Below are 115,343 nucleotides of genomic sequence, written 5' to 3'. Positions count from 1 at the left end.
CAAGCTGCAGTCAACCACCTTGGACCAGAAAAGGCTAAACCTTCCTATGCGCGTAGGAAGATTATCTTTAGTAAACGTAAAAAAATGCTCATCTATACGATCATATTCTCTATATGGCAAAGCAAAGATCAACCCCAATTTCGCTTTTGAAGAAATTTTTTTTATGACTTCAAAAGGGTCATGAAAATGCTCTAGAGTATTAGATGAGAAAACAAAATCATACTCCTTTCCTAGCTCCGAAAAACTCTCTTGAAGCCAGTCCTCAGCCAAAAAATCTATCGCGCCATAACGCTTTTTTGCGGCAGCAATTGATTCCGTTGAAAAATCTACCCCAGTTAAACTCTTCGGATCAAAAAACCTAACTAAAGCATCAGTCCCATCGCCTTGGGCACACCCCCAGTCAACAAGAGTCAATTCCTGCTTTTTTACTGCTCTAATCAGCCAAGATGGTAGGTTATCCAATGTCACATTGGCAAAAAATCGGGACTGAGCAGGACCTGAATTCTGCTCCCAATCGTCTGCAAATCGATTATTCCAATAATCTTGAGAGTTAATACTTTTGCTCATACTAAGCTACCGACTCAACTTCAATTTCAGGGCAAAAAATACCAAACATTTTTTTATCACTGGCGCTTACGAAGTAATGTGCACCTTCATAATATTCATAATAATGTATATCGGTACTATTTCTTTTTTCTATAGTTGCCACTAATAAATATTTACCTGGCGACAAATAATTCTTAAAGTTAAACTCAACAGTTCTTTCTACAGCATCAGAGTTATTTTCAAAATCTTCCGGATGCGTTGCCACCAATATATCGTTACCTTTTAAATCCTTCACAGAAAAGGCAACTGTTAAATCTTCTTTTTGAACATCATCAGTTAATTGATACGTAATCTTAACCTTAATATCCATACCCCATTGAATCAGATCGACTCGCTTCCCTTCATTATCTTGAACAGCAGCATATTTAATAATTCCGATATTGGATCCCCAATGAGATGAAGGCCGATCATCGAGACTTTGCTCTAGTTGTTGGACAGTAGGCTCAAGCAAAGCTTGCCCAGCAGTCGCAACGGACTCTATATCACTATCGTCCTTAAACATGTATTCCATATACTTACTGGTAATTGGAAATACATCTCCTATGTCAATCATCCTGCCCCTATCTAGCCAAAGAACCCGATCACAAAGCGTCCGAACACTAGACACATCATGGCTTACAAAAATAATTGTTGCCCCAGATTCTTTTATTTCATTAATCCTACGCATGCATTTTGCTACAAAACGGGCATCCCCAACAGCAAGCGCCTCATCAACTATTAATATTTCGGGCTCAACATGAATAGCGACTGAAAAAGCCAGGCGTGCATACATACCACTAGAATAAGTTTTAACCGGCTGATCTATAAAATCCTCTAATTCTGAGAATTTAATCAATTCATCAATTTTTCTTTCTATTTTTTCTTTTGGATATCCCAGAATTGCTGCATTAAGCAAAACATTATCTCGGCCTGTAAACTCCGGGTTAAATCCAGCACCAAGTTCTAACAAAGCTGCGATCCTACCTTTAACCTCAATACTTCCCGTACTAGTGCTTACTGTTCCACATATCATCTGCAGCAAGGTAGATTTTCCACTTCCATTTCTACCAATTATTCCAAAAGTTTCCCCGCGATGAATCACAAGGCTCAATTTCTGTACAGCAACGAACTCTCTGTAATATTGTTTCTTTGGTCGCAGCATCTGCTTTAAACGATCTGAAGGACTGCTATATATCCTATAGACCTTAGATACATCTTTTATAGTGATCATCTCAGAGGACATCAGCGAACCCCCTTTTCAATTTCTTGAACACACCAAAAGAAACAAGCAAGAAAATAATTGACAAAAAGAGGGCAAGAAGGCTTAAGCCTATATCCGGAAGTCTACCCCAATACACTACATCTCTAAATGATTCAATATAAAAAGCAAGAGGATTTAAATACAAAAACCCTTGAAACCTAGAAGGAAGTGCTTCTATAGGATAAAATATCGGCGACATAAACATTAAAATCGTAGTGATAATTCCTACGAATTGCCCAACATCTCTCAGATATACACCTACTGCAGATATCAACCACACACATCCCAAAACAAATAAAACCAATGGAACCATATAGAGGGGAGCCAAAAATATAGATAAATTTGGTACTCCTATTAGAATAAAATACGCAATTAACCAGACAAAAAAACTTACGAAGAAATTAAAGAGAGCTGAGCCAACAGCTACAACACCCAAAACCTCAATCGGAAAAACCACTTTCTTAACATAATTAACATTGCTCAGAATAATAGCTGGAGCTCTATTTACGCATTCTGAAAAGAAGTTAAATACGATGAGACCTGCAAATAAAATCAAAGCAAATTCAACCCTATTGCCGCCAGAAGTCCCCCAACGAGCTTGAAAAATCACACTAAACACAAAGGTATAAACCAATAACAAAACAAATGGTATTAGCAGTGACCACAAAACTCCTAGAAACGACCCTTTATACTTGGCCTGTATATCTCTATAAATTAATACTTTTATCAAATAACGATGATCTAGCAAGCTAAAATGTGCCATATTTCAATCTTTACTTAACTTTTTCATAAAAATATGAATCTTTTCAAACCCAATCACTTAACTGTGAAGGCTATGATAATCTGTGCCCATTAAAATTAATTAACTTTGCAATTTCAAAAAACTAACGTGCAGTCTGCAACACACCATCTTATCTGATGATGATGAAGAGTTCCTGCTTATTACGTACTAGTTAGCAACAAAAAAACAATAGGTAGTGCCTTCTCGGGTGAGGATACACCATGCTCTTACAGCATCAGCATACTCCCGATGAGATGGGACTCCTCCATCCAAGGATGTTATTTTTCCAATAGAGCAAGGATGAATACGAGACTGATGATCCGCTTTTTTGAATGACACGTAATCTCATCTTCCTCTGTCGTTCCTAAGATAGGATACGTAAATCATCGAAAAAAATGGCTACATTTAATTACGGACCTACAAAAATACAAGTCGGTATCTACAGATCAAAACCAACCATTTTCAGCTACTCCTGTTAAGCAATATTAGCGTTGTTTAGCGTGTAATAAAATACGTTCCGATCATCAAAAAACATACACCAATCAACTTATTAAACGTTATCACTTCCCCAAAAAACATCCAGGCTAAAATCAAACCAACAAGATAGCCTAAAGACAGCAAGGGATATGCCACACCGACCTCAAACTTAGACAAAACCACTACCCATACCGCAAAACTCAATACATAAAGAACGAGTCCTCCAGTAATAAATGGGTTAAATAGTGCTCGAAATATTGAATAGAATAAGCCCTTCTCAGGCAACAACAGAACCTGTAAAGAATTAGTACCCGCCTTTAAGAGCATTTGGGCAAATGTATTCAAAAAAACGGCGGACAAGACTAAACCAAGTTGAGCGGCAGCCATATCTAGATCCCAGCCGCATGCAAAGCTGTTGCGGTCGCACAGCCTACAAGACAACCTGCTCCAATTTCAGCTTTACTATGGCCGATACGCTCACGAAGCTTGAAATCACCTAGAGCATTCAAGCTGATCGCATGTTTTTCTATCTGCTTGCGTAAACTATTAGCATCTAGCAAAACAATAAAACTCAAAGCCAATGCTACGCCAAACGCCGGACTAGAAATCCCTTCCTTGAGAAAAACAAGCATCGTCATACTGCTGACAATAGTACTGTGGTTACTAGGCATCCCTCCATAACCAATAAGATCGAAGGCTAGACGGCGGTTTTTTACACTATTAATTAAGAATTTTAGAACCCCAGTCACAAGCCAAGAAAAAAAGGGGGTTATTAAATATGCATAGGTCATATATTAAAATATAGCTGATAAACAACTAATCCTATCCAAGCCAAGACAATAATTAAAATAGGTTTATCTTGCACGACTGCATCAGTGGGGGACTCACCAATATCCGAAGATTCAACAATATACCAATATCTGAAAATTCCAAAGAGTATAATCGGAATAGTTAAAACTAGATTTGGCTTTGATTCCAACACAAACATACTATAAAAGATGATGGCACACGTAGCTGATGTCTCAACATATTTCTTGACCAAGGAGCTTGAATATTTTTCAAGAGAGGCCCGAGCAATATGGCCAGAGTTCTTTAGCTCTTGTTCTCGCTTTACTGCAGCCAAATAAAGAGACAAAGCCAAAACTGTTATTAACATCCAATTCGACACTGGGACCTGTATAGCCAAGGCTCCGGCATAAACCCTAAGAACAAAACCGAACGCAACAATGAAAATATCTACAACTGGTATATCTTTTAATATCTTTGTATAGAAAAAATTAATTAACACATAAACCAGAAGAACTAAAGCAACCTTATAATTAAATAAAAAAGCAGATAAAATAACAATATAGCAAAAAGCCAGTAAAAAAAAAGACTGAAGAACGGAAACCTTACCACTTGCTAATGGCCTAAATTTCTTTTTTGGATGAAGTCTATCTTTCTCTATATCGCCTAAATCATTTACGATATAAACAGATGAAGCAGCGAAACAAAAAAACAAAAAAGCAAATAGGGAATTTAGCAGAAAACCCCAGTTAAACATAAACCCAGAAAAAACAAGAGGAGAAAAAACAAAAAAATTTTTCACCCACTGCTTCGGGCGCATTAGCAGCAACAAATCCCTAACAGGAAAAAAATCAATCTTGCTCATTACTTCTCCACTTCAAAGCCATAAAAACAATAGCTAGAAACATAAACGGAGTTATAGACAAGGTGTATCTGGCCTGAACTTCAAAGACCAGATAAAAAACAGCCATCATTGAAACATAGACGGCATTAAATAAGTACAAGAAATCGAGCTTACCAAGTCTTTTAGGCCTGGAAAATACATAGAACAACGAAGCTGCTATAAATAAAAATATTAATGAATAATAATAGTAAATATTTATCCTTGTCAAAATCGAAGAGTATTCAGAATCCACAGAAAAATCTTTATTATTTTCTGACCAATACAAAACAGATCCAGTTGGAGACCATAAATTTTTTATTTTCTCTTCAACAGAAAACCTTGCAAACCCAGAAAAATCCTTTGTAATGCGACTGTAAATTTCGGCTTTGACTATTTCTTTAATCTCATATTCATCTTTGCCCTCTTTCCTAAGATTTAACACCAGGTTCATATCATCTTGATTATACATCCCACTCTTGGCCTGATTCGTTCCAAACAATAATACGTACCCCCCAACGCCATGGTTTGAGTTAACGCTATAGAAACCAAGGTATTGATTAGTAAAAACTGAGTGTGAGAAAAAACCCAAAGCAACAGGAACAATAAAAAAAAGCAAAGGCTTAGAAAGCCGTTTTGAAAACAAGACGAGACCAGACAAAAAAAGAGCAATAAAAAATATAGCTGTCGGCCTAGAATAAAAAGCCAACACTAGTAAAATAGCCGAAATAACTAAAAAATAAAATCTTCCTTTGTTCAAATATTTTAAGAAGAACAGTAAAGCCAGCAAGGAAAAAAGAAGATAGCTAGCCTCACTTGAAACAACAGAAGAATAAATAATTATGGAAGGAAAAAAGGCATACACAAGAGCAATTAAGGAGGATACCTTGTTACTAGCCCCCGCCTCAATAGCAAGCATACGCACCACCACAGCTTGTAGTGACCAACACGCTGCGGCTGTCATAGAAGCACTAAGATGGCTAGCTCCGAGAATCAGAAACCCGAAGAAATACACTAAAGAAGTCGATGGATACTTTGATGTAGCCCAAACATAAAAAAAATTCATGTCTAAAAATCTTACAGCATCATCATAATAAATAAGATAATCACTGACAGGAATGGTTCTTACATTTGAAATCCAAATAAAATAGACAGAAAATGATATTAAAAATATAGAAAAGCCAGATATTGACGGTAATTTTTTATATAGAAAAAACAAAAAGACAACAAAAAAAGAGACAAAAAACAAAATAAAAGAAACAGAGTATTCCGTTCCAGTAATATATAGGACACGAAAAAAATATACAACCGACAACAACACAAAGGGGAAAGAAATAATTTTAAAAAAACTACTTTTCACCATTAAATTTGATAACAGATCTTTCATATTTATCTTGAAAATAAACCCGTAAAACAAAAAGAGATCAAATGCCAAATTCCAAATAATCTTCAGAAATAATTAGATTCCAGACAAAATAAAAAAACTTGGAATTATAATAAAATATTATGGTAAAAACGCTGAGCCATTATCCCCCGCCCTAACTAGTAACGACAACTGACATTCCGCTCAAACCAGGTAAAATACTATGGCAACACTTAATCTTTACCTTGTAATATGTGGTGGCAACTTATTTTTCGTACTAGGTCGCATTTGCAGCGATTTCTTCATATCCCATGAGCACTACCCAGTCAGTGATCGTCAGCGTTATCATGCCAGCCTTTAATGCTGCCCATACTTTGCCTGATTCTTTACGCTCTGTATCTCAGCAAGACTACCCATATTGGGAGTTACTTGTTGTTGATGATGGTTCCAGCGACAACACAATCGAGCTTGTTCGCGAACACGCATTTGCAGACCCCAGGATTAAATTGCTCCGGCAACCTTTCAATCAGGGAGTTGCCGCTGCACGCAATGCTGGAATAGCCGCCGCCCAGGGAAAGTACATCGCCTTTCTAGACTCCGACGACCTTTGGCTGCCTCAAAAGCTGAGCCAGCAGTTAAAGGCAATGCGGGCGAATCAAGCGCTGGTCTCGATGACGGCTTACTATCGCTTTACACAGATACCAAAATGGCAAAGCACCAGCACTCCTCCAAACTGGTTGGACTACGCGAGCCTGCTTAAAGGGAACGCCATTGGTAACCTAACGGGCATGTATGATTGCCAGGCCATAGGTAAGGTTTATCAAAAGGCTGTCCGCCACGAAGACTATTTAATGTGGCTGGAGGTCGTGCGCAAGGCTGGGCCTGCCTATGGGCTGCAGGAAGTATTAGCTGCCTATCGGGTCAGCGCGACCAGCTTGTCTGGCAACAAAATCAAGTCCTTACAATGGACATGGCAGATCTACCGACGTCATCTGAAACTGTCCGTTGTACAATCTAGCTACCTAATATTTCACTACATAGTGAAAGCAATTCTGAAGCGGGCTTAGTTAACCATGAATAACGTCGTTCAGTCTGCACCTTGGGTCGACTTTATTCTGGTTAACTACAACGGTGGCAAAAAAATTGTTGATACCATCAACAGTATCAAGCAGTTCAGCACAAAACACGCATACAGCATCACCGTTGTCGACAATGACTCTACTGACCTAAGTTGCAGTCTGATCGCCCAACAGCACCCTGACACACAAATCATCAAGGCCCATGCCAATCACGGTTTTGGTAAGGCTTGCAATATTGGGGCTGCTCATACGCAAGCTCCCAACATCCTTCTGATCAATCCGGACGCTAAGCTGCAGACTGATGTTCTGAGTATTTTTGAGCAATTCCTGAACTCCTACCCGGACTCTCCCCCCCCTATTCTGGGTGGATCAGCTTTGGGCATAAAAGGGCAACCAGATTTTGCTTTTGAACGCTTTCCAAACTGCTTCACCCTACTGTTGAAAGCAGTGGGGCTAGGACGTCTGCTACGCAGCAAACACCCGCTGACCGCCCCCACACAAGTTGACCATGTGTCAGGTAGCTTGCTATTTATCAGTCGGGAACAATACGAAGCGTTGAGTGGCTTTGACGAGCAGTTCTTCCTGTACTTTGAAGAGACTGATCTACAGTTCCGTGCTCGTGAGATGGGAATCCTGTCCTACCATATTCCCGCCGCTCAATATTTCCACGAAGCCGGGGGCACCTTTACTGACAAGTCCTTCCGTGGCCGGTGTTATAGCGCGGGCATGAAAGTCTATTTGAGGAAGCGCTACGGTACAGCCGGCAAGTTCATTTTTGCGGTCTACGATGTACTGGACAAGTTTACACGCCCCGCACGTCACCTGGTCAAATGCCTACTGCGCGAACACAAGCCTAACGCGCCCCAAAGCCAGTAAGCATCGTCTTCACCGTCAAAAATACGATATAGATATCCAGCATCACCGAGCAGTGTTTGATGTAGTAAAAATCGTGTTCGATCTTGACGCGTGTCTCGTCCTCATTGGCCACATACCCCTGACGGACTTGCGCCCACCCGGTAATACCAGGCTTCACAACATGACGGTAGCTATAGAACGGGATCTTCTCGTCGAACTCCCGCACAAAAGAAGGCTGCTCCGGGCGAGGACCAATCAAGCTCATTTCGCCTCGCAGCACGTTATAGAACTGCGGCAGCTCATCAATACGCAACTTGCGAATGATTTTGCCCACTCGGGTAATTCTCGGGTCATCCTCCCCTGCAAACTGCTCGACCACGCAATCCTGGTCAAAGCGCATGCTGCGCAGCTTGTAGATAGTGAACTCACGGTTTCCCAAGCCAATCCGTTGCTGGGAGTAAATGACCTTACCGGGACTTTCCAGGCGAATAGCCAACATGGCCAACAAGCAAACCGGCAGCACAACCACGGAACTGAGAATGACCATGGCATAGTCAAAAAACAGTTTCAAAATCTCGTAGCCTCGTGACGGCAGCAACGAGCCAATTGTATTTTCCGACATGCGGTCAATCTTGACCCGCCCCGTCAAAGACTCAAAAACCTGCCGAGAGTTATAGACCGCCACTCGGTCCAGCGCGCAGCGTGTCAAAAAACGCTCCGCTTCAGGCTGTACACAGGAAAAGTCCGCTACCACCCCATCATAGCGATACCCGGCAAGATCATAGTCTTTCAGCAAACGACCATCCAGGCCCGGCAGGTCCAGCAAGGTCTCTGCCTCCCCACCAGGAACAATCGCTAATTTCAGTATCCGATAACGATTGGTAAACAGGCTCTCCAACAAGAACCAGCCCAATGCCAGGAAGCTGCTACTTAGCAACAAGGCTCGCGACGCGTCGTAACGAAACACAAAACTGGTGGTGTAAATAAGGGCATAAGTTACGCCTACCGTGGGAATAATCAGCCAGGCACTACGCGCTCCCGGATAGCCTTGCTGGCTTTTATCAATCAGCAGCTTGCAGGCGACAAATGCCACGACGACCAGAATCAATGCGGTACGCTGCCCGTTATCCAGGTTCCACAAGCGCCCCCATCCCCACAACAGCAAAACAGGGACAAGCACCACCACGGCGAATCCAATCAACCACGAGCTTGGCCCGGATAATAGGAGTATCTCGTGCAAACGCTTAAACCGCCTGATTTTAATTTGATTCATCGAAGCACTAATAACCTAAAATAGACCATTTACGCGCCAATTATACGTCGCTCCCGTCTGGGTCCAACCAGACCTTGGTAGATTTACTTGACGTGCTGAATATATAAACTCGCCTTGCTGGCAAAGCCTGTTGATCCGCTATTGTTTCCGCAAATTTTTGGCCTTCCCCCCCTCTTATGTCCGAGCCCGTATCCAAGTCTCTTTTTTCATTTAATGCGGCAGCTCACCTGGGCGTAAGCCTGTTTTTCATCAGCCTGCTCTCTACCCGGAATGTTTATTCTGCAGGGGTGATTCTGCTTCTGCTCACGACCCTGTGCTGGTATCCGACCTCTTTGCGCTCTGGCCAGTCTTTACAAAGCCAGAGCATCAGCCGCGGCCTGTACACGATACTGGCGCTGGTCTTTGCCAATGGGCTGCTGATTTGGTTTCTGCACCAGAACCCGAGCAATCAACTGGATCTGCTTAGCCGCTATCTATTACTGGTCCCCATTTTTTACATGCTCAGCTCCCTTCGTTTGCATAGCGGCGTGATCTGGGTGTGCTTTGCGCTGGCAAGCTTGTCTGCTCTCTGGATCATTCCCGCCCAGTATGGCGGCCCGCTGCATGATGGTCGGATCTATGGTTATACCGGAGCCATCCAGTTCGGCAATATTGCCCTAAGCCTGGCTTGCTTTTGTCTGGTGGCGCTCTTAAGCCAGCTTAGCCAGGCGCAGCGCTCTAGCCCTATTCTTCTTGTTTCATTCCTGGGCTGTCTGGCTGGCTTCTTGCTGTCATTACTCGCCGGTAGCCGTGGTGGCTGGATTGCTCTGCCTGCCGTATTCTTGATCCTTGCCTACGCCTACTTGCCCAAGCAGTATTTCCGACGCGGCATGATGATTCTTTCGCTAGCCGCCGCCCTAAGCGCCAGCATTCTCTGGCAAACCGAGACGATCCAATCACGCATCGCTCTGGCACAGCACGATATTGAGCAATTTGAGGCTGGCAACTCCAACACCTCCATTGGAGCCAGGTTTGCGATCTGGCAAGCCAACTGGAAGCTGATCCAGGAACGCCCCCTGTCGGGCTGGTCCTATCAACAACACGAACAGGCCCTCACCGAACTGGTCAGAACCGGGCAAGCCGATGCCGTGGTCCTGAACCTGGCGAACTCGCATAACAACTACATTGAAACCTGGGTAGACTTGGGACTGGCAGGGCTGTTACTGCAGATACTGCTTCTGCTGTACTGCTTTTATGGCTTCATTCGACGTGTGCATGCTTCTGAGCCACATGTTCGCGCTTATGCCGCCTGTGGAAGCATCCTTATCGCCATCTACGCACTCGCAAACCTGACTCAGAACATGATGGAGCGCAACAATACGCTCTTGTTCCTCCTGATCAGCATCGCCTTGTTCTGGAGCCAGATTTACCCCAATCAAGCCAAACTGCGGTCTGAGCCTTAGGCCATGTCTGCCAAAAAACTATTAGGTAATTCGTTCTGGAACCTGAGCTCCTATATGGTGCTCATGTTCGCCTTCTTGCCCTCTATGGGCATGATGGCGCGCATTTTGGGCCTGGAACCTTTTGGTATTTACACCCTGCTCTTTGCCTTGATTGGCTATGCCAGCATGTTTGACTTGGGGATCGGTCGCGCCTTGATCCGAGCCATTGCCATGGCAGACAAGCAAACTCCACAGATCCAGTCCATTCTAGGCACCGCCAGCTTGCTGATCCTGCTCAGCAGCAGTGTCGCTGCAGCCCTGGTTTTCCTATTCAGCCCCTTGCTGGTGCAATGGCTTAACATCAGCCCTGATCTGCGCACCGACAGCCTGTTTGCCTTTCGACTGATGGCACTCAGCTTGCCATTTCTGCTTTTGCAAGCAGTCTGGTTGTCCTATCTAGAGGGTTTATCCGACTTCAAGCAAGTCAATATTCAGCGCACCATCAGCGGCCTGCTACTTGCGATACTGCCTTTGCTGGCCATCCTGTATCAAGCCAGCCTGAGCTTTGCGGTATTGGGCCTGTTCGTCGGACGTCTGATTACCTGCGTATTGGCCTATTTCTGGGCTCTGCCCACTTCTCTTCGCAAAGGCTTGTGGCACTGGGACAAGCAACAAGCTCATGGTTTGCTACGCTTTGGTGGCTGGCTGACAGTCAGCAACGTGATCAGCCCTTTAATGGTGTACTTTGATCGCTTCCTGCTGTCCAACCTGAACGGCGCCACCACCGTCAGCTTTTATACCGCCCCCGCAGAAGCCATTACACGCTTATTGAACATTCCAGGTGCCGTGGTCCGAGTGATTTTCCCTTTGATCAGCGCACAGAAGGATGCTCGCCAAGAAACTCGTCTGACGTATCTCTTGCTGTTGGGAGTCTGCGGGCTGATCAGCCTGGTGGGCATCGTTGGAGCAAAGTGGATTATCCTGCTTTGGCTGGGTGAAGCCTACGTTGAGCAATCGGTACCCCTGCTACAGATTTTGCTGGTGGGCTTCTTTTTCAATGCCATCGCCCAGATCCCTTACACAGTTATTCAAGCCAAGGGGCACGCTCACATTACTGCCTATGTGCACTTGGCCGAGATCCTGCCATATATAGCCTTGCTCTATGTCTTGATTTCCCACTTTGGCTTGCTGGGCGCCGCAATTGCCTGGACCAGCCGGGTTATCGTAGACTGCCTTGCCCTTTTAATTCTGGCTAAGCGTTATCGCTAAGCCTTACGGAACGCTACTTTATCGTCATGCATATTCTCGTTACCGGTGGCGCCGGCTTTATTGGCTCAGCATTGGTCCGGCACCTGATCCAGGCTACAGAGCACCACGTCCTTAATGTAGACAAGCTGACGTACGCAGGCAATCTGGAATCCCTGGCAGCCGTTCAGAACGACCCGCGGTATCAATTCGCTCAGCATGACATTCAAGATGCTGCGGCTATCCAAACCCTGCTGCAGAAATTTCAGCCAGACGCCATCATGCATCTGGCCGCTGAGTCCCATGTTGATCGCTCTCTGGATGGCCCCGCCGCATTTATACAAACCAATATCGTTGGCACCAGCACCCTTTTGGAGTGCGCCCGCCACTATTGGAATAAACTGCCTGAACCGAAAAAATCGAGTTTCCGCTTTCACCACATCTCGACTGACGAGGTCTATGGCGACCTGCACAATACCGACGATCTGTTTGTAGAAACGACGCCCTACGCTCCCAGCTCGCCTTACTCCGCCAGCAAAGCCAGCTCGGACCATCTGGTCAGGGCCTGGCAACGTAGTTATGGCCTGCCTACCCTGATCAGTAACTGCTCCAATAACTACGGGCCATATCACTTCCCCGAAAAGCTGATTCCACACATGATCCTGAATGCACTTAAAGCACAGGCTCTGCCCGTCTACGGAGAAGGTAAACAGATCCGGGATTGGCTCTACGTGGAAGACCATGTCCGCGCGCTCTTAACGGTGCTGGAAAAAGGCCAAGTAGGAGAAACCTACAATATCGGTGGCCATAACGAGCAAGAAAATATTTATGTGGTGCAGCAGATCTGCGCCTTGCTTGAAGAGTTAGCCCCGGAAAAGCCCAAGGGCCTGCAACACTACGCCGACTTGATCACCTTCGTCCAGGACCGACCTGGGCATGATCAACGCTACGCAATCGACGCCGGTAAAATCGAGCGGGAACTCGGCTGGAAACCGCAGGAAACCTTTGAGACAGGTTTACGCAAAACCGTCCAATGGTATTTAGAAAATTCAGGCTGGTGGGAGCGCATCCTGAACGGCCGCTATCAGCTCCATCGCTTAGGTCAGACAGAATCATGAAAGGCATTATCCTCGCCGGTGGGTCCGGAACCCGCTTGCACCCCATTACCCTGGGTGTGTCCAAACAGCTATTGCCGATCTACGACAAACCCATGATCTACTACCCCTTGTCCGTGCTGATGTTGGCGGGCATACGGGAAATTCTGATTATCTCGACTCCTACCGACCTGCCCAGCTTCCGTACCTTGCTAGGTGATGGCAGCAAATTCGGTATCCAGCTTAGTTACGCAGAGCAACCCTCACCCGACGGCCTGGCTCAAGCCTTTCTGATTGGTGCCGACTTTATTGGGTCTGATCGCGTCAGCCTGATCCTGGGGGACAATATTTTTTACGGCTATGGTTTCAGTCAGATGCTGAAAGAAGCAGCCCAGCGTGAGCAGGGCGCCACTATTTTTGGCTATCAAGTCAGTGATCCCGAGCGTTTTGGTGTGGTGGAGTTCGATCCACAGGGCAAAGCAATTTCAATTGAAGAGAAACCCCAGCAACCCAAGTCGAACTTCGCGGTAACGGGTTTGTACTTTTACGATAACTCGGTTGTGGATATTGCACGGCAAGTACGCCCTTCTGCACGGGGCGAACTGGAAATCACGGACGTCAACAACGCCTACCTGCAGCAGAACAGCCTGCATGTCAGCTTGTTAGGCCGAGGCTTTGCTTGGCTGGACACAGGTACGCACGAAAGTCTGCAAGAGGCGGGAAGTTTTGTTCGTACTATCGAACATCGCCAAGGCTTGAAAATCGCTTGTCTGGAAGAGATCGGTTTCAGGCAAGGGTGGCTGAGTCGCTCAGACCTGGAACAACAAGCCCAAGCCCTGGCAAAAACCGAATATGGCCAATACTTGCACAAGCTGCTGCAAGATGAGCCTGACACGGGAAAAGCAGCTTAAACCCGTCGCAAGGCTCGGACCGTTTGCAAATACTGACCAGCATAATGCTGGTCAAAATAATTTGTGTACTGGTCCAGCCATACTTGACGAGCACGAGCGGCTGCAGCCTGAATCTGCTGTATATCCAGCCCCTGCAACCACGTTGCAATCGCTTGCTGACCTTCCTCAACAGCCCAACCCGTCTGATGAGCACGAACTTTGTCTGCCGTTGGAATTCCCGCTGTGGTGAGCATGGCCCGACCCAGCATCAGATGCTCGTAGTACTTATTGGGTGCTGCAAATAAATGATTGGGCACTCGTTTGTAATACATACCCACCACAATCTGGCAGGATTGCATTATCTGTAGCCCTTGCACCGAACTTTGAGCCCCGTAGTAATGAATATGGGAGTGTTGTTGGGCCGACTGCGTAAACAAGTCAGCCAAAGGACCATAACCAGCCACATGCAGCTCACAGGCCGGAAATTGCTCACAGGCTGCCAGCAAATCTTCCAGACCTCGATTTTTGGCCTCCAGCACACCAAAATAAGCAATTTTGACAGGCTGTTGGTCCGACACCGGAACGTACTCCTGCACCTCTGATTTTTGTGGCACGTTCTCCAGCACCATGACCGAAGGCAGCAAACTGGGGCTAAGTCCGTGTTGCTCAAACCGGCAGGGATCAGCCAAAATCCCCGCATTTGCAGTCTTCAACAAATAGTTCTCCAGCTTGTCGACCCACCTGCCCAACACCCCAGGAAAGTAACGCAACGAACTGTACTTGTCGTAGACATCAAAAATCCACGGCTTGCGACATAAAGCGGCATAGACCTTTACAGCCATAGCTGTATCCAGATCAATCGCATGGACCAGATCTACGTTACGGTTGTTCTTGAGCAACCAGCGCAATACAAACAGGTTCCAGAAAAAGATACCAATCAGACTGCGCCACCCGGCACCTAAAGCGGCCGGGCGTGAATAATAGGTATCGTTGCTGTTTTTTTGAGCCGGGACTGTACCACGCTCCCACCCCACAAAGTGATAGGGAATTTGTGCCTCATCCAAGACCTTCAAGTACTTGGCGAGTTTGCCATCCACGTGGCGCAAGTATGAGCGAATAAAAACAACCATCCTGGTGTCGTCCAGTGTTTCAGCAAGCTATCCACGATAGCTAAAAAAAACCTAAATAGATACAATTTCCATCAGTAGCGCATACCAGCCACCAGCGAATTACAATCCCATGCTGGCCGTAGAAACACTTGCTTTGCGCACCTTTGCCCGGCTCTGTATTGACGCGGCAACTCAAGCACCTCACCCCCACATCAACATGACCATTTATCCCACTCGCCTGGCGGGCGTTCTAATCATTGAACCCACTGTTTTTGGTGACGAACGCGGGTTCTTCAAAGAAACCTATCACCAGCAACGCTATCAAGAGCAAGCGGGGATCAGCCTTCCCTTTGTACAAGACAATTTTTCACGGTCCGAAAAGGGTGTATTACGGGGCCTGCATTTTCAGAAAACCCGGCCTCAAGGCAAGCTGGTTAGCGTCAGTCGGGGAGCAGTATACGATGTAGCCGTAGATATACAGCCCGACTCATCCACTTTTGGACAGTATGTCGGCGTTGAACTGAGCGAGTCCAATCATAAGCAACTCTGGATCCCCCCAGGCTATGCCCACGGTTTTTGTGTCCTGTCGAACTTTGCCGACTTCAGCTACAAATGCACCGACTTTTACTTCCCACAGGATGAAGGGGGATTGGCCTGGAACTGTCCTGAAGTCGCGATAGATTGGCCAATCCAGAACCCGCAGTTGTCCGAAAAGGACAAACACTATCCTGTCCTTAGCCAGCTCGTCACCCAAGGTCAGGCCTAAACTCATGACACGTCCTGTCATCCTGCTTACCGGGGCTCACGGTCAACTGGGTCAGTCCTTTGCAGACTTGAGTAGGAACACCGATACAAGTGCCGAGCTTCTCATGCTTGGGCGTGCTGAGCTGGACATTACTCAAGCCAACTCTATTGCCTTGACGTTGGAGCAGCGTCGCCCCGATATCGTCATCAATACCGCAGCCTACACCGCAGTCGACAAGGCGGAGTCCGAGCCGGAGGCAGCACATCTGATTAACGGTGTCGCTCCAGGCCTTCTGGCCGCTGCCTGCGCCGAACGTGACATAGGAATGGTACATATCTCTACAGACTACGTTTTTGACGGTCTGGCAGAGCAGCCCTATGCCGAAGATGCCCCTACGTCTCCTGTCAGCATCTATGGGCAAAGCAAGCTGGCAGGTGAACAAGCCGTCATGGCTGCCCTGCCCTCCGCCCTCATTTTGCGTACTAGCTGGGTGTTCAGTCAGTTTGGAAGCAACTTCCTGAAAGCCATGCTGCGCCTTGGTCGAGAGCGCGCTGAGCTAAGCATTGTGGATGATCAAATTGGTGGCCCCAGCTATGCACCACATATTGCTCAGGTGCTGTTGCAGTTGGCTGAAAGGCTATATGAATCACAGCAAAGCCACGGTCAGCAGCAAGCCCTGTCAGGTGTTTATCATTTTGCGGGGCAGCCCACTGTAAGTTGGTATGGATTCGCCCAGGAAATCTTTGCTCAGGCGTTCAAGCTTGGGCTGTTATCCAAAGCGCCAGCATTAAGCCCTATTCCTACCAGTCAATACCCAACACCTGCTAAGCGACCCGGACAGTCAGGTCTGCGACAAGACAGGCTGGATACTCTACTGGGAAAGGAAAACATAGAAAGAGATTGGCGCAAAGGCATAGCAAACAGCCTTTTATCCCTTCAAAAGTCGTCGTAGGCCATAAACACGCTGCCCGCAAAAAAGCCACCCCTAAGGGTGGCTTTTTCATGGATGCTACCGGGCCTGGGATCAGTGCTTGCGCACGCTACGCAGGCGGCGTGCTGCAGCAGCCTGGGCGGCCAGCATGGCCAGCTCGGCTTCCACAACAGCGATGTCGGCTTTGTCCTTGGTGTTGCGCAGGGCTTCTTCCGCATGTTTGCGGGCTTCAAGTGCCTTTGCTTCATCCAAGTCGTTAGCGCGAATCGCGGTATCCGACAATACAGTGACTTTCCCAGGCTGAACCTCGAGTATGCCGCCAGCGACAAAGATATGCTCTTCGCTGCCATCGGCCATAACGATCTTCAGCGTGCCGGGACGAATCCGCGAGATCAGTGGGGTGTGGCCGGGCAAAATACCCAGTTCCCCAGCCTCGCCGGGCAGCGCCACGAACTTTGCCTCACCAGCAAAGATCGATTCTTCGGCACTGACCACGTCAACATGAAGCTTAGCCATGAGCAATCCTTATTACTGAATAGTCTTGGCTTTCTCGAAAGCCTCGTCGATCGAACCGACCATGTAGAACGCCTGTTCTGGCAGTGCATCACACTCGCCGTCGACGATCATCTTGAAGCCGCGCAGGGTTTCAGCCAGTGGAACGTACTTACCAGGCGAGCCGGTAAACACTTCAGCCACGTGGAAAGGCTGGGACAGGAAGCGCTGGATCTTACGAGCACGAGCAACAGCCTGTTTGTCTTCTGGAGACAATTCGTCCATACCCAGAATGGCGATAATATCGCGCAATTCTTTGTAGCGCTGCAGTGTCTGCTGTACGCCACGAGCCACTGCGTAGTGCTCTTCACCCACAACTTGTGGATCAAGCTGACGGCTGGTGGAATCCAGAGGATCCACAGCAGGGTAAATACCCAGAGCAGCAATGTCACGCGACAACACAACGGTGGAGTCCAAGTGCAAGAAGGTCGTAGCAGGCGATGGGTCAGTCAAGTCATCGGCTGGAACGTAAACGGCCTGAATGGACGTAATCGAACCGGTCTTGGTAGAGGTAATACGCTCTTGCAGCTTACCCATTTCCTCGGCCAGCGTAGGCTGGTAACCCACTGCGGAAGGCATACGACCCAGCAGAGCAGACACTTCAGTACCGGCAAGGGTGTAGCGGTAGATGTTGTCCACAAAGAACAGAATGTCACGGCCTTCGTCACGGAACTTCTCGGCCATGGTCAGGCCGGACAGTGCCACACGCAGACGGTTGCCTGGAGGTTCGTTCATCTGACCGAACACCATGGCCACTTTGGACTCGCTCAGGTTGTCCATCTGGATAACGCCAGCATCAGCCATTTCGTGGTAGAAGTCGTTACCTTCACGGGTACGCTCACCCACACCAGCAAACACGGACAGACCGCTGTGTGCCTTGGCGATGTTGTTGATCAGTTCCAGCATGTTCACGGTTTTGCCCACACCGGCACCACCGAACAGACCAACCTTACCACCCTTGGCGAACGGGCAAACCAGGTCAATCACTTTAATACCGGTTTCCAGCAGCTCTACGGAAGGCGACAGTTCGTCAAAAGTAGGAGCGGCCTGGTGAATGGCGCGACGCTCGTCAGACTGGATAGGACCAGCTTCGTCGATCGGACGACCCAACACGTCCATGATGCGGCCCAATGTGCCCAGACCCACGGGTACGGAGATCGGTGCGCCGGAGCCGGCCACTTCCATACCACGACGCAGGCCGTCGCTGGAACCCATGGCGATGGTGCGAACTACACCGTCACCCAATTGTTGCTGTACTTCAAATGTCAGGCCTTTTTCTGCGAAAGCCGAACTTTCGTCAACGAGCGTCAACGCTTCGTAGACTTTAGGGATGCTGTCGCGGGGGAACTGAATATCCACCACGGCGCCGATGCACTGAACGATGGTACCGTTGCTCATGTTGAGTCCTTGCAATATAACTTTGATGGTGTGCCTTGCCGTGATTACACAGCAGCGGCACCCCCCACGATTTCAGAGATTTCTTTCGTAATCGCTGCCTGGCGGGTCTTGTTATAGACCAGCTGAAGATCACCGATAACGGTCTTGGCGTTGTCCGAAGCGGCTTTCATGGCCACCATACGGGCAGACTGCTCAGAGGCCATGTTCTCGGCAACGGCCTGATACACCAGACCCTCTACGTAACGCAGCAACAAGTCATCAATAACCGACTTGGCATCGGGTTCGTAGATGTAATCCCAACCGTATTCGGAAGAATTAGCGCTTTCTTGAGCTTCTACCTGTTCACCAGCCTGGAAAGGATCTTTCAGACCGGAAGGCAGAGGCAGCAAGCGAATAAATGTCGGGTCCTGCTTCATCGTATTGACAAAGCGGCTGGTCGCCAGATACACCGCATCAATGCGGCCTTCCACGAAGTCGTCGATCTGCACTTTGATAGCGCCGATCAGACGTTCCAGGTTAGGCGCATCGCCCAAGCCCACTTCCTGAGAAACCAGATTGGCACCAACACGCGCCAATGTTCCAGCAGCTTTACTACCCAAAGCCGTTGTCTGAACCGAAATCCCTTTGTCTTCAAACTCGCGCACACGCGCAAGTACCAAACGCAGGATGTTGGTGTTCAAGCCGCCACACAGACCTTTGTCCGTGCTGACAACCACGATACCAACCGATTTGACTTCGGCAGGCTCAACCATGTAAGGGTGAGTGTAGTCGGGGTGCGCCTGCATCAGATGCGAAGCAATCTCGCGCACCTTGTCTGCATAGGGACGGCCAGCACGCATCCGCTCTTGCGCCTTGCGCATCTTGGATGCCGCCACCATCTCCATGGCTTTGGTGATCTTGGACGTGTTTTGCACGCTCTTGATCTTAGTACGAATTTCCTTGATTCCGGCCATCACACTTTCCTGTAAGGGCATTATCGGGAGCCAGACTAGGCTGTCGACTCCCGCTAATCATGGCGCCGGGGTTTCCGGCGCCTGCCAACAATGATTAGAAAGCGCCGTGCTTTTTGAAGTCCTGGATGGCTGCAACCAGCTCAGCCTCGTCTTCTTTAACCAGTTCCTTCTTGCTTTCGACACGCTCAACCAGAGCAGCGAACTTGCTGCGCAGGTGATCTTTCAGACCTTTCTCGAAAGGCAGAATCTGAGCGACTTCCAGATCGTCGAAGTAACCGTTGTTCACAGCGTACAGGCTCACGGCCAGTTCCCACACAGCCAAAGGCTGATACTGGGGCTGCTTGAGCAGTTCGACCACGCGCTTGCCACGTTCCAACTGGCGACGGGTTGCGTCATCCAGGTCGGAGGCGAACTGAGCAAACGCAGCCAATTCACGATACTGAGCCAAGTCGGTACGAATACCGCCGGACAGTTTCTTGATGACCTTGGTTTGAGCAGCGCCACCCACGCGGGACACCGAAATACCGGCGTTAATAGCGGGACGAACACCTGCGTTGAACAAGTCCGATTCCAGGAAGATCTGGCCGTCGGTAATCGAAATCACGTTGGTTGGAACGAAGGCGGAAACGTCACCGGCTTGCGTTTCAATGATAGGCAGTGCGGTCAACGAACCGGTCTTGCCTTTCACTTCACCGTTAGTGAATTTTTCTACGTACTCGGCGTTCACACGAGCAGCGCGCTCGAGCAGACGGGAGTGCAGGTAGAACACGTCACCGGGGTAGGCTTCACGGCCTGGTGGGCGACGCAGCAACAGGGATACTTGACGGTAGGCCCAAGCTTGCTTGGTCAAGTCGTCATAAATGATCAGGGCGTCTTCGCCACGATCACGGAAGTATTCACCCATGGTGCAACCGGAGTAAGGAGCCAGATATTGCATGGCAGCGGACTCGGAAGCCGAGGCGGCCACAATAATCGTGTACTCCAGAGCACCGTGCTCTTCGAGCTTGCGCACCACGTTGCTGATCGTGGAAGCTTTTTGGCCCACGGCAACATAAATACATTTAACGCCATTGCCCTTTTGAGCAATGATGGTGTCCACAGCCACGGCAGTTTTACCGGTCTGACGGTCACCAATGATCAGCTCGCGCTGACCACGGCCAATTGGCACCATGGAGTCCACGGCTTTTGTGCCGGTCTGCATGGGCTGAGAGACGGACTCACGGGCGATAACGCCAGGAGCTACTTTCTCGATGACGTCTGTCATCTTGGCGTTGATCGGGCCTTTGCCGTCGATAGGCATACCCAGCGTATCCACCACACGACCCAACAATTCCGGGCCGACGGGTACTTCCAGAATACGGCCAGTTGTTTTAACTGAGTCGCCTTCGGAAACACCGGTGTATTCACCCAGAATCACGGCGCCGACAGAGTCGCGCTCGAGGTTAAGGGCCAGACCGAACGTGTTGTTCGGAAATTCGAGCATTTCGCCCTGCATCACATCGGACAAACCGTGGATGCGCGTAATACCGTCGGTCACGGATACGACCGTACCTTGTGTACGAACGTCAGTCGACGCACCCAGGCCTTCGATGCGGCTCTTGAGCAGTTCGCTGATCTCGGACGGATTAAGTTGCATGTTCAGACTCCTGAAATCCTGTTTACTGACTCGCGCTATGCGGTCAGCGTATCGCGCATGCTGGCCAGCCGGGCCTGCACGGAAGTGTCGAGCACCTGGTCACCAACAATCACCCGAATACCGCCGATAAGGTCAGTGTCGACGGTCACAGTCGGTTTTAGCTTCAGGCCAAACTTTTTCTCCAGCCCAGCGGTCAGCTCAGCAACCTGAGCCTCAGCCATCGGGAAAGCACTGATAATTTGTGCCTGCGCCGTGCCTTCGAGTTGGTGTTTCAATAGTTCAAACTGTTCTGCAATCTGTGGCAGCAGCAAGATGCGCTGGTTGTCCACCAACAATTGAAGAAAGTTGCGAGCCTTTTCGGTGACCTGTGACTTAACCAGGCCCGTAAAGAGTTCGAGTCGCTGCCCATTATTCAGGCGCGGATCGTTCAGTGCCTCGCGCACATCGTGGAGACCGGCCACCTGAGCCATTTCGGACAACAGGGCCGACCACGATTCGAGGCCCTGGCGCTCGTCGCTTACCGCGGCGAACAGGGCTTCGGCGTAAGGTCTGGCAATAGTCGATAGTTCAGCCATGGCCTGCCTTGATGTTAAAGTTCTGCCTTGAGCTGCTCGAGCAGCTGGGCGTGCGCATTCGCGTCAACTTCGCGTCGCAAGATTTGCTCGGCACCCTTGACAGCCAACGCAGCCACTTCGCTACGCAGACCTTCACGTACGCGTTGTACTTCCTGACTGGCGTCTTGCTGGGCCTGCGCAATAATGCGGGCTTTTTCGGCTTCGGCTTCACGACGAGCTTGCTCCAGCAGAGCAGTCGCCTGTTTTTCAGCGTCGACAATGCGTTGATGGTTGTCGGACTTGGCCGAGGCATCCATCAGGCTGATACGCGCTTGGGCCTGGGCCAGATCGGCTTTGCCTTTATCAGCAGCAGCCAAACCATCAGCGATTTTCTGACGACGATCATCGATTGCTTTCGTCAGTGGCGGCCATACGAATTTCATCGTAAACCAGGCCAAAACGAAAAACACGATCATCTGAAAAAAGAGAGTCGCGTTTAAATTCACGGTCGTATCCCTTCAATACCACGTGTGTAGGAGGCGGTATGCGTCCTGACACATGTATGTTCAAGTCGACAAGCGGTGCATGATCAAATCGAGCAACACACCGCTAACGACGACTGCCTGCCCGTCTGCCAAAAGCGGCAACGGACTCGCCTTATTACCCAACAAATGGGTTGGCGAATGCAAACAACATGGCGATACCGACACCGATCAGGAAAGCAGCATCGATCAGACCGGCCAGCAGGAACATCTTGGTTTGCAGAGCGTTCATCAGTTCTGGCTGACGAGCGGATGCTTCCAGATATTTACCACCCATCAGGGCGATACCAATGCAAGCGCCAAATGCGCCCAGACCGATGATGATACCGCAAGCAAGAGCAACGAAAGCTACGTTGGTCATGACAACTCCTTGGTTAAAAATCAGGTGTAATTCAAAAAAATCAAAGCGTTAGCAGGCTAAGCCTGCTCCCCCCAACCAGACACCATTGTCCAGTCGGAATCGGATTAATGGCCTTCGTGTGCTTGTCCAATATAGACAAGGGTGAGCATCATGAAGATGAACGCCTGGAGCAACACAATCAGAATGTGGAAGATTGCCCACACAGAACCGGCCAGAATGTGACCGATACCCAGTCCCAGGCTGGCGCCATTAAACCCTGTCCATGCGCCACCCAGCAGAGCGATCAGCATGAAAACCAGTTCACCGGCAAACATATTGCCGAACAACCGCATACCCAAGGAGACCGACTTGGCGGCGTACTCGATGCAGTTCAGCAAGAAGTTAAAGGGTGCGAGCACCACGGCCATCAGGCCCGAGGCGGCGAACGGTGCAGTAAACAGCTCTTTGACAAAGCCGCCTGGGTGCTTGATCTTGATGCCGTAGTAGAACATCAGCAGCAGCACGCCCATGGACATGCCCATTGGCACGTTCAGGTCAGCGGTAGGCAAAATACGGTGGTAGTACAGAGGGTCGCCGTGTTCGGCGGCCAGACCTGTCTGGATGAAGATCCAGCCCAGGCCATCAACGGGCAGCAAGTCCAGCACGTTCATCATGATGATCCACAGGAACACGGTCAGCGCCAAAGGCGAGACAAATTTCCGGGACTCAGCGTTAGGAACAATGGATTTGGCCTGGTCTTCAACCCAGTCGACCAGCATTTCTACAAAAGACTGCAGGCGGCCTGGCACACCGGCTGTTGCGGCCGAAGCGGCGCGCCACAGAAAGAAAACCACAACCAGACCCATCAGCAGGGACCAGAACATGGAGTCGTAGTTAATGACACCGAAGTTGGCCAGAACATCCTGTTTTTCACCTACGTTATTCAAGTGAACCAGGTGATGCTGGATGTACCCTGACTGAGGCGAAATATCACTAGCAGCAGCCATCTGTATTTACCCTGTGATGTATACGTTATGGGACAAGCCCGTGAAACAAAAATTCGTTATGGCAGCTTGCGGAAAAACAGCAGCAGCACATATCCCTTCAAGACACACAACAAGCCAAAGAGCAAAGCAGGCCAAACCAACCAGCCCGTATTTGCCATGGCAGCCGTTGCCAGTGTCAATACTGCAAAACCGAGCTTGAACGCTTCACCCCAGAAAAAGGAGAGAGCTCCGGCGTTACCGCCGCCCATCAAACCCAGCAAAAGACGCAATGCGAACAATGCGTTAGGCACAAAATAAGCAGCCGCACCGATAAGTGCTGAGGCTGCTGCATGTGCGCCGGAAATCCATGCCGACAGGACTATAGCCAACAGGCCCATAAAAGCCTGAGCAACAAGTGTGCGCACAATTCCTTGCCCTGCCCGGCGAGCCATGCGGCTACGTTGCTCGGGCGTAAGTACGACGGGTTCGGGAATTGGCGACGTGTCCCCTGCTGTGTGCACCTTGGCTGCGGTGCCTGTCTGCTGATAAATCGGCTGATTCATAGATTAGGAAACAATCAGATAACGTTGTGTGGGTGGATGTACTGCAAAGGCCTCTGGCCAATCCATCCGCGCAATATTATCGGCCCCTTTCAAAAGCCGGTGTCGTCAAACCCATAAAGTATAGCGTCTTTTTTTTGTTGTAAGCAAATTCAGCCTTGCTTGTTTGATACTTAATGCAAGGCTGATTTCCGCAATCTCAATGGCATCAAGGGGTAAGCTTATTTTGTAACATTGCAGTGCAGCAATTTTACAACACACCCCCTGTTTTATCGGCTATTGAGAAACTTAGCGATGCTTGAACTCGGGCTTACGCTTCTCGACGAAAGCACGCATGCCTTCTTTCTGATCGTCAGTGGCAAACAAGCCATGGAAATTACGGCGCTCGAACAGCAGACCTTCTTCCAGCGACGACTCAAAAGCACGGTTCACACATTCTTTGGCCATCAGGACCGACGGCAAGGACATGCTGGAAATAACCGTTGCCGCTTCCAGTGCTTCTTCAAGCAGTTTGTCGGCAGGCACCACGCGCGACACCAGACCGGAGCGCTCTGCTTCTTCGGCATTCATCATGCGCGAAGTCAGGATCAGATCCATCGCCTTGGCTTTACCCACAGCACGCGGCAAACGCTGCGTGCCACCAAAGCCGGGAATCACGCCCAGTTTGATTTCAGGCTGGCCAAAACGTGCGGAGTCGGCAGCAATAATGAAATCACACAGCATGGCTAACTCGCAGCCACCACCCAGAGCGTAACCAGCAACGGCCGCGATGATGGGTTTGCGGAAACGGCGCAGTTCTTCCCACTGGCCACCCAAGTAATCCTGGGAGCTGACATCGTGGTAATTCCAGTCTTTCATGGCGCCGATATCGGCACCAGCCGCAAAGGCTTTTTCGTTACCGGTCAGCACGATACAACCGATTTCGTTGTCGGTATCGTATTTCTTGAGCAGGGCATACAACTCGGCGATCAGCTCGTTATTGAGCGCATTCAAAGCCTTGGGCCGATTTAATGTCAATAAAGCAACACGACCATGCACCTCTGCTTTGACTAAGGGTTCGTTCATGCTGACTCCCAGAAAAATTAAATAGAATAGGGGAATGGAACCTACACCCGTACTTTACCGTGCCGAGCCGACAGATCTCGTCGGCCACCGCCTGACTGTCCAGATACAGATCACTTCCCCCCAAACAGATGGCCAAGTCCTCAGCCTTCCGGCCTGGATTCCTGGCAGCTATCTGATCCGCGACTTCTCACGTCAGATCGAGAGCATAGCTGCCTTCTCTGGCGAAAAACCGGTTTCCATCCGCAAGCTGGACAATCACCGCTGGCAATGCGAGCCCTGCGAGGGTCCCTTGAGCGTGCAATACCAGGTCTACGCCTGGGATCTGTCCGTACGAGGCGCGCATATTGATCAGACCCATGCTTTCTTTAATGGCACCAGCGCCCTGCTGGCCGTCGAAGGTCAGACAGAACAGCCTTGCCTGCTGGAACTGGTGTCCAACGAGGACATGGAAGATTGGCAGGTCTACACTAGCCTGCCCGAAGCCACTGGCATGCCGGGCGCAGCAGAGCGCTATGGTTTTGGCCTGTACCGCGCCAGCAATTACGATGAGCTGATCGACCACCCGATTGAGATGGGTACTCCACAGGTCATCAGCTTCTTTGCTCACGGCGCTGAGCATGAACTGGTCTTTACCGGCATCATCCCCAATCTGGATTTACCACGCATCGCCCGTGACGTAGAGAAAATCTGCGCCGAGCAAATCGCCTTCTTTGAGCCAGAAACCCGCCACGCGCCCTTTCTGGATTGCAGCTCGCGCTACGTATTCATGACCATGGTGACCGATGACGGTTACGGCGGTCTGGAGCATCGCGCCTCGACCGCACTGGTCGCATCGCGCCGTGATCTGCCCACCCAGGGCCAGGATAAATCGATAAAAAGCGCAGGCTACCAAACCTTTTTGGGTCTGGTCAGCCATGAGTACTTCCACACCTGGAACGTCAAGCGCATCAAGCCCGCTGCATTTGCGCCGTATGACCTGAGCCGCGAAAACCATACCCGCCTGCTGTGGGTGTTTGAAGGCTTCACGTCTTACTACGACGATTTGATGCTGCTGCGCTCGGGTGTGCTCAGTGAAGCCGACTACCTGAAGCTGCTGGCCAAGAACATTAATGCCGTTGAACGTGGCCCTGGCCGCTTCAAGCAGTCCGCCGCACAAAGCTCTTTTGATGCCTGGACGCGCTATTACAAACAGGACGAGAACTCGCCCAATGCGCTGGTCAGCTACTACAGCAAAGGGGCTTTGATCGCCCTGGGCCTGGACCTGTGCATTCGCAGCCACACCCAGCAAGCCAAGAGCCTGGACGATGTGATGCTGCTGATGTGGGAGCGCTATGGCCGCGACTTCTATCAAGGCAAGCCACAAGGCATTCCTGAAGATGCCATGCCTGCCCTGATCCTGGAAGCTACTGGCTACGACGCCTCGGATTTCATTGCTCGCTACGTTGAAGGTTGCGAAGACCTGCCATTAAAACCCTGGCTGGCCGAACACGGCCTGAAGCTGGAATGGCAAGCCTCCTCCAAACTACCCAGCCTGAACGCCCGCTTGCGTCAAAGCGCAGGCCAATGCCAACTGGCAACCGTGTTTACCGATGGCGCAGCGCATCAAGCTGGGCTGTCTGCTGGTGATGCCCTGGTCGCCGTTGACGGTTTGCGCGTCAGTGACACGGCCAGCCTGGAGCGCCTGTTGGCCGCTTACGAACCCGGCCAGACCGTTCAGGTCTACGCCTTCCGCCGCGATGAACTACACTGCTTCACGCTGCAACTGGCGCGCCCTGCTTTGGACGAATGCGTCCTTAGCCGTCAGTCCTGATCTTCTTCACAGGCCTGTCACCACTGGCGGGCCTGATACTTTGTTTTTGCCATGACTACACGCCGTATATTTATCAACAATCTGGTGGTGCAGGCCTCGATCGGCATGCTGGACCACGAGCTGGTTCACCGTCAGCCCCTGCATATTGATGCCGAGTTCGACACCACCATTACGCAAGATGTCCAAGACAATGACATTGGCACCGTACTGGACTACCGCGAGCTGCGCGAGGCGCTGATTGAAGTCAGCAGCACCGAACACACCAATCTGCTGGAAACCCTGGTAGAGCGCCTGGCCCAGCGTATCCAGAATCAGTTTCCAAGCGTGGAACGCGTTAAAATCCGGGCCAGCAAGCCCGAGGCCTTTGCCGACTGTGATGCCGTCGGCATCGAGATCGAACGCCACCGCTAACGCTCCCGCCCCGCTTCCTGCCGGGGCCACGATGACACCTCTATTCGCTTTTCCTTATGTCCCAAGACACCAGCCCCCTACCCGCCTCCGAAACCGATACGCCCGTATTTGCCACCAAGGCTGAACGCAAGCAACGCGTTAATGACAACAAGCTGAGCAAGCGCATCATGCGTGAAGTGGGCCGCGCCATCGGGGACTTCAACATGATCGAAGACGGCGACAAGATCATGGTCTGCCTGTCCGGCGGCAAGGACTCTTATGGTCTGCTGGACGTGCTGATGACCTTGCAAAAGCGCGCTCCGATCAAGTTCGACATCGTGGCCGTGAACCTGGACCAGAAGCAGCCCGGTTTCCCGGACCATATCTTGCCCGAATATCTGGAAAAGCTGGGTGTGCCGTATCACATCGAAACCCAGGACACGTACTCGGTGGTGACACGCGTTATTGCCGAAGGCAAGACCATGTGTTCGCTGTGCTCGCGCCTACGTCGTGGCATTTTGTACCGCGTCGCCAAAGAGCTGGGTGCGACCAAAATTGCCCTGGGTCACCACCGTGACGATATTCTGGCCACCTTCTTCCTGAACCTGTTTTATGGTGGCCGGATGAAGGGCATGCCGCCCAAGCTGATGTCAGACAACGGCGAGCATATTGTGATCCGCCCTCTAGCCTATGTGCCCGAGAAGGATCTGATCGCGTACGCCAAGCTGAAAGAATTCCCTATTATTCCCTGTAACCTGTGCGGCTCCCAGGAAAACCTGAAGCGCCAGGAAATCAATCGCATGATTGCTGAATGGGACAAGAAATACCCCTATCGCTCCTGGAATGTCTTTGGCGCGCTGACTCGCGTGGTGCCCTCGCACCTGATGGACCCCAAACTGCATAATTTTGCTGATATGAAGGTGACGGGTCAGGCCGATCCGGAAGGCGATAAGGGCTTCGATCAGGATTACTTTGACGACCACCTGCCTGAGAGCCTGCTAGCGGCAGGCGGTCTGGATGAAGAAGGTGAAGCAGCAAGCCCCACAGCTCGCCAAGATGCGTTCACCCCAGCCCAAGCAGCCGCGTCCGGTGAACAGCAGATTGTTTTCATGAGCAAGCGCCGCTCGGGACAGTAAAGAAAACGGCTGGGTGCGCTGCTTTGCGCAGCGCCTATCTCCAAAAATAGACAAGCTGCGGCTAATAAAAAGCCCCGATATAAACATCCAGAACCTGAATGTTTATATCGGGGCTTTTTTATACCTGCCAGACTGCTATCAGACCTTAGTTCGGCTTTTGCGAACCATCCCAGCGCTCGCCGGGAACCTGAATATCAAACAGCTCCAGCACCCGCATCACCGTGTGATCAACAATATCGTCGATACTTTTGGGACGCAGGTAAAACGCGGGCATAGGCGGGAAGATAATCCCCCCCATTTCCGTCACGGCCGTCATATTACGCAAATGCGCCAGATTGAACGGCGTTTCGCGCACCATCATCACCAAACGGCGACGCTCTTTCAAAGTAACGTCAGCCGCCCGGGTAATCAGGTTATCGGACAGGCCATGCGCCACGGCCGCCAAGGTACGCATCGAACACGGCACAACCACCATGCCAGCAGTCGGAAAACTGCCGCTGGCCAAGGTTGCACCTACATCACGAAAGCTATACACCTGATCGGCCAGAGCCTGGATATCGTGTCTACCGATATCCAGCTCGTATTTGATGTTCAGCACCCCGGAAGGCGAGATCACCAAATGAGTTTCCACATCCGGACAGGACTGCAGCACTTGCAACAGACGCACGGTGTAGACCGCTCCGGTGGCCCCGGTCATACCAATGACCAGGCGTCGCTTGGTGCTCACTCCAGAGCCCCAGCCTCGCGCAGCATGGTTTCCAGTTCGCCGTTTTCGTACATTTCAGACACGATGTCCGAACCACCGACGAATTCGCCCTTGATGTACAACTGAGGGATGGTGGGCCAGTTGGAGAAATCCTTGATGGCCTGACGCACTTCGGCGTCGTCCAGCACGTTGACCACAACCACTTGGCTCAGGCCAACAGCACGCAGAATCTGCACCGTACGAGCGGAGAAACCGCACTGAGGCGCTTGAGCTGTGCCCTTCATAAACAGCACAACTGGGTTTTCCGTTACGGTTTCGCGGATGAAATCTTGAACTTCACTCATGATGTTCTCTTAAGAAAAGAATTAACACTGTCCACCTGTGACCCGCCGGATTCCTGCCAGATCCTCATAACTGATGACCTGTTTGAACCCTGCCTGCCGCAGCATATTTTGCACATGGTCGGCCTGATCCCAGCCGTGCTCCATGAGAAGACTCGCACCAGGACGTAGATACGGCCCGGCTCCCTGAACTATTGTACGCAAATCCGTCAAGCCGTCAGAACCATCTGTCAGCGCCTGACGTGGCTCAAAGCGCACATCGCCCTGGCCCAAATGTTCGTCATCCACTGCAATGTATGGAGGGTTGGACACGATCAGGTCAAAAGGTTCCTGGCCTGCCACGGCATCGTACCAACTCCCCAGGCAAAACTCGACTTTCCCACACAAACGCTGAGCATTTAGGCCCGCTTGCGCCAGAACCAGGGTGCTGATGTCGCTCGCCACCACATGGGCATCGGGGCGTGCCAGGGCCAAGGACACCGCGATCGCACCGCTGCCACAGCCCATATCCAGAATGCGGGGGGATTTAATGTTTTGCACGCGTTCCAGCGCACGTTCGACCAGGGTTTCAGTGTCGGGGCGTGGAATCAGCACCGAGGGCGAAACCAGAAACTCGTGGCCCATGAATTCACGGACACCGACGATATAGGCCATAGGCTCACCCGCCACGCGGCGGGCTTCCAGAGCTTGATAGGCTTGAATCTTGTCCAGCGGCAACTCGTCTGTGTCGTGCGCAATCAGCCAGGAACGGCCGACTTCCAGCACCTGCATCCACAGCATGTCGCGCTCCAGGCGCGGCAAGGGGCTTAGCGGCTGCAAGGCTCGCAGGGTACGGGGAGAATCAGCAGGCATAACCGTTTGGGGTACGGCCTGCTCACCGGATAGGCTCATGCTCACGCCTGCGCCAGATCAGCCAGCAAGCCGGCCTGATGTTCGGACAACAAGGCCTTGATCAGCTCGTCCAGATCGCCATCCATGATGTAGCCCAGCTTGTACAAAGTCAGGTTGATACGGTGATCCGTCATGCGGCCTTGCGGGAAGTTGTAGGTGCGGATGCGCTCGGAGCGGTCACCCGTACCCACCAGACTTTTACGCTCGGCGGCTTCTTTGTCGGATTGTTCGCGCTGCTGCTTGTCTTTCAGACGGGCAGCCAGCACCTGCAAGGCTTTTTCGCGGTTGCGGTGCTGGGAACGGTCGTCCTGACACTCCACCACCAGACCCGTAGGCAGGTGAGTCAAGCGCACAGCAGAGTCCGTCTTGTTCACGTGCTGACCACCAGCACCACTGGCGCGGAAGGTGTCAACGCGCAAATCAGCGGGGTTGATGGTGATTTCAGCCAAACCTTCGGCTTCGGGCAAGACGGCCACGGTACACGTAGAGGTATGGATGCGGCCCTGCGCTTCAGTTTCGGGCACACGTTGCACACGATGCGCGCCAGACTCAAATTTCAGGCGACCATATACATCCTGGCCCTCAATACGCACGATGACTTCTTTGTAGCCGCCCACTTCCGAATCGCTGGCGGACATGATTTCCGTACGCCAGCCACAGTTTTCGGCGTAGCGCATGTACATGCGCAGCAAATCCCCGGCAAACAAGGCGCTTTCATCACCACCGGCACCAGCACGGATTTCAATAAATACGTTGCGGGTATCGTCCGGGTCACGTGGCAAGAGCAGAACCTGCAGCTCCTCTTCCAATTGAGCGATACGCTCTTTGCCCAGCTTGTATTCTTCTTCGCCCATTTCCTTCAGTTCGGGGTCGGACATCATGTCCAGAGCGGCCTGCAAATCGCCCTCGGCTGCCTCATAGGCCTTGAACGCCGTCACGACAGGATCCAGCTCGGCGCGCTCGCGCGACATTTTGCGGAACTCATCCATATTGCCCGCAATTTCAGGCTCGGCAAGCATGGCATCAACTTCATGCAGACGGCGAGCCAATTGCTCAAGCCGACTGCGCATAGAGTCTTTCATAGGGAACAGCCTAAAGGGAAAATCAGAGGGTCTGGGCGCAGGTCAAAGCGATCATGCTGCACCGCAGGAGACGGTGGACAGACAAGAGCCCGGACGCTAACGCCGACGCGTTGTCGAGGGCAAGAGGCGAGGCAGCAAACTGAGCAATTGCTCGCGCTCGGAGCCTTCGCTGCGCGTCAATTCAGCCATAGGGCCGTGCATGTACTTTTGAGTGAGGCCATGCGCCAGCATTTCAATGACTTCAGCCGGATCATCACCGCGGGCCAGCATGCGACGCGCGCGTTCCAGCTCGTGCTGACGTACTTTTTCGACCGACTGCTGCACATCCAGAATGGCGGGCACAATTGCACGAGTGCTAAGCCAGTGCATATAGTGCTGCACCTGGGTGTCGATAATGGCCTCGGCCTGAACCACAGCGGCCTGACGGGCATCGGCTCCCCGTTGCACAAAGCGACCCAGATCATCGACGGTGTACAGATACACGTCATCCAGGCGGCCTACTTCGGTTTCAATATCGCGTGGCACGGCCAGATCGACCATGACCACAGGGCGGTGACGACGCGAACGCACGGCTCGCTCCACCATGCCCAGGCCCAAGATGGGCAAAGTGCTGGCCGTACAGGATACGACCACATCAAAATCAGCCAGACGCTCGGGCACATCGGCCAGCTTCATGGTGCTAGCCATAAAGCGGGACGCCAGGCTTTCAGCGCGTTCCTGGGTACGGTTGGCGACCACGATGCTACAGGGGTTCACCGCCGCAAAGTGCGTGGCGCACAGTTCGATCATTTCGCCAGCACCAATAAACAGCACCTTGGCCTGACTAAGATCACCAAACACACGCTCGGCCAAACGAACAGCCGCCGCAGCCATGGACACAGAATGAGCGCCAATAGCAGTTTGCGTACGGACTTCCTTGGCGACCGAGAAAGTGCGCTGGAACAATTGATGCAGCAAAGTGCCTAGCGAACCAGCCTCGTTGGCGGCACGCACGGCATCTTTCATCTGACCCAGAATCTGGGGCTCACCCAAGACCATGGAGTCCAGACCGCTGGCAACACGGAACGCATGGCGCACGGCCTCGTTCTGGTTGTAGCGATACAAATGGGGGGTCAGCTCGGCAGAACGCAGACTATTGAAGTCGGCCATCCACTCGGGCAGGCGCTCGGCCACATGGGGCTCGGCTGCACAGTAGATCTCGGTGCGATTACAGGTAGACAGAATGGCTGCTTCACGCACACCAGTGCCAAAGGTGGCACGCAAGGTATCAAGTGCAGGCTTTAACACATCGATCGGAAACGCAACGCGCTCGCGCACGGCAACCGGCGCGGACACATGATTCAGACCGAAGGTTAGAACATCTACAGACATGAGCAGTACAGGCTATAGCCCTGAAAAGACCAAGACAGGCAATTTTGCCGAAGCAAAACGCATGAAATTTAAGTGATTTTACGCCGCATGCCGGGGTTTTGCCAAAAATGTTACTTGCATTGCCTTTTTGTGATTACAATTGCTCTCCTTTATGCAGCCCACTTTTCCCTGAAAAGGGCCCCCTCCTAGGGGTACGGCAAAGTTGAAGTCGAAAAGATGCATAAAATTTTTGTTGTACTATGCGCACAAATTAAAAAACGTGGTATAGTTCTATTTTTACCGAGCAGTACACGTTGGCCTGGTAGCTCAGTCGGTAGAGCAGAGGATTGAAAATCCTTGTGTCGGTGGTTCGATTCCGCCCCAGGCCACCAAGAATTCAAACAAAAAGCCCAGTCAAACGACTGGGCTTTTTGTTTTTCTGTGCCATCGGCTGCTACTTCAGCCAGTTAGCCGCACCTCCTCTTATCCCAATGTCGCAGGCATAGCCTCCAAACGTCTGGCTGACTCACGCATTCCTTGTGCAATAGCCTCAAACACCGTCATGGGATACTCAGTCGGCAATTGCTTGGCCACCACATCAAGCACATCCGGCACACGTTCCAGGCAAGCCGCAATCAGATCCTCCATCGTCTCTCCCCACCCACATCGTCGAGCCATATGGTTGAAATGCCGACGCTGGATATCACGCAAACGATAGTGGGTGTTTTTTCCACGGACTGCCATGGCCAACTTGAGGCGATTCACATCCAGCTTGTTTGGCCCGGTACCCGTGACCGGCCACGCCGACAAAATGTCGTACAAAGGCGTCAAACGGTACCGGCCGCCAGGTAGGAGAAAAATAGAAAAATTCTTCGCGTGGCCATCCGTCGCTGCCAGCATCCAGAACACTAATTGCGCGGTCAGCAAAGTGCGCAAGTCATGTTCTCTCGCTTCGGATTGCTGCAAGATACGCGCAATATCAACAATACCCGGCCCGCCATCAGCTTCATATTTGGCATCAGGAGATGTTCCTGTTGCCTGACAAAAGTCTTCCTGCGGCAACCTTAACCAATAGGACTGCTCAGCTAACTTCCGATCAAAACGCTCAACAATCAATACCTTTTGCTCTTCAAACCTGGCCATCTCGCAGTGAGCGACAGGTAAATCGAAGGCGCGCAAAATCTGTGCACATAACCATTCATTTTCCACAGAGCTGCGCATATCCGCTTGGCGGCCACCCACCAAACCCAGAGGCAACTTAAAGATATGTGTTGTCGGCGTAGAGCCGACAGGTCGGCACCATTGCCCCTGATGCCTTAAAAAAGCTGTTTTTTCCTGGGCGCCAGCCAAGGATATTCTGAAATCATCGTCAGACACTTGCTGTTGCCCCAAGACTAACGGTGCTGCAGCGGCCACCCTCAAAGCATTGGCGATTTCACCCTCATTTAAAGGGTGAGCCTGAATGTCAAAGACATCCTCCGGCTCCTCACCGTCGGGAAGCAACTGAATAGCTCCAACACAATCACGCCCAATAGCCGTTAGCAAATCAAAGGCATCTGTACTTGATGTTCTGAACCGCGCCTGCAAACGACGGCGAATTACATCACTATCTGGCAGCAAGTTATCAAAATAATGGCGTACTTGGGGGCCACGTAAGGGAGCGTTATCAATAGTGAAGGGTAAGGAAAGCGATAAGGGACGCCCTTGTGATGATGCGTGCCAACGCGAATCATAATTCAGCCTGTCCTCGCCATTGGCTGCAACTTGCCACGTTCCTACCCGAATTCCATTGGCCCATAAGCCAAGCAAGAGTCGCTGTGAACGTTGTGTCATAGCTACCACTCACTTTCATTCAAAGGGGCTTGGGAGCGCTGTTGTACGCTTAGCTCCAACCCCAAAATACCAGTCAAGGCTAACAATCGCTCAACGGTTAACTGGCTCGGCTGACTTTCCAGCTCGGACAAACGATTTTGGCTAATCCCCAGACGAGAAGCCACTTCCTGTTGCGTCAAACCTAAAGCCTTGCGGCGAGCAACAAGCTGGTAACCAAGCTGATCACTGGTAGAAAGTATTTGCATGTCGGCTTATCGCTAATATCGATAATTAAATTATATCGATAAACTCGATAAACAACAAATATCGGTATTGTCGATATAGTAAAAATATCGATCATATCGATACCAGTAACAAATCAGAACCCCACCGGCTCCGCCATCCACCCGAACCCTGCACTCATGCTCGGTGGTGGCTTCACACAGCTATTGCGTCCCTGACGCAGCTCCGTCCAGTTCCCCAGCAAGGCCTGCTCGCAATGGGCTTCTGCCCGGCGCAGTTCATTACGGGCTTTGCTGGTGGTGACGCCGAAGCGTTCGGCCACGACGCTCAGACTTTGCTCTTCCAGGCGAGCAGCCAGAAAGATGGCGCGACGTTGGCGGGGTAGCAGCTCGATGGCGTAGATCAGGACCGACAACAAGGACCGACCGATCAGGCTGGATTCTGGCCCTGGCATAGGGGAAATCTGCTGCTGTTCGTCCAGCTCTTCCAAAGGCACCAGCATCCCTCTTCCTGATTCTGCTCGCCATTCGTCGATGGCCAGGTTCCTGGCCATGCGCAGCAAATACTGGCGTGGGTTAGCCACTGGCCCGATCTCCCGGCTGCCGTGCAGGCGCAGCCAGGTGTCGTGCAGGGCATCGGCTGCGCGGTCGCGGCAGCGCAGCCGGATGGTCAATTGCCGCAATAGTTCTTCGTAGTTCACCTTCAAGTACAAGCACAGTGAATACTGCGGCGTCACGCACTCCTCATTCCGCTTGCGGGTGGGCAAGGGCAGGCAAGTCGACAACATGATCAGATCTCCCAGGCTCAGGCTACAGTGTCATCCGCCGCCGCTCCTCGGGCGTCAATCGATCCAGAGCGGATTGCGGATTGGCGCCCAGTCCCAGGACCTGCACCGTACTGTCTTGGCGATACGCAGAGGCATCGATCTTGGATGTTGCCGGGCCTGCCCCTGATGAGGTGGCCCCGCCCCCTGACTGCCCTGCGTCCCCAAATCCCAGAATCTGCACGGTAATGACCGATGGCAGATTCTGACGAGCCTGTGCACGAGCGCGGTTCACCGTGTCCTGGGCTGCCGAAGCAGCCGAGGATGCTGTCGCGCTGGCGTTAGTCAGCGCTCCGGTGTTGACCGTCGCCACGACCGGAATACCCTTGGACTCGCCCTGCACCTGAATATTGTCTGCATTGACCACACGCAGGGCGGCGATATTGATGTCACCCGACACGCGAATCCCGGCCTCGCCCGCATCCACGGTTCCCAGCGGCGCAATCAAATCGATATAGCCTGGTGGAACTTCCGGAACAGGATTCAGCGTGGCAATACCCGCACCGGTATTCGGTGTGGATGGCGACAGCGCCACATTGCCAAACAAGTCATAAACACGGCGTTGCGGGGTGTAAACCACCGTTGTCTTGCTGCCTCGGCCAGCGTTGATATCACCTGCCGCCGACCAGGCCAGGATGTTGCCACCAAAGGTCGTAAAGACCCGGCTCTGCCCCATCAAAATATCGCTTTGCGAGAAGAAGTTGATATCCCCCTCCCCTTGCGTAATCACCCCCGAGCCGGGGCCGGGGTTGAAACCGCCATCAATCCCCACCAGAGCACGGCCACCGGGCGTCAGGATACTGATGTCACCACCAAAGTTGGTATGAATACCGGCATCCAGCACATCGTAGAAGGACACGTTATAACCTGGCATTCCCAAGGCCTCCCACTCGGCTTTGGTCAGGTAATTCACCTTGGGCGTGGGTCGGTTTTTACCGCTCGTATTATTGACGTAGTCGGCGTCGTAGTAGAGCGCGCTGCTGTACATGGTCAAGTCACCGGTATAGCTCAGCGCCTTGCCTTGTGCATCCTGCTCCGGGAACAGGGTGGCAATGGCTTCACGGCCACGCAAGTAGCTGCCTGCTCGCTTGCTGTCCCCATCGTTGTATTCACGGCCTGACGCACGCAATTCTGCGTAGTAGACGTTACGCAGATAACTGCGCTGCTGCTCGGGTGGCAATGCCTCAAAGAAGCTGCGTGCATCCATGCTGGCGGCATCAAAATGCAGACCCAAGCCGTTATCGCCCGCAAAGCGTGTTGTCAGCCAGTTGACCAGATGCAGTTGGCTCTCCAGCTTGTACTCACGCGCCAAGGGGCGGCTGGACGCGGTGCGCCCTTCTGCCCGGGCCTGATCACGCACCAGATCCAGCTCGGCCTGTTTCTGATCCAGGAAGCTCTGGGCGCCTGCCTCGTCACCTGTGTAGGCAAACTCTCGCTGCAGCCACTGGGACAAGGTCAGGCCACCGTTATAGACGTACAGCACCTTACCCTGCTGATCGGCAAAAGGCAGCTCCAGATCAGCCTGGTTATCGGGGTTCAGATAACGCGCGGCGAAGTCGTCCCAATGCGCGCCCTCGCCCATCCCTGCCGACACCGAAATGCTGGCACCACCGCCTCGACTCTCTGACACGGCGGATGCCAAAGGCCCCAGGCTCTTGATCTCGCCCTTGTCGGCCAAATACACATGGCGTCCTGCCGATACGTCCAGCAAACCAGGACCCTGAATGTAGAAGCTGCTATTGCGCACATCCCGGCCTGCTTCCACGATGGAAATATCGTCTGCCCAGGCGTGGGTGATCAGATTGCCACGTGTCGTAGCCGTGGGGCTCCAACTACCCGCCACCGCATCTTTCTGCCCCAAACGGGTGCCGGAATCCGTAATATCTCGGCCGGCGCGAATCGCGACCGGAACCGAGCCTTCCATACGCGAGCCCGCCGAGCCTGGGGGATAGCCCAGCAAGACTTCTTGCCCGACACGCAAGCCCACAATGTCACCATTAACTGCGTAATAACGGGCGGGCTGTCGTTGCTTGGCGGCCGTCGCGATATTGACCGGGGTACCGAATACAAACAGCGAACCCGCGGTGGCACGGCCACCGTAAAGAGAGGTGACCCCTCCATTAGTACTCACCGTAAACCAGTTATTCAGACGCATCGCCTCACTATCCACGTTGTGAATAATGCGAGGATTAAAACCATGCTCTCCCCCACCGGTCTGAGACACCAGACCCACAAAGCCAGGGCGCATCGGGCTAGGCATGGCAGCAGGATCAGCAGTCGACGCCGAGAACACATAGCCTGCTCCCAGGATGGAGCGACCGGCCAGAAATTGCAGCTCCCCACGACCGCTTGCGTTCACAAACTGCTCCCCTATGGGCGATGGAGCCAAAACCGTACCAAAGCCGTAGCGCAGCAAACCGCCACTTCCCACGGAGACTGAAGCGTCACTGGCACTGGCGCCATAAGCAATATTGCCGTTAGCTGCTGTTGCTCGCAGGATAGATGGGTAGAAATGGCCATCCGCGTTATGGGACTGGTTACGATTCAGATCGCCCCAACGCGTATCTTCATACGCAATACGCTCGTCCCACGCCGTAGTGGGCGTCAAGTTGCCCCCAGCACTGAACAGATCCACCCCAGTCGCCGGTGTCCACAAGGAGAACCAGGACCAGCCATTGCCATCGTAATGTTGGCCATCCACCGAAAACGGCGTGGAATGCAGCAAAGCCGTACGCCCTGGGTCCGCCACGCTGCCCAGTACCAGATCGCCACGGGTTTGCATGCGCACCGCAGAGTCACCCAGGATCAGAATGGGGCCACCCGTCGCCGCCCCGCCCCCGGCGGTGTAGAGATTAGCGGGACGCGTATCCATTTGATCCGCGCCACCAAAGCTTTGCTTGATCCCGCCAATCGCCCCGGCATCCAGGGCTGTTGCGCCACGCAAGTTCACAAACGTACTGTTCAGATCATGCTCGTTCAGGCGTACCTCGGGATTCGGATTCAAGGCTCCTCCCAGACGCAGGATCAAATCACCGCCACCCGTCTGCACCAGTTCACCACCCGGTGTGACACGGCCAGTGCTGCCAACCACCAAATGCAAGCCCTGACTGCGCGGTGTGTGCGACTGCTGATTCCACGTGCTGCGAATACCACGCGGATCAAGCATGCCTGCATCAGCCCCGGCTTCCACAGTCAAATTACCGCCGCCCAGCGTGCCTACGCCAGTAAAACCGGTCAGGAAAGGATCATTGGCAAACAACCAGGTGTCGTACTCACTGTAGTTACCGTCTGCCGCCCCAGCCACATACGTACCGAAGTTGACCCACCAGGCGCTGGGAACACCCTCGCTGCCGGACACGGCAGTGCCGGTGCCCTGACGCCACAGCCAACTGCCCACCGCGGTAGAGGCAATCTGTTGACGAGTATTGTGGAAGGTATATCCCAGGTCGTTCCGACCACTGTTATTACCGACCAGATCCCCTTTCACGCTGCCCTGAGCTCGCAATAACAAATTGCCGCCGTTTTCGGGATACCAGGCCCGATACAGGCTGTCCGCCCCACCATTGACCAAGGACTCAAAACGCTTGCCTTCCTTGCGCAGGACCGTGCCATCGGGCAACTTGCCACGCGCCTGGTTATAGGCCGCCCCCATGGACGCCGACGGTGTACCGGCGGTATAGACCCCGTACAGCGAATTCATTTCAATATCGCCGCCGGAAACCAGGTCCAGATCACCCACACCCGTACGCAATACACTGAACAGTTGCTCGCGGGCGGCCTGCGTCACTTCCGCCATCTCGGGCGGTGTGGCGGGTGTCAATTCCTTTGACGCCACCATGTCGCCCATTCCAAAGTCATTCAGCCCCATAGGATCAGTACCGATGAAACCCATGGAGCTCAGCTCGTCCACCTCGGCCTGGGTAATGATGGCCCCTGGTGTTGGCACAAAACTCAACAAATATTCGCCAAACATCAGATTGACCAGCTCCTCAAACTGGCTAAGGTCGCCCCAACGGTACTCGTAGGTGGCAGGCGAACCTGTGCCTGGCACCAGAACGGTTTTAACCCCCAGACCAAAATGCGTATCGGCCAGCATCAGACGATTATTGCTACCCACGGCAGTCAGGCGATTATCGGCGGCAGCCGTATCCGCCCCGGCCACCAGTCGAATATCCCAGGACTGTGAACCCGCTGCCAGCATCGGGGCCAGTGCCAGCATGCGACCTTGCATGTCATCTGTACCTCGCGAGCGCAGATCCACCATCGCCACACCACCTGGCAGAATCACATCGGTTTCTGAAGGAACCAGAGCGCCCTTGCTCAGATTCACGGGCTGAGTCAGCTTCATGGCCACGGGCAAAGGCACCCCTTTGGGCCACCAGGTCGCCGCAATTTGAGCGTCTTCTGGCAGACGGAAGCCTGCCGACAACTGCATATTGGCCTGCAAGACAACAGGCTCTTTCAGAACGGTACCGGCGGCATAAATCACTTGGCCTGAAGCATCCAGCACGGCGGCAGACAAGACCGTACCTGCAGGCAGAGACAAGCTCTGAGCCAGGCTCACCAGACCAGGAATCAGCGTGTCACGCGGCAGGGTCATCGCGCCTACCGGCACGTCGTAATTCAAGGTACGACCCGCTGCAAATTGAGTGCCTGTATCCAGGGTCACCATGCCACCGCGAGGGATGATCAAGTCACCACCAAAAGGCATGCGGCCTGCGGGCAGCACCCAGCTCTGATCATCCGCAGTAACACCCAACACGGAGGTATCAAAGCCATCTGTCACGCTACCGAAGATCGCCAGGTCGCCAGCGGCGCGCAAGACTAGCGCCCCTGCTTCTCCCGAGCCATAGAGCGAGCTTTTTTGGCTATGCGGGTTCACGCTAGCGTAGCGGAAACCGGACAGATCAATATCACCATCCACATGCAAATCACCATCCGGGTTGATGGCAGCGTTGCTGACAATTTCTACGCCAGGGCGCAGGTGGAATTCATCGCCATAGGCACGCAGCCCGGCCAGCTTGCCTTGCATCAGAGCCTGATTGGCCAGGGCCTTGTTGATGAAGGTTTCGCTATCCTGGTGTTTCTTCTTCAGATAGTCCTGATCGATGCGCTGATAACTGCGGCCATCCACGGTCAAATCGGTGCCTGGCTCGGCATCGTCGTATTGGTAGAAGGCATTGACGGCGATGGACTTGACGCCGCTGATATTGAGCGCGCCACGGGCATCAATATCCACATCATTACCCGTTGCGCCCCCCAGACGTGGGGCATTCAAAGCCACGGTGCCATAACGTGCGTCCGTTCCAGCCACGCTCAGATTCATGCGCATGCCGTCGGCCAGAAGCAATCGTCCCAGACCCGAATCAAGCTCAATGACTGCGCGGTTAGGTGCTTCAATGACCTGTCCGTAACTATCACGACGCAGAACACTGGCGCTGGCATCCAGAACAGTGGTATCGGCCAGTGTGAGGCCGCGCTTGGCAGCCAGACGAATACTGCCTGCCTGCTCGCCGCTGGCATCCACCTTGCCCACCACGGTCAGGCTGCCATTGTCCACGGACACGTTGATTTCACGGGCTTTGAGCTCGTCGCCAATGGTCAGATCACCCTGACGCAACTGGAAGCTGCGGCCACCCCAGACCGAGCCTTCGTTCAAGCGAGTATTCAAACCGGCAAAATCGGCAATCTGCTGTGCGCGTGCCTCGATAAAGCCCGCGCCAAACGGCACCAGCGTGCCACCGGCATCGTAATGCCCACTGGCGGCACCGCTGATGCGGCCACGCAAATCCAGCAGACCGTCCATCGCCAACGCCGTCAATTTACCGGCGCGGTTTTGCTGGGCGGACAGATCAATCAGGGAAGCGGCATCCTGAATGACATTGCCCCCACGGCTATTCAGGATGACATCCCCACCCCAACTGTATTTGCTGACATCAAAAAAGCGGATGGGGCGGCCTGCCATATCAATCTGCGCACCGTCACGCAAACTCACATCGCCTTGGGCGGTCAGGGTCAACTTGCCGCTAGGCAGCAAAACTGCACTATCAAAATTCAGATAGCTACCTGCATCCAGCTTCAACTCCGCACCCAGCGATTGGGCGGCGGTCGCTACATCGGGTTGCATATAATTCGCACCCTCAGGTCGGACGGCGTTAATGCTGCCACCGGCGCGAATATGGTTGACCGACCCTGCCTGCCCCGTAAACACAGGCGTGCTGAAATTCACGTCTCCACCGTAGTAGGTCCAATCCTTGGCGCTTTCATCCCAGGCACCACGGCTGTGATAGACCGACAAAGAACCTTTGTGATTGGCCGTGATACGTTCGCTGGCATTGAAGTTCACCGTGCCAAAGCCCAGGGCCAGACGGTCATGCGTGCCAACGGTATCCGGCTGGCTGCGTGGGCCATAGCCAAACTCGATCTGCTTGGCATCAATGAGCAGACGGCCGTTGCCCGTGCCTGCACCGCCCGCAATGATGTTGCCTGCTGGCGTCGTGGCGCCGTTCCAGACCAGGATACCGGTCTCGATACGTGCCTGAGTGTTCGCATCACCGTAGCCATAAATGGCTGGAGTGCCTAATAGCAATGCTTGTTGGGGACCATGGGCGGAACGCGATGCGCTGCGCCTGTCACAAAAACTTCACGCATCAGAAAGGCGGCTTGCGCTAGGGTGTGGGGACTCCGAACCCGTTTCTGGTTTCGCATTTATTGAGTGGTACTGCCCCATGCGCCCCGTACTTTTTTTATTATTGTTTTTGGCCCGGGCAAGCAGCTCTGCCCAGGAGAGCACGCAAGCAGAAGCGGCCAGGAAGCCGCAGGGCGAGACATCGCCGGGCTGCGTCAGTGTGGTGGTGGATGGGCAGGCGGCGCTGTCTTACGATTGCTTGAGCCAGCAGATGCAGCCCAAAGCAGGGCCGGGGCCCAGCACGCCAGGTATGGGATCGGAAGCGATCATCCAAAAAGGCCCGAATGCGATGGGCTTGGTGAGCCCGGCGACCACCAGCAATCGCATGGGGTCGAATTTCGGGACGTCGGCTTATCCACAACGACCACCCAGGCCGACCACCCCCTCGCCGTTCGCGCCGCCTAATCCTTGAAGCAAATTTAGCTGCGTTGATACTGCAAGCAGCGTCCCTTGTAGGACAATTCCTTGCCTTCGGGCATCAAGATAGGCCGGTCGCGCAAACAGACTTGCCGCACCAGCTCAAAGCCGTAGCGTTCCATTTCCTGAGTGAATTTATTGCGGTGTCCACGATCCGGGTCCACCACCCAGACTTCGGCCTGCTCTTTGGCGCGCTGGTTCACCAGTTCCGCCAACTGGGCGGGGGTATTGCCTTCATAAAGCAGATCACTGCCCACAATCAGGTCGTAGCGCTGCCGGGCAGGCTGTAGCCCCAGGGAAGCGAGCAAATCAGGGCAGGATTGCTCGCCCCACTGCGCATGGACATAGGGCAAATCGGCCAAACCATTCAAGGCCTGATTCAACTTCAAAAAATGCGGCACCAGAGGGTGGCAATCGCTGGCGTGAATCTGAGCCCCACGCTTGTGCATGAGCAAGCTGGTCAAACCCAAGCCGCAGCCCAGCTCCAGAATGGTTTCATCAGGCCGGACAGGACGATTTTTCAGCTTGCGGGCCAACTGTATGCTGGACGGCCACACCAAACCAAACAAGGGCCAGACGGCGGGACCTATGCCCAAGGCCTGAGCATGCCCCAAGGGGTCCGCGTACTGCATGTGGTCGGCCAAGGCACGAATCCGTAACGATTCTCTGGGCGAGATTCGTATATGCTGAAGACGCGTTTTGAGCTTGGCGGACGTGGGTGAGGTAGAGCCATGTAAGTCTGACATAGATCGATGATCGGCCATATCGACACAAAAAGCGAATTTAGGCCTATTTTGCCGTGGTTTAAACTATAAATGGCAAAAATTAGACGAACTTCGACTTCAACCCCCTATAAGGACTGCTATTGTTCAAAGACCTGATTAACGACCTCAACGACCATTCCATCGTGGAACCAGACATCTTCTTGGACGTACCCTTTGTCCCCAGTGATGACCGCGTCATCGACACCATGCTGCAACTGGCCGGAACCGGCCGCAAAGACGTGCTGTATGACCTGGGCTGCGGCGATGGCCGCATTGTTATTGCTGCCGCCAAAAAATATCGCTGCACCAGCATCGGGGTTGAACTGGACCCGCTACGCGTTGCCGATGCCATGGAGCAAGCAGGCCACGCTGGCGTGGAGTATCTGGTGGACTTTGTGGAAGAGGATCTGTTTACCGCAGACTTCAGCCAGGCCACGATCGTGACGCTGTATTTGATGGACACCATCAACGCCATCCTGCGCCCCCGCTTGCTGCAAGAGCTGCGGCCCGGTGCGCGTATTGTGTCGCACGCCTTTGATATGGGCGACTGGCAGGCCGACGAAATCCTGCAAGTAGGCGGCATCAAGATCTACAAATGGATTGTGCCTGCACAGGTCGCGGGCGAATGGGAGTGGGAGGGGCTGGATGGGACAGACTACCGCTTGCAACTGAAACAGCGTTATCAGGAAGTCAGCGGCAAGGTCTGGATCAATAGCGAACCGGGTGTGCTGGATAATTTGCACTTGTCAGGCGACTGTCTGGAAATCAGTACACAGGCGAACCCGTCGGCCCCTCAGATTTGGACCACGCTGTATTTTGACCATGAAGAACTGCTGTCTGTAGAAGAAGCCGCCTGAATCTTGCAGGCGCTTGTTAGCACTCTTCTTGCTACCTCCATTTCCCGCGTTTGATCGTCCAGGCTTAGACGATTTCCAAGCCCCGAGTCCGGCACAACGCCGGACTCGGGGCTTTTTGCTTAAAACTGATATTTCATCGTCAGCATGATCTTTTGTGGTGCGCCATAAAAGCCCTGCGAATCCTCCGTCAGATCCACATACTTCTTGTCGAACAGATTGTTGACGTTCAACTGGGCTGACAGGCTGGACGAGAAGCGGTAATTCGCCATCATGTTCGCCAGCAGGATGGAGCCTTGCGCACGTCTGGCCTTTACGTTCGGCGCGACAACCCTGTCCACGTAAACATGGCTACGCCATTGCAAGCCGCCGCCCACCGTCAGTTTCCCCTCGGTGCCCGGCACCACATAAGAGGTCTGGAGATTCGCCATGTTTTGAGGTTCGGAAGTTTTAAATGGGCCACCTTCCGCATTGCGCACCAGGTTACGAGCAAAGCCCGCAGACACCTGCCAGCCTGGCTGAATTTCACCCGAAGCCTGCAGCTCGAACCCTTCGCTGGTTACGCCCTTGGCACCCCGATAAGCAAAATCGCTAGAGCCGGGAACAGTCAGGTCACCATCTTTCTGGGCCACATTGTCTTGTTCGATCCGAAACACGGCTACCGAGGTGTTGAGCTTGCCGCCAAAGTGCTCGGCTTTCAGGCCCAGTTCGTAGCTCTTGCCCTGCACCGGGTCCAGATAGCCACCACTGGCGTCACGATAGGTCTGTGGCTGGAAGATATCCGTGTAGCTGGCATAGGCGGTGTAGTTCTCGTTGAAGTCGTACAGCAGGCCCGCATACGGCGTAAAGACATGGTGAGTCATGGTGTCATCGCCAGTCTCACGTTTCCAGTTGGTTTGACGGCCACCCACAATCAACTTCAGGGAGTCGCCAAGCGACAAGCGCAAGGCACCATAGACCGCATTCTGGCGCGTTTCCTGCTCGCCCAGCAGTTGGAAATTGCCCCACACCGGCTCCGGGTAAGAACCATTCCACTCGAACACATTGCCCACCGGGGTATTGCCCTGTGGCGCGTGATTGCCATAGCGATAGTTGGCCTTGCTGCCCATCAGGCCCACAAACGCTTCGTGTTCCTGACCAAAAGCGGCGAATGGCCCGCTCAATTCCAGGGACGCACTGTTCTGGTCAAACTCCTGATGCGAGCGGTTCAGCAAGGAGCTCATGCCTAGCCCAGTGACAGGATCGGGATGGCCCATCAGATAAATCAGCTTGGAGTCGTACTTGCTTTCCAGACGGCTGACATTGGCCTCCAAGGACCAGCCATTAGAGAAACGATGATCAACACCGGCATAAAAGGTATTGCTGGTCGTGTCCCAGCGGGTCCAGTCCGCACCAATGCTGAAAGAACGACGCCAATCCAGGTCGTTCCCCTGGTTATCCAAGGTTGGCAAGCCACCCCAGGTGACACCAGTTGGACGTTTAGCCTGATGCTCTACCCCCACGCGCACCGTTGTGTCCGGTGTCACATCCGCTTCTGCCGTGGCCAGCCAGGCACGATTGCGGGTGTGGTAGCGGTCGATATAGGAGTCACGCTCCTCCATCATCCCGGCCACTCGTGCGCGTACGGTGCCGTCCTTGTTCAAGGGCGTGGACAGATCAATCGCGCCCCGATGGTGGTCCCAGGAGCCTATGCCTACCGAGGCCGTGCCGGTGAATACATCACTGCTGGCGCGTTTGCGCACCATGTTGACCGACGCACCGGGGTTGCCCGCACCTGTCATCAAACCGGTAGCGCCACGCACAATCTCGATACGGTCGTACAGAATAGGATCGAAGTTGGAAGTGCCAAAGAAGTCATTCTGCGTGGCAATGGACACCCCATCGTACTGATAATTGTCGATATAAAAACCGCGCGAATGGATGTCGGTACGATCGATATCAGAGGTGGAGGCAGTGACCCCCGTTACGGTGCGAAAGGTGTCGCCCAGCGTGGTCAGATTCATGTCTTCCATCTGCTGACGTGTCACCACACTGACCGATTGAGGCGTCTCCCGTGGCGACAAACGCAGACCTGTTGCGGCCGTTGTTGCCTGCGTCGTATAGGAGCCTGAGCCTTCGGTAGACAGATCCCGCCCGACCACGCGCACCGGAGCCAACTGCGTGGCCTCGCCTTGTACAGGGCGCGTCACAGAGACATTGTTGCCATTGCGCCGAAACTCCAGGCCCGTACCGGCCAGCAAGCGGCTCAAGGCCTGATCGGCCGTCAAACTTCCGGAAACAGAGGGCGCATTCAGCCCTTTAACCGCATCGGGCAGATAGAAAATCTGCAAACCGGCCTGCGCGCCCAGTTTTTCCAGCGCCGCATCCAAGGGCTGGGCGGCAATACTGATGGCAACCGGCGCTTCCTGCGCCTGGGCGTCAGAAGCGTGCAAACCAAAAGCAAGAAAAAGCGAGAGTGCGAGGGCGTTAAGGCCAATCAATGTCGTACCCCGACGCGCCGAGGCGGTGGGGCTAGCTTGCGTGTCCAGCATGAACGGAGTTCCAAAAAATAAGTACGCGCACGGTGCGCAGACGCCCTTGGCCAAGGCTATGGGTCAGCTTGTTTTTCGTCTGAAAAGACAAGCCCCCATAAGTAAGACGCCGTAGCGAAAAATTTTCCGGAATGATTCTCACTGCTCTTTTTGATACAGAATGTATCTTTAACGAAGCCTTATCGCGCCATCAACAATGCACTGCCATCAGCCTGCCGTGCCACCAGAACCGGGGCGATATCCGGCAGGATATCCAGGGCTGCCGCAGGCTCTTCAATACTGAGCGTGCCTGAAATACGCAACTTGGCAATCTGCGGGTCTAGCACTCGCAGGGGCTGGTCCAGATAACGGCTCAATTCGCTGGCTACCGTTGCCAAGGGCACATCACGGAACACGATACGCCCTTGCTGCCAGGCGGTGATGGCCTCCACCCGCTCCTGGCTCAATGGCGTCAAACTGCTCTGCACCGCGCTGGAGACCTGTCCCGCCGTCAGGGAAGCCCGCTCGCGACGCCACCAAGGCCCAGTCGACAATTGCACCGATCCTTCCCGCACCGCGACAGTCACCTTGTCCGCCTCCCGGCGCACATTGAATTGCGTGCCCGTCACCAGCACATGCGCCTCGCCCGCCTCGACGGAAAAGGGTCGGCTCTTGTCGGAATGAACGGCAAACAAGGCCTCGCCCCGCAGTAATTCCACACTACGGCGCGATTCGTAAAAGGCGATGTTCAACTCCGTATCGGTATTCAGATCCAGCCGGGAGCCATCGGGCAAGTCAAACTGCTGGCGCCCACCGCGCGCGGTCAGTAATCGTTGGGTAAAAACCGGCGTCTCTGCCCACATCGGACGGCTGATCCAGGCACCTGCTGCCACCGTGGCAACCGTCGCTCCCGTCCCTATCAACCAGCGCCTACGCGTGAAACGGGGCGTCTCCTGCGCCGGGCGCGTCATAATCTCCCGCATTTCATCCATAGGCAGATGGTCGGCCACCTGCCAGACCTGCTGCAAAGAACGGTACTCACGCTCATGAGCCGGGTTACTGGCTAACCAGGCATCCCGCTCCTGCTTCTCCTGCACACTCAAGGTGCCAAGCTGCTCCCGGGAAAACCATTCCAGGGCTTGTTCACGCGGCAGATGGGAGGGGGTAGCGTTGTCGTTTCTAGGCATGGTTCGCGTCGCTAGGGACACAGGGCAGAAAACCACGCCCTTCACTATTAAGACGTCTGGGCATGGGGAAATCCGGAATCAATGGGGGGCATAGTTTTGTAACTTTTTTTGAAGATGCCTCAAGGCCCGCTTCATGTATTTTTCCACCGAACTGGGCGTCAAATCCAGCTTCTCGGCAATTTCCTTTTGGGTATAGCCCTCTATTTTGTTCCATAAAAAGACCTGCTGGCACTTCAAGGGCAGCTCCTGCAGCGCATCCCGCAAGGCCTGGCTTAATTGCGCCATACGCAAGTCGCTGTCCGGGCCTGCTTGCACCGGATGCTCGTCCTCGGGCAGCTCGTGCAAGGACACAAGCTCGTGCCGTGACTGACGGCGAATTTCACTGATCAACTGGTTTTTCGCACTGTGATACAGATACGCTTTTTGATCCAGTGCCGCCGCATGCTCGCCCCGCAACAGGCCTTCAATTGAGTCCTGCGCCGCATCCTCGGCATCCTGCGGCAGGGAGCTGCGTTTCGCCCACGACCCGATCAGCCCGCTGTAATGAGCGAGCCACGTTTTCTTGGGCTTGGGGTGGCGGGACATGGAAAAGGCAGCAGGCAGAGAGCGAATGAATCGGCCATATTAACAATAATTCTCATTTAGATATAGAAAAGTCCCCGCAATGTGGCGTCCTGTCTCACCCTGCAAATTTGCAAGAGGGCTTGCAACATTGGCGCTTTCCTATCCCGCCCTCCTTCTTAAGAATGGTGAGTACAAATCCAATCATAAAAAGGAGACAAACATGGCGGATATCTCTGCCCAGGTTTATGAGGCGCTCTACGCCAAGCCTCAATTCCAGGATCTGGTACGCAAGCGAAGGGGCGTCGTGCTGAGCTTGTTATTTGTCAGCATGGCCTTCTTTTTTCTGGTCCCCATTCTTTCCAGTCTGACCCCCGATCTATTCCGTCTGAAAGTGAGCGCATCCACCAACTTCGGGCTTTGGTATCTGATTGCCCAGTATCTGGTGGGCGGTGCCGTGGCCTGGCGCTATGCCGTCCAGCTCCGTCATCTGGACAAGATGGTTCAGCAGTTAACGCAACAAGAATCCCCGCAGTCCTCCCTACCCTCGGCTGCCCTTTAAGGGACTCATCATGAAAAAAACAGTATTTGCGACTGCCTTGATGGCGGTCAGCGAAACCGTGCTTGCACAGGAAAGCACCTTGGTTAACGAAGGCAACAGGGTGCTGACATTTTCAGTCTTCGCCTTTCTATTCTTGTTCACGCTGGGTATCACCTTTTTAGCCGCACGCCGTAACTCCACCGCCAGTGATTTCTACACGGCAGGCGGTGGCATCAGCGCCCGTTTCAATGGGCTGGCGATTGCCGGGGACTATCTCTCGGCAGCGGCTTTTTTAGGGGTTTCCGGGCTGATTGCGCTGTACGGTCTGGATGGCATCAGCTATCTGGTGGGCTTTTTTGTGTCCTTTATCCCGGTGCTGATTCTGGTGGCCGAACCCTGCCGTAATCTGGGCCGCTACACGCTGGGCGATGTGCTGTCCTATCGCAACAACTTCCGCGCGACCAAGCTGGTGGTGGCCGGTTCCAGCATTCTGGTGGCCTTGTTCTATATGGTTCCGCAGATTGTGGGCGGGGCCGTCATTATCCGTGCGCTGATCGGCATTCCCTATGAAGTTTCCGTGGGCATCGTTGGTTTGATGATGCTGATTTATGTGCTGTTTGGCGGTATGCGCGCCACCACGTCCGTGCAGGTCCTGAAGGCCGGGCTGCTGATCTCCTTTTGCTTTGTGCTGGTCATCCTGTCCTGGGCCCCCTACGGCTTTAACGTGGAAGCCTTCTTTGGCTCGGTGATTTCCAGCCCTGCCATCCAGAACCATGTGATCAATTTCCTGGGCCAATCCTCGCTGGGCGTGGCTGAAGCCGGGCAGCGCTTTCTGGAGCCGGGCCTGTACCTGAAAAACCCGATCGAACAGGTTTCTCTGGGCATGGCCTTGGTGCTGGGAACAGCGGCCATGCCCCATATCCTGATGCGCTTTTTTACCGTGCCTAATGCAAAGGCCGCACGCAAATCCGCGCTGTATGCCATGTTCGCCATCGGCCTGTGCCATCTGTTCATTGTCGTGATCGGGTTCTCTGCTGCGCTCAATGTCAGCCCCAGCGCCATTCTGGGTCTGGATAAAGGCGGCAATCTGGCCGCACCCATGTTGGCGCAACTGCTGGGGGGTGGCCCGGAAAGCATGATGGGCAACTTCATGCTGGCTGTTGTTGCCGCCGTGTCCTTTGCGACGATTGTGGCGGTGGTAGCCGGATTGACCCTGGCCGCCGCGTCCTCGCTGGCCCATGACGTGTATATCGGTGCGATTCGCAATGGTTCAGGCACCGAGCGTGAGCAGGTCATTGCCGCCCGTATCGCCACGCTGCTGATGGCCGTCATCTCCATCATTGCCGGTATTGCTGCCAAGGGGCAGAACGTGGCGCATCTGGTCGGTCTGGGCTATGCCGTTGCGGCCTCTGCCAACCTGCCCGCCCTGGTCTGCACCCTGTACTGGAAACGCTGCAATACCGCTGGCGTGGTGGCGGGCGTGGTGGGTGGAACGCTGCTATCCATCGGGCTGGTTCTGGTGTCACCCAATATGACCTATCCCCTGCTGCAAAAAGAGGCAGCACTGGCTACTGTCACCACTGTGAATCAAAAGCTGAGTGCAGCAGGCGACCCCGCTGCGCGCGAAAAGCTGCTTTCTGACCGCGCTACGGCCCAGGCCACAGCAGATGCCATTCCTGCCAACGCAAGCAGCGTAGTGGGCCTGTCCAAGCCCCTGATCAGCCTGCGCAACCCCGGAATTATCTCCATCCCCCTGGGCTTCTTACTGGTGATTCTGTTCTCGCTGTTTACACGCAGCGCCTTGTCCGAATCCAAGTGGGTAGAGATGTCCGTTCGCCGGGAAACCGGATTAGGTGTGGCCAAGGCCACGGTTCACTAAACGTAGAGAGAAACACACCATGTCACTTCCAATCACCCAAGTTGCCGCCGCGCACATTGCCTCTGTTTACATGGATGCCGCCGGTTCCGTGCGCAAGGCCATTGCCATCATTGACGAGGCGGCCCGTCATGGGGCGGAGCTGGTCACTTTCCCCGAGGCCTTTATCCCCGGCTTCCCTGTCTGGGCGGCTTTGTGGGCCCCTATCTACAACCACGAGTGGTTCAAGAAAATGGCGGCCAACAGCATCCATATTGATGGCCCGGAAATCGCCCAGATCCGTGCTGCTGCCAAGCGCAACGGCATCTTTGTGTCCCTGGGATTCAGCGAAAGTACCGAGGCTAGCGTAGGCTGCATCTGGAACTCCAATGTGATCATTGGCGATGATGGCTCCATCCTGAATCACCACCGCAAACTGGTACCCACTTTCTACGAAAAAATGGTCTGGGCACCAGGTGATGGTCACGGCCTGCGCGTATGCCAAACCCGTATTGGCCGTATCGGCGCCCTGATCTGCGGCGAAAACACCAACCCGCTGGCACGCTACTCGCTGGCGGCTCAGGGAGAGCAGATTCATATCTCGGCCTGGCCCGCCATCTGGCCTACACGTATGCCCAAATCCGGCCAGAATTTTGACAATGTGGCGGCCAACAAAATACGGGCAGGCGGTCACTCTTTCGAGTCCAAGGTTTTCGGTATTTTGAATGCAGGTTTCATGGACAAGGCCATGCTGGACGCCCTGACCGAAGGCGGCGATGCCCAGGCACGGGAAGTACTGGAAAACACCCCGCGTGCAGCCACCCAGTTTCTGGACCCCACCGGCGCATCCGTAGGCGACTTTCTGCAAAATGAAGAAGGCATTGCCTATGCCACTTTTGATCTGAATGCCTGCGTGGAACCCAAGCAATTCCACGACATTGTGGGCTACTACAACCGCTTTGATGTATTTGATCTTTCCATTGACCGCCGCCGCATCACCCCCGCCACATTCCGGGGCGGCAACGCCACCCAGTCACGTAGCAGTGAGCCCATGCAGGATAGTCAGCCAGCCCGTTCGGAAACGATGGAAGAATAAAGCCATCGTCTGATACCCCCTGCAAGCAGTAACTGCCCTGTACTTCCGTTGCCTCGGGAGGACAGGGCAGCCCCTATTCCTCTTTCCAAATAAGCCAGTCAGCAGCACAAGGCGCATTGCAAATTTGCAACTCCCTGAAAGCATGATCTATCCAGTGATCGCTCGCAGTAGACTTAAAAATACGCACGGGTTTAAACACGAATCCTGAACCTGTCTTGCAAATATTCTTGTACCGGGTTGCGGCCATGTCCCCTATAGCTCCCAATTGGCATGATTTAAAGATTTTCCTGGAAGTGGCGCGCTGCGGCACCTTGGGTGCGGCCGCCCGCCGTCTGAAGGTGGACCCGTCCACCCTGAGCCGTCACATAAGCCGCCTGGAAGAAACCATTAACGCGCCTATCTTCGAGCGCAACAACCAGGGTCTGCACCTGACGGCAGGCGGGCAAGGCCTGCTGGAATATGTAGAGTCCATGGAAGCCAGTGCCATCGCCCTGGCCGAGCAATTGGGGGATCGCCCCAAAGAGCCCTCCGGCACGGTGCGGGTCGGCTCCATGGAAGGGATCGCCTCCCTGTATCTGGCCGCAGAGTTTCAGGGCTTTTCTGCACTACACCCCAAGATTGCGATTGAATTGGTCACCACCACCCAGCAAATGCACGTCAACCGGCGCGAAGCAGATGTGTTCCTGAGCTTCTTTCCCATGGCGGGCAAATCCATTGATGTGGTCCCCTTGGGCTCCTTTCCGCTGCATCTGTACGCCGCCCCCGAGTACCTGGCCCGCCACGGCCACCCCTGCGATCTGGACGACCTGCTGGACCACCAGTTTGCCTCCTATGTGGACGACCTGATCCAACTGGACACCGTGCGCTGGCTAAACGAAATCATCAGCCGACCCAAGCTGGCTTTTCAGTCCTCCAGCATGATTGCCCAGATGTTTGCCGCCGCAGCCGGTGCGGGCATCGTCATGCTGCCCTCTTTTGCCAAGCCGGAGCGACTGGGCATGCTCAAACTGCTGGATGAGCAGGTCAAGGTACGCCGCACCATCTGGATGACAGTGCATCGGGACTTGCAGTACCTGCCACGTATCAAGGCCGTAACGCGTTTTCTGGAAAAAACGATTAACAGGGACTACCCCTGTCAGACCGAGTAGACGCCTGCGCTGCCACCCTTCGCGGCGCACCTCAAGGGCGCACTTTACTGACAAAGAGAAACGTCTCTTAACTGCATGGCGCGTCGGCAATGCTAGGCTGGTCTAACTCCCTGTTTACCCAGCAAAGGAATCAGCCTTATGCGTTTTTCCACCCTCAAAGCACGATGCGCAATGGCCCTGGCCACCGTAGGCGCTACTTTTGCTTTATCCGCCCCCTCGCTGGCGGACGTGATCATCCCCATGAATATGGCCACCGAAAACGGTGCTGGCGAGCAAATCGGCCAGGTTAGCGTCCGTCAGACAGAGCACGGTCTGGTTTTCACTCCAGACCTGAAAAACCTGAAACCCGGTGTGCATGGCTTCCATGTGCATGAAAACCCAAGCTGCGCCCCCAGCGAAAAAGACGGCAAAGTCACCCCAGCCGGAGCAGCAGGCGGCCACCTGGACCCTGAAAAAACCGGCAAGCACGGTTTCCCCTGGGGCAATGGCCACTTGGGCGACCTGCCCGCCTTGTATGTTCAGGCTGACGGCACCGCCAGCACGCCCGTCCTGGCCCCACGCCTGAAGTCTCTGGATCAGATCAAGGGCCACTCCCTGATGATCCACGAAGGCGGTGACAATCACTCCGACCACCCCGCGCCATTAGGCGGCGGTGCCGGGCGTTTTGCTTGCGGAGTGATCAAATAAGCGCCTTCATCCCTCTCACTTTTCCAAGGAGATACCATGAACGAAACGATTGAATCTTCCTTTGAACAACTGCAAGAGATGATCAAGGACATTCGCTTTGCGATGTTCGTCACCCACGCGGAAGGGGGCCAGCTTCATGCCTGGCCCATGACCACGCAACAAGCCAAGATGGGCTCGGAGCATGAGGTCCATGAGCACGACAAGCTCTGGTTCTTCATGGCCAGGTCCAGCAAGGTGGTCCACAATCTGGTGGCCAATCCACATGTAAACATCAGCTACGCCGAGCCCAGAACTGACACCTATGTCTCGGTCTCGGGCATGGCCAGCGTCGTGGAATCCATGAATCAAAAAGAGCGCTTCTGGAACACGCTGGTCGAGGCCTGGTATGAAGACGGCATCACCGATCCGGATGTTGCATTGGTCTGCGTACAGATAGACAGTGCCGAATACTGGAGCGTGCGCGAAGGCAAGCTGGCTCAGGCAGGCAAGATGCTGAAAGCAACCCTGATGGGCGAGCGCCTGACCGAAATAGGTGAGCACGGCAAAATCACGCCTGCTACCAAACCAGGTCGCTAAACGTCGCCTCCCTGCGGCATCAAACCAGACGCCCGGCCTTGCGCCGGGCTTTTGCTGGCACGCTTGCAGGCGAAGGTGCGACCTTGGTCAACGCCCCTCCAGCCAACGGGCAATACGTGTGTACAAAGGTCCGGTCAGCACCAGTACACACACCATGCGCGCCACCTGAAAGGAGGTCACCATGGGTGCGCCTAACTGCAAGACCTTGGCGGTAATGGCCATCTCTGCAATACCACCGGGGCTGACACCGAGTACCAGCGTGGGGTAAGCAATATCAGACAGCCGATACAAGCCGTAAGCAAAACCAAATGCCAGGGCCAGATTAATCAAGTTGCTGACGGCGGCGACGCCTAGATAACGAGGTGCCCGACGGAAAAAATCAGGGCCGAACTTGTCTCCCAACGCCCAGCCAATACACAACTGCCCCAAGTTGGAAATTTCTACCGGCAAGCCCGACAAAATAATGTCGTTATAGGTCAGGATAGCCACCACCAGCAAAGGCCCTAACACCCAGGGATTGGGCAGGCGCAACACCTGGAAGACAAACCCCGCGGCACTACTCAAGAACACCAACAGAGCCAGACCGGGCAGGTGCAAAAAATCGGGCCTGACCACAGCTCCAGCCTGCTCTCCTGAAAAGCCCAAAGCCTCGAAGGCGAAGGGAATAATGACCACCACCATCAGCACCCGCAAGCCATGGGCAGAGGCGACAAGATCCGGGCGTGCGCCGTAGCGTTCGGCCAGCCCTGTCATTTCGCTAGCACCACCGACCGCGCTGGCAAACCAGGCCGTACGCAAGTCAGTACCGGCAAAGCGGGTCAGCATGAAAGTGCCGATACAGCACAAGACCAGCGCAAACACCATGCCCATCACAATGAACACGGCATTGCTGCCAATCAGGTGCACCATGGCAGGGGTGAAATACAGCCCCAGAGACGCCCCAATAACCCATTGCCCCGCATTACGTGCCAGCGGCATGCAGGCACCCGGGCTGCCGGCCATTTTTGTCGCTGCCGTCAATATCAACGCGCCCAGCATCCAGGGCAAAGGCATGTTCAGCCAACTGGCCACCCATGCGCCGACCAAGGCTACCCCAAAACCCAAAGCAATCCGAAACCAGTTAGCCATAGCAAAAACAACAAGGCCAGGCGGCAGCCTGGCGCTTTCTCCCGATAAAAGCCCCGCCAATAAAGCGGGGCATTCTTATTTATGCCTTGTCCTGTTCGACTTTACGTCCCACAAATCGACGCAACAGAATCGGACCTACACTAACCAAAACGGCCGCTACCCACAAGGAGATTGAGACGGGGCTCTGGAACAAGATGCCGATCTCACCATCTGTAATGGACAAAGCTCGACGCAGATTCTGCTCCATCATATTCCCCAGCACCACCCCCAGCACCATCGGCGCCATGGGCACATTCATCTTGCGCAGGAAATAGCCCAGTACACCGATACCCACAACCAGCAGCAAATCAAACGTCGTGCCATTGATAGCGTAAACGCCGATATAGCTGATGGCCAGGATGCCCGGCACCAATAAACGGGGAGGAATAGCCAGCATGGACGCAAACACCCGCACCATGGGCACGTTCATCAAGAACAACATGACGTTGGCCACCATCAAGGAGGCTATCAAGCCCCACACAATCTGTGGCTGGGACTCAAACAGCGCAGGGCCCGGCGTGATGTTGTACAGGGTCAGGGCACCCATCATGACCGCCGTCGTTCCCGATCCAGGCACACCCAAGGTCAGCATGGGGATAAAGGAGCCAGTTGCGGCACTGTTATTGGCAGCCTCTGGCGCTGCCAGGCCACGCATGTCCCCCTGACCAAACATGGCATTGGGGTCTTTACCTTCGATGTATTTTTTCTCGTTGGCATAGGCCACAGCAGAAGCCACGCTGGCCCCGGCTCCGGGCAAGATACCGATAAAAAAGCCCATCAGGCCACCACGCACGGTACTCCACCAGGTAAAGGCCAACTCTTTCAGGTTAAAGAGCTTGCGCTTGCTCTTAGGCACTTCAATCGACACGCCGCCCAACAGGTTTTCCAGCATCTGCAACATCTCGGCCACAGCAAACAAGCCGATCACGACGACCACAAAATCAATGCCGTCCGCCAGGTTCGGAATGTCGAAGCTGTAACGGTATACCCCCGAGTTGGCGTCCACCCCGACAGTAGAGATAAACAGGCCCAGCATGGCGGCCAGAATACCTTTGACGGGCTCATCGCCCAGCAAGCTGGTCAGCGCGCAGAAGGCAAACACCATCAGTACAAAATATTCGGCAGGGCCAAAGGCCACCGCCCAGCCCGCCAGCAGGGGAGCCAGCAACACAATGCCGCAAATGGCAATCGTCGAACCAATGAACGATGAAAAAGCAGACAAGGACAAGGCCACACTGGCCAGACCTTTACGCGCCAAGGGATAGCCGTCCAGGGTGGTCATGACTGCGGCCGCTTCACCCGGCACATTGATCAGAATAGACGTGATACGACCGCCATACTCCGCGCCCACATAAACTGCAGCCAGCAGAATCAGGGCGGACTCCGGCGGCAACTTCATGGCAAAGGCAATCGGCACCAGCATGGCCACGCCATTAATAGGCCCCAGCCCCGGCAACACACCCACAATGGTGCCAATAAAGGCACCGACCGCTGCAACCAGCAAGTTCTGGACAGAAAAGGCGACGCCAAAACCAACGCTTAAATAGTCAAGAATAGAGCTCATAGCCACTCTCCCAGAATGCCGTATGGAAGAACCACATCCAGGCCCAGGTCAAACAAAAGGAACAGCCCGACACCCATCGCCAGCCCCCCGACAAGCGCCTGCTTCCAACTACCACCAAACAGACGGCCCACCAAGGTGGCCATCACTGTGGTGGCGATGATGAAACCCAGCCACTGGAACAACCAGGCATACGCCGCCAAGTACGCCACCATCATCAGAATGCGGCCATTGGCTCCACCTGGATTGGCAGCCACTTGCCCGCCCCCTTTGAGAATCAGGCGCAGTCCGCACAAAGCGATGATCAATGCCAGCAATAAGGGGAAGGCTTTGGGCCCAACGGGCTCATAGGAAAAGGGGGGCTCTAGGTCGTAGCCAAAAGCGGTGATCAGGGCAGCAAACACCAGCGCGCCCACGCCGAGTACGCGATCATTCAGCGTCATGATTGGAATCTCCGGATTCGCCCGCCATGAACGACGGGGCAGACAGGCGGCACTCCCGGCGCAAACCGGGCCGGGAGCACCGTAAAGACTTACTTCTTGATCAGGCCAAACGAGTCAGCCAACTCGCGATACTGGACCACTTGCTGTTTGACGTAAGTGTCCAGTTCCGGGCCGCTCATATTGAAAGGGAACAGGCCCTGCTGGGTTTGCATGCGCGCAAACTCGGGGGTCTTCATCAGATTTTCGAACGCCTGAACCCACCACTGATATTGCTCATCAGAGACTTTGGGGCCTACGTAAAAGCCGCGGATAATCGGCCACTCAATGTCAAAGCCTTGCTCTTTGGCTGTTGGGATGGCAGCCAGCGCACCGTCCAGACGCTTGTCATTAAAGACAGCCAGGACACGGATGGGCGCACCACCCTCCAGCATGGTGTGAGCTTCGGCCGCATCGCCCATATAGGCCTGAATATGGCCGCCACGTAATGCCGTCATGGCCTCGCCACCACCTTCAAACGCGACAAAGCGCATCTTGCGGAAATCCACATCTGCCGCACGCGCAGTCAGAGCCGCCTTCATCCAGTCTTGCCCACCCACAGAGCCACCCGCCCCCAAGACAATCTTGGTCGGGTCGGCCTTGAATGCTTCCATCAAGGACTTCAGGTCCTGGTAGGGCGAATCCGCACGGACAATGGCCACACCGTAATCACTGCCAATCGATGCAAGCCAACGCACATCCTCTACTGAGTATTTGCCAAACTTGCCCTGTGCCAGATTCAGCAGGGAGCCACCGGAGAAAGCAGCAATGGCATTGCTGTCACCAGGGCGCTGCGCCACGATGTGGTTGTACGCCACGGCACCCACGCCACCCGGCATATAAACGGTGCGCATGGGATTTTCCAGCAATTTGGTTTCCAGAAAACCATTCACGGCCACCCGACAGGTCAAGTCAAACCCGCCGCCCGGCTGCGCAGGGGCAATACATTCAGGCTTGGAGGGTTGCTGGGCCTGTGCACCACTCAAGCTGCTCAAACCCAGAACACTGCTGGCCAGTAGCACCCGTAGTTTCATGTGGATAGTCATTGATTCGCCTCCGGGAAAATCGTAGTCGTTGTAATGGTTGCGACCTTACCGGAGCGAAGCTTTCGCCTACCTTTCAGTTTCGCCAAAAACCACTATTTTCAAGGGTATACCCTGAACAATACCGTCAGCGATCAGACGAATTGAACTCCAGACGCACGATCAAACCACGCTGCTCCGGCCCGGTTTGCAAGCTCATGCGGGCGCCGTGAATCTGGGCAATGGCCTGGACAATCGCCAGCCCCAGACCCGAGCCTTGCAAGGCTTTCCCGGCCTCCCCCCGCCTGAAGCGATGGCCAGCCTTGGCCATGTCATCGGCGCTCATGCCAGGGCCATCGTCTTCGACCTGTATGCTGCACACTGCGCCCTCCTCCTTCACGGTCACGGTAATGCGTGCCCCGCGAGGACAGTACTTGATGGCGTTGCTGACCATATTGCTCAAGGCCTGCTGCAACAGCCACGCCTCCCCCGCGACCCAAACAGCGTGAGACGGAGCCTCCAGCCCCAAGTCCTGGCGACGTGATCGCGCCAGGCTCCAGAGCTCATCCACCACCTGCCCGGCCTGCTGGCACAGATCAACCGCTCCCAAAGCGGCACGGGTACGCAACTGGTCGGCCGCATCCCGCACACGCGACAAAGCCACCATCTGGTGGGTCATCTGGGCCGTATTACTCAAGCGCAACTGGATCGCTTCCAGCACCTCTTTCATCTCATCGGTCTTGGCCAGGGTCAAGGCAAAATCCACTTGGGTCAGCAAAACGGCCAAAGGGGTTTTCAACTGATGGGAAGCATCATCCAGAAACTGCTGTTGCTCACGTGATTTGCGCGCATAGCGATCCATATGCAAATTGATGGTCTGCACCAAAGGCCGTACCTCTCGGGGCAGGCTGGCGTCGCTGATAGGCTCCAGATTGTCGGGGGAACGATGCCGCACATCGGCACTGAGCTTGCGCAAAGGGCGCAAAGCCAGCAAGGTCCCAGCCAGAATCAGAATAATAAAAAGGCTCAGCACGGCAACGTCCTGAATCAGGTTCTGAATAATGACTTTACGTATGAATTGATGACGTTCACTCAGGTTTTCACCGGCCTGAATCAGCACACGGCTATTCTGATACGTTTGCAAGCGCCCGTCCGATTCCAGCGCTACAGCCGCAATACGCAAGGGCTCTCCCAAATACTCCGCGTCATAAAAAACAGGCTGATTGCTGACCAGGCGTCGCGTTGGCAAGGGCATGCCGGTAAAGCCAATTTCCGACAAACCATCTTCTGTGGCCACCCGAAAATACACCTGGCTGCTGATGGTGTACTCCATGAACTCCATCATGTAGTAGGACTGCTCCATGGCCAGACCACCACTGATGGTCAGCACATTGGACGACATGGATTTCAGAGCCCCCGCCAAGGCCCGGTCAAATGCGGCATTCACCTGGTCTTTCAGCGTCATGCTGGAAATGAACAGGGACACGCCCGAGGTCAGCAAGGCTGCCGGAATCAGTATGGACAGCAAGGTACGGCGCAGACTGCTCAAGGCCATGTTTGCTCCAGAAGAAAGGCTACGGCGCTAGGGCTCATCATCCGTCACCGGCTCCAGGCAGTAACCTACGCCGCGCAAGGTGACAATATGAACATCCGAAGACTGCAGTTTTTTGCGCAGACGATGCACCAGTACTTCGATAGCCTCGATATTGATTTCGTCTTCATCCTTGTCATTGAGCCGATCCAGAATGAACTGCTTGTTGACCGGTTCTCCGCTACGCTGAACCAGGATACGCAGCACCTCGGCCTCGCGCGGCGACACAGACAGCAGCGCCCCATCCAGAGTAAAGCGCAGTGTGGACAGGTCATAGACCAGGCTGCCACACGCCATGCGGGGCTTGTCCTTGCCACGGCTACGGCGAATCAGGGCATTGACGCGGGCCACCAGCTCTTCAATACGAAACGGTTTGGGCAAAAAATCATCTGCCCCGCACTCCAGAGCTTCCACCCTTTCCTGAAGAGAATCACGGGCCGTCAGAATCAGCACTGGAGTCCGGTTATCCTCCGAGCGCAGTCGCGCCAGCAAGGCACGTCCATCCATACCCGGCAGGCCCAGGTCCAGAACCAGAGCATCAAACTCCTCGATCTGCAGGCGGTGGTAGGCCACCATCCCGTCGTTGGACCACTCGACCGCAAACCCTTTTTTTTGCAAGCTGCGCGTCAGCCACAAGGCCAGATCGGGCTCGTCTTCAATCAATAAAATTCGCATGGCGGATAGTCGAAAAGAAAACAGAACAGGGCCAATAGTAAGCCGCCAGACCGCATTGCACGCGCTTTACTCGCTCACCGGCTCGGTCAGCTCCAGCACAAAACGGCGCAACCAACGGCTTTCTTCATCGTTCTCCTTGTTGATATCCCAGATCATGGACACCACAAAAGACGGCACGCGCAGCGGGACAGGCGAGACGGCCAGGCGGCTATTGCACTCTGCAAAAGAACGGGCCGCGTAATCCGGCATGGTCAGCACCAAGGGGCTGTCAATAATCGCATTGATGGCCCCGGAAAAATGGGTGAAAGAAGCCTTCACCTTACGCTGCAGCCGCTCGGCATCGAAGAGTTCATCCACAAAGCCGCGCAGGCCGTCAAAAGATACCCGGCCATGATGAGCATGCAGATACTCCTGCTTGCTGATGGGCGTAGAGAACTGCGTGGACTGTTTGTCATATACACAGATATACGATGCTGGAAACAGCACTTGCGACTTGTGCATGGTGCTCAGAAATTTTGGGCTGGAACAGATCGCCAGGTCCGCGCCATGTTCCACCATGCTTTGCGGCCACAGATAGCTATTGGTTTGGTAGAAGGAAAAGCTGATCGCCCACCCCTGCTCATCCGCCATGCGAATCATGCGTTTGGCCAGCATATTTTCCAGATCGTCGGACAAGGCGATGCGAAAAACGCGGCTGGAGCGGCTGGGATCGAACTCCTGCTCGGAAGTAACCAGTGCCGAAATGCTTTTCAAGGCTTCAGAGATCTGTGGAGCAATCTCCAGCGCCCGATGTGTAGGCGTCATCCCGTGCGAGCCACGCGTAAACAGCTCGTCATTGAACGCCACCCGCAACTTGCGCAAGGACGCGCTGACCGCACCCTGGGTCAGAAACAAGGCATTGGCAGCCTTGGTCACGCTGCGTTCATTCATCAAGCACTGGAACACCAGCAGCAGATTCAAATCCACCCGCCTGATATTAGCGATATTAATGGAAGCCATTTTTCTAATTAGTTTGAATAATTATTTGGCTTGATTAGACTAAAAATCAGCCACAACCACAATAAGGGTCAGGTATTCACCTGCCCTGCTCGAGGAGATATCTATGGGCACTGCTACCGTCGCCCCTTCACGTGCCAACTCGGCACCCCCAGGCCAGCCGGGCCTGAGTAGAAAACAAGTTGTTGCCGTTGGTATTGGCAACTTTATGGAATGGTTTGACTTCGCGATTTATGGCTACTTTGCAGCCATTATCGGCAGCATCTACTTTCCATCCGACGCCACTGGCGTTTCCCTGCTGTCGTCCCTGGCCGTATTTGCGGTCGGTTTCGTATCGCGCCCCTTCGGCGCCCTGATTCTGGGCCCGATTGGTGACCGCTTTGGTCGCAAGACCGTGCTGATGATTACCGTTTTCGGGATGGGTGTCTTCACCACCCTGATCGGCCTGCTGCCGGGCTATGACACCATCGGCATTACCGCTCCCATCCTGCTGGTTGTGCTGCGCTTCTTGCAAGGCATGATGGTGGGTGGCGAATGGTCGGCTGCCGGTATTTTCCTGGTAGAAAGCGCCCCCGCGAATCGTCGCGCAAGCGCAGCCAGCGTAGTGACCTTCACCGCCGGTGTGGCCTTCCTGCTGGGTACAGCCACCGCCGCTGCCATCAACGCCACCTTGACCGAAGCCCAGGTCTATAGCTGGGGCTGGCGTGTGCCGTTCGTGCTGTCGATTGTGATGACCTTCATTGCAGTCTTTATCCGCCGCAAACTGAACGACACCCCGGTCTACCACGAGCTCCAAGAAAAGAAGGCCAACAACACCCTGGAGCGCGTCTCGTCCAAGGACAAGCTCAACGCCTTTGTGTTGTCCTTCGCCTTTTCCGCCCTGTTCCTGGTGTCGCTGTATTACTTCATCACCTACGCCAATAACCACCTGGTCTCCATCCTGGGCATGAGCAAGACCTCCGCCCTGTGGCTGTGCAGTGCCTCGCTGGTGGTGTATTGCATTTTGCACCCGCTGGTTGGCCGCTTCTCGGACCACTACGGTCGCCGCAAACTGGCCCTGTTCGCCGCAGCGGGCCTGACCGTCATGGCCTACCCGATTTTCGTGATGATGAACTCCGGCAAGCCTGCCCTGATCCTGCTGGGCCTGATCATCATGGCCTTCCTGGTCGCGATCTCCGCCGTCATGAACGTGGTGCTGCTGGTGGAAGTATTCCCCGCCTCCATCCGTTCCACCGGCGCAGCATTGGGCCACAACGTCTCGTCGGCTCTGTTGGCTGGCCCCGGCCCCTTCATTGCCGCTGCCCTGATCCAGTACACCGGTAACCCCAACGTCCCGGCCTGGTACTTGGCCGCCGTATCCCTGGTGTGCTTCCTGATCCTGTATACCCGCCTGCCTGAAACCAAAAACGTGGACTTGTCCGCAGGCTGACCTTTAAAGGAGACCTTGTTATGAGCAAAGTTGCTGTTATCCAAGCGGCATCCGTACCCTTCGACTCTGCCAGCAGTGTAGAAAAAGCCGCCACCATCTTGCAGCGCGTGGCAGCCAACGGCGCCACCCTGGCTGTCTTTCCCGAAGCCTTTCTAGGTGGATACCCCAAAGGCATCAGCTTTGGCAGCGTGATCGGCAACCGCCGTCCCGAAGGACGTGCCCTGTACCAGATGTACGTCGAAGGCGCCGTCACCCTGGGTGGCCCTGAACTGGAAGCGCTGGCCGATGCCGTCACCCAAACCGGTGTGTACACCGTGATGGGTGTCATCGAAAAAATGGGCCGCACCCTGTACTGCACCGCTCTGACACTGGCTCCTGGTAAAGGCGTGGTGGGCATTCACCGCAAACTGATGCCTACCGGCCAGGAACGGCTGGTCTGGGGCTTTGGCGATGGCTCTACCATGGGCACCGTCGACACTCCCATGGGCCGTATCGGCAACGTGATCTGCTGGGAAAACTACATGCCGACCCTGCGTCAGACCATGTACGCCCAAGGCACCGAAATCTATTGCGCCCCTACGGCAGACGACCGCCCCACCTGGGCCTCGTCCATGATTCACATCGCCGTTGAAGGCCGTGTGTTTGTGCTGTCCGCTTGCCAGGCTATTCGCCTGAACACCTACCCCGAGTCCTTCCAAAGCGAATTTGCCCTGCCCGGCGAATTTGCACCGGACAGCTACGTCATGCACGGCGGCAGCATGATCGTCAGCCCCACCGGCGAAGTCCTGGCTGGCCCGGTATTCGACGAAGAAACCGAGCTGTACGCCGAACTGGACATGGACCTGCTCAAACAGGCCAATCTGGACTTTGACGTCTACGGCCACTACTCGCGCCCGGACATCTTCTCCCTGCACGTAGACACCCGCGCCAAACAGGTCGTTAAACTACAAACCGAAGACTCGGCCGAATAAAGCCGCCAAATCCTGCACCCCAAAAACCGGCCCCATCGCGCGATAAACGTGATGGGGCCGGAACTGCTTCAGAGCCTGGTACAGCCTGCTGCCTATACCTGCCCTTTCCTGTCGTAGCTTTCCTTTTTATCCCTTGGCTCTAGCTCAAAGCCAAAGGTTCCAGCACGGGCTGATACGGAGACAACTGCAACTGCGTCTCGTCCAGACCCATTCCCTGCGCCAACAGAGCCAACATCGTCAGGCTCAACGGCACAAGACCTTTCTCGATCACGTTGTATTCCGCCACGCTGATCCCCAGGCGACCGGCCAGACGCTCCCGCTTGATCTCCAGGTATTCACGCCAGGCACGAATCAAAGTCCAGTGATGGGTGCGCATATCCTTGAGCACCACATACGGAATACCCTTGTCCGAACGCACAAAACGCGGCGCGGCCATCAACTTGCGCACACACTCATCTTTCATGGCATCGCGAGTCAACAGATGGGCATACAACACCGCCTGTTCAGGCAGCGTACGAGGATCAATATCTTCAGTGGTCAACAAGTATGTATTCATCATGGCTGACAAACCTCAGGATGTAAGAGGACAGTGAACCCTGAACTTACCGGCACACCCCGCCTTGGTCTGTCAGATAATTCTGAAAGTGCGCCCAGGCCGCCCCGTCGGCTGATCCTGATCAAGAAACGCGCCCAAACAGATAATAAAAAATGCCCCTGAACACGTTCAGAGGCACTCTTCCAAAACACAGCATATCCAAGGCATCGCGCAATCAATAAAAACCCAAATCACAAGCTCAGAGTCAGAAACCCCTAAGGCATGAATTCCCTGTGAGCCCCTCTGGCCTGCGCCGGGGCCTTGGGGCGATTCAGAGTGCTTGCCGCAGGCGGGAGATCAGGGGACCGGTGCGCAGCACCGGCAAGAGCTCAAGCCCCAAGGCCCCGACGCAGGCCAGAGGGGCGTCTTCACTGAGGCAATTCCTGCCTAATCGTTATCAACCTTCAAGCCAAAAAACGAGGCATCAAAAACGATCAGAAGTTATATTTCACGCCACCAAAGAAACTCCTGCCATTGCCCGCCAGATACGTAGGCATTGCCTCCGAAGCCGAGCGACGAATCACATAGCTGCTGGCGTAGGTCTTATCAAAAATGTTATCCGCCATCAGATACGCACTCCAATGCTTGTCATGCTGATAAGCGACCTTGAAGCCCCAAATGGCATACGCATTTTGATGCGTCCCTTCCACATTCTGGTGATTGGTCGGCGTATCCGAAGCCAGCCAGCGCACATTCGGCCCAAAACGCCAGCCACCACGGCGATACATCAGCTCTGCACCCAGCAAATGCTTGGGCACCCCGGCAATACGATTGCCTTCATACTCGCCGCCACGGAAGCGGAAATCGCTATAGGTGTAGGACAGGCGATAGTCCCAGCGCCCTGCCGCCGGAGCAGGTAAAGAACCGCTCAAACCCGCTTCCAAACCCTGATGCCGCGTGCGATCGCCATAGTTGAACGTCACCGAGGACGCACCAGTTGCATCGCTGACAGCCATCAGCTCGTCTTTCACATTGCTGCGATACACGGCCAAGGACCAATCCACCGCCGACTCGCCACTACCCAAACGCCCTGCCCCACCTAATTCAAAAGTCGTGGCCTTTTGCACATTCAATTCCGTCAGCCCTGTCACGGCCGAACGCACGTTCATGGGCTGCGGCACTTCCGCGCTGATGATCTCCCAATACGTAGGCGCTTCATGACTGCGGCTGACATTGGCAAACACGCGTAAATCTTCAGACGGCTTCCACACCACGCCCAGCTTCGGGCTGGCATACGACCACTTCTGGTTCAAGGTATCGCCACCCAAACGATTACGCGCATCGCGGATCGCCTGGCTGTACTTCACATCCCCCACCACTGTCCACTGGGGTGCAACATTCCAGCTCAAGCCCAAGAGTGCATTGCGGTTTTCCGCGCGCAGACGGTAATCCCCAAAGAACAGCGCACGGCTGCCATTGGCGGGATTAACCGCATACAGTTCACGATCCATATCGCTGCGCGCCCAGTCCAGAGCCAAGCGATAATCCAGGCTGCCTTCACGGCCCGCTACCTGCCATTGCGCCCCATAGGTATGCCCCTTGGTAGGCGAAGACACCTGCGGATTCGTAAAGGTATCGTCCACCGTCTGCCAGTACAGGCCCACGGTCTGGTTGAAATCCTCCGTTCCCCAATAGCTGCGGTTAGCCAAGCGGAACTGCGTGGCCTTGCGATTCGGGTCACGCTTATAGACATTCGCCGCCATATCCTGCGGTGTGCCGTAATCCCCCATCACACTGCGCGGATCGCTGTAGAGACGCTCACGCGGGACCACATTGGGAATATCAAACTTCAAATCCACATAGGACAGATAGGTGCGATTCTCGAACTGCCCGCGCTTGAAGCCAATATTGCCCTGCACATTCGTGCGCTCGGAATCCGAGTGATGACGATAGCCATCGGCCTTGTCATGGCTGACCGCCAATCGCCCATCAAACTCGTCTGTCTGAAAACCCTTGGCCGCATACAAGCCCAAACGCCCAAAGCTGCCGCCTTCCACGCTGATGGTATCGCCTTGCGTGCCATTCATGGAACGGAAATCCAGCTCGCCACCCAAGGTAGTGGCGCTAGCCGACAAGGCATTGGCACCGCGCCGCACACTGATCAGGGAGCTATTGCGGGGCTCCAGAAAACCGATCACAAACGAGCCATCCGCCTCGTTCAAAGGCAGGCCATCCTGCAACAGCAAGACACCTCGATTGACCGGATTACTTTGAATCCCCGAACCGCGAATATTGAGCCGTGGCTGATCAATCCCGCCAAAGAAATCCTGCACGATCAGACCGGGCTGATAGTCCAGGGCATCGCGCAAAGTCACCAACCGCACTTCTTCCTGCGGCTGAATCAAGTTGGTGCCACCGGGCACAGCGTCCAGGCGGGCTTTTTCTTGTCGCAGGTCAGCCTGCAGCACGCTTTGTCCGACAGGCGCCTTGATGACAATGGGAGACAAGGTGGAGGTAGACGGGTCGGCCCAGGCGGCGCCCGACCACAGGCCTCCCAGCGCCAGGCTGATCGTCAGCCGACGCAATACAGGAACGTGTGACATCGTATTCTCGATAGGAAAGTGAAATTACCAGTGCAGATAAAACATGGTCTTGGCCAGGATCACGATCCCGACCATGTGACAGAACACGCTTAGGTGAATGCGCTTGAAATGGATGGACTTCATGCGTCCGGTGCGCCGCAAGGTCATGGCCGTCAGAAAGTGGCCAAAAACGCTGAGCGCCAACAGAATCTTGATCGTCAGAAACAGGCCCAGGGTGTTATCAAAAGGATGGGCCAGCGCAGCGCGGTGGTGCCAGGCCAAACCTATCCCGGCGCTGTACAAAACCAGCAAAACCCAGGGCATGATGCGGCGGGCACGATCACCAATGGCAATCTCCAAAGTACGCATGGCCTCTCGTGGAACGTGCTTGCGTATGCCTTCCAGCATCAGGACTTCAAAAAACACCGTGCCGATGAAAAACAGTGCGGCAAACAAATGGAACAGCAAAATCACGGGATAGGCAGTCATGGCGTCAAAGCCTCCTGAGACAAGAGTTGGGCATACAAGGAATCAGCCAGACGCTCGCGGGCAGCGGCATCGACAGGGCTGGCAGGCTCAAACATTTGGCCCTGCCCTTTTTGCAGTAACAGGCAAGAGTCGGCCACCCGCATCAGTTCGCGTGGTTGATGGCTGACATAAAGCAGTGCCGCTCCGGTTTCTTCCAGACAACGCAGGCAGACTTGGGCCAGGCTGTTACGCAGGGCCGGGTCCAGGGCGCTGAAAGGTTCGTCCAGCAGCAATAAATCCGGCTGCAAAGCAAAGGCGCGGGCCAGTGCCACCCGCTGCGCCATGCCACCGGACAACTCACCGGGCCAGGACTGGGCAACATCGGCCAGCTCTACCTGTCCCAGCCAATACATGGCACGCTCTTTGGCTTGAGCAGCAGACAGGCCCTGCGCGCGCAGCGGAATCTGCACGTTGTCCAGCACGCTGCGCCAAGGCAGCAAACGAGGCTGTTGAAACACCAGCACGGGGTGGCGAAACTCGTTCCAGATCTGCCCGTTATCGGGTTTGATGAGCCCGGCTACCAAGCGCAGCAAGGTGCTTTTGCCTTCACCGCTGGGGCCCAGAACGCCCAAACGCTGACCTGCTCTCAAGGTGAAACTCAAATCCTGCAAAACCGGCTTTTGCCCGAACAGGACCTGCACGTGGCTGAGCTCAAGCATGGCTGTCCTCCTGCCATTGCCCCAGACGACGCTGCAAGGGTTGCAGCAAGATGAATTCAATCGCAGCCACCAAGCCCAGAATCAACACCACCCAGGCATACAGCTCGGCACTGTCAAAAGTGCTGCGAGCATTGGCCAAGGCATAACCTGCACCACTTTCTGCGCCCAGCACTTCAGCCATCACCACCAGACGGACACCGCCGCAGCAGGCAATCAACAAGGCAGCGGTCAAGGGAGCCGTCAGCGAGGGCAGATACAGGTGACGCAGACGACGCCACCAGCAAAAGCGGTACACGTGGCTCATCTCGATCAAGTTGCGGTCCACCTGCAACATGCCTTTGACGGTGTTGACGTACATGCCTGGCACCATCATCAGCACCGTCATGAAAATCACCATGCCCGAGCCCAGACCAAACCACAGCATGGCCAACACAACAACCACCACAGGCGGAATCGCCATCAGCAGCCAGCGCAGGGGTTCCAGCAAGCCACGCAGGCGCGGGCTGTGTGCCGCCAAAATACCTAGCGTGAAACCAATGGAGCAGCCCACGCTGACGCCAATTGCCACGCGCAGCAAACTGGCTCCGGCATCATTCAGGAAGTGGCCCGAAGTCATCAAGCGTGGAATAGCACGAGCTGTTTCCATGGGCGAGGCCATCAACAAAGGCCCCAGAAACATGGCGCTGATCTGCCAGCACAGCAAGATCAGCAACACACCCACAAAGCCCCAGGCGCGCGAGCTATGGGCCGACAAATGTGGCTTGGTTTTCATGGCCCATAGAATCCGGCAGCAGGCAGACCACCACCCAAGGCTTGGGGATGCTGATCAGCCAGCAATTGGTACAGCGCTTCCAGTTGAGGGCGAATTTCGCTGGCTGGGCGACTGTCCAGACGCGTCTTTTCAATCGCGGTCTGAATCGCAGGGACGGGGAACTGCGGCAGATAGCCGTGAACCATTTGGGCGCATTCTTGCGGCTGCTGGCTACACCAACGGGCAGACTCGGCATATGCCCGCTCCACAGCGTGATTCAGCTCGGTATCGTGGGCAACGGTGACGTTCGCCATGACACCCGCTTGAGGCAGCGCCTGTTGCGAAGGGAAAACCTCGGCCCAGGCTTGCTCCAGACTTTGGCCGCGATGCAGCTCTACCTTTTTCTGCTCGGCCTGCCACAAGAGCAAGGAGGCCGTTGGCTCAACCAGCAAGGCTTGATCGCCCTGCCCGGTCAGCATCAAGGCAATCGCATCCTGAGCATCGCGGGTACGGCGTAAACGCACGGCTTCCTTGCCCGGTTCGGCCTGCTTGGCCAGCAAGGTGTCCAGCAGAACGGCGGGCAGATCGCGCTGAAATGGCACCAGCAACTCTTTACCGGCCAGATCACTAAAGCTTTTGACTGCAGGATCTCGGCTGACCAGCCACAGAATCCCCCAGACCGAGATATTCAGTTGCTTGACGGCCTGCCCCTTGTTGAACATCAAGGCAGACAAATTACTGGGCGCAGCACTGTAATCCACTTCCTTTTTAGCCAGCAGCACACGCAACTGATCGGGGTTCTGCCACAGGCGGAACTCCAGCTTGTCCGTGTATTGGCTCAAGGCCTGAGTCTGCGCCATATGCATCAAGGGATAGGACACCACGGCACCAGGGCCAGCCAGCGTCAAAGACTCATAGCGGGGAGCGGCCTGGGCACCTGCTACCAGCGAAGCCAAGAGCAAGCCAGGCAACACACGGCTCAAGACTTTGCGGACAAACATCCCACTGCCATCGTTTTTGGAAGTGCCCGGCACCTTGGGAACAGCCTGATTAAAGGGAAACCCACACGTATGGCTGGCCTCAGCCTGCTGCCCTCTCTCTGAACGGGCACTTTTTGCGTGGGGAGCAGCCCAGCGGCAAAACCCTTGATAGATATATGGCATGAAGATTCGTATAATGAGAACTATTATCAAATGGGAATTCTCCCATCTTCATCCCAGCGCCCAAATGACAAAAGTCAACATACCCGGCCCGGGTCCAGCTTTGTTTGAATTGCTGGCCCGCCACCGTCTCTTGCAAGGTTTGCCCATCGAGGTCATCCAGCATTTGTGCCGTGACGCCTTGGCTCAAAACGCCAGCACCGGGCAGATTCTGTTCAATGAAGGTGACGAGGCTCGCTATTGCCTGCTCGTAGACAACGGCCAGGTAGAAATCCTGCGCTATAGCCAAAATGGTGATGAGCGAGTCTTCAACGTCTTCGAGCCCGGCCAGATGGTGGCCGAAGCCGCCATGTTCATGCCGCACGGCCGTTACCCCATGTGCGCTCGCGCCAAAGGAGCGGTACGGGTCTACAAGCTCTCGCGCAGCAGTCTGCAAGAAGCCTGCCGCCGCTGGCCCGAACTGGCCATGAACATGATGGCGGGCTTGAGCAGCGCCTTGTATGCGCAGGTCAATAAAGTGGACTGGATTTCCGCCAGCTCGGCCGCCGAGCGTCTGGCGAACTACTTGCTGAATCTGCAAACCCGCCAGGGGGAAAATATCCAGTTGCCCTTGAACCAGCGGCAACTGGCCGCCCATCTGGGGATACGGGCAGAAACCTTGAGCCGATTGTTTACTGACTGGCAGGCGCGCGGTTACGTCAGTGGCAAACGCAGCGACTGGCAGGTACACGACCAGGCACATTTACTACGTCTAGCCAGTCCAGCACAGCGCTCCTTTTAAGTGGCCTCGCACCAGAGTCGGACGGGTTCCGTCTCTATGTCGTCATGACTTTTGTCATTGGAGGACCTTTCAAGCAGACCGAGAATGCCGACTTTTAGCTTCTCTGCTTGATACCCATGACACACGCGCAGCCGCAGGCCGATTACACCGAAGCCGACATCCGCCACCTGGTGACCCAGTTCTACGCCCAGGTGCGGCAAGATACGCAGCTAGGCCCGATTTTTGAACACAATGTGCAGAACTGGGACGAGCATCTGGATATGCTGTGCGATTTCTGGTCGGCCATTTTGCTGGGCACACGCCGCTTCAAGGGCGCCCCGATTGCGCGCCATGCCGCCCTGCCCGAGTTATCCTGGCCCTTGTTCGAGCGCTGGCTGGAAATTTTCCACCAAGCCACGGCTTCTCTGGGCAAACCCGCACTTCAACACAAGGCTGACGCGATGGCAGACCGCATTGCCGCCAAACTCTGGCAGACCTATCAGGCGCAAAGTAATCAAACGAACTTGCCCGACACCCTGCCCGAGGGGCTGGAGCGCTACAGCCAATCGCCCGTTTTCACGCCCGACAATTTGCCCGACGCCCTGCGCCGCGTCCACAACACCAAGGTCGGCACCTGGGGCCTGCTGCGGGTTCAAACCGGCGTACTGCGCTTCGCACTGGACCAGGAACCCTTTACCGAAGTGGTCCTGACCGCCGGGCAATGCGTGGCCATCGAGCCCCAGGTTCTGCACCACGTGGAATTCGAGCTGCCCGGCAGCTTCCAAATCGAGTTCTTCAAACAAGCCCGCTAAATTGAAAAAATCCCTTACAAATAGTAGGTGAATACCCGCATCACCGACTACACTTGCGGCTCTGGCGTGAAAACCTCAATAGAATCAAGATTGTCCTTGATCAATTTGGCACGCCCTTCGGGCAGTTAGCTATAAGCTCAACGCTTATACTGTTCAACTATAAAACAGGGGCACCGCTCACAAGGCGAGCCCCCTGACGATTTCAAACACGAAAACACAATCCTATTGGAGAGCCGCATGGTGAACATGAATCGGCGTCAGTTCTTCAAAGTGACGGGGGCCTCGCTGGCCAGTTCCAGCATGGTTTTGTTGGGCGCTGCGCCCACCCCCGCCATGGCGGAAGTCAGGCAGTACAAACTGACCCGCATGACAGAGACGCGCAATACCTGTCCTTACTGTTCTGTAGCCTGTGGAGTGCTGCTGTACTCCCGTGGTGACGGTGCCATGAATGCCGAGCCCAGCGTGGTTCACATCGAAGGCGATGCCGACCACCCGGTCAATCGCGGCACACTCTGTCCCAAGGGCGCAGGCTTGGTGGATTTCATCAAGAGCCCCAACCGCCTCAAATATCCCGAATACCGCGCCGCTGGCTCGGACAAGTGGGAACGCATTTCCTGGGAAGACGCCTTCACGCGTATTTCCAAGCTGATGAAAGAAGACCGCGACGCCAACTTCCAGGCAACTGCCGAAGACGGCACCGTGGTGAACCGTTGGCTAACCACTGGCATGCTGGCGGCATCGGCCAGCAGTAACGAAGTGGGCTATATCACTCATAAAGTCGTCCGCAGTATGGGCGTCCTGGCGTTCGATAACCAAGCACGTGTCTGACACGGCCCGACGGTGGCAGGTCTTGCCCCGACGTTTGGCCGTGGAGCGATGACGAACCATTGGGTCGACATCAAGAACGCGGATATTGTGCTGATTATGGGCGGCAACGCAGCCGAGGCACACCCCTGTGGCTTCAAATGGGTGACCGAGGCCAAAGCACACAACAATGCAAAACTGATCGTTGTGGATCCACGCTTTACGCGTTCAGCATCCGTAGCGGACTTTTACGCGCCTATACGTACTGGTAGTGACATCACCTTCCTGGGTGGCGTCATCAAATACCTGCTGGATAACGACAAGATCCAGCACGAATACGTGCGCAACTACACCGATATGCCATTTATCGTGCGCGAAGACTTTGACTTCGAGCAGGGGCTGTATTCGGGCTACAACGAAGAAAAACGCAGCTACGACAAGTCCTCCTGGGACTACGAGCTGGGCGAGGACGGCTACGTCAAAACCGACCCCACCTTGCAACACCCACGCTCGGTCTACCAACTGCTGCGCAAGCACTACGAGCGCTACACGCCCGAGATGGTGGAACGCGTCTGTGGCACGCCCAAAGACAAGTTCCTGAAAGTCTGTGAAATGCTGGCCTCGACCGCTGAACCGGGTCGCGCGGGCACCATTCTGTATGCACTGGGCTGGACGCAACACAGTATTGGTTCGCAGATCATCCGTACCGGCGCTATGGTGCAGTTGCTGCTGGGCAATATCGGTATTGCCGGTGGTGGCATGAACGCACTGCGCGGACACTCCAATATTCAGGGTCTGACTGACCTGGGTTTGATGTCCAACCTGCTGCCCGGCTATCTGACTTTGCCCAACCAGGCCGAGAAGGAGTTTGACGGCTACATTGGCGCGCGTGCCCAACAGCCACTACGTCCCAACCAGCTCAGCTACTGGCGCAACTACAAGAAGTTCCACGTCAGCCTGATGAAAGCCTGGTTTGGCGATGCCGCCCAGGCCGACAACAACTGGGCCTTTGACTATCTGCCCAAGCTGGACAAGCTCTACGACATGCTGCAAGTGTTCGAGCTGATGGACGAAGGCAAGATGACGGGCTACATCTGTCAGGGCTTCAACCCCCTGGCGGCGGCACCCTACAAGGCCAAGCTGCTGCGCGGTTTCTCCAAGCTCAAGTACATGGTCATCATGGACCCGCTGGTCACGGAAACGTCAGAGTTCTGGAAGAACTATGGCGAACACAATGATGTCGATTCCGCATCCATCCAGACCGAAGTCTTCCGTCTGCCCACCACCTGTTTCGCCGAGGAAGAAGGCGCACTGGTGAACTCGGGCCGCTGGTTGCAATGGCACTGGAAGGCCGCCAACCCTCCGGGCGAGGCCAAGAGCGACATTGAGATCATGAGTACGCTATTCACGCGTATTCGCTCGCTGTACCAGAAAGAAGGCGGTGCCTTCCCTGATCCGATCCTGAACCTGTCCTGGCCGTACTCCAACCCGGATGATCCAACCGCCGCTGAACTGGCCAAGGAATACTCGGGCCGCGCACTGGTGGATCTGCATGATCCTAAAGATCCAACCAAGATCACGCGTAAAGCAGGCGAGCAGCTTGATGGCTTTGCCGAATTGCGCGACGACGGCACCACGCTAAGCGGTTGCTGGATCTATGCCGGTGCCTGGACGCAGCAAGGCAATATGATGGCTCGCCGCGACAATAGCGACCCAACCGGCATCGGCCAGACGCTGAACTGGGCCTGGGCCTGGCCAGCGAACCGACGTGTGCTCTATAACCGTGCATCCTGTGACCTGACCGGCAAACCCTTTGACCCACGCCGCAGCCTGGTTCACTGGGACGGCAAGCGCTGGGGTGGTGCGGATGTCCCTGACTACAAGGCCGATGAGAATCCGGCTGATGGCATGGGTCCGTTCATCATGAACCCTGAAGGGGTGGCCCGCTTCTTTGCCCGCAAAGGCATGGCAGAAGGTCCGTTCCCCGAGCACTACGAGCCCTTTGAAAGCCCGCTCAGCTACAACCCGCTCAGTCCTGACGAGCCACGTGCCATCACCAACCCGGCGGCGCGTATCTTCAAGGACGACCTGGCCGCCATGGGTACGGTAGACAAGTTCCCCTATGTGGGCACGACCTACCGCCTGACCGAGCACTTCCACTACTGGACCAAGCACGTGAAGCTGAACGCTATCGTGCAGCCGGAACAGTTTGTGGAAATTGGCGAGGAACTGGCCAAGGAAGTGGGAATTGTGCAAGGCGACCGCGTCAAGGTGTCCTCCAACCGTGGCTATATCAAGGCCGTGGCGGTGGTAACCAAGCGCATCAAGGCTCTGAACGTGGATGGCAAGGTCGTCCACCAAGTGGGTATCCCGCTGCACTGGGGATTTGTAGGTCTGGCACGACCTGGTTTCCTGATCAATGCACTGACACCGCCCGTGGGGGATGGCAACTCGCAAACGCCAGAGACCAAGGCCTTCCTGGTTCAACTTGAAAAGATTAAGGAGTAAGCCATGGCCTTGCAATCACTTGATATCAAACGGCGCTCCGCAACCACCACCCCCATGCCCAGCGTGCGCGAGCCCGTGGGCGGGGAAGTGGCCAAGCTGATCGACACCAGTAAGTGCATTGGCTGTAAGGCCTGTCAGGTCGCCTGCATGGAATGGAACGATACGCGCGACGAAATCGGCCACAACGTCGGGGTGTATGACAACCCGGCGGACCTGACCGACAAGTCCTGGACCATCATGCGTTTTGCGGAGTATGAAAACCCCGCTGGCGATCTGGAATGGCTGATTCGCAAAGACGGCTGTATGCACTGCGAGGACCCGGGCTGCTTGAAGGCCTGTCCCTCGCCGGGCGCTATCGTGCAGTACACCAACGGCATTGTGGATTTCCACGAGGAAAACTGCATTGGCTGCGGCTACTGCGTAACCGGCTGTCCTTTCGATGTGCCCCGCATTTCGGAAAAGGACAAGAAAGCCTACAAGTGCACCTTGTGTTCGGACCGTGTCGCGGTCGGACAGGAACCGGCCTGTGCCAAGACCTGTCCTACCGGCGCGATTGTGTTCGGTACGAAAGAAGACATGCAGCACCACGCTGCAGAGCGTATCGAAGACCTGAAATCGCGTGGCTTTGAGAACGCCGGTCTGTACGACCCGGCCGGAGTGGGCGGCACCCACGTCATGTACGTGCTGCACCACGCCGACAAGCCCGAGCTGTACAGCGATCTGCCCAAAGACCCGCAAATCAGCCCGATGGTCTCGCTCTGGAAGGGAGTGGCCAAACCACTGGGGGTTGCTGCCATGGCACTGACCGCCCTGATTGGTTTCTTCCACTACATCCGAACCGGCCCTAACGAGACTGACGAGGAAGACGAGCGCCGCGCCGACGAGGAAGCACGCAAGATCCAGGAGGCTCATCATGACTGATCACAACCGCAAGGGCATGATTCAGCGCTACACCACCAGTCAGCGCATTAATCACTGGATCATTGCCATGAGCTTTGTGCTGCTGGCGCTGTCCGGGCTGGCGCTGTTTCATCCGTCCATGTTCTGGCTGAGCAATCTGTTTGGCGGCGGCCCGTGGACACGCATTCTTCACCCGTTTATTGGCGTGGTGATGTTTGTGTGCTTTTTCCTGTTTGCAGCCCGCATGGTACGGCACAATATGTTCTCCAAGGGTGACGCGGCCTGGCTGCGTCACTTCAAGGACGTGCTTGATGCCAAGGACGAGCGTATCCCCGAAGTAGGCCGCTATAACGCCGGGCAAAAGATCCTGTTTTTTGCTTTGGTGATTTTCATGATCGGCCTGCTGGCAACCGGTGTGGTGATGTGGCGCGAATACTTTTCCGCCTTCTTCCCCATCTGGGCTATCCGCCTGGCCTCCGTGCTGCACGCGGTCTGCGCCCTGCTGATGATTTGCGCGATTATCGTGCACATCTACGCCGGTATCTGGGTAAAAGGTTCGGTCAAAGCCATGACCCGCGGTACGGTGACCCGTGCCTGGGCCTGGAAACACCACCGCGCCTGGTTCCGTGAAGAAATGGAAAAAGGCCCCAGCCGTCCCGCTGAGTAAGCTTGTATCTGGTTTATCAGCAACCCGGCTGCCATGCGCCATTTCGGGCATGGCAGCCTTGTTTTCAGGAGTCTGTCTTGCAACGCATCCTTCCGCGCGGCGAAATCGAAAGTCTGGACCACACCTCCATCCCCCGACTGCGCCTGCCAGTGCGAGCCAGCGTCTTTGCAGACCGGGCAGCGCGTCTGCGTCAATTGGCTGAGGGCAATCCCGTCGGCGCCTACCTGCTCTTGCTGGCGCATCTGGTGGACGGGCAACACAAGCAGCTCACTGCGCTTGCCCCCGCCGAACTGCCCGCTGATGTGCTGGAAACGGCACGACGACACGGCATGCCGCCCTTGCTGGCCTCGGGCTGGAAACGCGATCCGCAGTGGCTCAGCATCTTGAGCAACCTGCTCAATCACATGATCAATACCTCGGATGTGCCTGCCGCCGCCCAAGAGGTTTGCCAGGATCTGCTTAAAAAGGCCGAGTCCGACCCGCAAAAGCTGGAAGATCTGGCTGACGCCATTCTGGCCGAGCAATTGCCAGAGCAAGACGGTGCTGCGGCACCCTTTGTCATGGCCGCCTTGCAGGTGTACTGGACACATCTGGCCTGCTCGCTGACCGAAGGCCAACTATCGGTGACCAGTCCCTTTGGCGTATGCCCATCCTGCGGCAGCCTGCCCGTATCCAGCGTGGTGCGGGTCGGTGGTCGTGAAGATGGTTGCCGCTACATGTGCTGCCCACGCTGCAGCGTGGAATGGCATCTGGTGCGTGTCACCTGCTCGCACTGCGAAAGCACAAAAAGCGTGGCTTATCACGCCATTGAAGATGGCCCGGAAGGGATCAAGGCCGAGTCCTGCGACAACTGCCATACCTACCGCAAAATCTTCTATCAGGAAAAGCAGTTGGGCCTTGACCCCGTTGCGGATGATCTGGCCAGTCTGGCTCTGGACGTTCTGATGGGCGAAGAAGGCTATTCCCGCGCCAGCGGTAATCCGCTTCTTTGGCATCAGTCTTAAGCTAAGATTCCCCTACGCCTTGCTGCTTCACGCGCAAGGCGTAGCTGACGGACCCTGCCCATAGACTCAAATGCCTGCCTTTGAATGATGAGCCCAACTCCCGATCTCTCCCCCGCCCATATCCCTTCCCTGGACCGCCTGCTGCACTCGCCAGAGTTCGAGCCCTTGCTGAAGCAATTCGGCCACACACGCCTCAGCCAGCGCACTCGCACCCATTTGCAGACACTGCGCGATGCCGTTCTGAAGGGAACACTCAGCCCTCAGGATCTAGAGTCAGCCCAGCTCGCCAAAGCCCTGCACGCACAGCTACAAGAAGACTCCCGGCTACAGCTACGCCCGGTCTTCAATCTGACAGGCACGGTTCTACACACCAATCTGGGGCGTGCGCTGCTGCCCGATGAGGCTATACAAGCCGTCGTCCAGGCCATGCGCTCGCCCGCCAATCTGGAATTTGATCTGGAAACCGGTGGCCGAGGCGACCGGGATGACCTGATCAACCCCTTGCTTTGCGAACTGACCGGTGCTGAAGCCGCCACGGTGGTCAACAATAACGCCGCCGCCGTGCTGCTGATGCTCAGCACCCTAAGCCCCCGGCGTGAAACCGTAGTGTCGCGCGGCGAGCTGGTTGAAATTGGCGGTGCCTTTCGTATCCCCGACATTATGAAACGTGCGGGTGCTCGCCTGCATGAAGTAGGCACCACCAACCGTACCCATGCGGCTGACTACGAAAATGCCATCAACGAGCGCACAGCCATGTTGATGAAAGTGCATTGCAGCAACTACGCCGTCAAAGGTTTCACCAAAAGCGTTTCAGTCGAAGAAGTTGCACAGATCGCCAGGAAACACGGCCTGCCAACCAGTGTGGATCTGGGCAGCGGCACCTTGGTGGACCTGAGCCAGTGGGGCCTGCCGCCCGAACCCACTGTGCGCGAGACCATCGAAGCCGGTGCCGATATCGTGACCTTCAGCGGCGACAAGCTGCTGGGTGGCCCGCAGGCCGGTCTGATCGTAGGTCGTGCAGACCTGATCGCCAAGATCAAGAAAAACCCGCTCAAACGCGCTCTGCGCGTGGGCAAAATCACCCTGGCCTCGCTGGAACCTGTGCTGGCCCTGTACCGTTCCCCCGAGCGCCTGCCCGAACACCTGACAACACTGCGCCTGCTGACCCGTCCATCAACGGAAATGCGCGCCCAGGCGCTACGTCTGGCTCCCCTCCTGCAAAAATGGGTAGGGACTTTATTTACCGTCGAGCCCACCGCCATGCTCAGTCAGATCGGCAGCGGTGCCTTGCCTGAAGACGTGTTGCCCAGCTTCGGGCTGCGCTTTACCTATACAGGCACAGGCCGTCCGGGCCGCCATCTGACTCAACTGGAAAAACGCCTGCGTACCCTGCCCCAGCCCGTTATCGGGCGCATTGCGCAAGATGCCTTCTGGCTGGACCTGCGCTGCCTGGAACAGCCCTTTGAGGCTGCCTTCAGCGCACAACTGATTCCCGAGCAAGCATGATTGTTGGTACTGCAGGCCATATCGACCACGGCAAAACCACGTTGATCCGCGCCTTGACCGGCGTGGATACCGACCGTCTGGAAGAAGAAAAAAAGCGCGGCATTTCCATCCAGCTCGGCTATGCCTATACGCCTTTGCCGGACGGGCAGATTCTGGGATTTATCGATGTGCCCGGCCACGAGCGTCTGGTTCACACCATGGTGGCAGGCGCGACCGGTATCGATTTTGGCCTGCTGATTGTTGCGGCGGATGATGGCGTCATGCCTCAAACCCGCGAGCATCTGGCCGTCTTGCAATTGCTGGGTTTGCAGACCGGCGCCATCGTCCTGAGCAAGGCGGATCGCGCCGATGCCGCACGCATTGAAGCCGTTAAAGCCGAACTGCAAGCGCTTGTCCACGGAACCTTTCTGGACGGCGCACCTGTCTTTGTTGTCGATGCCCTGTCCGATGACAAACCCGGCCTGGAAGACTTGCGCCAGCATTTGCACACGCAGGCCATGCAATCCGCCAAACAGGATGGTCAAGGCTATTTCCGCCTGGCTATCGATCGCGTATTTACCTTGCAAGGTCATGGCACTGTCGTCACCGGCACGGTGCACGAAGGTGTTCTGGATCTGGATGGCCCCACTATCGATCTGCGCCTGATGCCACGCGGTACACCCGTGCGGGTGCGCAGTATTCACGCCCAGAATCAGGCTTCTCGCCAAGCCCTTGCGGGCCAGCGTTGTGCGCTGAACCTGGGTGGGATTGATGTGCAGGATATTGAGCGTGGAGACTGGCTGGCCGACGCCCGCTGCTTTATCCCCACCACGCGTATCGATGTAGAACTGAGCCTGCTGGACAAAGACATCCCCGCCTTGCGTACCTGGTCGCCTTGGCATGTACACATGGGGGCTGCCCATCTAACCGCTCACGCCGTACCTTTGGATGGCGAGTCTTTACAGCCGGGCCAGACTGGCAAAGTCCAACTGGTCTTTGATCGCCCCATCTGCGCCATGACCGGCGAGCGCTTCATTTTGCGCAACGCTCAGGCCAGCGAAACCGTGGGTGGTGGCATCGTCCTGGACCCGAATGCACCCGATCGCAAACGCCGCTCCGCCACCCGTCTGGCTTGGCTGGACGCCTTGGCGCAGTGGACTCGCGGTGGCCCACTGGAAAACCTGCTGGCTCAAGCCCCCTACGGTTTGGACGAAGAAACCCTGCTGCGCCTGTCCGGTGGGGCTAAACATCGCCTGACAGCCCCGGCCCATGCTCGCTGGCACACAGGCTCACGTCCACAAAGTCAGCCTATCCTGCTCAGCGATGCGCGCCTGGAAGCACTGTGCCAGCACATAGAAAGCGTGATGCTGCAGTTTCACGAGCGCAATTCAGACGAGCCGGGCTTGTCCATCAGCCGTTTGCGACGCATGGCTGCGCCCACTATGCCCGACGCAATCTGGCAGTTACTGACCGAACATCTGCTGGCAGAGCACCGTTTAGCCCGTCAGGGAGCCTGGCTGCATACGCCCGGACACCGCGTCACTCTGAGCCCTGAGGACCAGGCCCTGGCCGCTGCTCTACTCCCTTTACTGGAGGCAGGCCGCTTCGACCCGCCCTGGACACGCGATCTGGCCAAAGAAACCGAATCCCCGGAAGACCAGACCCGCGCAGTGCTACGCCGTCTGGTACGCCAGGGCGAGCTGTTTCAAGTCGTGCATGACTTGTTCTATCACCGTCACCAAATGGCTATCCTGGCCAACATCGTCAGCGAGCTGCACACCGGCCAGGGCGTCAGTGCTGCACAGTTCCGAGACGCAACAGGATTAGGCCGCAAAAGGGCCATTCAGATTCTGGAGTTTTTTGATCGCATGGGCTACACCCGGCGGGTACGTGATCGCCATGTTTTACGCGGCGAAGCCTGGGCTGCAGCAGAATGAAGCAAGGGTGCGATGCTGGCCCAAAAGCGGGCAGCGCCCTGATCGTTGAAGCGTAATCGGCCCTAACGTATGATAGGGCCTCTTGAGGGAAAGCATCCGTGCCCGGTGGCACGGCCGGGCTTCAAACCCGGTTGGGGGCGTCAGACGTTCCCAGGTAGGTTCGACTCCTGCTGCTTTCCGCCACTTTGCTGATAGAGCATTCTTCATCCCCACCACATGCTAGGGACACCTGTCCATTGACTACGCCGGCGTATCGGACGTTGGACGCCCTGCTGTTGGCCCCGAGTCAGAGCACGTCACCGCCAGTACCTGCGCCTGTTGATCCCCCAAGCTAAGCACGCTGTGGGGTAGCTCCGAATCAAAATATACGGAGTCACCCGTCTCCAAGGTCATGCTGTGCTCTGCAATAGTGACTTGCACTTGCCCGTGGATCACAAACAAAAACTCTTCTCCCCCATGCGGAAACGTTGGCGCTGGCTGCTGTTGCTCGTGTGGAGGGTAGATTACAAAGGGGTCCATCAAACGAAAGCGCCGCCGTCCGGCCATGCTTTCGTAACGGTAGGCGCTATGACCTGCCACACTGGGCAAGGGCATACGTTCGTGTCTACGCACGACACACACACTTTCGTCTTGACCCAGATCCCCCTCTCCAATCAACTGCGACACCCCCATGCCATAAGCCTGGGCCAGCTTGACCACGGTAGAGATGGACGGCGCACTGACTGCCCGCTCCAGCTTGGACAGATAACTTTTAGTCAGACCGGTGCGCTGGGCCAACTGCTCCAGCGACAAGCCATGTTGGCGACGCAGGGCGCGCAAGCGAAAGGGAAGATGGGTCATGGGTTAAACAAGTGGTGTAGCGCCCGAGGTCAGCCTCGGAGCGCATATAAAAAAGCAGCCTCTTATTCTACTCAAAAACATCCGTATGGCGTTTCAGCGCTTTGCGGGCATAGTATTCAAAGCCGATCTGGGAGCGACGCGGCCTCAGAATCCAATCATGTGCCTCCCGGCCCAGTTCCGGCGCAATAGGCTTGATCGTTCCGGCTGACATCGCCAACAATTGCATGCGCGCTGTGCGCTCAAATTGCAAAGCCAATACGCAGGCTTCTTCTACTGAGGCCGCCGCCACCAACATTCCATGGTGCGACAAAAGAATAGCGCGCTTGTCACCCAAGGCCTCGGCAATGATCTGCCCCTCTTCATTGCCCACAGGGACACCTGGCCAATCCTTCAAGAACGCGCAGTCCTCATACAAGGGGCAGTTGTCCATATGAGATACGATCAAGGGCACCTCCAGCATGGACAGGGCGGCCACGTGCAAGGGATGTGTATGAATGATGCAGTTCACATCCGGCCGGGCACGATACACCCAGGAGTGAAAACGGTTTGCTGGATTAGGCATCCCATATCCCTTCAAAACCGTTAAGTCTTCGTCTACCAGCAAGACGTTGGTCGACGTAATTTCATCAAACCCAAGCCCCAGCTGCTGCGTAAAATACGTGCCCTCCTGTTCGCCGCGTGCTGTGATCTGGCCAGCCAAACCAGAGTCATGGCCGCCATCAAAAAGAATACGGCAAGTCAGTGCGAGCTTCTCGGGAACACTGCGCTCAGGGATTTCGAAGAGGGCCTGCATCTGGCTTTGCGCCTGTTCAATCAGCACGGACTTGGACAAGCTCATGGTGTCACTCATAACAACTCCTTTTGTAAATTAATATCCTGCTCACAACAGCGGGACATAGCCCGCCAGGGCCTGCATACGCTCGAGCCAATGTCGTACCGATGGATAGGGGTGCAGGTCGTACCCGCCCTGCTCTGCCATGCAGGTATAGGGAAACAAGGCCACATCGATGATGCTGGGCCTGCCCCCAACGAAATAGCGATGCAACTGCAAGTGCACCTCCATCTGAGCCAGAGCTTTATCGCCCTGTTCGCGCCACGCCAGCACCGCAGGATCATCCACCGTCATCGTCCCCCGCAACGCCACCCACAGTCTGGGCTGTGCAAGGTTGGTCATATGCTGAGTCTGCTCAAAAGACAGCCACTGCAGCACCTGCGCCTGCGCAAGCGGGTCCGCGGGCAGAAAGTCTGTGCCCTGCGCCAGGTACCACAAAATAGCGGCCGACTCTGCCAGCCAGGGCCCTTCCCGGGTTCGCAGTACCGGAACCTGTCCCCAGGGGTTGATTTGCCGGAACACCTCGGTATCCAGATCCCCCTCCACAATAGACAGGCTGCGCCGCTGTAGCGCTATACCCAAATAACCGCACAACAGTCGTACCTTCCAGCCATTGCCGGTATGCACCGTGTCGATAAGCTCCAGAGCGGCGTGGTTCATTGTCTTTACCTCACTCAAGACTGATTTCTGCGGTCTGAACAATACGCTGCCACTTGCTGCGCTCAGCCGCGATGAAGGTTTGATATTCATCTTGGGTGCCGGTGTAAACCTGGCTGCCCTGCTGCTCCAGATGGCTTTTGAACTCCGGGTTGACCAGTGTCTTTTGCAATGCCGTCTCCAATACCGCAATCACCTCCTGTGGAGTGCCCGGCGGGGCCAACAACACGTTCCAGGAACTGATGCGCAGTTCAGCAGCCCCCAGCTCTGCGCTGGAAGGCACATCGGGAGCGGCTGGGGAGCGTTGGTTATCAGCCAGAACCAGGGCCTGAAGCTTGCCCGCCTTCACCTGCGGCATGATCACGGGAATGGCATCCATCACCATGTCGGCATGACGACCCACAACGGCACTGACCGCTTCCCCTCCACTCTTGAAAGGGATATGTCGCACATCAAGTTTCTCGGTCAACTTGAAAAGCTCTACCCCCAAGTGCGGAGCACTCCCTATCCCCGCCGATCCGAAGTTAAGGAGCCCTGGCTCCTGACGGGCATGGGCAACCAGTTGGGCATAGTTCTCCGTACCCAAATCCGAACGAACCGCCAAAACATACGGAGACCCCGTCACCATGCCGATGGGCACAAAGGCCTGCGGGTCGTAGTTGATTTTGGAAAGAATCAAAGGGTTGACCACCTGTGTGCCTACTGTCCCCATGAACACGGTGTAACCGTCCGCTTTCGCATTTTGTGCAGCCTGAGCGGCAACCATGCCTCCGGCTCCTGCCTTGTTTTCAACAATGACAGTCTGGCCCAACTCCTTGCCCAATTGTTGGGCAAGGAGGCGTGCTACCAGATCGGTAATCCCCCCTGCACCAAAGGGCACGATCAAACGTACTGGCTGTGCCGGGAACGTTGTTGCTTGTACCGGACCCGCCATCATCGTCAAGGCCGCCCACCCGGCCATCATCAAACCAAGCGTCTTTTTCACTGGATGTCTCCTGAACTTTTTAAGTTTGAATTGTTCAGGACACATTCTCATCAAAAATGACCCATCGTGTCAAATAGAACAAAAATGTCCTTGATGATTTTTTTAACGTATTAAAAAAATTAAACAAAAACATGAGTTCGCAATACTCAGAATGCTTTCCAAGAACTAAGTCTGTCTAAAAAGCTACCAAAATATCCTTTCAGACAATTCGTGTCTGGTGCGCTTATTAATACCCCTCTTTTCTGTGCGTGTTTCATACACCACAAAACCGTCAGGTTTCTCGACAGCCGTCACATTTTTAAACACAATTCGTAGCGCGAACAATTCTCATTCTGTTTATCGTTTACTAGGAAAGTGTTATGAATTTATCGGCGCCTCCGGCCCGCCGCCCGATCTTTGCATTGGGCTTGCTCGCCACGGCTTTGGCAGCCAGTTTCAGCGCTAACGCGCAAACCTCCAGCGTCCGGGGTGGGGTGACCTCGCTGGAAGAAATTCGTGTACTGCCTTCGGCGGAAGAAGCTGTCAAACAGGCACCCGGCGTGTCCACCATTACCGCCAACGATATTGAAAAACGTCCTCCCGCCAACGACCTGTCCGAACTGATCCGCACCATGCCCGGTGTGAACCTGACAGGTAACAGCCCCTCGGGCTCGTACGGTAATAGCCGTCAGATCGACTTGCGCGGCATGGGCCCGGAAAACACCCTGATTCTGATTGACGGCAAACCCGTCAGCTCACGTGACTCCATCCGCATGGGTCGTGACGGTGAGCGCAATACCCGTGGCGACAGCAACTGGGTGCCCGTCAACGCCATCGAACGCATTGAAGTATTGCGTGGACCAGCCGCTTCCCGCTACGGTTCTGGCGCGGCCGGTGGTGTTGTGAACATCATTACCAAAGCCCCTACCGACACCTTCTCCGGCTCGGTGACGGCCTACGGTTTAATTCCTGAAGACAGCAACTACGGCTCCACACGTCGTACCGGCTTTAACCTGTCCGGCCCTATTGCAGACAAGCTGTCCTTCCGCGTCTACGGCAATATCGCCAAAACAGATGCCGACAAACCTGCGCTGAACGCAAAGTCATCCGGCATTGACGTCAGCGACAAAAATGTTCCGCCCGCGGGGCGTGAAGGTGTTCGCAACAAGGACATCAACGGTTTGGTACGTCTGGACATCAACCGCGACCACCGCCTGGAGCTGGAAGGCTCGTTCAGCCGTCAGGGCAATATTTTTGCCGGTGAACGCCTGTTCTCCAACGCCAATGCCACCATTGCCTCGCTGGCAGATGACGGCGCCGAAACCAACATCATGTACCGCCGCGCTGGCTCGCTAAGCCACTATGGCGACTATGGCCAGGGCCGCCGTTCGCGCCTGACCTTTGCCTACGAAGGCACCACCAACTCCCGCCTGAATGAAGGCATGGCAGGTGCTGGCGAAGGCAGCATCTCCAACCCCGGTGCAGGTTCTGTTTCCGAGCTGCGTTCGCTGAATATCTCGGGTGAATACAACACACCGCTCCAGATCGCCAACAAACACGTGCTGATGACCGTGGGCTTTGAGCACCGAGATCAAAGCCTGGACGATGATTACGCCACACGCTCTGGCCAGACCATCAACAAGAACACCGACTCCAAGAGCAAAGCAAAAACCACGGCTGCTTATGTAGAAGGCAATATCGAGTTGACCGAGGCCCTGACCATCACCCCCGGTGTGCGTTTTGACCACCACAGCAAATTCGGTGATAACTGGAGCCCCAGCCTGAACGCCTCCTACTTCATCACTGAAAACATCACTTTGAAAGGCGGTATTGCCCGCGCCTTCAAAGCCCCTAACCTGTATCAGTCCAACCCCAACTACCTGTACCAGACCCGCGGCAACGGTTGCCCCTACGACCCCGTAACCGGTCAACGTGTCAGCGGTCCTTGCTACATCTTCGGTAATGATGATCTGTCCCCCGAGCGCAGCATCAACAAGGAAATCGGTCTGGCCTACGACAATGCAGGCTGGGCTGCTGGCATGACCTACTTCCAGAACGACTACAGCAACAAGATTGTGGCCGATATGGGCGACCAGACCATTCCTGACGCCATCTACATTGGCGGTTCGCTGGTGCGTCCGTTCCAGTGGGTCAACTCCGGCAAAGCTGTTATTCGCGGCCTGGAAGGTAACCTGACTATCCCGATTCTGGGCGAGAACGGTGACACTCTGAGCCTGAGCAACAACCTGACTTACATGATTACCAACAAGTCCAAGGAAACGAATCAGCCTCTGACCGTGATCCCACGCTACACCCTGAACAGCACACTGGATTGGCGCGTAAACGACAAGCTGTCCATGCTGGCTACTGCCACGCTGTATGGCAAACAAAAGCCACGCTCGCACAACCTGTCCAATAACTCGGAAGTGAAAGGCGATGGGCTGCGTGAGCGTGGTTCGTACGCCATCTTCGGTCTGAGTGGCGCTTACCAGATCACCAAATCCACCAACGTGCGTCTGGGTGTGAACAACCTGTTCGACAAGCGCCTGTACCGCGAAGACTCGGGTAGCGGCCAGGGTGCCAACACCTACAACGAACCAGGCCGCCAGTACTACGCAACGCTGACTGCCAGCTTCTAAAACCTGATGCTTTGCTCCGGACTCCAGCAGGCGTCCGGATAATGGATCGTTTTACCAGCCCCTGCCTGCCCCCTCTGGAGCAGCAGGGGCATTCCATCTTGCCTCAACCCAAGAGAGCCCTCCCCAGCCCCACGGCAACAGCGCTAGACTAAAGCCTGCCAGCCATCCAACCGGCTGTAGAGTCACCACATTCGGGAGCTGATCTTGTTGTCCACCGAGCCTGACCTCGCTATCTACGCAGGCCCACGCGCCTACCGCCATATTCAAAGCCATGGTCTTCATGCCAAAGATATAGGCACCCTGATCGGCAGTGCAGGCGGACCCAAGGCTTTGGCGCTGACCGGACTGGATCAATATCTGTTCGCGGACTGGCTAAATAGACATGGCGAGCCCCTGTGGTTGTTTGGCAGTTCCATTGCTTCCTGGCGCTTTGCATGTGCGGCACAGAACGATCCCTACAAAGCCTTTGCGGACTTTGCGCAGCTCTACATTCATAGCCCCTTCCTGCCCAAATCCACGGTGGCGGACATTACACGCTCGACTCAGGCCATGCTCAAGACGCTGCTGGGCGACTCCGACACACAGGCCGCCATCCTGAATCACCCTCGCTATCGTTTTGCGATTACCGTGGCACGTAGCAAAGGCTGGGCGGGCTCCCGCAATCAGCGCCAATTAAGTGCCGCCTTGTTAAGCTGCATGGTCGGCAACTATCTGCACCCTGCGATCCCGCACTGGTTCTTCGAGCGGGTCATCGTGCACGACACACGCAGCCCTTTACCCATTCACGGCAAACACCAGAGTCAGGCCCGGTACGCTGCGCTGGACCACGACAATCTGTTTGAAACCCTGGCTGCCAGCACCGCCATTCCATTAGTCATTGACGGCGTTGATGCAGCCCACAACTGGCCTGCCGGGCTGTACCGTGACGGAGGCCTGGTGGACTACAACTTCTGCGCTCTGGATCTGGACAGTCCAGGCCTGACGCTATTTCCCCATTTCACCCAAAAAATCAGCGCTAGCTGGTTCGACAAATACCTGCCCCGTTGGCAAAAGGCCCGCCGCCCCCACAACCTGGACAATCTGATTCTGCTTTGCCCGACCCCTACCTTCTACGAGCGTCTAAAAGACCGCAAAATCCCTGATCGCTCCGACTACAAGCGCCTATCAGACACAGAGCGTCGTCAGGCCTGGCAGAACTCGGTAGATCAAAGCCAGCGGCTGGGCGAGCAATTCGCGCAATGGGTGGCGGCGGATCAGTTTGCGCAAGTCGTGCGCCCACTGCCCTTCCCTTAAGTAAAAGCCTGCTGGGACAAAAAGCAATTTAGTATCATTTCAACTTCAACCTATTTCGCGGTGCGTGCTCATGGATACTCCCATTCGTCTGACCCAATACAGTCATGGAGCCGGTTGCGGCTGCAAGATTTCCCCCAAGGTACTGGACATTATCCTGGCGGGCAGCGGTGCCCAGAATCTGGACCCGAACCTGTGGGTCGGCAATACCTCGCGTGACGATGCGGCTGTCTACGGCATTGATGAAGAACGTGGCGTAGTCTCGACCACAGACTTTTTCATGCCCATCGTGGACGACCCCTACGACTTTGGACGCATTGCCGCGACCAACGCCATCAGCGATATCTACGCCATGGGCGGCAAGCCCATCATGGCGATTGCGATTTTGGGTTGGCCTATCAATGTGCTCTCCCCCGAAGTCGCCCGCGAAGTGGTGCGTGGTGGGCGTGCGGCCTGCGATGCAGCCGGTATTACATTGGCAGGCGGCCATTCTATTGATGCGCCCGAACCTATTTTTGGCCTGGCCGTCACTGGCATGGTCAATAAAGGCCAGTTAAAACGCAACGACACCGCGACCGAGGGTTGCCAGCTCTATCTGACCAAGCCTTTGGGCATAGGCGTGCTGACGACGGCAGAGAAAAAAGCCAAGCTGCGCCCGGAAGATCAAAACCTGGCACGCGACTGGATGTGTACCTTGAACACCCCCGGCAGCCGCTTTGCACAACTATCCGGCGTCAAAGCCATGACGGATGTGACCGGCTTTGGTCTGCTGGGCCACTTGATCGAAATGGCCGATGGCAGCGGCCTGACGGCTCGCCTGAATCTGGACCGCGTCCCCCTGCTGCCCGGCATCGAATACTACTTGGAACAGGGCTGCGTGCCCGGTGGCACACAACGTAACTTTGACAGCTACGGCCACCGCATCGCTCCCATCAGCCAGGAACAAATCAATATCCTGTGCGACCCACAAACCAGCGGTGGTTTGCTGGTGGCGGTTGAACCTTCTGCCACGGCCGAGTTCCTGTCCACCGCTGCCGAGCTGGGCCTGAAGCTGGAAGCCATCGGGGAATTTATCCCCGCCAAAACCCACGCCGTCGAAATCGCTTGATGCGCCCTGATACCCACCATTACCGCGAGCTGTTCCTGAACGATGTGCCTTTGATGGACGCTCGCGCTCCCATCGAATTCAGTAAAGGGGCCTTTCCTGGTGCCTTGAACCTGCCACTGATGAACGATGAAGAGCGGCATCAGGTGGGTATCTGCTACAAGCAGCACGGTCAGGACGCTGCCATTGCACTAGGCAACAAACTGGTCAGCGGCCAGATCAAGGCAGAGCGCCTGCAAGCCTGGGCACAATTTACACAAGCACACCCCGACGGCTATCTGTATTGTTTTCGAGGCGGCCTGCGCTCCCAGATCACACAAACCTGGCTGCGCGAAGAGGCAGGCATTCACTATCCTCGTGTGGTGGGCGGCTATAAAGCCATGCGCGGCTTTTTATTGAACAATCTGGAGCAGACTGTCAGCAGCGCCCGCTTTCAGGTTCTGGGCGGCATGACAGGCACGGGCAAAACCGATGTGTTGCAGCAACTGGAGCACAGCCTGGATCTGGAGGGCTACGCTCATCATCGTGGTTCCAGTTTTGGCAAACATGCCACCGAGCAGCCCAGCCAGATCGACTTCGAGCATCGTCTGTCCGTCACCCTGCTCAAAAAATCTGCACAAGGCCATCAAAGCTTTGTGCTGGAAGATGAAAGCCAGACCATAGGCCGTTGCAGCTTGCCGCTAGGCCTGTATCGAGGGATGCAGCAATGGCCCATCATCTGGCTGGAGGACAGCCTGGAAAACCGCATTACGCGCATCGTGCGCGACTACGTCCAGAATCTGCACGCTGAATTCACAGCACAGCACGGCCCGCAAACCGGCTTTGTCCTCTTTGCAGAACAGCTACGTCAAAGCCTGAGTCGCATCACCAAGCGATTGGGCCATCAACGCTACCAGCATTTGTCAGCCATCATGGACGAGGCCTTGCAGGAGCAAGAACGCAGTGGTGCGCTGGACGGGCACCGCGACTGGATTGGGGGGCTGCTGACGCAATACTACGACCCCATGTACAGCTATCAGCGCGAACAAAAAGCAGAGCGAGTCGTCTTCCAAGGCGATGCCGATGCGGTGCTGAAATATTTACAGCAACATCACTAATCATCCCTTCGCAGGGCACCGCCCGCCATCCAAGCCAGTCCGCACTGTCGTGAACAGGGTTGTGACACGCTGACACACGCCCGCGCGCACCCTTGTCAGAATCTGTCCTTGCTCTGACACAAAGAGTAAACAAAGGGTAACCCCTACCATCTCGCAAGAATCTTGTTGCAGGTGGTAAGAAATGACGTCCCTCAATCGCTTGGCCCGGCATGTGCAGTTGCGTACTCTCTGGCTCCTGCTTTTTATACTCGCGGCCTGTTTAAGCAGCACTTCAGCACACTCTACTTCTCGCATTGCCCACTTCCTCCCGGACATTGCCCTCAACGAGATTTACCCGACCGCCACCCATACCAGCGAGCCCTCAGGCACGCTACCCGTTGCCAAGGTCTTCAAGGACCAGGAGCAACTGGGGTACGTGTATGTCACGACTGACATCGTCAACACACGCGGTTATTCCAGCTTTCCCATCGACACTCTGGTAGCCATGAGCATGGATGGCAGCATCCTGGCTGCCAAGCTGCTGGAACACCATGAACCTATCGTGTTGATTGGTATTCCAGAGTCCCGCGTCGATGCCTTCATCCAAGGTTATGTCGGCCAGAACTACGTCAAGAACCGGCCTAAACCCGGTGCCCCTCCTCCCGTTGACATCATCAGTGGTGCCACTGTGACCTTGATGGTGGTGGGCGACAGCATCATGCGCTCCTCCCAGTTGGTGGCGCGGCAAGAAGGCATAGGCCAAGCGGCCGCCCCGGCTACGGCACAAGCAGCGGTCAAGCGCAGCATCGATACCAGCAATCACAGCATTTCCAGTTGGGACGAGCTGATCCAAAGCGGTGCCATCCAACGCCTGCATGTCAGCGTGGCCGATATCAACCAGGCCTTTGTGGATAGTGGTCGCACAGAAGCCGCCGCCCATCCCCAGGACGGCGCCCCAGAAGATACCTTTATTGATCTGTACGCAGCCCTGGTCAGCGTACCCAGTATCGGACAAAGCCTGCTGGGTGAATCTGACTACAACTATCTGCAGCAAGAGTTGAAACCCGGTCAGCAAGCCATGCTGATTGTCGGCAATGGCCTGTATTCCTTCAAAGGTTCGGGCTATGTACGCGGCGGGATTTTCGACCGCATTGAAGTCATCCAGGATCTGGACAGCTTTCACTTCACCGATCTGGACCATCAGCGTTTGCCCGGCGTCAAAGCGGCCAATGCGCCCGACTTCAAAGAAGCCGGCCTGTTCAAGATCCCCGCTACTGCCACCTTTGACCCTGTCCAACCCTGGCGACTGCAATTACTGGTACAGCGCGTCCTGAGTGTCAAAGACAAAGCCTTTGTAACGCTGAACCTGAACTACCAATTGCCCGAGGCCTATTTGACTGCGCCTCCTGCTGCAACGCCCGCCCCCGCTGCTGAACTTGCAGAACCAGACGACCTGGAAACAGCCAGTGCTCCCCTGTACAAGCAAATCTGGGCTGGCAAGAAAGTACAAATTGCCGTGCTGCTGGTGTCTTTGCTGACCTTGGGCGGAGTCTTCTTCTTCCAGGACACGCTGACCAAGCACGAAGTGTTCTACCGACGCTTTCGTATCGGCTTTCTGCTGTTCTCCCTGGTCTGGATTGGCTGGTATGCCTCGGCTCAACTTTCAGTCGTCAACGTACTCACCTTCTCCCACGCCCTGCGTACCGACTTCCGTTGGGAATACTTCCTGATGGACCCCTTGGTGTTCATCCTGTGGATCGCCACCGCCATCTCTCTGATTTTCTGGAATCGTGGCGCTTTCTGTGGCTGGCTCTGTCCCTTTGGGGCCTTGCAGGAACTGGCCAACAAGCTGGCACGCTTCCTGCGTATTCCCCAGATCAAGGTCGCCTACAGCGCGCATAAACGGCTGGTTGCCATCAAGTACGTCCTCTTCATTTTGCTTTTTGGCTTCGCTCTGTACGACATGGCTGTGGCTGAAAAGATGGCTGAAGTGGAGCCCTTCAAGACCGCCATCATCCTGAAATTCATTCGCGACTGGCCGTTCACGATTTTCGCTGTGCTGCTCCTGATTGCGAGCCTGTTTATCGAGCGTTTTTACTGCCGCTATCTCTGTGCCCTGGGTGCCGCCCTGGCCATTCCCGCCCGCCTGCGCATTTTTGATTGGCTGCGTCGCTACCCCATGTGCGGCGACCCCTGTCAGCGCTGTGCCACCGACTGTCCCGTACAGGCCATTGAGCCCGAAGGGCCAATCAACCCTAACGAATGTATCCAGTGCCTGAACTGCCAGATGCTGTATCACCACGAGAAAAAATGCCCGCACCTGATTCAAAAGATCGCCAAACGCAAACGCGGTAAAGCGGCCCCGGTCGCCGTTGCCAGCACGCTGCAAGACGATGCTGCTCCACGCCCTACCGTGCGTCCACGCAGCCTTGATAGTTCCGATTCCACGCCAGCCACGCCGTGAGACGGCTGGGCGCACACCCAGCGCCAGTCGGCCACGTCATCACAAAAAGGAAGATCACACCATGTCCGAGAACAAGCAGGATAAACAGGGTTTGAGCCGCCGTGCCTTTCTAGGTACCGCCGCCTTATCCGGCGCTGCGGTGGTCAGCGCCACCCACATTGGCAACGCCTTGGCGGATACCAAAAAAGCACCGGACGGGCTCAACGCCCACATCGAGCCGGGCGAACTGGATCAGTACTACGCCTTTAACTCCGGCGGTCAGTCCGGCGAAATCCGCATCATGGGCTTGCCGTCCATGCGCGAGCTGATGCGTATTCCTATTTTCAATATTTGTAGTGCCACAGGCTGGGGGATTACCAACGAAAGCCGCCAGATCATGCGTGCCAACCTGACGCCTGAAACCCTGGCTTTTGCTGACTCCCTGGGCGGCATTTTGCCCAACGGTGATGCTCACCACCCTCATATGTCCTTTACCGACGGGACCTACGACGGCCGCTTCATCTACATCAATGACAAAGCCAATAACCGCGTGGCACGGGTGCGCTGCGATGTCATGAAGTGCGACAAGATCATTGAAATTCCCAATGCCGACGGTATTCACGGCCTGCGTCCACAGCGCTATCCACGTACCGGCTATGTGTTCTGCAACGGCGAGCACATTGTCCCCTTGCCTAACAACGGCACCATCTTTGGCAACCCCAAAGAAAACTATTTTTCTGTGTTCACCGCGATTGATGGCGACACCATGGAAATCGCCTGGCAGGTGATCGTAGACGGCAACTTGGACAACTGCGACGCCGACTATCAGGGCAAGTACGCGTTCTCCACCTGCTACAACTCCGAAAAGGGCCTGGATGTCGGCGAAATGAGCGCCAACGAGCAGGACTGGGCCGTGGTGTTCAACCTGAAGGCGATTGAAGACGGCGTCAAGAAAGGCGACTTCAAGGAAATGCAGGGCGTCAAAGTGCTGGATGGCCGCAAGGGCTCGCGCTACACCCGCTACATTCCCGTGCCTAACTCCCCACACGGTTGTAACGCCTGCCCCGACGGCATTCACGTGGTCTTTAACGGCAAGCTCTCGCCCACCGTCACCATGATCGATGTACGCCGCCTGGATGACTTGTTTGCCGACAAGATCAAACCGCGCGATTGCGTAGTGGCTGAACCTCAACTGGGCCTGGGCCCACTGCACACCGCCTATGACGGTCGCGGCAATGCCTACACCACCCTGTTTATCGACAGCCAGATCGTGAAGTGGAATATGGCCAAAGCCATTGAGGCTTACCAGGGCAAAGACGTAGACCCCATCATCCAGAAGCTGGATGTGCACTACCAGCCTGGCCACAACCACACCACCATGGGCGAGACCAAAGAGGCCGATGGCAAATGGCTGGTGTCGCTGAACAAGTTCTCCAAAGACCGTTTCCTGAACGTAGGCCCGCTCAAGCCAGAGAACGATCAGTTGATCGACATCTCGGGCGACGTCATGAAGCTGGTTCACGACGGCCCAAGCTTTGCCGAACCCCACGACATGCTGCTGGTTGCAGCCGACAAGGTACGACCCAAGCGTGTGTGGACCCGTGATGACCCCTGGTGGGACAAGGCACGGAAGATGGCCGAGAAAGACGGCGTCACCCTGGAAGGGGCTTCCAAAGTCATCCGCGACGGTAACAAGGTGCGGGTCTACATGACAGCCGTTGCCCCTGTGTTCTCGGTGCCCAGCTTCGAGGTCAATCAGGGTGACGAGGTCACTGTCGTGGTCACCAATATGGAGATGATCGAAGACTTGACCCACGGCTTCACCCTGTCCGGCTACGGCGTGGCAATGGAAATTGGCCCACAGCAGACCAGCTCGGTGACTTTCACAGCCTCGCGTCCCGGTGTGCATTGGTACTACTGCCAGTGGTTCTGCCACGCCTTGCACATGGAAATGTCCGGCCAGATGAACGTGAAACCCAAAGCCTGACGGTGACATGAAGCCTTTCCGCCTACTCCCCACCCGTGCACGATGCGCCAGCCCAGCCCTTGGGCTGGCCCTGAAGCGGCTCACGGCCCTGGCCCTTGCGGCCAGTGGCCTGACAGCTCAGGCCGCCATGATCCAGGTGCCCGCCGACAGCGCGCTGCAAGCCATGATTGATGCGGCCCAGCCTGGCGACACCCTGGTTCTGGCGCCTGGCCGCTATCAGGGCAACATCATCGTGAACAAGCCTTTAACCCTTCAAGGCCCCAGTGACCGACAGGCCGTACTGGTCGGTGAACGCGAAGGCCGCACGGTTTGGGTGCAGGCGGAAAATGTGCAAATACGCCATATCACGGTCAGCAACTCTGGCTTGAGCTTGCCGGATATGGATGCGGGCATCTTCCTGGATAAACCCGCCCATAACGCCCTGATTGAAGAAAACGACATCCTCGACAATCTAGTGGGGGTATACGTCTGGGGGCCACATAACGCGCTGGTGCAAAACAACACCATTGTGGGCAATAAAGAGCTGCGTCTGAATGAACGCGGCAATGGCGTCACCTTGTGGAACTCCCCAGGTTCACGCATTTTGCACAACGATATTTCCTGGGGACGCGACGGCATTTTTTCTAATACCAGCCGCGACAATGTCTTCAGCCACAACCGCTTTACCCAACTGCGCTACGCGGTGCACTACATGTACACCAACAATAGCGAGGTCAGCAGCAATATTTCCATAGGCAATGACATTGCCTATGCCCTGATGTTTTCGCAGTTCCTGACGGTACGCGAAAACATCAGCATCAACAGCACGCATCAAGGCTTGATGCTCAATGCAGCCCAGCAATCCACCATTACCGACAATATTGTCGACGGTGCAGAAAAAGGCGTCTTTCTCTATAACGCCAACTTCAATCAGATCCGCAACAACCTGATTCAGAACACCCAGATCGGCGTGCATTACACCGCCGGTTCCGAGGGTAACGAGATCACGGACAACGCCTTCATACAGAATCAGAATCAAGTGAAGTATGTAGGAACACGGTATCTGGAATGGTCCAGCAAAGGCCGGGGCAATTACTGGAGCGATCACAGTGCTTTTGACCTGAATGGCGATGGCATCGGTGACACCGCTTATCGCCCCAATGGCCTGATTGAACAACTGGTCTGGCGTGCCCCCTCTGCTCGCGTACTGTTGAACAGCCCCGCCGTTTCCATCGTGCGCTGGGCACAAACCCAATTCCCTGCCATTTTGCCCGGCGGAATCATCGACAGCGCACCGCTCATGCGTGCGCCGGTCAATCCCGTCTGGGAGCGCTACAAGGCCACTCATGACCCCATCCGATAAACACCGGGCCCCAGCCCCTGTCGCGCTGTCCAACGTCAGCAAGCTCTATGGTCAGCAGCGCGCCGCCAACGCGGTGAACTTTGAGCTTTACCCCGGCCAGTGCACCGTGCTGGCTGGCCACAATGGCGCGGGCAAAAGCACAGTCATCAAACTGATTCTGGGCCTGATCCGTGCTGATGAAGGCAAGGTCACCCTGCTGGACCATGATGCCAGCTCCTCCCAGGCTGCCCGACTGCGCGCCCATATCGGCTACTTGCCCGAAACCGTCGCACTGCACCCTGCCCTGACCGGCACCGAAACATTGGCCTTTTACGCCCGACTGAAAGGCTTGCCTACCAGCGATAACCAGGCTTTGCTGGCACGGGTTGGCATTGCCCAAGCAGCTCACAAACGCGTCGGCACCTATTCCAAGGGCATGCGCCAACGGCTGGCACTGGCCCAAACCTTGCTGGGCAAACCCCGTGTGCTCTTGCTGGATGAACCGACAACCGGTCTGGACCCTGCCTCACGGCTGCTGTTCTACGACATCGTGCAAGAACTGCGCGATGCCGGAGCCACCATTCTGCTCAGCACTCACGCTCTGGCGGAGATGGAGCGTCTGGCTGACCGCATCATCGTGATGCAACAGGGACGCAAAATTGCCGATGGCACCTTGTCCGAACTGCGCCAGCACGCTGGCTTGCCAGTACGTATCCGCTTGACCGTAGAACAAATGCCCGACTCTGTGCTGCAGCACTGGAAGGTCATAGCCGCAAACCGCCTGGAGCGTCACTGCACCGAAGCCGAGAAACTTCAGGTCCTGCGCGATGCCCATGCCATCCCCGGTCTCTGCGATCTGGAGCTGGAGTCTCCCGGTCTGGACGAGCTGTATGCGCACTTTTTGAAGCGCGAGGATTACTAAGCCATGAACCCTGTCCTGATCATCATTCAAAAGGAAGTGCGCGACGGATTGCGCAACCGCTGGGTACTGGCTGTGACCCTGCTGCTGGCGGCTCTGGCTTTATCGCTGGGTTTCCTGGGCAGCGCCCCCACCGGCAGCGTCAAAGTAGATCCTTTGACAGTCACCGTTGTCAGCCTGTCCAGTCTGTCTATTTTCCTGATTCCGCTGATCGCCATGCTGCTGTCCTACGACGCCATTGTGGGCGAGATCGAACGCGGCACCATGTCTTTGCTACTTAGCTACCCCGTCCATCGCTGGCAGGTTCTGGTGGGCAAATTCCTGGGCCATGCCTTGATCCTGAGTCTATCTACCGTCGTAGGGTATGGCCTGGCAGGAATCACCTTGCAGATGGCACATGGCGGCTTGGACTTCAGCGTCTGGACACCATTTCTAGCCATGATGGGTGCCAGCATCCTGCTCGGTGCCAGTTTCCTGTCCATGGGCTATTTCATCAGCACCCTGGTCAGAGAACGAGCCACCGCAGCAGGCTTGGCTATCGGCATCTGGCTGTTTTTCGTTGTGATCTACGACATGGCTTTACTAGGCATTCTGGTTGCCGATCAAGGCGCCATGATCACCGCTTCCTGGCTGAACATCATTTTGCTTTTCAACCCTACCGACGTGTACCGCCTGCTGAATCTAACCGGCTATGAGAATGTCGCCATGTTCGCCGGTATGGCCGGTTTAAGCGAGCAAGCCCGTTTGCCCGCCAGTCTATTGATGGGAGTTTTGCTGCTATGGATCGCCGTGCCCTTTGGTCTGGCAAGCCTGGTATTCAAAAAGAAGGCTTTATGAAAAAACTGCGCAGCTTTTTATTGCTCTGCCTGGGCCTGATACTGGCCGCCTGCGGACAGCCCGAGCAAGTACAAGCACCACCTCCACCCGTCGTGCAGATTCCCCAGACGGCCGTAGGCCATTACTGCGGCATGTACCTGTTTGAGCATCAAGGCCCCAAAGGACAAATTCTCTTGCGCGAACGCGAGGCACCGCTATGGTTCACCACCATCCGCGAGGTCTTTGCCTACACCTTGCTGCCTGAAGAATCCAGAGCCATTGCCGCCACCTATGTACAAGACATGGCCCAGCGCGACCAGGACGGCCAGTTTCCCGAACAGGCATGGATACCGGCACAAGATGCCTGGTATCTGATCTACAGCCGCTACACCGGCGGCATGGGAACCATCGACGCCCTGCCCTTCAGCCAGGAGCAGGCTGCCCAAGACTTCCAGCAGCAACATGGCGGCCAACTGGTTCGCTTTGCCGACATGCCGGAGAACTACATCTTTGGTGCGGTCGCGCTGCCTTGAAACGCTTACTTTCCTGATTCCAGGTACTTGTCATGACTTCTACCCCCGTTTCCCGTCGTCGTTTTATCGGTATCGTGGCCGCAACCAGCGCCCTGACTTGCCTGCCATGGGCGACAAAAGCGATGCAAGCGCCCGCCACCCCACTCAGTTCCTGGCAGGGAGTGGCCTTGGGTGCCGATGCACAACTGCATATCCATCACCCCGACCCTGTTTTTGCGCAGACGCTGATCGACAATGCCTTGTCCGAAGTGCGCCGCCTGGAGCGGATATTCAGCCTGTACCAGGAAGACAGCGCCTTAAGACGCCTGAACCGCGACGGCTATCTGAAACAGGCCCCCGGAGACTTGACCCGCCTGTTGCTGGAATCGCAGCGCCTGAGCGACTTAACTCACGGCGCGTTTGACCCAACTGTGCAGGTGTTATGGGACTTGTATAGTCAGGCAGCACAACGTAGTGATAGCTCTTCCAAGCTTCCTACCGCAGTCGAGCTAAACCAAGTCCTGCGGCAAGTGAATCACAAAGCCATCCAGATTCAGGATGACACCATTCGTCTGAAACGGCCCGGCATGGCGCTGACCCTGAACGGCATTGCACAGGGCTACATTACCGATCGCATCACAGAACAATTGAAGCAGGCTGGCCTGGAGCATGCCCTGGTCGATATGGGTGAAATACGCAGCCTGGGCATGGCGCCGGGCGACCGCCCCTGGCGCGTCGGCTTGGCTGGCGATCAGGTGGACCGTACCAGCTTGCTGGATCTGGATGTACACAACCAGGCCGTCAGCACCTCCTCAGGCTCAGGAACAGCACTTAGCCGTGATGGCTCGGTCACGCATCTGTTCAACCCTGACAATGGCCAAGCCCGCCCCTTGTATCGCAGCGTCTCTGTCGTAGCAGGCAATGCCACAATTGCCGATGCCTTATCCACGGCTTTTTCCTGGATGTCACCCCAGGAGATTGCACAGGTCTTGACGACTGATCCCAGTCTGCGGGCTTGGGTCTTGCCCTACAAGAGCGAACACTTGGTGCCCATCCACTCGTAAACACCCAGACAAACCCGCTAGCGCGCAAACGCTCAAGTCTGACAAAGGCTCGTACAATGGCGGTTTCGTCCACTGCTGACTGATGCCCTATGCCAACGAGCCCCAAAAACCTTCCCTCTGCCGCTCCCTTACCCGGTCTGCCAGAATGGACGGGCTTTTGTGAGGCCGCCCTACAGGCTGATCAGTACGCCCTGGAGCTGCATTGTCTGAAGGCTGCCGGGCTACAAGTCGATTTAAGCGGACAACGCCATTCCCCTGAATTACAAAAAGCGGGGGAACAACTGTTGGTCACACGTAACTTTGATGTGGCCCGCAAGTTGCTCTTGAGCGGCGGCATCGTCAACAACACGGAACACCGTGCCGCCTGGCATAGCGCCTTACGCGCACCCGCTCCCATGGCCGACGTCGCCAAAGAGCGCGAGCGCATGAATGAGTTTGTGCGCGTAGCCGACTCCGAGCGCCGCTGGCGCAACATCATTCATATTGGTATCGGTGGCAGCGACTGGGGAGTCCGCCTGTCTTTGGCTGCTTTTGGATATCGCCATAGCTGGCGCAATGTGCGCTTTCTGGCCAATATCGACGGCCACGCCCTGGACCACGCCCTGTCGGGCATGGACCCTCATGACACGCTGGTCGTGATCGCCTCCAAATCCTTCACCACCACCGAAACGCTGAAAAACGGCCAGCGCGCCCTGGAATGGCTGCAAGCCGCGGGTGTCGCCAACCCTTACGAACAAATCGTGGCCGTAACCGCCCGCCCCGACACCGCATCGAATTGGGGTATACCGCAAAAACAAATCTTTCAGTTCTGGGATTGGGTCGGTGGCCGCTTTTCGCTGTGGTCTGCCGTCAGCCTGACGACTGCCCTGGCCGTCAGCAGTGATGTCGTCGCGGGTATGTTGTCAGGTGCTGCGGCCATGGACCAACACTTTCAGGAAGCCCCCATTGCCTCCAACGTCCCCATCCAGATGGCCTTGTCTGGCGTGGTCAACCGCAGTGTGCTGGGCTATGGCTCCTTGAACATCTCACCCTACGACTTCCGCCTGGGCAATCTGGTGCCCTACATCCAGCAACTAGATATGGAGTCTTTGGGTAAATCCGTCACCACTAGCGGCGAACCAGTGGGAGTCGCCACCGGCGCAGCCGTCTGGGGACTGGCTGGAACAGACGCACAACACACCTTCTACCAATGGTTGCACCAAGGCAGCGATGGCGCCCCCGTCGACTTCATCGTGTGCCAGCAGGCAGACCACCAACAGCCAGAACACCACAATCTGCTGCTGGCCAACTGCCTGGCGCAACGCGAAGCCCTGATGCGCGGCAAGACCTACGAACAGGCGCTGGCCGAATGCCAAAGCCAGGGCGACCAAGCCGCCGAGCTGGCCCACCACCGAGTGCACTCGGGCGGACGGCCGAACACCTTAATCGTGCTGCCGCGTCTGAATCCTTTCTCATTGGGTGCCCTACTGGCCTTATACGAACACAAGATTTTTGTGCAGGCCTTGATCTGGGGGATCAACCCCTTTGATCAATGGGGCGTGGAATACGGCAAGGTTCTGGCCAATGGGATTTTGCAGGAGCTTTCAGGGGAGAAGGACGCCTCTGCCGAGCATGATGTTTCTACGCGGCATTGGATAGACGCTTTCAAGTCTTGAACTCAAGAAGACGACCAAGGCGCCTACTTGAGCATCACTCCACTTAAACGCATCCACTGCCCCGCCAGATCATGAATCGCGGCATCCTGATGCAGCGCCCCCGACTGATCTCCAGTCGAATTCCAGATAAAGTAATCCACATCCCCACATGGCGTGCCCAAGGCGGCATACACCGAGGGCATGATGGGGACATGGTCGCCATACCAGCACAGGCTGGCTGGCCGCGCTGAGGTCGTCAGAGCCTGTCGCAAGCGTGTCAGCATGGCATCGGCATTGCGAATATGGCGTAGATAAATCGTCAGGTCTTCGCAAGCCGCGGGCGGTGCCTGGCGATACAACTTCTCCATATCTCCAGCCGCCACCTTCTCCAGATGCAAAGGCCCATGATTTTCCATGGTGATGACGTGAATAAAGACCGGCCCCTGAGCCTGTTCCAACACGCTGGCGACTTTATCTGCCACCGCCTGATCTCCGATATAAGGGCCGGTGCGCTCTACATCACCAAAGGCCTTGATATCCAGAAACTCATCAAAACCAAACAGTGGGAACACACGATTGCGTTGGTAGAAGCTGGCGGGATAAGGATGAATGCAAATCGTGCGATAGCCTTGGTTTTTCAACCAGGAGGCCAGAGTCGCCACTGACCATCCCGCACAAACCGCACGATACGGATTGAATCTATGGACGCCCAGAGCGGTGTTCTCGATGCCGCTCAAAAAAGAGAACTCGGACCGTACCGTGTTTGCTCCCCAGGCGGGAACATGCAGATGGCCGCAGGCGCTGGCTTGAGATTTGAAACGGTCAAACTCCGCCAGAATCTCTGGCCGTATTCCATCCCAAATACGGCGAGCATCAAAAAAAGACTCGCTTTGTACAGAAACCAGATGCGGCTGCTCCGTCAAGGACTTAGCGCCTGACAAAGCCTGCGGAACCTTATCCACAAAGGGAGAGGATAAAGTCGGACGCTGCCGCCCTTGCTGCCAATAACGCCAGAAGCTGGCTAACAACCCTAGGGCCTGCACATCCTGCTCCGGTGCAATCTGCACCGCCAAACGCGCACTATTTCCCCAAAGCAGCAAGCCCATGCTGAGCACAAAAAGCAGAGCCAAAGCCCCCCACTGCGCTGTCCAAGCAGCCCGCAAGGCGGGAACTGTTTCCAGCCACAAACCAATCGTCAGGGCGGCAATAAAGCCCGCTGCTGCCAGAAAGAACTTGCCCCAGCCCAGAAACGGAATATAGAGCCGAGGGTGACGGATCGCATCCGTAAAATACTCGTAGTCCTGGAACACAAAAGCTTCACGCAAAGCCTTGAACTTGGCATTGCTGACTACAACCAACAGCAGAAAAAATGCGCACAGCAAGGCCGTGGCAAAAATAGGCCGCCCCAGCACAAAAACCAGCACGACATACGCCAAGCCATACAGGCCGACATGTAAAGCCCATGCCGCTGCGGGACGCCGCAAACTGGCCGCGGTTTGCAAAAAACGCTCCAGCCCGACTGTCAGAGCCAGTCCCGACACGGCAGCCAGGATTACAGTCCAGAATCCGGGCTCAAGCGTCATAACCAATCTTGCTCAGAATAAAGACGGAGACTCGGGCAGGCAGGACCGCCAAAAACCAGCAGCCGAGATTAAGAGGGAAAGGAAAGCTGATGCGCGCTTTATTCGCTTCAAGACCACGCGCAATACGTTGAGCCGCCCGCTGTGGAGACCACAAGAAAGGTTTAGGGCCGGGCATGGCATCACACATAGGCGAGCTGACGTAGCCAGGCATCACCACATTGATCTTGATCCCTTCAGGAGCCAGCCAGCCGCGCAAGCCTTCACCGTACGCTTTGACTGCAGCTTTGCTGGCGCTGTAAGACGGCGTGGTGGGCAAACCAAAATAAGCTGCCAGCGAGCTCATCAACGCGATCTGTCCACGCCCCCGGGCCCGCATCGCAGGCAGCACAGACTGCACCACACGCAGCGTTGCCTTCACATTAATATCCAGCAGCAGCTCGGTCTCTTCCCAGGCCTCAGGCTCGCCATTGGGGCCAACGTGAATGTTCATGCCTGCATTCACAATGACAAGATCGAACGCAGCGCATTGTGACAGCCAGCTATGCAAGGCATCCAGATCCCGTAAATCAAGTTGATGGGTCTGAACTTGCGCACCCGCCTGTCGGCAGCGCTCGGCCAAGGGTTCCAGAATGGCGGCATTGCGACCGTGCAGAATTAATTCCGTACCAGGCTTGGCATAGTGCAGCGCCAGCTCGCCACCAATTGCACTGGTGGCACCGGTAATCAGAACTCGTTCCTGCCCTGCTGGTTCAGCTACGCTCACGCGTCCTCCTTTCTTGAAAGGACCAGTACAAAACCATGCCAAAGCCTACGCAAACCGTCGCATTAAGGGGTATCAACAAGTAATTGCCCATGTGTATGGCCACATACAGGGCCAATGCCGAATACAGGAAGGTAAACACTTCACCGATCAACAAATACAGATTGATGCGGGGCTGTCTTGCCGCCTTCTCGCCTGCACCTTTGGGCGTGCGGTTAAATTCCCCATACACCTTGAACGCCGCACGCACGCCACCGACAAAATAATACCAAGCCATAGGCGGGAACATGGCGACATACAAATAGGTATGCCACACGGTTCCCAACACACCGGGCCGATCATCAAAGCGCGCGCCCTTGCGAGCCCCAAAGGCATTATTCAAGGCCCAAACCGCCACCAGCAAAAAGAACAGCGGTGCGCCCCAGCGCAAAACCACATGGTCAAAATCCAGCAAGTAATTCAGTGGCAGGCTCAACAAGATCAAGGCATAAATAGACGCCAGCATGACCGATGAAAACATCATGGAAAACGCATGCATACGCTTCATCAAGGGCATGTCCTGATGCCACATCTGCCCCAAATGCTTGAAGGCACTGTGGATCAAACCCCGGCCCCAGCGCTCCCGTTGCACCCGAAAGGCGCTGATGTTCTCGGGCAAGGTAGACATGGAGACCACATCACGCAGATAGGCGTACTTCCATTCGCCAAATTGGGCCCGATAACCCAGATCTACGTCCTCGGTAATGGTGGAGGCATTCCAGCCCCCCAGAGCCTCTACACACGCACGCCGCCAGACACAGGAACTACCGCTTAACGAGGCCATATCCCCGTCTTCGCTCAAGCCCACTGTCACATACTGCTGGTGGCCCATTTCCATAGCCTGAAAGCGGGTCAGGAAAGAACGATCGCGGTTCTCATAGCCAATGCCGGTTTGTAGAAAACCTAACTTCTCGTCCCTGAAAGGTGGAATGGTTTTCTTCAAAAAATCGGCAGGTGGTAAAAAGTCCGCATCAAAAATCGCAAAAAACTCGCCCTGAGAATGCTGAATACCATGCACCAGATTCCCTGCTTTGTAGCCAGAGCGATCTGTACGCTGAATCCGGCGAATGGGTAGGCCCTGCCTGGCTAACTGATCAACTTTATTTTGTGCCAACAGCGCGGTCTTATCCGTGGAGTCATCCAGCACCAGAATTTCCAGAGCTGACACCGGATAATCCAGCCGACAAGCCGCATCGATCAAGCGCTCCACCACCGCCGCTTCGTTATAAATCGGTAATAAAACACTGACCTTGGGATACCATTCCTGCTGCAAAGACACAGGCGACTGCACCAGCTCGCTTAACTTGCGACGCTCCACGCGCCGCGAGATCAGCAACACCCGCAGCTCCAGAACTACGTACAGGGCAAAGGCCCCTACCACCAATAAGAACAGCGCCTGAATCAGGTACGCAAAAACACTCACAATCATGGAAACAAGCGCACCCTAGAAGCCGACCACATCAGCCAACTCCTGGAGACGATGCTCCCAGGTGTGGAACTTGCGCACATAGGCCGCCCCCGCAGCCGCACGCTCGCAGTCCTGAGCGGTGGGGCCTTGACGCAAACGGGCAAACAATTCGCTGGCCTGCTCACGGGAATGCACCACGTGGCAGTACTCACTGAAGTAACGATCCACCGCGCGGCCTGGATTCGTCACAGCAATACCCCCGCTGGCCAGAATCTCCAATAAACGGCGCGAACACATGGTGTCCGAGTCCGTAACCGAGTTCACATTCAGGCACATCACATGTTCTTTATAGATACGCCCCGTCTCACGATGCGGCACCTGTCCGTGAACCTGTACGTGACTTGAGCGAGGAAAACGAAACTCAATATGCCGGGACAAGCGATCATGATTTCTGTCGTAAGCATTCAGATGCATTTGCGCATCCTCACAGGCCCCAAAGACCATGTCCAGAAAGCGGCGACGCTCACTCAGAATACGGCGGTAATAACTGCCGGTAAAACAACCTTCCTTGCGCGTGAACTCAAAACCCGTGAAGTTATGGAACGCGGGCTGATAAGGCATGCTCAAGGTGTTCACGGGCACATCGGGATTCAATCGGGCGCGATAGCGCGGCAGGCAATCACTGTCCGTAGTGAACACATAATCAAAGGCCTTGGCCACATCAATAAAGTGCTCGAAATAAGCCCCATCGTCCTTGTTCCAGAACACCGTGGGCACGCCCTGGTCTTTAGCAAACTGCACCAGCTTGTAAATTGTGCGTGGGGTACGCAGGCGAATCAGCCGCGACTGCTTGGCCAGCTCGTAACGCCATACCCCGCCCAGCCCATGAAACACCGACTCCACAAAGACCAGATCCGGCTTCCAGGAGGAGATGACCTCTTCGTAGTTACGCGGGTTCAGAATCCGAATGGAGCATTCCGCCGACAGACAGTCTGCCGTGAAGTAATCCGAGACCAAGGCCACTTTCAACTGACCAAATGGCCCTGCAGGCTTGCCGTCTTCGCTAACGGTGGGGTGCTTGTAGACACGCGCACCCAAAGCCCGGATTGCTCGACCAATCATGAACGAACCCCGGCAGGCAAAGCATGCACCACAAAGTCTGCCCAGCTACGACGCGCAACCGCTTCTTCACGCGCCAGAACACCATCCTGGGCCAAGGCTTCCGGGCCAGCCTGCAAAGTCTCATCCAGCACGCGGGCTAAATCCTGCACATCACCCGCTTTAAAAAAACGTACCGAACGGCAAGGGCCCACCTCATCCTGAAACACCGGCAAATCCGGCACCAAGACAGGCTTGCCCATCGCCATAGCCTCAACCAGCTTGATGGGAGGCACAATACGGCACACTTCAAAGGGACGACGAGGAATGCAGACCAAGGCGGCCTTGGTTTGCAAAGCACGAGCCTCATCCGGCGAGACACGACCTGCAAACAGCACATGCTTTTCCATACCCAGGCTCTGCACCTGGGCTTGTAACTGTGCACGCGCTTCCCCGTCTCCAATAATAGTCAGGGTGATATCCTTGCCACGGCCAGCCAGATCAGCCACAGCATCAATCAAGACATCCAGCCCTTCATAAACAATCAGGGAACCGGCATAAACAATGGTATTGGGCTGTACATCCTGAGCGGCACCGGGAGCAAAACGGGATGGATCAACGCAATTGGGCATCAGACCCATGCGGGCAGGATCCACGTTCCAATGTTCACGGGCGTATTGGCCCAATTGCTCGGAAATGACGAACAAACGATCTGCCTGACTGGCAACCAGACCTTCCAGCTCCAGACCTTGTTTGAAACCTTGAGAATCGCGAAACTCCGGCATGCGAGATGCACGACTTAACTCCCACAAGCCACGCATTTCGTATTGAAACGGAATGCCTAGCTGACGGGCAGCAATCAAGGCAGGTAAAGCGTTAACGTGATTGGAAGCGGCGTGAATGACAGCGACGCGTTGCTTGATGGCTTCCTGGGCGATAGAGGTGGCGGCTTCTATGGCGAACTGCATGACGGGGCGCTTGTTGGACGGATTGCGAGCATGCGCATAACGCACTCCATCCACCAAGGTTTCATCTTGCTCGGCATCTACCAGCCTGTCTTTACGATCCCAGGGATAGCCCGGGCGCGTCAGTACACAAATATCCCCGCCTGCCGCCTGCATGGCGCGGATGATTTCATGGGTGCGGGTCGTGTACCCACTGATGTGATAAGGCAAGGCGCTGGCAGGTACATACAGCAAACGTCCTGGCACGGGCTCATAAGGTGTCTCGCGACGCTGGCCGCGCCGGGTTTGCCGACGCACCGTAAACAAGGTCAACCGCCGGCTCAGAGCCATCCAAGGCTCACGCAACAGCCCACGCCATAACTTAAAGAGCATTTTTCCTCAGGCCTTTTTCTGAATTTTATTGTCCGGTTCTACTTGCAGCTCTGCCAGCGACAAGTCCACCGTATCAGGCACAACAATCTTGCCTCTGGCCTTCAAATCCAGAAACTCCGCCGTCGTAATCACGTCATAGTCTTTAGTCAGACGCGCCAGCAACTTGCGGTAGCCTTCCATGCGACTATCGTCTCGGTACTCGCCCAGACCGTTCTCGTCCCAAAACAGCAAAGACCAGGAATGCAGCAAGAAAACCGCAAACGAAGGGTTACCGCTAAGCGTATTCAACAACAACTGCCCCCACCAGGGGCGGAAGCGGAAATAGCTGGACTCTGGGTAAGTAAGGCGAGCCCACCACTCTGGCTTGCCTACCTTACCTAGAATCCGTTTCTCGGTCATAGGCACTTCGATCACGCCATTGGACCAAGCAAAAGGATTATTCGTGGGCTTGCTGTAAATGCATTGATTGTTATGGACAGCGCATACAGAATTGTTGAAGGACAAAGGAATACCCACTGCCTTCAACGCACGAATCGTGTCTGCATTCCATCGAAACGATCCGGCACGGTGCGCCAGAACCGGCTTGCCCGTCACCTCGGACATCAAACCCGCAAAATGCTTGAATACAAACTCTGCACGAGCCTGCTCGGTGTACTGGTTCATGTACTGCGGGCGGTTAGACAAACCATGCTCTTTCCAGAAGCTGTCGGGCAAGTATTCAGGGTGAGTATGCAACTGCACATCCTGACCTTGCTCGTCCAGCCAGCGCATGACTTCTTTCAGTTCATCCAGCCGGGAATAAGCCCCGCACAAATCCGTAAAGAACACATGCTTGACGCCGAATTCATCACCGATCTTGCACATCTCGGCGACACCGGCCGTACCCTTTGGAAATCGCCCCCAGATCAGACGATTAACATGGTCGTCAGAGGCGCGCTTTGGCAGCGCCTCTGTGTCGACCGTAATCATTGCGTAGCGATCCCTCATACCTGTGTTTCTACCTGCTCTAAGTTAACTGTTCGCGAAAGACGGATTTTACCCCGCGCCTGCAGATCTAAAAAATCCGCTGTGGTGATCACGTCGTAGTCCTTAACAACTCGTTGCATGAAAAGGCGGTAGCCCTCCAGCAGACGGTCGTTGGTGTACTGGAAATGACCGTTTTCATCCGGGTCCAGCAAGGACCACGAATGCATCAACACCACCGAGACCTTGGGCAAGGACCACAAAGGATCCTTCCAGAAAGTCGTAGGCCGCGAACCAAATTGAAAATAAGAAGACTCCGGATACGTCAGGCTGGACCAGCGATCTGGTTTGCCATCGGGCACACCGGGCGTAAAACGCTCTGTTACCGGGACTTCAATCGTTCCGTTCGACCAGGCATAAGGCAAGCAGTCGGGCTGGCCGAGTGGGCAGCGTTTCAACAAGGCGGCCCGCATGGACTGGTTGAACGACAGAGGAATACCGACAGCCTGCAAAGCTCGGATTGTGAGGGCATTCCAGCGGAACGAGCCTGCACGATGGGCCAGGATGGGTTTGCCTGTAACGTCGGAGATCAGCTTGCCGAAGTGTCGGAAGACAAATTCGGCGCGGCTCTGGTCTTTGTATTGGTTCATCAAACCGGGAGTGGCAGGCAAACGATGTTTGGCCCAGAAAGACTTGGGCAAGGTTTCAGGATGGGCGTGTAGTTGCACATCCTGACCTTGCTGATCCAGCCAGCGAACTGCTTCCAGCATCTCGGCTTGCTGTGTAAGCGTGGCGCATAAGTCTACAAAGAAGACATGCTTGGCGCCGAACTCGTCACCAATGGCGCTCATTTCGCGGATGCCTGCAGTTCCGGTGGGGTGTTCGCCCCAGACCAGGCGTTGGACATGGTTATCCTCTGCGCGTCTGCATAGAGCCTCAGTATCTACGGTCAGCAATATATAACGGTGTTTCATCAAAATGCCAGATCTACAAATCAAGAGGGGCCTTTCACACTGATACGACTCTCATTACTCTCCGATCTGGATTCGCTTTTTCTCGCACAAAACCATGCACTTTCAATAAGGACTGCCTACACCCAACTGGTATATCCAAGACAACTCGATCATCTGGCCCATACCACTGAGCCAGCACCCTCTTACCGTCAGCCATCAAATAATACGCATACTCAACTTCACCTGAAAAATGCACGGGATTAGCCCTGCAAATCACATAGACGGAATGTTCTCTACGCCATGCAAGCACTCCCACTGGCTCGTGCTCCGAAGGCAAAAAACTCACGGCATGTTCAGACATGAATTTGCAGTTGCCCAACGAAACACGCGTTCCATCGACCTCAAAAGAGTCTTGATTGATACTGAGCACAGGACGCTGTGATTTTCTGGAAAACACCCACCAGACAGCTACATTCTCAGGGGCTAAAACGCTCCGGCAAATCGTTTGCTGCCCACGGGAACCCGGCAATCGGTGCAGGTCTCGCAGCCCCAATTCCATCTGCGGGCTCATAACATGCAGTTGATCACTAGGACTTTCCTCGGACTGCAAACTCATTCCCCCAAAGGACATCCCCCAAAATAAGGAAGGATGCCCGTGCCAATGCCAGCCCAACCTCGAAGGAGCATCTGATTGAACAAAATCGCACACAACAACATGCTGATCCCGAACTAGCCAAACAGCACGCCACACCCGTAGCGCCTTAGCCTCAGCAGGGTAGCAATCAGTCAAGTCCAAGACGACAAACTTAACCTGCAATGAGGGGTTGGGGAGGCCTTGAAGTATTTGTTTACCTTTTTTAAAGCTCTGCCCTACTCCATTAATTACAGGAGTGTTATGCGCTGTATATCCAACCGTGAACTCCCGCTCTGAGCTTTCCGCATACTGTTGGTAGCCAGGATCATCTATCCACCATCTTTTACTCATCCCTAGCACTAGGGAACCATTGTCACACTGTATGTGCCCCATAGAAGAGCGATTAAGTCCGATGGCCACAGCCAAGGCATCTGCCTCATAACCAGAGCGCAGCATCACAGCATAATTAACGAGCTCATCATTTGGCAAAGTTCTCGCATTGCCTTCCATCGTCTCCGTATATGCTAGAACCCGCAAAGCATCAGCTCTCAATTGCTTACAATCACATGCAGATAACGCCCAAGCTAAAGTGGAGTGAGGTTGAAAGTTTTGTAACTTAGCAATAGCTGACCATATAAACGGCATATGAAATGGCTCTACATCTCCAATCGAAGCCGTGTTCATTATGTCACCTGGCGCAGAAAGCAAAATCGCTTGATGGCAGATTCTATGTAGCTCGGGATGATTCAAAAAATCCATCCGCACAGCAGAAGGCTGTTCTTTTAACCAATCCAGAAAAAAATCAAGAATATACCCGTCATAAGAAACCCCTTCTGTGTGACCGCCCCCTCTTAATTCAAAAATAGCCTGAAATAAAATATTTACTTTTCTATTTAAATTAGAAGAAGAGGGGTGATTAATTGCAGTCGCTGCAAGCGCAAGCATAGCAGTGCCAATCACTGCAATATTATGCAAATACCGATCAGGGTTTGGCTGCCGCAAAATATCCTCAGGCGTTTCTATATACTTATACTCTGCCTCATAAATCGGAAGCCCAATAGACACCGCGCGCTCTAACCCACCAATCAATTTAGAACGAAAATTATCACTTATATAAATACAGTTATTTAATACCGAACTTAAAATACGTACGATATGAGAAAACTTTAAATCCAGCCTATAGGAATAGCGATAATCCGGCAGAGAGGCTAAGGCCTCGACATCTCGCTCAAGAAAATCAACACAATCCTCAACATCAAGAAAGGAAAATACCCTATCCTCTAAAGCCCATAAAACCCAAATCTCATAAGGATAAGGAGACTGAAAATTTCTAATTTTCAAAAAATCATCTTTCCCCAATGAAACAAAAGGTATATCGAAAGCCAATTTTCTTCGTATTCTATAAAAATCTACAAATAATTTTTTATTATTTTTATTTTTTTGCGCCTTATCTTTTATTGCCAGAAAATATTTATTCACAATGATTCCGTCAAAAAATCAGCTCTTAAATAAAATTTCTGTAATTATTTCAGAAACATTTGCAGCATATTCTATAACCAAAACATCTATTTCAAATTTTTTATTATAATGCTTACTAGCCCAACCAAACCCAGCCTCTTCACCACGTCTTATAGAAATAGAATTATAATTATTTTGTGGCTTTAAAATAGCCAACAAATTTTTATCTTTTTTCAAGACAACAAGACCATCTTCAAAAATAGCGCTTATATCTTTTCCAAAATGGAATCTCATCTCGGAATTTGAGGAGGTTTGGTTGCAAACAGTATCATGGAGAAACAACCCACACTCCGGCCTATATAGCAGATTCCTGGAAAATGAAAAATCTTCTGATTTCCTTACAGAGCCCGAAAGACGGTAAAAGTCCTCTCCCAACTCAATAGGGTCGATGCTAGCAGCACCCAGAGAGATATCTTTAGGAAGAAAAATGCGGTCACTCAAACCAATAACATTGTGGGCTTTATCCGATATAAAATAATCACGCCATGCTCCATACTCGTAAGTATATTTACCGGGATCAGTAATCAACTCCTGGCCTCTTAGGAAGACCACGAAAGAAAGATGATCCGCATGAGCATGAACATAGCTGCTGTTAGTGGCATGGAAAAGAAGAGAAAAACTATCTAAAACATCAATACGCGGATGCGTCCTAACAGCAAGATAGCCAGAAGGGCTAAGATCCTTGTGGACATGCTTAACTCTTGACTGAATAAGATCAAATGGGCCAGCACTTTTTATAGGCTTCCCCTCCCCCTCAGAGTCCCCTACGGAATAATATTTACCATCAATACCTGTTAGCCACCCAGTAATAGCAGAGCCGTCACGAATAATATTATTTATTTTTTCATCTAAGCCAGGAAAAACCCCGCATCTCATTCTAGACAATAGCTCTACGTTGTAGCCGTGATAAAAAGGTGAGTTTTCATTATTTACCGAGTATTTATCGAAACTTAGCGAGATAAGATTTTCCAAGATGGAAGTGCAATAACCCAAAAACCTCTCACCTTGACCTACAGACAAAGATAAAATCCTCAAGCCCATTACCTGATACAAAGCATGATTACCAGCTGTAATATTTTTTTCACAAGATAAATTATCTATATGCTCAGTTGCTAAATCACTCAATAAAAGAAAATCCCCATCATCAAGGGGGAGAATATTTTTTTTATAAAGCTCTAAAAAAAACCCTAATATAATAGACCTCAGCCCCACCGCCATATCGTACCAAAGAAATTGACTTTTTTTATCTTCCGACGTTTTATAAGATTGCCAATTCTTAACGTACTCAAGCGCTTCTATCAAATATGAAGTATCAGAGCTTGACAAAAACTTACTAAGCAATGGATTTAAAAACCGCCAAGAATGCAGAGTAAACTCCACATTTCTATCAGGATATCTCCATTTAAAAGGCAGTGCTAATTTAATGGGCTTAACACCCGGACGAGGAATAAAACCTTCTGCCTTCAATTGCTCATAATCACCACCAAGAACAAGCCTATACTTTAGCTTTATTTCTTTTAAAAGCACCTCATCAATATCCGGCATTAGCCATTACCCTCTTTATTTAAATTATTTTTTCTTTTATAGAAAAACCTGAATCTCTTGCAACCTGAACAGCACTTTCTGTTTTAACTAAAACCAACCCAGCCAACGATCGATTAGCTGCAACTTTTTTATATAAATAATTCTCCAATACCTCCCCCACTAAACCCGCGTCTCTTAATAGCCCTATATTTGTTTTTATTTTCCCTAACACGTAGTCATCTACCGCTCTATTTTCAACGGGAGCATTTACATCCAGCGTGATACTACGCCTCTCCCTCAATCTCTTTCCATAAACAGTCCTTCCAACAGATTTTGCCATTATATCCAGCCCAATCTCTGGACCAGATTTTGTAACTTCCCGACTCCACCATCCCGACTGATAATCAAACATATTTAAATCAGGCCGACATTCATTAATAATATCAAAGATGAGTTTTCCATTTTTCTTCAAATTTAAATCTATTTTATTTGCCGCCCAATAAAACTCAGGCTGAACTAATGGCAAACAAATAAATCTTCCATTTTTTGCCGCTCTTCTTTGAATACCAAAATGCCTATTATTTCTACGCAGTAGATACCTATTATTCAACATCTCTTCAATATTTTCACCAGGGATTTTTTTCATGTTATGAACAAAATAATCCATCGCCGACATGAATCTAGAATCCCTAGGCAATCCTTTCACCAACAATCTAAAAATCTTTGATAAATCAGTTTCAACAGATTGAGCAACATTTTCAAACTTAACCTTTCCGTCAGCAATTCGAAGCAAACGATCATAAAGCTCCGATTTCCTTAAAACCTCCCCTCCCCCTCCCATAATATCGAGATAACAATTGGCAGCCCCTCCTTTTATATAACTCGAAGCAGGGTAAAAATATGAAAAATAATTATTTGAATTATGAGACATCCAGTGATCTAGAGAGTCTTCATAACTACAATAAACTCGCTCCCTCGTATCTGAGCCTGCTGGTTTAATTTTATAAAAATTCCCGATAAAACTAGCTATATTAAAATCTGCCTCTACCGTCTTCCTAGATTCTTTGTTCTCTATTAAATCAGGATTTTTCGAAGTCAAAGAAAGGCCTTTATGCCCCATTGCTGCCAAATAAATAGCAAGACAAGTCCTCGAATCTTTGCCCCCAGACATAGAAATCAAGGTTTGACTGGTATCAATATTGGCTGATATATTTTTTATCTTTGAAACGGCCCGTTCTATACCTATTCCCAGAAGATCCTTATAACTAGCCCCCCCACTAACCACAAGCATTGATGCTTGATTCTTCCGTATAGAAACCTCTCTTCTGCCAACTACAATTGATTCACCGACCCCCAATGTTTTTATAGAACTACAGCTAGTATCATCCGAATAGGGATGGTTAAAAAACAAATCACAAGAGCCTAATGTCGGGAGAAGAAAATCTGAATCCAACATCAAACTCGCTTTATTCTTCCGCAAAAAATCAGCCAAATGATCGAACCTATTACTTATTGCAAATACACCCGCACTATTATTTTCAGGAAGAGTATAAAAAAGTCTGTAAAAACCCAAAAAATCTGTATTAATCGTTACTTCCTGCTTTTCTCGATTAAA

At 54.5% G+C, this 115,343-nt stretch carries 99 protein-coding genes and 2 tRNA genes (2 of these 101 only partly in view); 42 read left to right on the top strand and 59 right to left on the bottom strand.

Annotated features, from left to right (window positions below):
- The 7 genes from OSH09_RS08495 to OSH09_RS08465 all read right to left on the bottom strand — a co-directional run.
- Window positions 1-567, bottom strand: the 5' end (the start) of a protein-coding gene (locus OSH09_RS08495; protein WP_266120734.1) for a methyltransferase. Its footprint begins 1,656 nt before the window's first position; 567 of the gene's 2,223 nt are visible here — the first part of the coding sequence; it begins with the start codon at window positions 565-567; the stop codon falls past the left edge of the window.
- Window position 568: 1 nt separating this feature from the next.
- On the bottom strand, window positions 569-1,828 hold the full coding sequence (locus OSH09_RS08490; protein ID WP_266120733.1) for an ABC transporter ATP-binding protein: 1,260 nt from the start codon (window positions 1,826-1,828) through the stop codon (window positions 569-571).
- Entirely contained in the window at window positions 1,818-2,609 is a 792-nt protein-coding gene (locus tag OSH09_RS08485) for an ABC transporter permease (RefSeq protein ID WP_266120732.1), read from the bottom strand. Before OSH09_RS08485 ends, OSH09_RS08490 begins: the two co-directional genes overlap by 11 nt.
- Window positions 2,610-3,122: 513 nt before the next feature.
- On the bottom strand, window positions 3,123-3,491 hold the full coding sequence (locus OSH09_RS08480; RefSeq protein ID WP_266120731.1) for a DMT family transporter: 369 nt from the start codon (window positions 3,489-3,491) through the stop codon (window positions 3,123-3,125).
- 2 nt (window positions 3,492-3,493) lie between these two features.
- Complete coding sequence (locus tag OSH09_RS08475; protein ID WP_266120730.1) at window positions 3,494-3,895, bottom strand: divergent PAP2 family protein; 402 nt, start codon at window positions 3,893-3,895, stop codon at window positions 3,494-3,496.
- Entirely contained in the window at window positions 3,892-4,755 is an 864-nt protein-coding gene (locus tag OSH09_RS08470; protein WP_266120729.1) for a decaprenyl-phosphate phosphoribosyltransferase, read from the bottom strand. The genes OSH09_RS08475 and OSH09_RS08470 overlap by 4 nt, the downstream gene beginning before the upstream one ends.
- Window positions 4,742-6,157: a glycosyltransferase family 39 protein gene (locus OSH09_RS08465; RefSeq protein ID WP_266120728.1), complete on the bottom strand. Its 1,416-nt coding sequence runs from the start codon at window positions 6,155-6,157 to the stop codon at window positions 4,742-4,744. Before OSH09_RS08465 ends, OSH09_RS08470 begins: the two co-directional genes overlap by 14 nt.
- A gap of 287 nt (window positions 6,158-6,444) precedes the next feature.
- Here OSH09_RS08465 and OSH09_RS08460 point away from each other — a divergent pair, with 287 nt between their 5' ends.
- Both OSH09_RS08460 and OSH09_RS08455 read left to right on the top strand, forming a co-directional pair.
- On the top strand, window positions 6,445-7,200 hold the full coding sequence (locus OSH09_RS08460) for a glycosyltransferase family 2 protein (RefSeq protein ID WP_266120727.1): 756 nt from the start codon (window positions 6,445-6,447) through the stop codon (window positions 7,198-7,200).
- Window positions 7,201-7,206: 6 nt separating this feature from the next.
- Window positions 7,207-8,088 (top strand): glycosyltransferase family 2 protein, encoded by an 882-nt coding sequence (locus OSH09_RS08455; RefSeq protein ID WP_266120726.1) that lies wholly within the window; start codon window positions 7,207-7,209, stop codon window positions 8,086-8,088.
- Here OSH09_RS08455 and OSH09_RS08450 read toward each other — a convergent pair.
- Window positions 8,066-9,253 (bottom strand): exopolysaccharide biosynthesis polyprenyl glycosylphosphotransferase, encoded by a 1,188-nt coding sequence (locus OSH09_RS08450; RefSeq protein WP_266120725.1) that lies wholly within the window; start codon window positions 9,251-9,253, stop codon window positions 8,066-8,068. The genes OSH09_RS08455 and OSH09_RS08450 overlap by 23 nt on opposite strands.
- A gap of 263 nt (window positions 9,254-9,516) precedes the next feature.
- Here OSH09_RS08450 and OSH09_RS08445 point away from each other — a divergent pair, with 263 nt between their 5' ends.
- Genes OSH09_RS08445 through rfbA form a run of 4 tightly spaced genes read left to right on the top strand, consistent with a single transcriptional unit; the run spans window position 9,517 to window position 14,011 of the window.
- Window positions 9,517-10,782 (top strand): O-antigen ligase family protein, encoded by a 1,266-nt coding sequence (locus tag OSH09_RS08445; RefSeq protein WP_266120724.1) that lies wholly within the window; start codon window positions 9,517-9,519, stop codon window positions 10,780-10,782.
- Window positions 10,783-10,785: 3 nt separating this feature from the next.
- Entirely contained in the window at window positions 10,786-12,030 is a 1,245-nt protein-coding gene (locus OSH09_RS08440) for a flippase (protein ID WP_266120723.1), read from the top strand.
- Window positions 12,031-12,056: 26 nt separating this feature from the next.
- Window positions 12,057-13,124: a dTDP-glucose 4,6-dehydratase gene (rfbB, locus tag OSH09_RS08435; protein WP_266120722.1), complete on the top strand. Its 1,068-nt coding sequence runs from the start codon at window positions 12,057-12,059 to the stop codon at window positions 13,122-13,124.
- Complete coding sequence (gene rfbA, locus OSH09_RS08430) at window positions 13,121-14,011, top strand: glucose-1-phosphate thymidylyltransferase RfbA (RefSeq protein WP_266120721.1); 891 nt, start codon at window positions 13,121-13,123, stop codon at window positions 14,009-14,011. The genes rfbB and rfbA overlap by 4 nt, the downstream gene beginning before the upstream one ends.
- Here rfbA and OSH09_RS08425 read toward each other — a convergent pair.
- Window positions 14,008-15,120: a glycosyltransferase family protein gene (locus OSH09_RS08425; protein ID WP_266120720.1), complete on the bottom strand. Its 1,113-nt coding sequence runs from the start codon at window positions 15,118-15,120 to the stop codon at window positions 14,008-14,010. The genes rfbA and OSH09_RS08425 overlap by 4 nt on opposite strands.
- 196 nt (window positions 15,121-15,316) lie before the next feature.
- On the opposite strand from OSH09_RS08425, the gene rfbC reads away from it, so the two are divergent.
- The gene (gene rfbC, locus OSH09_RS08420) at window positions 15,317-15,865 is read left to right on the top strand and encodes a dTDP-4-dehydrorhamnose 3,5-epimerase (RefSeq protein WP_266120956.1); all 549 of its coding nucleotides are present in this window, start codon (window positions 15,317-15,319) and stop codon (window positions 15,863-15,865) included.
- A gap of 4 nt (window positions 15,866-15,869) precedes the next feature.
- Window positions 15,870-16,796, top strand: a complete 927-nt coding sequence (gene rfbD / locus OSH09_RS08415; protein ID WP_266120719.1) for a dTDP-4-dehydrorhamnose reductase — start codon at window positions 15,870-15,872, stop codon at window positions 16,794-16,796.
- A gap of 72 nt (window positions 16,797-16,868) precedes the next feature.
- Here the strand turns inward: rfbD and OSH09_RS08410 are convergent, their stop codons facing one another.
- The 10 genes from OSH09_RS08410 to OSH09_RS08365 form a co-directional block, all read right to left on the bottom strand.
- Window positions 16,869-17,291, bottom strand: coding sequence for a F0F1 ATP synthase subunit epsilon (locus OSH09_RS08410; RefSeq protein ID WP_207872356.1), 423 nt, complete (start codon window positions 17,289-17,291; stop codon window positions 16,869-16,871).
- Between the two features lie 12 nt (window positions 17,292-17,303).
- The gene (atpD, locus tag OSH09_RS08405) at window positions 17,304-18,725 is read right to left on the bottom strand and encodes a F0F1 ATP synthase subunit beta (RefSeq protein ID WP_266120718.1); all 1,422 of its coding nucleotides are present in this window, start codon (window positions 18,723-18,725) and stop codon (window positions 17,304-17,306) included.
- Between the two features lie 44 nt (window positions 18,726-18,769).
- Window positions 18,770-19,678 carry a F0F1 ATP synthase subunit gamma gene (atpG, locus tag OSH09_RS08400; RefSeq protein ID WP_207872358.1) on the bottom strand — a complete coding sequence of 303 codons (909 nt, stop codon included), beginning with the start codon at window positions 19,676-19,678 and terminating at the stop codon, window positions 18,770-18,772.
- A gap of 94 nt (window positions 19,679-19,772) precedes the next feature.
- Window positions 19,773-21,314, bottom strand: coding sequence for a F0F1 ATP synthase subunit alpha (atpA, locus tag OSH09_RS08395; RefSeq protein WP_207872359.1), 1,542 nt, complete (start codon window positions 21,312-21,314; stop codon window positions 19,773-19,775).
- 35 nt (window positions 21,315-21,349) lie between these two features.
- A complete protein-coding gene (locus OSH09_RS08390) occupies window positions 21,350-21,889 on the bottom strand; it encodes a F0F1 ATP synthase subunit delta (protein ID WP_207872360.1) in 540 nt (179 codons plus the stop codon).
- A gap of 14 nt (window positions 21,890-21,903) precedes the next feature.
- Entirely contained in the window at window positions 21,904-22,374 is a 471-nt protein-coding gene (locus OSH09_RS08385; RefSeq protein WP_207872361.1) for a F0F1 ATP synthase subunit B, read from the bottom strand.
- A 154-nt stretch (window positions 22,375-22,528) separates the two neighbouring features.
- Window positions 22,529-22,771, bottom strand: coding sequence for a F0F1 ATP synthase subunit C (gene atpE / locus OSH09_RS08380; protein WP_003805001.1), 243 nt, complete (start codon window positions 22,769-22,771; stop codon window positions 22,529-22,531).
- 104 nt (window positions 22,772-22,875) lie between these two features.
- A complete protein-coding gene (gene atpB, locus OSH09_RS08375) occupies window positions 22,876-23,757 on the bottom strand; it encodes a F0F1 ATP synthase subunit A (protein ID WP_207872362.1) in 882 nt (293 codons plus the stop codon).
- Between the two features lie 56 nt (window positions 23,758-23,813).
- Window positions 23,814-24,299: an ATP synthase subunit I gene (locus tag OSH09_RS08370; protein WP_222668953.1), complete on the bottom strand. Its 486-nt coding sequence runs from the start codon at window positions 24,297-24,299 to the stop codon at window positions 23,814-23,816.
- Between the two features lie 285 nt (window positions 24,300-24,584).
- The gene (locus OSH09_RS08365; protein WP_266120717.1) at window positions 24,585-25,361 is read right to left on the bottom strand and encodes an enoyl-CoA hydratase; all 777 of its coding nucleotides are present in this window, start codon (window positions 25,359-25,361) and stop codon (window positions 24,585-24,587) included.
- A 34-nt stretch (window positions 25,362-25,395) separates the two neighbouring features.
- Here OSH09_RS08365 and OSH09_RS08360 point away from each other — a divergent pair, with 34 nt between their 5' ends.
- Genes OSH09_RS08360 through ttcA form a run of 3 tightly spaced genes read left to right on the top strand, consistent with a single transcriptional unit; the run spans window position 25,396 to window position 28,697 of the window.
- Entirely contained in the window at window positions 25,396-27,171 is a 1,776-nt protein-coding gene (locus tag OSH09_RS08360) for a M61 family metallopeptidase (RefSeq protein ID WP_266120716.1), read from the top strand.
- Window positions 27,172-27,222: 51 nt separating this feature from the next.
- Complete coding sequence (gene folB, locus OSH09_RS08355; RefSeq protein ID WP_266120715.1) at window positions 27,223-27,582, top strand: dihydroneopterin aldolase; 360 nt, start codon at window positions 27,223-27,225, stop codon at window positions 27,580-27,582.
- Window positions 27,583-27,638: 56 nt separating this feature from the next.
- Window positions 27,639-28,697: a tRNA 2-thiocytidine(32) synthetase TtcA gene (gene ttcA, locus OSH09_RS08350; protein ID WP_266120714.1), complete on the top strand. Its 1,059-nt coding sequence runs from the start codon at window positions 27,639-27,641 to the stop codon at window positions 28,695-28,697.
- 145 nt (window positions 28,698-28,842) lie between these two features.
- Here the strand turns inward: ttcA and OSH09_RS08345 are convergent, their stop codons facing one another.
- The 5 genes from OSH09_RS08345 to hemA form a co-directional block, all read right to left on the bottom strand.
- Window positions 28,843-29,424, bottom strand: a complete 582-nt coding sequence (locus OSH09_RS08345) for a UbiX family flavin prenyltransferase (protein ID WP_266120713.1) — start codon at window positions 29,422-29,424, stop codon at window positions 28,843-28,845.
- Window positions 29,421-29,747, bottom strand: a complete 327-nt coding sequence (gene grxD / locus OSH09_RS08340) for a Grx4 family monothiol glutaredoxin (protein WP_207872367.1) — start codon at window positions 29,745-29,747, stop codon at window positions 29,421-29,423. The genes OSH09_RS08345 and grxD overlap by 4 nt, the downstream gene beginning before the upstream one ends.
- A 21-nt stretch (window positions 29,748-29,768) precedes the next feature.
- Window positions 29,769-30,635 carry a peptide chain release factor N(5)-glutamine methyltransferase gene (gene prmC, locus OSH09_RS08335; RefSeq protein ID WP_207872368.1) on the bottom strand — a complete coding sequence of 289 codons (867 nt, stop codon included), beginning with the start codon at window positions 30,633-30,635 and terminating at the stop codon, window positions 29,769-29,771.
- Between the two features lie 2 nt (window positions 30,636-30,637).
- Window positions 30,638-31,717 (bottom strand): peptide chain release factor 1, encoded by a 1,080-nt coding sequence (prfA, locus tag OSH09_RS08330; RefSeq protein ID WP_207872369.1) that lies wholly within the window; start codon window positions 31,715-31,717, stop codon window positions 30,638-30,640.
- 96 nt (window positions 31,718-31,813) lie between these two features.
- Window positions 31,814-33,088, bottom strand: coding sequence for a glutamyl-tRNA reductase (hemA, locus tag OSH09_RS08325; RefSeq protein ID WP_222668960.1), 1,275 nt, complete (start codon window positions 33,086-33,088; stop codon window positions 31,814-31,816).
- Window positions 33,089-33,383: 295 nt separating this feature from the next.
- On the opposite strand from hemA, the gene OSH09_RS08320 reads away from it, so the two are divergent.
- Window positions 33,384-33,459 (top strand) — tRNA-Phe (locus OSH09_RS08320).
- Window positions 33,460-33,550: 91 nt separating this feature from the next.
- On the opposite strand, the gene OSH09_RS08315 is transcribed toward OSH09_RS08320, so the two are convergent.
- The 5 genes from OSH09_RS08315 to OSH09_RS08295 all read right to left on the bottom strand — a co-directional run bounded on the left by OSH09_RS08315 (window position 33,551) and on the right by OSH09_RS08295 (window position 43,796).
- Complete coding sequence (locus tag OSH09_RS08315) at window positions 33,551-34,900, bottom strand: type II toxin-antitoxin system HipA family toxin (protein ID WP_266120712.1); 1,350 nt, start codon at window positions 34,898-34,900, stop codon at window positions 33,551-33,553.
- 2 nt (window positions 34,901-34,902) lie between these two features.
- The gene (locus OSH09_RS08310; protein WP_266120711.1) at window positions 34,903-35,145 is read right to left on the bottom strand and encodes a helix-turn-helix domain-containing protein; all 243 of its coding nucleotides are present in this window, start codon (window positions 35,143-35,145) and stop codon (window positions 34,903-34,905) included.
- 113 nt (window positions 35,146-35,258) lie between these two features.
- A complete protein-coding gene (locus OSH09_RS08305; RefSeq protein WP_266120710.1) occupies window positions 35,259-35,909 on the bottom strand; it encodes an RNA polymerase sigma factor in 651 nt (216 codons plus the stop codon).
- A gap of 22 nt (window positions 35,910-35,931) precedes the next feature.
- Window positions 35,932-42,534 carry a filamentous haemagglutinin family protein gene (locus OSH09_RS08300; RefSeq protein WP_266120709.1) on the bottom strand — a complete coding sequence of 2,201 codons (6,603 nt, stop codon included), beginning with the start codon at window positions 42,532-42,534 and terminating at the stop codon, window positions 35,932-35,934.
- 518 nt (window positions 42,535-43,052) lie between these two features.
- Window positions 43,053-43,796, bottom strand: coding sequence for a class I SAM-dependent methyltransferase (locus OSH09_RS08295; protein ID WP_207872385.1), 744 nt, complete (start codon window positions 43,794-43,796; stop codon window positions 43,053-43,055).
- A 119-nt stretch (window positions 43,797-43,915) separates the two neighbouring features.
- Between OSH09_RS08295 and OSH09_RS08290 the strand changes: the two genes are divergently transcribed.
- Window positions 43,916-44,671, top strand: a complete 756-nt coding sequence (locus OSH09_RS08290; protein WP_266120708.1) for a class I SAM-dependent methyltransferase — start codon at window positions 43,916-43,918, stop codon at window positions 44,669-44,671.
- Window positions 44,672-44,790: 119 nt separating this feature from the next.
- Here the strand turns inward: OSH09_RS08290 and OSH09_RS08285 are convergent, their stop codons facing one another.
- From OSH09_RS08285 to OSH09_RS08275, 3 genes are all read right to left on the bottom strand, one after another.
- Window positions 44,791-47,199: a TonB-dependent siderophore receptor gene (locus tag OSH09_RS08285; RefSeq protein ID WP_266120707.1), complete on the bottom strand. Its 2,409-nt coding sequence runs from the start codon at window positions 47,197-47,199 to the stop codon at window positions 44,791-44,793.
- Between the two features lie 179 nt (window positions 47,200-47,378).
- Window positions 47,379-48,365, bottom strand: coding sequence for a FecR family protein (locus tag OSH09_RS08280; protein WP_266120706.1), 987 nt, complete (start codon window positions 48,363-48,365; stop codon window positions 47,379-47,381).
- 78 nt (window positions 48,366-48,443) lie between these two features.
- A complete protein-coding gene (locus OSH09_RS08275) occupies window positions 48,444-48,950 on the bottom strand; it encodes an RNA polymerase sigma factor (RefSeq protein ID WP_266120705.1) in 507 nt (168 codons plus the stop codon).
- 199 nt (window positions 48,951-49,149) lie between these two features.
- Here OSH09_RS08275 and OSH09_RS08270 point away from each other — a divergent pair, with 199 nt between their 5' ends.
- The 6 genes from OSH09_RS08270 to OSH09_RS08245 all read left to right on the top strand — a co-directional run bounded on the left by OSH09_RS08270 (window position 49,150) and on the right by OSH09_RS08245 (window position 54,829).
- Window positions 49,150-49,488 (top strand): DUF485 domain-containing protein, encoded by a 339-nt coding sequence (locus OSH09_RS08270; protein WP_266120704.1) that lies wholly within the window; start codon window positions 49,150-49,152, stop codon window positions 49,486-49,488.
- Between the two features lie 10 nt (window positions 49,489-49,498).
- On the top strand, window positions 49,499-51,346 hold the full coding sequence (locus tag OSH09_RS08265) for a solute symporter family protein (RefSeq protein ID WP_266120703.1): 1,848 nt from the start codon (window positions 49,499-49,501) through the stop codon (window positions 51,344-51,346).
- Window positions 51,347-51,365: 19 nt separating this feature from the next.
- Window positions 51,366-52,418: a carbon-nitrogen hydrolase family protein gene (locus tag OSH09_RS08260; RefSeq protein ID WP_266120702.1), complete on the top strand. Its 1,053-nt coding sequence runs from the start codon at window positions 51,366-51,368 to the stop codon at window positions 52,416-52,418.
- Between the two features lie 245 nt (window positions 52,419-52,663).
- The gene (locus OSH09_RS08255; protein ID WP_207872393.1) at window positions 52,664-53,566 is read left to right on the top strand and encodes a LysR family transcriptional regulator; all 903 of its coding nucleotides are present in this window, start codon (window positions 52,664-52,666) and stop codon (window positions 53,564-53,566) included.
- Window positions 53,567-53,704: 138 nt separating this feature from the next.
- Entirely contained in the window at window positions 53,705-54,253 is a 549-nt protein-coding gene (gene sodC / locus OSH09_RS08250) for a superoxide dismutase family protein (protein ID WP_153231220.1), read from the top strand.
- A 36-nt stretch (window positions 54,254-54,289) separates the two neighbouring features.
- Window positions 54,290-54,829: a pyridoxamine 5'-phosphate oxidase family protein gene (locus tag OSH09_RS08245; RefSeq protein WP_266120701.1), complete on the top strand. Its 540-nt coding sequence runs from the start codon at window positions 54,290-54,292 to the stop codon at window positions 54,827-54,829.
- An 87-nt stretch (window positions 54,830-54,916) separates the two neighbouring features.
- On the opposite strand, the gene OSH09_RS08240 is transcribed toward OSH09_RS08245, so the two are convergent.
- The 7 genes from OSH09_RS08240 to OSH09_RS08210 all read right to left on the bottom strand — a co-directional run bounded on the left by OSH09_RS08240 (window position 54,917) and on the right by OSH09_RS08210 (window position 62,323).
- On the bottom strand, window positions 54,917-55,957 hold the full coding sequence (locus OSH09_RS08240; protein WP_266120700.1) for an AbrB family transcriptional regulator: 1,041 nt from the start codon (window positions 55,955-55,957) through the stop codon (window positions 54,917-54,919).
- Between the two features lie 79 nt (window positions 55,958-56,036).
- On the bottom strand, window positions 56,037-57,560 hold the full coding sequence (locus tag OSH09_RS08235) for a tripartite tricarboxylate transporter permease (protein WP_207872396.1): 1,524 nt from the start codon (window positions 57,558-57,560) through the stop codon (window positions 56,037-56,039).
- Window positions 57,557-57,994 (bottom strand): tripartite tricarboxylate transporter TctB family protein, encoded by a 438-nt coding sequence (locus OSH09_RS08230; RefSeq protein ID WP_347708951.1) that lies wholly within the window; start codon window positions 57,992-57,994, stop codon window positions 57,557-57,559. Before OSH09_RS08230 ends, OSH09_RS08235 begins: the two co-directional genes overlap by 4 nt.
- Before the next feature lie 95 nt (window positions 57,995-58,089).
- The gene (locus OSH09_RS08225; protein ID WP_266120699.1) at window positions 58,090-59,082 is read right to left on the bottom strand and encodes a Bug family tripartite tricarboxylate transporter substrate binding protein; all 993 of its coding nucleotides are present in this window, start codon (window positions 59,080-59,082) and stop codon (window positions 58,090-58,092) included.
- 124 nt (window positions 59,083-59,206) lie between these two features.
- Complete coding sequence (locus OSH09_RS08220) at window positions 59,207-60,613, bottom strand: sensor histidine kinase (protein ID WP_266120698.1); 1,407 nt, start codon at window positions 60,611-60,613, stop codon at window positions 59,207-59,209.
- 27 nt (window positions 60,614-60,640) lie between these two features.
- Window positions 60,641-61,324, bottom strand: coding sequence for a response regulator (locus OSH09_RS08215; RefSeq protein WP_207872400.1), 684 nt, complete (start codon window positions 61,322-61,324; stop codon window positions 60,641-60,643).
- A gap of 66 nt (window positions 61,325-61,390) precedes the next feature.
- Window positions 61,391-62,323, bottom strand: coding sequence for a LysR family transcriptional regulator (locus OSH09_RS08210; protein ID WP_207872401.1), 933 nt, complete (start codon window positions 62,321-62,323; stop codon window positions 61,391-61,393).
- Window positions 62,324-62,426: 103 nt separating this feature from the next.
- Between OSH09_RS08210 and OSH09_RS08205 the strand changes: the two genes are divergently transcribed.
- Window positions 62,427-63,749, top strand: a complete 1,323-nt coding sequence (locus OSH09_RS08205) for an MFS transporter (RefSeq protein ID WP_266120697.1) — start codon at window positions 62,427-62,429, stop codon at window positions 63,747-63,749.
- Between the two features lie 20 nt (window positions 63,750-63,769).
- Window positions 63,770-64,720, top strand: a complete 951-nt coding sequence (locus OSH09_RS08200) for a carbon-nitrogen hydrolase family protein (protein WP_266120696.1) — start codon at window positions 63,770-63,772, stop codon at window positions 64,718-64,720.
- Window positions 64,721-64,859: 139 nt separating this feature from the next.
- On the opposite strand, the gene OSH09_RS08195 is transcribed toward OSH09_RS08200, so the two are convergent.
- The 6 genes from OSH09_RS08195 to OSH09_RS08170 form a co-directional block, all read right to left on the bottom strand.
- Window positions 64,860-65,279, bottom strand: coding sequence for a helix-turn-helix domain-containing protein (locus OSH09_RS08195; RefSeq protein WP_266120695.1), 420 nt, complete (start codon window positions 65,277-65,279; stop codon window positions 64,860-64,862).
- A gap of 470 nt (window positions 65,280-65,749) precedes the next feature.
- Window positions 65,750-67,858: a TonB-dependent receptor family protein gene (locus OSH09_RS08190; protein WP_266120694.1), complete on the bottom strand. Its 2,109-nt coding sequence runs from the start codon at window positions 67,856-67,858 to the stop codon at window positions 65,750-65,752.
- Window positions 67,859-67,882: 24 nt separating this feature from the next.
- On the bottom strand, window positions 67,883-68,326 hold the full coding sequence (locus OSH09_RS08185; RefSeq protein WP_035270184.1) for a CopD family copper resistance protein: 444 nt from the start codon (window positions 68,324-68,326) through the stop codon (window positions 67,883-67,885).
- Window positions 68,323-69,024 carry an ABC transporter ATP-binding protein gene (locus OSH09_RS08180; RefSeq protein WP_266120693.1) on the bottom strand — a complete coding sequence of 234 codons (702 nt, stop codon included), beginning with the start codon at window positions 69,022-69,024 and terminating at the stop codon, window positions 68,323-68,325. Before OSH09_RS08180 ends, OSH09_RS08185 begins: the two co-directional genes overlap by 4 nt.
- The gene (locus OSH09_RS08175; protein WP_266120692.1) at window positions 69,017-69,796 is read right to left on the bottom strand and encodes an ABC transporter permease; all 780 of its coding nucleotides are present in this window, start codon (window positions 69,794-69,796) and stop codon (window positions 69,017-69,019) included. The genes OSH09_RS08180 and OSH09_RS08175 overlap by 8 nt, the downstream gene beginning before the upstream one ends.
- On the bottom strand, window positions 69,793-70,776 hold the full coding sequence (locus OSH09_RS08170) for an ABC transporter substrate-binding protein (RefSeq protein ID WP_266120691.1): 984 nt from the start codon (window positions 70,774-70,776) through the stop codon (window positions 69,793-69,795). Before OSH09_RS08170 ends, OSH09_RS08175 begins: the two co-directional genes overlap by 4 nt.
- A 226-nt stretch (window positions 70,777-71,002) precedes the next feature.
- Between OSH09_RS08170 and OSH09_RS08165 the strand changes: the two genes are divergently transcribed.
- The 9 genes from OSH09_RS08165 (at window position 71,003) to OSH09_RS08125 (ending at window position 81,995) form a co-directional block, all read left to right on the top strand.
- Window positions 71,003-71,716, top strand: a complete 714-nt coding sequence (locus OSH09_RS08165; RefSeq protein WP_266120690.1) for a Crp/Fnr family transcriptional regulator — start codon at window positions 71,003-71,005, stop codon at window positions 71,714-71,716.
- Between the two features lie 116 nt (window positions 71,717-71,832).
- Window positions 71,833-72,507, top strand: a complete 675-nt coding sequence (locus OSH09_RS08160; RefSeq protein ID WP_266120689.1) for a DUF1971 domain-containing protein — start codon at window positions 71,833-71,835, stop codon at window positions 72,505-72,507.
- 237 nt (window positions 72,508-72,744) lie between these two features.
- Complete coding sequence (gene fdnG / locus OSH09_RS08155) at window positions 72,745-75,819, top strand: formate dehydrogenase-N subunit alpha (RefSeq protein ID WP_266120688.1); 3,075 nt, start codon at window positions 72,745-72,747, stop codon at window positions 75,817-75,819.
- Between the two features lie 3 nt (window positions 75,820-75,822).
- The gene (gene fdxH / locus OSH09_RS08150) at window positions 75,823-76,740 is read left to right on the top strand and encodes a formate dehydrogenase subunit beta (RefSeq protein ID WP_207872411.1); all 918 of its coding nucleotides are present in this window, start codon (window positions 75,823-75,825) and stop codon (window positions 76,738-76,740) included.
- Window positions 76,733-77,386, top strand: a complete 654-nt coding sequence (locus OSH09_RS08145; RefSeq protein WP_207872412.1) for a formate dehydrogenase subunit gamma — start codon at window positions 76,733-76,735, stop codon at window positions 77,384-77,386. The genes fdxH and OSH09_RS08145 overlap by 8 nt, the downstream gene beginning before the upstream one ends.
- 77 nt (window positions 77,387-77,463) lie before the next feature.
- Window positions 77,464-78,390 carry a formate dehydrogenase accessory protein FdhE gene (fdhE, locus tag OSH09_RS08140; RefSeq protein ID WP_266120687.1) on the top strand — a complete coding sequence of 309 codons (927 nt, stop codon included), beginning with the start codon at window positions 77,464-77,466 and terminating at the stop codon, window positions 78,388-78,390.
- Between the two features lie 87 nt (window positions 78,391-78,477).
- Entirely contained in the window at window positions 78,478-79,896 is a 1,419-nt protein-coding gene (gene selA / locus OSH09_RS08135) for an L-seryl-tRNA(Sec) selenium transferase (protein WP_266120955.1), read from the top strand.
- On the top strand, window positions 79,893-81,812 hold the full coding sequence (gene selB / locus OSH09_RS08130; protein WP_266120686.1) for a selenocysteine-specific translation elongation factor: 1,920 nt from the start codon (window positions 79,893-79,895) through the stop codon (window positions 81,810-81,812). The genes selA and selB overlap by 4 nt, the downstream gene beginning before the upstream one ends.
- An 87-nt stretch (window positions 81,813-81,899) precedes the next feature.
- A tRNA-Sec gene (locus OSH09_RS08125) sits at window positions 81,900-81,995 on the top strand.
- Between the two features lie 57 nt (window positions 81,996-82,052).
- Here the strand turns inward: OSH09_RS08125 and OSH09_RS08120 are convergent.
- The 4 genes from OSH09_RS08120 to OSH09_RS08105 all read right to left on the bottom strand — a co-directional run bounded on the left by OSH09_RS08120 (window position 82,053) and on the right by OSH09_RS08105 (window position 85,126).
- Window positions 82,053-82,652 carry a helix-turn-helix domain-containing protein gene (locus OSH09_RS08120; protein ID WP_266120685.1) on the bottom strand — a complete coding sequence of 200 codons (600 nt, stop codon included), beginning with the start codon at window positions 82,650-82,652 and terminating at the stop codon, window positions 82,053-82,055.
- Between the two features lie 67 nt (window positions 82,653-82,719).
- Entirely contained in the window at window positions 82,720-83,502 is a 783-nt protein-coding gene (locus OSH09_RS08115; protein ID WP_266120684.1) for an aldolase, read from the bottom strand.
- 30 nt (window positions 83,503-83,532) lie between these two features.
- The gene (locus tag OSH09_RS08110; protein ID WP_266120683.1) at window positions 83,533-84,144 is read right to left on the bottom strand and encodes a glutathione S-transferase family protein; all 612 of its coding nucleotides are present in this window, start codon (window positions 84,142-84,144) and stop codon (window positions 83,533-83,535) included.
- A 10-nt stretch (window positions 84,145-84,154) separates the two neighbouring features.
- Window positions 84,155-85,126 carry a Bug family tripartite tricarboxylate transporter substrate binding protein gene (locus OSH09_RS08105; RefSeq protein WP_266120682.1) on the bottom strand — a complete coding sequence of 324 codons (972 nt, stop codon included), beginning with the start codon at window positions 85,124-85,126 and terminating at the stop codon, window positions 84,155-84,157.
- Window positions 85,127-85,485: 359 nt separating this feature from the next.
- Here OSH09_RS08105 and OSH09_RS08100 point away from each other — a divergent pair, with 359 nt between their 5' ends.
- The 12 genes from OSH09_RS08100 to pgi all read left to right on the top strand — a co-directional run bounded on the left by OSH09_RS08100 (window position 85,486) and on the right by pgi (window position 101,932).
- Window positions 85,486-87,744: a FepA family TonB-dependent siderophore receptor gene (locus OSH09_RS08100; protein WP_266120681.1), complete on the top strand. Its 2,259-nt coding sequence runs from the start codon at window positions 85,486-85,488 to the stop codon at window positions 87,742-87,744.
- Between the two features lie 204 nt (window positions 87,745-87,948).
- Entirely contained in the window at window positions 87,949-89,037 is a 1,089-nt protein-coding gene (locus OSH09_RS08095) for a hypothetical protein (protein WP_207872420.1), read from the top strand.
- Between the two features lie 70 nt (window positions 89,038-89,107).
- Entirely contained in the window at window positions 89,108-90,142 is a 1,035-nt protein-coding gene (selD, locus tag OSH09_RS08090) for a selenide, water dikinase SelD (RefSeq protein WP_266120680.1), read from the top strand.
- Window positions 90,142-91,236: a tRNA 2-selenouridine(34) synthase MnmH gene (gene mnmH, locus OSH09_RS08085; RefSeq protein ID WP_266120679.1), complete on the top strand. Its 1,095-nt coding sequence runs from the start codon at window positions 90,142-90,144 to the stop codon at window positions 91,234-91,236. The genes selD and mnmH overlap by 1 nt, the downstream gene beginning before the upstream one ends.
- Window positions 91,237-91,417: 181 nt before the next feature.
- On the top strand, window positions 91,418-93,679 hold the full coding sequence (locus OSH09_RS08080; RefSeq protein ID WP_266120678.1) for a NosR/NirI family protein: 2,262 nt from the start codon (window positions 91,418-91,420) through the stop codon (window positions 93,677-93,679).
- A 61-nt stretch (window positions 93,680-93,740) separates the two neighbouring features.
- On the top strand, window positions 93,741-95,645 hold the full coding sequence (gene nosZ / locus OSH09_RS08075; protein ID WP_207872424.1) for a TAT-dependent nitrous-oxide reductase: 1,905 nt from the start codon (window positions 93,741-93,743) through the stop codon (window positions 95,643-95,645).
- A gap of 7 nt (window positions 95,646-95,652) precedes the next feature.
- A complete protein-coding gene (locus tag OSH09_RS08070) occupies window positions 95,653-96,987 on the top strand; it encodes a nitrous oxide reductase family maturation protein NosD (RefSeq protein ID WP_222669011.1) in 1,335 nt (444 codons plus the stop codon).
- On the top strand, window positions 96,971-97,888 hold the full coding sequence (locus tag OSH09_RS08065) for an ABC transporter ATP-binding protein (protein ID WP_266120677.1): 918 nt from the start codon (window positions 96,971-96,973) through the stop codon (window positions 97,886-97,888). Before OSH09_RS08070 ends, OSH09_RS08065 begins: the two co-directional genes overlap by 17 nt.
- A gap of 3 nt (window positions 97,889-97,891) precedes the next feature.
- Complete coding sequence (locus tag OSH09_RS08060) at window positions 97,892-98,722, top strand: ABC transporter permease (protein WP_207872427.1); 831 nt, start codon at window positions 97,892-97,894, stop codon at window positions 98,720-98,722.
- A complete protein-coding gene (locus tag OSH09_RS08055) occupies window positions 98,719-99,234 on the top strand; it encodes a nitrous oxide reductase accessory protein NosL (RefSeq protein WP_266120676.1) in 516 nt (171 codons plus the stop codon). Before OSH09_RS08060 ends, OSH09_RS08055 begins: the two co-directional genes overlap by 4 nt.
- 32 nt (window positions 99,235-99,266) lie before the next feature.
- Window positions 99,267-100,277: an FAD:protein FMN transferase gene (locus tag OSH09_RS08050; RefSeq protein ID WP_266120675.1), complete on the top strand. Its 1,011-nt coding sequence runs from the start codon at window positions 99,267-99,269 to the stop codon at window positions 100,275-100,277.
- An 89-nt stretch (window positions 100,278-100,366) separates the two neighbouring features.
- Window positions 100,367-101,932, top strand: a complete 1,566-nt coding sequence (gene pgi, locus OSH09_RS08045) for a glucose-6-phosphate isomerase (protein ID WP_266120674.1) — start codon at window positions 100,367-100,369, stop codon at window positions 101,930-101,932.
- A 23-nt stretch (window positions 101,933-101,955) separates the two neighbouring features.
- Here pgi and OSH09_RS08040 read toward each other — a convergent pair whose 3' ends face one another.
- The 10 genes in view from OSH09_RS08040 to OSH09_RS07995 are tightly spaced (at most 48 nt apart) and all read right to left on the bottom strand, a layout consistent with a single transcriptional unit that may run on beyond the window.
- A complete protein-coding gene (locus OSH09_RS08040; protein ID WP_266120673.1) occupies window positions 101,956-103,494 on the bottom strand; it encodes an LTA synthase family protein in 1,539 nt (512 codons plus the stop codon).
- Window positions 103,484-104,257: an SDR family NAD(P)-dependent oxidoreductase gene (locus OSH09_RS08035; protein ID WP_266120672.1), complete on the bottom strand. Its 774-nt coding sequence runs from the start codon at window positions 104,255-104,257 to the stop codon at window positions 103,484-103,486. The genes OSH09_RS08040 and OSH09_RS08035 overlap by 11 nt, the downstream gene beginning before the upstream one ends.
- Window positions 104,244-105,722, bottom strand: a complete 1,479-nt coding sequence (locus OSH09_RS08030) for a glycosyltransferase (protein WP_266120671.1) — start codon at window positions 105,720-105,722, stop codon at window positions 104,244-104,246. The genes OSH09_RS08035 and OSH09_RS08030 overlap by 14 nt, the downstream gene beginning before the upstream one ends.
- A gap of 15 nt (window positions 105,723-105,737) precedes the next feature.
- Window positions 105,738-106,823 carry a CgeB family protein gene (locus OSH09_RS08025; protein WP_266120670.1) on the bottom strand — a complete coding sequence of 362 codons (1,086 nt, stop codon included), beginning with the start codon at window positions 106,821-106,823 and terminating at the stop codon, window positions 105,738-105,740.
- Entirely contained in the window at window positions 106,820-108,094 is a 1,275-nt protein-coding gene (locus tag OSH09_RS08020) for a glycosyltransferase family 4 protein (protein ID WP_266120669.1), read from the bottom strand. Before OSH09_RS08020 ends, OSH09_RS08025 begins: the two co-directional genes overlap by 4 nt.
- 48 nt (window positions 108,095-108,142) lie before the next feature.
- On the bottom strand, window positions 108,143-109,123 hold the full coding sequence (locus OSH09_RS08015; RefSeq protein WP_266120668.1) for a polysaccharide deacetylase family protein: 981 nt from the start codon (window positions 109,121-109,123) through the stop codon (window positions 108,143-108,145).
- The gene (locus OSH09_RS08010; RefSeq protein WP_266120667.1) at window positions 109,120-110,073 is read right to left on the bottom strand and encodes a polysaccharide deacetylase family protein; all 954 of its coding nucleotides are present in this window, start codon (window positions 110,071-110,073) and stop codon (window positions 109,120-109,122) included. The genes OSH09_RS08015 and OSH09_RS08010 overlap by 4 nt, the downstream gene beginning before the upstream one ends.
- A 34-nt stretch (window positions 110,074-110,107) precedes the next feature.
- A complete protein-coding gene (locus OSH09_RS08005) occupies window positions 110,108-112,165 on the bottom strand; it encodes a heparinase II/III domain-containing protein (RefSeq protein WP_266120666.1) in 2,058 nt (685 codons plus the stop codon).
- A gap of 18 nt (window positions 112,166-112,183) precedes the next feature.
- Window positions 112,184-113,749, bottom strand: a complete 1,566-nt coding sequence (locus tag OSH09_RS08000) for a heparinase II/III domain-containing protein (RefSeq protein WP_266120665.1) — start codon at window positions 113,747-113,749, stop codon at window positions 112,184-112,186.
- A gap of 19 nt (window positions 113,750-113,768) precedes the next feature.
- Window positions 113,769-115,343, bottom strand: the 3' portion of a protein-coding gene (locus OSH09_RS07995; RefSeq protein ID WP_266120664.1) for a hypothetical protein. The gene runs 243 nt beyond the window's last position; the window shows 1,575 of its 1,818 coding nt (coding positions 244-1,818); its start codon lies beyond the right edge, outside the window; the stop codon is at window positions 113,769-113,771.

Origin of the sequence: Alcaligenes parafaecalis, assembly GCF_026344135.1 — a bacterium.
GTDB classification, from domain to species: domain Bacteria; phylum Pseudomonadota; class Gammaproteobacteria; order Burkholderiales; family Burkholderiaceae_B; genus Alcaligenes; species Alcaligenes parafaecalis.
Note: the sequence above shows the minus strand (reverse complement) of the source record. Positions and strands in the feature narration are given on the sequence as shown.

Bases quoted from the DNA above. Each gene is read 5' to 3' on its own strand.
- OSH09_RS08080 (WP_266120678.1), top strand. From the start codon at position 91,418: ATGACGTCCCTCAATCGCTTGGCCCGGCATGTGCAGTTGCGTACTCTC.
- OSH09_RS08220 (WP_266120698.1), bottom strand. From the start codon at position 60,613: ATGGCCTTGAGCAGTCTGCGCCGTACCTTGCTGTCCATACTGATTCCG.
- OSH09_RS08015 (WP_266120668.1), bottom strand. From the start codon at position 109,123: ATGAGGGATCGCTACGCAATGATTACGGTCGACACAGAGGCGCTGCCA.
- atpG (WP_207872358.1), bottom strand. From the start codon at position 19,678: ATGGCCGGAATCAAGGAAATTCGTACTAAGATCAAGAGCGTGCAAAAC.
- rfbA (WP_266120721.1), top strand. From the start codon at position 13,121: ATGAAAGGCATTATCCTCGCCGGTGGGTCCGGAACCCGCTTGCACCCC.
- selB (WP_266120686.1), top strand. From the start codon at position 79,893: ATGATTGTTGGTACTGCAGGCCATATCGACCACGGCAAAACCACGTTG.
- OSH09_RS08120 (WP_266120685.1), bottom strand. From the start codon at position 82,652: ATGACCCATCTTCCCTTTCGCTTGCGCGCCCTGCGTCGCCAACATGGC.
- OSH09_RS08425 (WP_266120720.1), bottom strand. From the start codon at position 15,120: ATGGTTGTTTTTATTCGCTCATACTTGCGCCACGTGGATGGCAAACTC.
- OSH09_RS08270 (WP_266120704.1), top strand. From the start codon at position 49,150: ATGGCGGATATCTCTGCCCAGGTTTATGAGGCGCTCTACGCCAAGCCT.
- OSH09_RS08245 (WP_266120701.1), top strand. From the start codon at position 54,290: ATGAACGAAACGATTGAATCTTCCTTTGAACAACTGCAAGAGATGATC.
- OSH09_RS08285 (WP_266120707.1), bottom strand. From the start codon at position 47,199: ATGCTGGACACGCAAGCTAGCCCCACCGCCTCGGCGCGTCGGGGTACG.
- OSH09_RS08070 (WP_222669011.1), top strand. From the start codon at position 95,653: ATGAAGCCTTTCCGCCTACTCCCCACCCGTGCACGATGCGCCAGCCCA.
- OSH09_RS08445 (WP_266120724.1), top strand. From the start codon at position 9,517: ATGTCCGAGCCCGTATCCAAGTCTCTTTTTTCATTTAATGCGGCAGCT.
- OSH09_RS08200 (WP_266120696.1), top strand. From the start codon at position 63,770: ATGAGCAAAGTTGCTGTTATCCAAGCGGCATCCGTACCCTTCGACTCT.
- OSH09_RS08280 (WP_266120706.1), bottom strand. From the start codon at position 48,365: ATGCCTAGAAACGACAACGCTACCCCCTCCCATCTGCCGCGTGAACAA.
- OSH09_RS08010 (WP_266120667.1), bottom strand. From the start codon at position 110,073: ATGAAACACCGTTATATATTGCTGACCGTAGATACTGAGGCTCTATGC.
- OSH09_RS08110 (WP_266120683.1), bottom strand. From the start codon at position 84,144: ATGAACCACGCCGCTCTGGAGCTTATCGACACGGTGCATACCGGCAAT.
- OSH09_RS08440 (WP_266120723.1), top strand. From the start codon at position 10,786: ATGTCTGCCAAAAAACTATTAGGTAATTCGTTCTGGAACCTGAGCTCC.
- OSH09_RS08265 (WP_266120703.1), top strand. From the start codon at position 49,499: ATGAAAAAAACAGTATTTGCGACTGCCTTGATGGCGGTCAGCGAAACC.
- OSH09_RS08020 (WP_266120669.1), bottom strand. From the start codon at position 108,094: ATGGCTCTGAGCCGGCGGTTGACCTTGTTTACGGTGCGTCGGCAAACC.
- OSH09_RS08160 (WP_266120689.1), top strand. From the start codon at position 71,833: ATGACACACGCGCAGCCGCAGGCCGATTACACCGAAGCCGACATCCGC.
- OSH09_RS08165 (WP_266120690.1), top strand. From the start codon at position 71,003: ATGACAAAAGTCAACATACCCGGCCCGGGTCCAGCTTTGTTTGAATTG.
- OSH09_RS08455 (WP_266120726.1), top strand. From the start codon at position 7,207: ATGAATAACGTCGTTCAGTCTGCACCTTGGGTCGACTTTATTCTGGTT.
- OSH09_RS08115 (WP_266120684.1), bottom strand. From the start codon at position 83,502: ATGAGTGACACCATGAGCTTGTCCAAGTCCGTGCTGATTGAACAGGCG.
- OSH09_RS08410 (WP_207872356.1), bottom strand. From the start codon at position 17,291: ATGGCTAAGCTTCATGTTGACGTGGTCAGTGCCGAAGAATCGATCTTT.
- OSH09_RS08180 (WP_266120693.1), bottom strand. From the start codon at position 69,024: ATGCTTGAGCTCAGCCACGTGCAGGTCCTGTTCGGGCAAAAGCCGGTT.
- OSH09_RS08145 (WP_207872412.1), top strand. From the start codon at position 76,733: ATGACTGATCACAACCGCAAGGGCATGATTCAGCGCTACACCACCAGT.
- mnmH (WP_266120679.1), top strand. From the start codon at position 90,142: ATGCGCCCTGATACCCACCATTACCGCGAGCTGTTCCTGAACGATGTG.
- OSH09_RS08485 (WP_266120732.1), bottom strand. From the start codon at position 2,609: ATGGCACATTTTAGCTTGCTAGATCATCGTTATTTGATAAAAGTATTA.
- ttcA (WP_266120714.1), top strand. From the start codon at position 27,639: ATGTCCCAAGACACCAGCCCCCTACCCGCCTCCGAAACCGATACGCCC.
- OSH09_RS08255 (WP_207872393.1), top strand. From the start codon at position 52,664: ATGTCCCCTATAGCTCCCAATTGGCATGATTTAAAGATTTTCCTGGAA.
- OSH09_RS08060 (WP_207872427.1), top strand. From the start codon at position 97,892: ATGAACCCTGTCCTGATCATCATTCAAAAGGAAGTGCGCGACGGATTG.
- OSH09_RS08215 (WP_207872400.1), bottom strand. From the start codon at position 61,324: ATGCGAATTTTATTGATTGAAGACGAGCCCGATCTGGCCTTGTGGCTG.
- OSH09_RS08025 (WP_266120670.1), bottom strand. From the start codon at position 106,823: ATGATTGGTCGAGCAATCCGGGCTTTGGGTGCGCGTGTCTACAAGCAC.
- OSH09_RS08030 (WP_266120671.1), bottom strand. From the start codon at position 105,722: ATGATTGTGAGTGTTTTTGCGTACCTGATTCAGGCGCTGTTCTTATTG.
- OSH09_RS08460 (WP_266120727.1), top strand. From the start codon at position 6,445: ATGAGCACTACCCAGTCAGTGATCGTCAGCGTTATCATGCCAGCCTTT.
- OSH09_RS08065 (WP_266120677.1), top strand. From the start codon at position 96,971: ATGACCCCATCCGATAAACACCGGGCCCCAGCCCCTGTCGCGCTGTCC.
- OSH09_RS08195 (WP_266120695.1), bottom strand. From the start codon at position 65,279: ATGATGAATACATACTTGTTGACCACTGAAGATATTGATCCTCGTACG.
- rfbD (WP_266120719.1), top strand. From the start codon at position 15,870: ATGACACGTCCTGTCATCCTGCTTACCGGGGCTCACGGTCAACTGGGT.
- OSH09_RS08390 (WP_207872360.1), bottom strand. From the start codon at position 21,889: ATGGCTGAACTATCGACTATTGCCAGACCTTACGCCGAAGCCCTGTTC.
- OSH09_RS08225 (WP_266120699.1), bottom strand. From the start codon at position 59,082: ATGACTATCCACATGAAACTACGGGTGCTACTGGCCAGCAGTGTTCTG.
- OSH09_RS08365 (WP_266120717.1), bottom strand. From the start codon at position 25,361: ATGAACGAACCCTTAGTCAAAGCAGAGGTGCATGGTCGTGTTGCTTTA.
- OSH09_RS08190 (WP_266120694.1), bottom strand. From the start codon at position 67,858: ATGTCACACGTTCCTGTATTGCGTCGGCTGACGATCAGCCTGGCGCTG.
- prfA (WP_207872369.1), bottom strand. From the start codon at position 31,717: ATGAAAGACTCTATGCGCAGTCGGCTTGAGCAATTGGCTCGCCGTCTG.
- rfbC (WP_266120956.1), top strand. From the start codon at position 15,317: ATGACCATTTATCCCACTCGCCTGGCGGGCGTTCTAATCATTGAACCC.
- selA (WP_266120955.1), top strand. From the start codon at position 78,478: ATGAGCCCAACTCCCGATCTCTCCCCCGCCCATATCCCTTCCCTGGAC.
- OSH09_RS08055 (WP_266120676.1), top strand. From the start codon at position 98,719: ATGAAAAAACTGCGCAGCTTTTTATTGCTCTGCCTGGGCCTGATACTG.
- fdxH (WP_207872411.1), top strand. From the start codon at position 75,823: ATGGCCTTGCAATCACTTGATATCAAACGGCGCTCCGCAACCACCACC.
- OSH09_RS08175 (WP_266120692.1), bottom strand. From the start codon at position 69,796: ATGAAAACCAAGCCACATTTGTCGGCCCATAGCTCGCGCGCCTGGGGC.
- OSH09_RS08470 (WP_266120729.1), bottom strand. From the start codon at position 4,755: ATGAGCAAGATTGATTTTTTTCCTGTTAGGGATTTGTTGCTGCTAATG.
- OSH09_RS08050 (WP_266120675.1), top strand. From the start codon at position 99,267: ATGACTTCTACCCCCGTTTCCCGTCGTCGTTTTATCGGTATCGTGGCC.
- OSH09_RS08100 (WP_266120681.1), top strand. From the start codon at position 85,486: ATGAATTTATCGGCGCCTCCGGCCCGCCGCCCGATCTTTGCATTGGGC.
- OSH09_RS08260 (WP_266120702.1), top strand. From the start codon at position 51,366: ATGTCACTTCCAATCACCCAAGTTGCCGCCGCGCACATTGCCTCTGTT.
- OSH09_RS08235 (WP_207872396.1), bottom strand. From the start codon at position 57,560: ATGAGCTCTATTCTTGACTATTTAAGCGTTGGTTTTGGCGTCGCCTTT.
- OSH09_RS08040 (WP_266120673.1), bottom strand. From the start codon at position 103,494: ATGACGCTTGAGCCCGGATTCTGGACTGTAATCCTGGCTGCCGTGTCG.
- atpE (WP_003805001.1), bottom strand. From the start codon at position 22,771: ATGACCAACGTAGCTTTCGTTGCTCTTGCTTGCGGTATCATCATCGGT.
- OSH09_RS08305 (WP_266120710.1), bottom strand. From the start codon at position 35,909: ATGTTGTCGACTTGCCTGCCCTTGCCCACCCGCAAGCGGAATGAGGAG.
- OSH09_RS08205 (WP_266120697.1), top strand. From the start codon at position 62,427: ATGGGCACTGCTACCGTCGCCCCTTCACGTGCCAACTCGGCACCCCCA.
- pgi (WP_266120674.1), top strand. From the start codon at position 100,367: ATGCCAACGAGCCCCAAAAACCTTCCCTCTGCCGCTCCCTTACCCGGT.
- atpB (WP_207872362.1), bottom strand. From the start codon at position 23,757: ATGGCTGCTGCTAGTGATATTTCGCCTCAGTCAGGGTACATCCAGCAT.
- nosZ (WP_207872424.1), top strand. From the start codon at position 93,741: ATGTCCGAGAACAAGCAGGATAAACAGGGTTTGAGCCGCCGTGCCTTT.
- prmC (WP_207872368.1), bottom strand. From the start codon at position 30,635: ATGAGCCTATCCGGTGAGCAGGCCGTACCCCAAACGGTTATGCCTGCT.
- atpA (WP_207872359.1), bottom strand. From the start codon at position 21,314: ATGCAACTTAATCCGTCCGAGATCAGCGAACTGCTCAAGAGCCGCATC.
- rfbB (WP_266120722.1), top strand. From the start codon at position 12,057: ATGCATATTCTCGTTACCGGTGGCGCCGGCTTTATTGGCTCAGCATTG.
- OSH09_RS08370 (WP_222668953.1), bottom strand. From the start codon at position 24,299: ATGAATCAGCCGATTTATCAGCAGACAGGCACCGCAGCCAAGGTGCAC.
- OSH09_RS08480 (WP_266120731.1), bottom strand. From the start codon at position 3,491: ATGGCTGCCGCTCAACTTGGTTTAGTCTTGTCCGCCGTTTTTTTGAAT.
- hemA (WP_222668960.1), bottom strand. From the start codon at position 33,088: ATGTCTGTAGATGTTCTAACCTTCGGTCTGAATCATGTGTCCGCGCCG.
- sodC (WP_153231220.1), top strand. From the start codon at position 53,705: ATGCGTTTTTCCACCCTCAAAGCACGATGCGCAATGGCCCTGGCCACC.
- selD (WP_266120680.1), top strand. From the start codon at position 89,108: ATGGATACTCCCATTCGTCTGACCCAATACAGTCATGGAGCCGGTTGC.
- OSH09_RS08475 (WP_266120730.1), bottom strand. From the start codon at position 3,895: ATGACCTATGCATATTTAATAACCCCCTTTTTTTCTTGGCTTGTGACT.
- OSH09_RS08275 (WP_266120705.1), bottom strand. From the start codon at position 48,950: ATGTCCCGCCACCCCAAGCCCAAGAAAACGTGGCTCGCTCATTACAGC.
- OSH09_RS08000 (WP_266120665.1), bottom strand. From the start codon at position 113,749: ATGCCGGATATTGATGAGGTGCTTTTAAAAGAAATAAAGCTAAAGTAT.
- OSH09_RS08490 (WP_266120733.1), bottom strand. From the start codon at position 1,828: ATGTCCTCTGAGATGATCACTATAAAAGATGTATCTAAGGTCTATAGG.
- OSH09_RS08310 (WP_266120711.1), bottom strand. From the start codon at position 35,145: ATGCAAATACTTTCTACCAGTGATCAGCTTGGTTACCAGCTTGTTGCT.
- OSH09_RS08240 (WP_266120700.1), bottom strand. From the start codon at position 55,957: ATGGCTAACTGGTTTCGGATTGCTTTGGGTTTTGGGGTAGCCTTGGTC.
- OSH09_RS08315 (WP_266120712.1), bottom strand. From the start codon at position 34,900: ATGACACAACGTTCACAGCGACTCTTGCTTGGCTTATGGGCCAATGGA.
- OSH09_RS08170 (WP_266120691.1), bottom strand. From the start codon at position 70,776: ATGTTTGTCCGCAAAGTCTTGAGCCGTGTGTTGCCTGGCTTGCTCTTG.
- OSH09_RS08210 (WP_207872401.1), bottom strand. From the start codon at position 62,323: ATGGCTTCCATTAATATCGCTAATATCAGGCGGGTGGATTTGAATCTG.
- grxD (WP_207872367.1), bottom strand. From the start codon at position 29,747: ATGAGTGAAGTTCAAGATTTCATCCGCGAAACCGTAACGGAAAACCCA.
- OSH09_RS08465 (WP_266120728.1), bottom strand. From the start codon at position 6,157: ATGAAAGATCTGTTATCAAATTTAATGGTGAAAAGTAGTTTTTTTAAA.
- OSH09_RS08295 (WP_207872385.1), bottom strand. From the start codon at position 43,796: ATGTCAGACTTACATGGCTCTACCTCACCCACGTCCGCCAAGCTCAAA.
- atpD (WP_266120718.1), bottom strand. From the start codon at position 18,725: ATGAGCAACGGTACCATCGTTCAGTGCATCGGCGCCGTGGTGGATATT.
- OSH09_RS08185 (WP_035270184.1), bottom strand. From the start codon at position 68,326: ATGACTGCCTATCCCGTGATTTTGCTGTTCCATTTGTTTGCCGCACTG.
- folB (WP_266120715.1), top strand. From the start codon at position 27,223: ATGACTACACGCCGTATATTTATCAACAATCTGGTGGTGCAGGCCTCG.
- OSH09_RS08360 (WP_266120716.1), top strand. From the start codon at position 25,396: ATGGAACCTACACCCGTACTTTACCGTGCCGAGCCGACAGATCTCGTC.